Here is a 115,343-nt window from a genome sequence, read left to right as displayed (position 1 = left end):
GCGTTAAGCCATCCGGCAACGTCCTGCCATGTGCCGCGAAAGACGATTTTCGCGGCTTTCTTTTCCAGTTGATAGCGATACATCGGGTCGTAATACTCGTTGAGCAAAGGCACCAGCCAGCCCATGTGGGCGTCGGTACTGCCCGTCGATTGCTGTTCGCGCAGAGCCACGTCAAGCAGGGCGGTCAGCTCGGCAAAACGCTGTAACCCCAGACGACGGCGAATAGCGAACAGGCCGTGGTGCAGATACTCACTGTATTCCTGCCAGCCCCGGTTCTCACCATAAGCGTGGGTAAAATCGTGGTGCATGCGTACGAAATACTCCTCGCGCAGGCGCTCCAGACGCAGCTCAAAAGGATCGTCCACCACCGCAATGGACGCCTCGGTCATGCGCTCGCGCAGGCATTCGGGCAGATGGTTAGCGCCGATCATGCGGCCTTCATCTTCCAGCACCCACTGGCGTAAATCCTGTCGGCTGTCCGTTTTGAGCATTTCGACCGCCAGCAGGTTTTCAAAACTCGCCTGGCTTAGCTGCGGCTCTACGGTACGTCCAAACGAGGAACCGCGATGGTGCGCCAGTCCTTCGAGATCCACACCGTTCGGCTGCTGTTGAACCAGTTGCGTTTTACCGTTCCCGGTACAGCCGCCAATTAAGACGATCGGTTTTTGCACCAATTCTTCCGTTATCCGTATGACCGCCTGGCGCAGAGCCTTATAACCGCCCTGTATCAGCGGATAGTCAATGCCGGACTCGTGCAGCCACTGCTGCACAATATGCGAACGCTGACCGCCGCGCGCGCAGCATAAATATCCTTTTGGGTGTTGACGACAGGCATCCTGCCAGGCGTACATGCGCTGTTGGCGGGTTTCACCCGAGACCAGTTGATGGCCCAATTCCAGGGCAGCCTCAGGCCCCTGACGTTTATAACAGGTACCGACGGCGGCGCGTTCGTCATCGTTCATTAAGGGGAGATTGACTGCGCCCGGCATCGCGCCTTGTTGAAATTCGACGGGGGCGCGTACATCGATAATAGGCGTACCGGCGAGCAGAATCGCGCGATAGTCCTGTGCTGTTTGTGTGTCTTGCATAGTAAAAAACGAAACCTCAAATCATCTTGCGTATCATTTTACGCGCCAAAGAGCAGGATGACTTGATTTTCAATCGCGTGCATTGTTGAAAATTGCTAAAAATCCGGCGATTTCTGGTTTTCGCTGCGTAAATAACGTCACAATATCTTCCACAGCCTTACCTGCGCCAAACTTATGCCAGGCGAGACTTAAGGGGGAAGGGGGACGCATGGTAGGAATAATGCTACTGACCAGTTGCCCGTTATCAAGCAATGGCTGGCACAGCGGTTGCGGAACAAAGCCGATACCCACCCCGGCAAGATGCGCCGCAATTTTGGTTTCCATGTCCGGGACAATAATCTCTTTTTGGCCGGGAAGCCGCCACGCGACCCGTTTGGTCAGGGTGCGCGCACTGTCTTCAATGTTGATCGCCGGAAAACGGCGCAACTGCGCTTCCGTTAATGGACCACTGACGTCTGCCAATGGATGATTCGCCGACATAACAAACCGCCACTGAACAGACCCCAAAGGATCGAGGGTAAAGGTGTTGGCCATTGGTTCAGTACCCGTGACGCCGATAGCCAGAGAGAATCCTTCATACAGCAGTGAATCCCAGACGCCCATATAGATTTGCCGGGAAAAGTGAAACTGAGTAAAGGGATAGCGGGCGTTAAGCCAGGATAACAGGCGAGCGACGGCTTGCGGGCTATACAGCAGGTTGTTGACCACGATATTCACCTGACGCTCTACGCCGTCGTTCACTTGCTGTAATTCGCTGGGCATGCTGTCCAGCCAGGCGAGCCAGTCCTTTGCCTGAGAAAGAAGATGCGAGCCCGCGGCGGTTAACGTAACGCTGCGGGTGGTGCGAAAGAACAGAGCAACCCCGGTATTTTCTTCCAGAAGCTTAATGCGATAGCTGATGGTGGCCGTGGTTTTACACAAGCGATCCGCCGCCCTGGAGAAACTCCCTGTTTCGGCTACGCCAATAAAAGTACGCAGTGTTTCTGGATCAAACATCGTCAGCTACTCCCTGAATGCTCTTCCGCAAGCCTGATTTCTTGTTCTCTGATTTATAAGTATTTTTACATAATGGCCTTGTTTAAATTGTGGTCTAAATCGAATTTTGGAAAAATATTCCAACTTTTGTGTTGATGTTAAATCCCGAAGGTTTTAGATTGCATGATATTGAAGCCGCTAACTGTTCTGGCTGCGGTTCAGAGGAATTCAGTTACAAGGAAAAGATGATGAAACTTGAGGTATTACCGTTAAATCAGCACACGTTCAGCGCCTATGGCGATGTCATCGAAACCCATAAACGTGATTTTTTTCATATCAATGATGGGTTGGTTGAACGTTATCACGATCTGGCTAATGTGGAGATCCTTGAGCAGGACCGAACGCTCATCAGCATTAACCGCGCGCAACCGGCAGCGATGCCTATTATTGTGCATGAACTGGAGCGCCACCCGCTGGGTACCCAGGCATTTATGCCCATGAAGGGCGAAGCGTTTGTGGTGATTGTCGCGCTTGGTGAGGACAAACCCGATCTTTCCACCTTAAAAGCCTTTATCACCAATGGTCAACAGGGGGTGAATTATCACCGAAACGTCTGGCATCACCCGCTGTTTGCCTGGCAAACCGTGACCGATTTCCTGACGGTCGATCGTGGTGGTAGCGATAATTGCGATGTTGAACGTATCCCGGCACATGAACTCTGTTTTGCGTGACGCTATTGGCCTTCTTGCTTAATATGAGCATATTGTTCATTGTTTATGCTCATATTTTGGGCCGGAGTAAATGTAGTGGAGACGGAAGTAAGACGGCGCGGCAGGCCTGGACAGACGGAGCCGGTTGCGCAGAAAGGCGCTCAGGCGCTCGAAAGAGGCATTGCGATTTTGCAGTATCTCGAAAGAAGTGGGGGGAGTTCGTCAGTCAGCGATATTTCCGGCAGTCTGGATTTACCGCTCTCCACGACTTTTCGCCTGCTAAAGGTTTTACAGGGTGCTGATTTTGTCTATCAGGACAGTCAGTTAGGATGGTGGCACATCGGTTTAGGCGTCTTCAATGTGGGCTCCGCGTATATTCATAATCGCGACGTCCTGTCGGTAGCCGGACCATTTATGCACCGATTAATGCTGCTGTCAGGCGAAACGGTGAATGTCGCGATTCGTAATGGCACTGAAGCGGTGCTGATTGGCCAGAAGGAGTGCAAATCGATGGTCAGGATGTGTGCACCTTTGGGCAGCCGTATGCCGTTGCATGCTTCCGGCGCGGGGAAAGCACTGCTTTATCCGCTGATGGAAGAAGAGTTAATGGACATTGTCGTGAAAACGGGTTTGCAGCAGTTTACGCCGAACACGTTGGTGGATTTTCCTACTCTGCTGCGTAATCTGGAACAGGCGCGCGAGAATGGCTATATCGTTGATCACGAAGAACATGTTGTTGGATTGAATTGCATCGCTTCGGCTATCTATGACGATGCAGGCAGTGTAGTGGCTGCCATCTCTATTTCGGGGCCCGCATCCAGACTGACGGAAGATCGTTTTATTAGTCAGGGGGAGCTGGTACGGGATACAGCACGAGATATCAGTACGGCGCTTGGGTTAAAAGCACCCGTAGCTTAAGTCGCAACCCGCTCAGAGGAGCGGGACTTTTTTGGATTTTTTTAAAGTTGGAAAAATTTTCCAATAAATAGAGGTAGAAAGAAAATGGCAAAAATGAGAGCCGTTGACGCGGCAATGTATGTGCTGGAAAAAGAAGGTATCACCACCGCATTTGGCGTGCCTGGAGCGGCAATCAACCCGTTCTATTCCGCAATGCGTAATCACGGCGGCATCCGTCACATTCTGGCTCGCCACGTTGAAGGCGCCTCCCATATGGCGGAAGGTTATACGCGTGCCGCTGCAGGCAACATTGGCGTCTGCCTTGGCACTTCAGGCCCGGCTGGAACTGACATGATCACTGCACTGTATTCCGCCTCTGCCGACTCTATTCCTATTTTATGTATCACCGGCCAGGCGCCTCGTGCCCGCCTGCATAAGGAAGATTTTCAGGCTGTCGATATTGAATCTATCGCCAAACCGGTCAGCAAAATGGCGGTAACGGTACGTGAAGCGGCACTGCTGCCACGGGTTTTACAGCAGGCATTCCACGTCATGCGCTCAGGTCGCCCTGGCCCGGTGCTGATCGATTTGCCTTTTGATGTCCAGGTTGAAGAAATCGAATTCGATCCCGACATGTATGAGCCGTTGCCGGTCTACAAACCTGCCGCCAGCCGCAAGCAAATTGAGAGAGCGCTGGAAATGCTGATCCAGGCGGAACGTCCGGTCATCGTCGCAGGGGGCGGGGTGATTAATGCTGATGCTTCCGCACTGCTGCAACGTTTTGCGGAGCTGACCCATGTACCGGTTATCCCCACGTTGATGGGCTGGGGATGTATCCCTGACGATCATGAGTTAATGGCCGGCATGGTCGGGCTACAAACCGCGCACCGCTACGGAAATGCCACGCTGCTTGCTTCTGATATGGTGTTCGGTATTGGTAACCGTTTTGCTAACCGTCACACCGGCTCGGTCTCGAAGTACACCGAAGGGCGCAAAATCATTCATATCGACATTGAACCGACGCAAATTGGCCGTGTTCTGTGCCCGGATTTGGGCATTGTTTCTGATGCCAAAGCCGCGCTGACCTTGTTGATTGACGTCGCTCAGGAAATGCAGAAAGCCGGACGTTTACCTTTCCGGAATAGCTGGGTTGATGAATGCCAACAGCGTAAGCGGACGTTACTGCGTAAAACCCACTTCGACAATGTCCCGGTGAAACCGCAGCGTGTCTATGAAGAGATGAATAAAGCCTTTGGTCGCGACGTTTGCTACGTCACCACCATCGGATTATCACAAATTGCCGCTGCGCAAATGCTGCATGTGTTCAAAGAGCGTCACTGGATCAACTGCGGCCAGGCAGGCCCTCTCGGCTGGACGCTGCCTGCGGCATTAGGGGTTTGTGTTGCCGATCCAACACGCAATGTCGTCGGGATTTCGGGGGATTTTGACTTCCAGTTCCTGATTGAAGAACTGGCGGTAGGCGCGCAATTCAATATTCCTTACATCCATGTGCTGGTCAACAACGCCTATCTGGGCCTGATTCGTCAATCGCAGCGTGCTTTTGATATGGATTACTGCGTCCAACTGGCGTTTGAAAATATCAACTCCAGCGAAGTAAACGGCTATGGCGTCGATCACGTCAAAGTGGCAGAAGGCTTAGGTTGTAAGGCTATTCGCGTCTTCAAACCTGAAGATCTCGCTCCGGCGTTTGAACAAGCCAAAGTCCTGATGGCGCAGTATCGCGTTCCGGTTGTTGTCGAAGTGATCCTTGAGCGAGTGACCAATATCTCGATGGGTAGCGAGCTGGATAACGTGACCGAGTTTGAAGAGGTTGCAGACGGTGCAGTTGATGCGCCAACCGAAACCTGTTTTATGAAATATGAATAGAGGAGGTGACAGATGTTACGGTTCTCAGCCAATCTTTCCATGCTGTTTCTGGAATACAGTTTCCTTGAGCGTTTCGACAAAGCGGCGCAAGCGGGGTTTCGTGGCGTAGAGTTTATGTTTCCCTACGATTACGACATTGACGTCTTAAAGGAAAAACTGCAGACCAACAAGCTGGAGCATACGTTGCATAATCTCCCCGCCGGAGATTGGGCGGCGGGTGAACGTGGTATCGCCTGTATTCCGGGGCGCGAAGAAGAGTTTCGTGATGGTGTGGCCGCGGCTATTCGCTATGCGAAGGGGCTGGGTAATAAAAAAATCAATTGCCTGGTAGGTAAAACACCGGCGGGTTTTTCGGCTGAACAGATCCAGCAAACGCTGGTGGAAAATCTGCGCTATGCGGCCAACATGTTAGCGAAAGAAGATATTTTATTGCTGATTGAGCCGATCAACCATTTTGATATTCCTGGTTTCTTTCTCACCGGTACGCATCAGGCGTTAGCGTTAATTGATAGCGTCGGATGCAATAATATCAAAATTCAGTATGACATTTATCATATGCAGCGCATGGAAGGGGAATTAACCCAGACCATGACCACGTGGGCAAATAAAATAGGTCATTTGCAAATTGCAGATAACCCTCGTCGCGGAGAGCCAGGGACCGGGGAAATCAATTATGACTTTATTTTTAAGTTTATTGATAAATCAGGTTATGACGGGTGGGTAGGCTGCGAATATAAGCCGCTGACGACCACCGAAGCAGGATTATCGTGGATTAACCAGTATCGATAATTTGTAAGTAATTTCAGGCAACACTATTTTTTCCACTCTGTTGGAAGGGAATCGTTTTGCCTGAATTCAGGAATACCGACAGATATAAAAGAGGTTGCAAATGAAACTGGGATTTATTGGCCTGGGTATTATGGGATCGCCAATGGCGATTAATCTGGCGCGTGCCGGACATCAATTACATGTCACGACCATTGGACCTGTGGCTGAAGAGTTGCTGTCACTGGGGGCGGTTAATGTTGAAACTGCACGTCAGGTGACTGATTTCGCAGATATTATCTTCATCATGGTGCCGGATACGCCGCAGGTTGAAGAAGTGCTTTTTGGTGAACACGGGTGCGCTAAAACCGCATTGCAGGGAAAAACCATTGTCGATATGAGTTCTATTTCTCCTATCGAAACCAAGCGTTTTGCTCAGCAGGTTAATGAACTCGGCGGGGATTACCTGGATGCGCCTGTGTCCGGTGGGGAAATTGGCGCTCGCGAAGGGACGCTGTCCATTATGGTTGGCGGTGAAGCTGATGTATTTGAACGGGTGAAACCGCTCTTTGATATTCTGGGAAAAAATATCACTCTGGTGGGCGGGAATGGTGATGGCCAAACCTGTAAAGTGGCTAACCAAATTATCGTGGCCTTAAATATTGAAGCCGTTTCTGAAGCGCTGGTATTTGCCTCTAAAGCGGGCGCGGATCCGGTTCGCGTGCGTCAGGCATTAATGGGCGGGTTTGCCTCATCTCGTATTCTGGAAGTACATGGTGAGCGCATGATCAAGCGCACTTTTGATCCCGGATTCAAAATTGCACTGCATCAAAAAGATCTCAACCTTGCATTACAAAGTGCCAAGGCGCTCTCATTGAATTTGCCTAATACGGCAACCTGTCAGGAGTTATTTAATACCTGTGCCGCGAATGGTGGAAGCCAGTTGGATCACTCGGCAATGGTTCAGGCCCTGGAATTAATGGCTAATCATAAATTGTCATGATCGTTGGTATCGCTGCAATCCTGCAGCGATACATTTTAATCAGACACACTTTGGAAAGGTGCATGTCATGAGTGAAAAAAATACATCCGGTATTGAATACTGGAAGAAGATCGTCGTCGTAATGAGTCTGGGTTGGGTCGCAATATGGATTTATCGCACCGTATTAACCCCTATTTATCCTGAGATTCAGGCTTCCCTGGGCAATGTCAGCAATGCTGAAATTGGCGCCATCGCCAGTTTCTATTTTTTCGCCTATTGCAGTATGCAAATTCCCTGCGGAATTTTGGTCGATAAGCTTGGCCAGAAAATTATGCTGATGTGTGGGTTTACGCTCTTTATTATTGGTACGCTCAGTATTGCAAAAGCCACGGGACTGGTGATGATCTATGCCGGTTCGCTGATGGCAGGAGCGGGCTGCGCCTCTTTCTTTAGTTCTGCGTATTCTCTCTCTTCGGCAAATGTCCCGCAGGCTCGCCGGGCACTGGCAAACGCCATCATTAATAGCGGCTCTGCGATTGGGATGGGGATCGGTTTAATCGGCTCCAGCGTGTTGGTTAAAAGCATGAGCATGGCCTGGCAAAACGTGTTGTTTCTGGTTGCGGCTGTGTTGGTGGTGATGCTGTGCGTATTTACTTTGGTTATCCGCGGTAAGGTAAAAAGCGAAACGGCGGCGTCAGAGCAAAAAACGCAGACGACAACGATGACAGAAGAGAAAAGTCCGCCGCTGTTTTCGGGTTTGTTATGCAGCGTCTACTTCCTCTATTTCTGTACCTGTTATGGCTATTACCTGATTGTGACCTGGCTTCCGTCCTATCTGCAGACTGAAAGGGGATTTGATGGTGGCGCGATTGGGGTTGCCTCGGCTTTGGTCGCCGTGGTGGGGGTTCCCGGTGCATTGTTCTTCAGCCATCTGTCCGATAAATTCCGTAACAGCAAAGTCAAAGTCATTCTTGGGCTGGAAATTATGGCCGCCGCAATGCTGGTGTTTACGGTGTTATCGCCGAATACCACGATGTTGATGGTCAGCCTGACCCTGTACGGTTTACTGGGAAAAATGGCGGTGGACCCCATCCTGATCTCCTTCGTGTCTGAGCAGGCGTCGGCGAAAACGTTGGGCAGAGCATTTAGCCTGTTTAACTTCTTTGGTATGAGTTCAGCCGTTATTGCGCCAACGTTAACCGGGTTTATTTCCGATTTGACTGGCTCAAAAGAGATAAGCTTTGTCATCTCTGCTTGTCTGGTTGTTACCGGAACGCTTATTTTTGCCGGCGTGACGTTATATAAAAAGAAAGCAACGCCAGTTACTGCTTCAGCATAAAAATATAATTAAAACTATTTGCATTACTTAATATATTGTTTTTGTTCCACATAGCTAAACCCATTACAACGTTATCCGATACGTGACAAGAGGGATTTATGGAACAGCAAAGAGATCTATACCAACAACGTGGTTATAGTGACGACTTATTACCAAAAACGGCAGCACAACGAAACTGGAAAACATTTAACTATTTTACTTTATGGATGGGGTCAGTACATAACGTACCTAATTATGTTATGGTTGGCGGGTTCTTCATTCTCGGACTGTCCACATTCAGTATTATGCTGGCTATTATTATTAGTGCATTGTTTATTGCATTAGTCATGGTTATGAACGGCGCCGCCGGAAGTAAATATGGTGTACCTTTTGCAATGATTCTGCGTGGCTCGTATGGTGTACGTGGCGCGCTTTTCCCGGGATTATTAAGAGGCGGCATTGCAGCAATTATGTGGTTCGGGCTGCAATGTTATGCCGGATCGCTGGCTTTTCTTATTCTGATTGGCAAGATATGGCCTGGGTTTTTAACGCTGGGCGGTGATTTTACACTACTGGGGTTGTCTCTGCCGGGGTTAATCACATTTCTTATCTTTTGGCTGATTAACGTTGGTATCGGTTTTGGCGGTGGTAAAGTATTAAATAAATTTACTGCGATCCTGAACCCTTGCATTTATATCGTTTTTGGCGGAATGGCTATCTGGGCGATATCCCTGGTAGGGATTGGCCCCATTCTTGACTACATTCCGGGCGGTGTGCAAAAAGCGGGAAACAACGGATTCCTGTTCCTGGTAGTGATTAACGCCGTGGTTGCGGTATGGGCCGCTCCGGCGGTGAGCGCATCGGACTTTACGCAAAATGCCCACTCATTTCGTGAACAGGCGTTAGGCCAGACGCTGGGTCTTATTGTCGCGTACGTGTTATTTGCGATTGCCAGCGTGTGTATTATTGCCGGTGCCAGTATTCATTATGGAACGGATACCTGGAATGTGCTGGATATCGTACAGCGTTGGGACAGTCTGTTTGCCTCATTCTTCGCAGTTTTGGTTATTCTGATGACCACAATCTCAACAAACGCTACGGGTAATATTATCCCGGCTGGTTATCAGATTGCCGCAATTGCGCCAACAAAACTAACATATAAAAAAGGTGTATTGATTGCCAGTATTATTAGCTTACTGATTTGTCCATGGAAGCTTATGGAAAATCAGAGCAGCATTTATCTGTTTCTGGACATCATCGGCGGTATGCTCGGTCCTGTTATTGGTGTTATGTTAGCGCATTATTTTGTCGTTATGCGTGGCAAGATTAATCTTGATGAATTATATACCGCCAGCGGTAATTACCAATATTATGATAATGGATTTAACCTGACGGCATTCTCCGTAACGTTAGTGGCTGTAATTCTTTCGCTGGGTGGGAAGTTTATTCCATTGCTTGAGCCGTTATCGCGAGTGTCGTGGTTTGTTGGGGTTATTGTCGCATTTGTGGCATATGCCTTACTGAAAAAAAGAACGGTTGGACAGCCTGCCGCAGTAGAAAAAGCAACAGGTCAGTTGTAATGAAATCAGTAAACGTAGGTGTAAGCGTGCGTTATTTATAAAAACTATCTGTATCCATACAAGGAGTTCGTTATGTCTTTTGATTTAATTATTAAGAACGGTACTGTTATTTTAGAAAATGAAGCTCGTATTGTTGATATTGCCGTCCAGGCAGGAAAAATCGCCGCCATTGGCGAGAATCTTGGGGAGGCAAAGCAGGTAATGGATGCGACAGGTCTGGTGGTTTCACCGGGCATGGTCGATGCGCATACCCATATCTCTGAGCCGGGGCGTACACATTGGGAAGGCTATGAGACCGGAACGCGTGCCGCGGCAAAAGGCGGTATCACCACAATGATCGAAATGCCTCTCAACCAGCTGCCCGCGACGGTGGATCGCGAAACCATCGAACTTAAATTTGATGCGGCAAAAGGCAAATTGACCATTGATGCCGCGCAGCTTGGCGGTCTGGTTTCTTACAACCTTGATCGTTTGCACGAGCTGGATGAGGTTGGTGTCGTCGGTTTCAAATGCTTCGTTGCCACCTGTGGCGATCGCGGAATCGACAATGACTTCCGTGACGTTAACGACTGGCAGTTCTACAAAGGCGCGCAGAAGTTAGCAGAAATGGACCAGACGGTACTGGTGCATTGCGAAAATGCACTCATTTGCGACGAGCTTGGCGAGGAAGCTAAACGCGAAGGCCGTGTGACGGCACATGATTATGTGGCTTCACGTCCGGTTTTCACTGAGGTGGAAGCTATTCGCCGCGTGCTGTATCTGGCGAAAGTCGCCGGTTGCCGCCTGCACGTTTGCCATATCAGCAGCCCGGAAGGCGTGGAAGAAGTGACCCGTGCCCGCCAGGAAGGCCAGGATGTGACCTGCGAATCCTGCCCGCATTATTTTGTGCTGGATACCGATCAGTTTGAAGAGATTGGCACGCTGGCAAAATGTTCTCCGCCGATCCGCGATCGACAGAATCAACAAGGCATGTGGGAAAAACTGTTCAATGGTGAGATTGACTGCCTGGTTTCCGACCACTCGCCATGCCCACCAGAAATGAAGGCTGGCAATATCATGCAGGCGTGGGGCGGCATTGCCGGACTGCAGAGCTGCATGGACGTCATGTTTGATGAGGCCGTGCAAAAACGCGGTATGTCGCTGCCGCTATTCGCTAAATTGATGGCAACCAACGCCGCAGATATTTTTGGCCTGAAACAGAAAGGACGTATTGCCCCGGGTAAAGATGCTGACTTCGTCTTTATTCAACCGGACAGCAACTACGTTCTGAAAAACGAAGACCTGGAATACCGTCACAAAGTCAGCCCGTATGTTGGCCGGACGATTGGCGCGCGCATTACGAAAACTATTCTTCGCGGGGATGTTATCTATGACATCGAGCAGGGATTCCCGGTAGCGCCAAAAGGTCAATTTATCCTTAAACATCAACAATAATGTGATGCGAATTAATGCCCGTCATGCTGGCGGGCATTCTCTATTTTAAGGTATGAATATGCTTCCTGTTATTAACCGCGAAAGTTTGCTATCTGGCTTTCAGTGGTTTTTCTTTATTTTTTGCAATACGGTCGTGGTCCCCCCAACGCTGGTTTCTGCTTTTCATCTCCCCGCGAGCAATCTGTTAATGCTCACGCAATACGCTTTTTTCACGACATCGCTGGCCTGCCTTGCGCAGGTTATTTGTGGCCATCGTCGCGCCATTATGGAAGGGCCTACCGGTTTATGGTGGGGCACCATTCTGACAATTACCCTGGCTGAGGCGTCACGCGGGACACCGCTCAATGATATCGCCACCAGTCTGAGCGTCGGGATTGTCATTTCCGCTGTGCTGACGATGATTATCGGCTTTAGCGGCTTAGGACACCGGTTGGCCCGGCTATTTACCCCAACGGTGATGGTCTTTTTTATGCTGCTGTTGGGCGCTCAGCTCACCACTATCTTTTTTAAGGGCATGTTGGGATTGCCTTTTGGCATTGCTGACACCAGCGTCAAAATTCAACTGGCGCCTTTTAGCCTGGCGGTTGGCGTGATGTGCTTCATCCTTGCGATGATCATTTTTTTACCGCAGCGGATCTCCCGTTATGCCCTGCTGGTGGGGGCGGTAGTGGGATGGGGACTCTGGCGATTGTGCTTTCCATCAACGTCTTTGCCGTCTGGTGAATTAAGCTGGCAGTGGTTCCCGTTAGGCAGTCATGGCAGGCTGTTACCCGGTATTATCCTGACGGCGGTTATCACCGGTTTGGTGAATATCAGTAATACCTATGGCGCGGTGCGCGGCACGGACGTCTTTTATGCGCATCAAGGCTCCAGCAGCTCGCGTTATCGTCGTAGCTTTATCATTTCCGGTTTTATGACGCTGGTGACAGTGCCTTTTGCCGTGATTCCATTTTCACCTTTTGTCTCCTCTATCGGGCTGTTAACACAAACTGGCGACAGCTCGCGAAAATCATTTATTTACGGCAGCGTATTATGTTTATTGGTGGCGATAGTAACGCCGCTAACCCGCTTATTCTGCGCTATTCCACTGGCGATCAGCAGTGCCGTTATGCTGGTCTCTTATCTGCCGTTGCTCTATTCCGGTCTGGTTTTCAGCCAGCAAATCACCTTTACCGCACGAAATATTTATCGGCTGGCACTCCCGCTGTTTGTGGGCATTTTTTTGATGGGGCTGCCACCGGTTTATTTACAAGATCTTCCACTGACTATTCGGCCATTACTGAGTAATGGCTTATTGGTGGGGATTTTACTGGCAGTGCTTATGGAAAACCTCATTCCATGGGAACGCATTAAATAACAGGATGAAAAGGATTAATGATGAAAATTGTAATTGCGCCAGATTCGTTTAAAGAGAGCTTAAGCGCCGAACAATGCTGCCAGGCAATTAAAGCTGGATTTTCAAGCATATTCCCGGATGCAGAATATATTTGTTTGCCTATTGCGGATGGCGGGGAGGGGACCGTGGATGCCATGGTGGCGGCGACTGGTGGAAAAGTGGTCTCGCTGGAGGTCTGTGGGCCGATGGGGGAAAAGGTCATGGGATTTTATGGCCTGACCGGTGATGGAAAGACCGCCATTATTGAAATGGCTGCGGCGAGTGGACTGATGCTAGTCGAACCGCAGGCGCGTAATCCGCTGCTGGCGTCAAGTTACGGTACTGGCGAACTGATTCGGCATGCGCTGGATGCCGGTATTCGTCATATTATCCTCGGTATCGGCGGGAGTGCGACAGTTGATGGCGGCATGGGGATGGCTCAGGCGCTGGGCGTGCGGTTTCTTGACGCGCAAGGGGCATCATTGAGGGCGGGAGGCGGTAGCTTGTCTCGCCTCGCGAGCATTGACCTGCAACAGTGCGATCCGCGGCTGACAGCATGTCGGATCGAAGTCGCTTGTGATGTGGACAACCCATTGGTTGGCCCGCGCGGCGCGGCAAGGGTATTTGGTCCGCAGAAGGGGGCGACGCCGGAAATGGTTGAGAAACTGGAAGAAGGGTTACTCAACTACGCGCATGTGCTGCAATCGTTGACCGGTGAAGATGTATCTCAGGTTGCGGGCGGTGGGGCGGCGGGCGGAATGGGCATCGCCGCGGCTATCTTTCTGCAGGCCATCATGAAACCAGGGATTGAAATTGTGCTGCAGGCTGTTCAACTGGAGCAGTCCATCAAAGATGCATCGCTGGTCATCACCGGCGAGGGACGTATTGATTCGCAAACGGTCGGGGGAAAAGCGCCAATCGGTGTTGCTTCTGTTGCTATGCAGCATCATGTTCCGGTTATCGGTATCGCCGGAGTGCTGGGGGAAGGCGTGGAGGTGGTTCACGATCATGGTATTGATGCGGTGTTCAGTATTTTGCCGCGACTTGCGCCATTGGCGGAAGTGCTGGCGAGCGGTGAAACCAACCTTTATTACTGCGCGCGTAATATTGCTTGCGCGATGAAGCTCGGTCAGGCGATGAATCTGCGTTAAGCATAAAAAAAGCCACGGTGTTAACCGTGGCAAAACCCAACATAGCTAAATAAAAAATTATCAGGCGGGCTGTTCGCCGTTAAATCTCTACATCCCGGTTGCAATCTTTGGAATAGATATAGCTGAATGCTTCACCACGCCCCACGCCGTAACCCGCCTGCAGGGAGTACGCGCCCATAAAGATGTAGTCGCCTTTTTTCACCGGGACCCATTGGTTATCGAGGTTATAAACGCCCTGGCCTGAGAGAATATAAGCCCCATGTTCCTGTACATGCGTTTCGATATAACCATGGCTGGCGCCGGGTTCGAATGACAGAATATGCATATTCATATCGAAGCCTAATTCTTTAGGCAGGAAATCCAGCAGGATTACGTCATCCATGCCTTCATAATGAATACGTTCTAACTGGTTGGCATTACCGGAGACCAGCCATGGCGAATGGCCGGCCACCGGCGTATAACGCCGTTTGTATAAAAACAGTTGGCTGTCTTCTGTCTGGGCATTATTAAAGGTGAGCAGTTCACCTGGCGGGCAATACAGATATCCGCCCTGAGTCAAAGCAAATGTTTTACCTTCCGCTTTTGCCTCAACTTTGCCGGAAATAACATACACGAACGTTTCAATACCTTCGCCGCCAAAACCGCTGTGGTGGCCGCCGTTCTGGTGTAGGGTCACCAGATAGTCAACAAATGACGCGCCCAGTTTTGGCGTTGAGAGGATGGTGACGTCACAGTTTTCAAAACCCGGAATGATATTTTTAACCAGTCCGTCCGGGGTTAACAGGGCAAAGTTACCGTGTTTTACAATTGCGCGATTAGCCAGTAAATCATCGCGATAACCCGTGACGTTATTCAGATATCCCATGAATGGCTCCTTATTTCTGCCAGGCAAGTTGATGAAGCATTAATGCCAGAGTTTTGACCCCTTCGGCAAGGTCGTTAATGTTTGTGCGTTCAGCGGGGTTGTGGCTGATACCGTTAATGCTGGGAATGAAAATCATGCAGGTCGGTACACGAGGGGCAAAAATCTGCGCATCATGGCCCGCGCCACTGTGCATGACACGGTAGTTCAGTTGTTCTTTTTCACACAGTTCGGTAAGGGTGGAGACCAGTTTACTGTCCATCGGGACTGGCGTTTCATCCATCCACAAATCGATATCAATACCGATATCCATTTCATCACAGATGGCGCGCATGTCGTTTTCCAGTTGCTGAGTAAAATCACGCAGTACGTCGGCATCGGTATGACGGCAATCGATCGTGAAGGTCGTTTTTCCAGGCACCACGTTGACGGTGTTTGGCTGTGGCTCTACTTTACCAAAGGTCAGTACCAGAGGATCGCCATGCTTTTTGGCTTTCTCGATAGACTGGCTGCAGATGCGACTGAAAGCGTAAACGGTATCGCGACGGTAGCTCAGCGGCGTTGTACCCGCATGGTTGGATTCGCCGTTCAGCGTTACCGTATAGCGACGTTGGCCGACAATCGCGCTGACGACGCCTATCGACTGACCATTACTTTCAAGCACGCAACCTTGTTCGATGTGTAATTCAACGAAGGCTTTGATGTCATTACGAGCATGAAGCGGCTCTGCGGGGAGGGTAAAGCCGCAGGCGTTCATTGCGTCAACAAAACGGGTGCCTTTCGCGTCCTGGATGTTGCGGACGTCATCAGGATTTGCCAGTCCAAAAATGTTTTTGCTGCCCCAGAAGACATACGGGAAACGGCTGCCTTCCTCTTCCGCCATGGAAACGACTTCGACCGTTTTCAGCGGTGCGCCATAGGTGCTCTTGAGCCAGTCAACCGCGAGCCATGCCGCCAGCGCGCCAAACTGGCCGTCAAGATTGCCGCCGTTGACGACGGTATCAATATGCGAGCCGCTTAAAATGACCTGTTCCGGCGATTCGCTCCCGAGCAGACGACCGTATAAGTTGCCCACTTCATCAAAGCGCGTTTCCAGGCCACTGGCGTCCATACGCTTTTTGAATTGCTGTTGTGTTTCAAGCCATTCTGGCGAATACAGCAAGCGCGTCATCCCACCGGTAGGATCCGCGCCAAAGGAAGAGAGCCAGGGAAGGGTTTCTTCAATTGCGTGACGAAAATGGTTGATCATATGAAATTCCTGTTTCAATAATTATTGTGCAAAGGGATTCTTTGTTTCGTATGACTTGAGATAGAGGGCATCGGAAATCAGGTATTGATAAATATCGTCAACAATGTCGATACCATGGACCGCGGCATTGCGTTGATTAATATCTTGATCCTGTCCGGGGTAATAAACTTGTTTAAAGCCGGGGGCCGGAGTAATGTTATTTAACTCTTGCATGGTCTGGCTGAGGTGCTGGCGGAATAATTGGCTGGAGGAGAAAAAGTCGGGATTAATAACCAAATGCAGTTGGCCTAAATTCCGACCGGCATGTAAATCCTCATACATTGAACTGACCTGACGACCAAACGGTAATCCCAATAAAATGCCGGATAACACATCGATCATCATCATCAGGCCATAGCCTTTAGGCCCGGCCGCAGGTAGCAACGCATTGACAGCAAAGGGATCGGAAGTTGGCGCGCCGTTTTTATCGACTGCCCAGGTATTAGGAATCGGCTCGTTGCGGGAGCGGGCATCCAGAACTTTTCCCCATGCCTGCACCGTTGTCGCCATATCAAACGTCATGATGTCGTCGCCTTCTCCTGGCGCAGCGAAGGCTAACGGATTGGTACCGTAGTAAATATCTGCGCCGCCGAACGGTACCACCATCGGGTCGGACTGGCACACGGAGAGGCCGATCAGACCAGCGCGAGCGGCTTGCTGCACAAAGTAAGAAATGGCACCGCTGTGCCCCATTCGGCTAATGCCAACGACGGCGACACCATTTTTTTTAGCAATTTTAATGGCATGCTCCATACCCATCTTTGCTGCGACTTGCCCGGCGGCATTATCGGCATGCAAAATCGCTGTACAGGGACCGGTTTCTTCAAAACGAAATGTGGGTTCGCGGTTAGTGCCGCCTTTTGAAATGCGCTCAGCATAGTATTCAACGCGTACGGCGCCATGAGAGTGAATGCCTCTGGCATCGGCGTAAACCAATACCTCAGCAACCGTTGTGGCGTGCTCACGTTTTAGTCCGGCCTTGCAAAGCTTATTCTCGATAAGCTGGTGGAGTGTTTCCCGACTGATTTTCATCTGTCTTCCTTTTTAACGACGGTGTGAAGCATGACTGCCGTTAACATACCGGGAATAAAAATTGATTATGTGATCCAGACACACAAAAAAATATAGTTAGAATTTATTTGATAATCAGTATGGATTTGCCCTTTCTTTTTAAATAAATAATGCCGTTAGAAAATAATGTTTAATCTTCTGGTGGTTATTAAATTTATTTTGTTAATAATTCCAGTGTGATGCCAGTCACTCTATTTGTGATCCCAGATATATACCTTGAGCTACACATTAACACTACTCGTGCAATTGCCATGGGTGCAATTATTAAGGGGTTGTTATGATCCACGCCTTTATTAAAAAAGGGTGTTTTCAGGACTCTGTCAGTTTAATGATTATTTCACGCAAGCTGAGTGAGTCCGAAAATGTAGACGATGTATCGGTCATGATGGGAACGCCAGCGAATAAATCATTGCTGGAAACGACCGGGTTTTGGCATGACGATTTTAATAATGCGACGCCAAACGATATTTGCGTGGCGATTCGTACTGAAACGGCAGATGAAAGTATTACACAGGCTATTCTGCAACAACTGGATGAGTCGTTGCAGCAGTTGGCGCAGGCCACCGGCGGTAGCCAAACGCTCCTGCAGGTCAGACGCTGGGAAAGCGCGTGCCAGAAACTGCCTGAGGCGAATATGACGCTCATTTCGGTTGCCGGTGAATACGCGGCGGAACTGGCGAACCAGGCCTTGGATCGCAACCTGAACGTCATGATGTTCTCCGATAACGTTACCCTGGACGATGAAATCGCTCTGAAGCGCCGTGCGCAGGATAAAGGTCTACTGGTGATGGGACCTGACTGCGGAACTGCCATGATTGCGGGTACGCCGCTGGCTTTTGCCAACGTGATGCCGGAAGGCAATATCGGTGTGCTGGGCGCCTCCGGGACAGGGATTCAGGAGCTCTGTTCACAGATAGCGCTGGCCGGGGAAGGCATCACCCACGCCATCGGTCTGGGTGGACGCGACCTGAGCGCCGAGGTGGGGGGGATTAGCGCGCTTACCGCGCTGGAGATGCTTGGCGCAGACGACAAAAGCCAGGTGTTGGCTTTTGTGTCGAAACCGCCGGCGGAGGCTGTTCGCCAGCATATCGTGAACGCGATGAAGGCCACCGGCAAACCCGTGGTAGCTCTGTTTTTAGGTTACACCTCCGCGGTCGCTCGCGATGAAAATGTCTGGTTTGCCGCGACGCTGGACGATGCGGCCCGTCTGGCCTGTTTACTGGCGAGAGTCGCAGCGCGACGCAGCTCGCTTTCAACCACAGGAGACGGTGTGATCCGAGGGTTATACACCGGAGGTACGCTGGCCGCCGAAGCCGCTGGGCTGCTGGCCGCCCATCTGAATGTCGCCGCGGATGCACAACATCATCATGGCATGATGCTGGATGCCGCCGGGCACCAGATTATCGATCTGGGGGATGATTTTTACACCGTCGGGCGGCCGCATCCGATGATTGACCCTGCCTTACGTAATCAACTGATTACGGATCTGGGGGGGCAGCCGCAGGTACGCGTGCTGCTAGTTGATGTCGTGATTGGTTACGGCGCGACGGCAGATCCGGCTGCATCGCTGGTTCAGGCCTGGCAGAAGGCGTGCGCTGCGCGAGACCACGAGCAACCGCTGTATGCGATTGCGACGGTGACAGGTACAGAACGCGATCCGCAGTGTCGCTCACTGCAGATTGCCACACTGGAAGATGCCGGCATTGCCGTAGTGAATTCACTGCCCGAGGCAACGCTGCTTGCCGCCGAACTGATTCGTCCATCTCAACCGTTATCTGACAAATCCGCACCTTCGCTACTGGAAAAAGTGGCGGTCATCAATGCCGGGTTACGCAGTTTTGCACTGGATTTACAGGCTGCGGAAATGCCTGTGGTGCATTACCAGTGGGCGCCTGTCGCTGGCGGTAATAAGAAACTGGCTCGTTTATTAGAACGTTTGCAATAAGGGGTTCCAATGTTTACATCAGTGGCGCAAGCCAATGCTGCAGTAATCGAACAAATTCGTCGTGCGCGTCCACACTGGCTGGATGTGCAACCTGCCTCCTCATTAATCCGCGAGCTCAATGAAGGGAAAACGCTGCTGCATGCGGGACCGCCAATGCGTTGGCAAGAAATGACCGGTCCGATGAAAGGGGCCTGTATTGGTGCATGTCTGTTTGAAGGGTGGGCCAATGATGAGATGAGCGCGCTGGCTTTACTGGAGCAGGGCAAAGTCCGGTTCGTACCTTGCCACCATGTTAATGCTGTGGGGCCAATGGGGGGAATCACCTCTGCCAGCATGCCGATGCTGGTAGTGGAAAATATCACCGACGGTAACCGGGCTTACTGCAATCTCAACGAAGGGATTGGCAAAGTGATGCGCTTCGGCGCGTATGGTGAGGATGTCCAGCAGCGTTTACGTTGGATGCGCGATGTCCTGATGCCTGTTTTAAGCGCGGCGCTGGCCAATCTGGAACAGGGTATTGATCTGACCGCCATGATGGCGCAGGGCATTACGATGGGCGATGAGTTTCATCAGCGCAACATTGCCTCTTCAGCTCTGCTGATGCGAACCCTGGCGCCGCAAATTGCCCGTCTGGAACATGATAAGCAGCAGATTGCTGAGGTGATGGATTTCCTCAGCGTGACCGACCAGTTCTTCCTTAACCTGGCGATGGCTTACTGCAAAGCGGCAATGGATGCCGGGGCACTGGTGCGTTCCGGCAGTATTGTGACCGCAATGACCCGTAATGGCGACATGTTCGGGATCCGGGTGAGCGGACTTGGCGATCGCTGGTTTACCGCGCCGGTTAACACACCGCAGGGGCTGTTCTTTACCGGCTTCTCGCAGGAACAAGCTAACCCGGATATGGGCGATAGCGCCATCACCGAAACCTTTGGGATTGGCGGTGCCGCGATGATCGCGGCCCCTGGCGTAACGCGGTTTGTCGGCGCCGGAGGAATGGAGGCCGCGAAGTCCGTTTCCGAGGAGATGGCTGAAATCTATCTGGAACGCAATATGCAGTTGCAGATCCCTGGCTGGGATTTCCAGGGGGCTTGCCTTGGTCTTGATATCCGTCGCGTCGTGGAAACAGGTATTACGCCGCTGATCAACACGGGTATTGCCCATAAAGAAGCCGGTATTGGTCAGATCGGCGCGGGCACCGTTCGTGCGCCGCTGGCCTGCTTTGAGCTGGCTCTGGAAGCGCTGGCTGAAAGTATGGGCATTAGCTAAGAGAGCCGCGCATGATGATCATCCGTCCTCTGATGGGCAGTCAGCAGTCTCCGGATTTTCGCCAGTCATGGCAGCTATCCGGGATCTGGCGGCGCTCGATTAACCTTGTGGCCGAAGGGGGCGCACTGTTAACGCTGCACCGCCAGGGCAGTGGTTTTAGCCCGGGAGGATGGGTGATCCGTGCACCTGACTTTGATGCGCTGCGTACGGCGTTAAGCGGTAGCGAAACCCCTCAGGCTGTCCCCGAGGGGATTGTGCTGGGACCGTTTCTGTTACGCCAACCGCAGCGTTGTTGTTCGTTGAAAATAACGTCCCGTCCACATGCCCCGCGCCTTGCATCCGCCTGGATGGATCGCGGCGAGGAAACGGGATTATTCGGGCCGTTAATGCTGGCGGCAAATTTGCCTTTGTGCCCCGAGTTACGTCAGTTCCGCCATTGCTTTTTCTCGGCGCTGGCTGGCTTGTCGACAGACTGGCGGCAGTGGTTAGGCAAGGGGCCAGGTTTAACGCCCAGCCATGATGATACGCTGACCGGAATGCTGCTGGCCGCCTGGTATTTCGGCGCGCTGAATAAGGATTCCGGCCATCGTTTCTTTGAATATTCCGGCAATCTTCAACTGGCGACGACTGTGGTTAGCGTGAGCTACTTACGCTACGCGGCATTAGGGTACTTCGCTTCACCTTTGCTCCACTTCACTCATGCTTTGGGCCGACACCAAAGGATGGACGCGGCGATAAATTCGCTGCTGGCGCTCGGGCATACCTCCGGCGCAGACACCTTGTTGGGGTTCTGGCTTGGGCAACAAATTATAGAAGGATAGGGAATGAAAACGCTGGTTGTTGCTCTTGGCGGCAACGCATTATTGCAGCGCGGCGAGGCGCTGACGGCAGAAAATCAATATCGTAATATTGCCAGCGCCGTACCTGCCCTGGCGCGTCTGGCACGTTCGTACCGCCTGGCCATCGTACATGGCAATGGGCCGCAGGTTGGTCTGTTGTCGTTACAGAATCTTGCCTGGAAAGAGGTTGAACCTTACCCGCTGGATGTGCTGGTGGCAGAGACTCAGGGCATGATTGGTTATATGTTGGCGCAAAGTCTGACCGCTGAACCGGAGATGCCGCCGGTGACCACAGTGTTAACGCGAATTGTGGTGTCTGAAGACGATCCCGCGTTTATGGCGCCGGAAAAATTTATCGGCCCGGTGTATTCGCCTGAAGAACAAACGCAACTGGAAGCCACCTACGGCTGGCATATGAAACGTGACGGCAAATACCTGCGTCGTGTTGTCGCCTCGCCTGAGCCTCGCCAGATCGTCGAAAGCGATGCCATTAAGCTCTTGCTCAAAGAAGGCCATGTGGTGATTTGTAGCGGCGGTGGCGGCGTGCCGGTGACCGGGGAAGGGGTAGGGTCTGAAGCGGTCATTGATAAGGATCTGGCGGCGGCATTGCTGGCTGAACAGATCGATGCCGACGGTCTGGTTATCCTCACCGATGCTGATGCGGTCTATGAGAACTGGGGCACGCCAGAGCAACGTGCGATTCGTCAAGCCTCTCCTGATGAACTGGCGCCGTTTGCTAAAGCCGATGGTTCGATGGGGCCAAAGGTGACAGCCGTAAGCGGATACGTGAAGCGACGTGGAAAACCCGCGTGGATTGGCGCGCTGTCTCGCATTGAAGACACGTTGGCGGGGAAAGCCGGAACCTGCATTCGTCTGTAAAAGTAACGGGAGGCGTGCGCAGGCGCACCTCCCGTATCGGTTTATTTCAGCTTTGACTGCGCCCAGATGATGCCGCTGGCATATTCCGGCGGCAGCAGGGGAATGAGCGCTTCCAGCGTGGCGCTAAGGCGCGCGGTATCGCTGTCGCTCAGATTCAGGTGTCCCACCTTACGCCCTTCGCGTACCTCTTTGTCATACCAGTGCAGATGCACCAGCGGCAGCTTCAGCCAGTCATAGTTCAGGTCGCTGCCGATCAGGTTTACCATCACCGAAGGATTGTTCACCACCGGCGTCGGCAGCGGCAGGCCGGTAATGGCGCGCAGGTGCAGTTCAAACTGGCTGATGCTGGCGCCGTTTTGCGTCCAGTGCCCGCTGTTGTGCACGCGCGGAGCCAGTTCATTGATCAGCAAACCTTCCGGGGTGATGAAACACTCCATCGCCATCACACCGACATAGCCCAGCTCCTGCATGATGGCAGAGAGCATCGCTTCGGCCTGCGCCTGTTGTTTAGCGTTAGCCTGCGGAAATACCACGCTGGTGCGTAGAATGCCATCCTGATGCAGGTTATGAGTCAGCGGATAGAAGACGGTGCTGCCGTCGTGCGCACGTGCGCCAACCAGCGAGACTTCACCGGAGAAGTTGATTCCTCGCTCGACGATGCACTCGCCGTAGCAGTCGTCTGGCAGTTGTTCGGTTTCATTCGCGCGTAAACGCCACTGTCCACGACCGTCGTAGCCGCCGACGCGACGCTTCACAATCGCCAACTCGCCGAGTTTGTCAAACACCGCAGACCATTCGCTTTTATCCGCCAGCAGTTGCCATGGTGCGGTCGCCAGGTTGAGTTTGTCAAAAAGCTGTTTTTGCGTCAGACGGTCAGCAATAATCGGGAAGACGTCGCGGTTAACAAACGCCGGGTGACGCGCCAGTTCGCGAGTGAGCGCCGTTTCCGGCCAGCGCTCAATCTCAGCGGTAATCACGCTTTGTTGAAAAGGAACGGCAGCGGGTTCGGCGTCCAGCCCGACGGGCCAGACCGCAATCCCCAGCGGCTCACCGGCCTGACGCAGCATGCGTCCTAGCTGGCCATTGCCGAGTACACAGACCTGCTTCATGCGACACCTCGCGGGTCCGGGTTCTCCAGTACCTCATCGGTTTGCGCTTTACGCCACTCAGCCAGACGCTGATGCAATTCGTTGTCGTGTGTGGCCAGAATTTGCGCGGCCAGCAGGGCTGCATTGGCTGCGCCCGCTTTGCCGATCGCCAGCGTGCCCACCGGAATACCGCGAGGCATCTGTACGATGGAGTAGAGACTGTCTACGCCGCTCAACGCTGCGCTTTGTACCGGAACGCCTAAAACAGGCACCAGCGTTTTCGCCGCAATCATTCCTGGCAAATGTGCAGCACCACCGGCACCGGCAATAATCACCTGATAACCGTTTTCTTCAGCGCCTTCGGCGAAACTGAACAGTTTGTCTGGGGTACGGTGGGCGGAGACGACCTCAACATGGTGTGGAACGTCCAGCATTTCGAAGATTTCGGCGGCGAACTGCATGGTAGCCCAGTCGCTTTTGGACCCCATCACGATGGCGACACGCGCCGGATTATTGCGGGAAGACATGCGTCTGAAAACTCCTGTGGTGCACTACACTCGACTTTTGAGGGCACAGAGAATAGCATAATTCACCGTCAAGGAAAACGATTGCGCGCTTTACACTTCACTCTTCAAGCTGCCTCTTTGTTGGCTGCATCTGCTCACCCCAGTCACTTACTTTAGTCAGCTCCAGGGGATTCACGGATTTGCCGCCTCGATGCAACTCGAATAGTTTTGTGTAAAGAGGAACGGGGTATTTGCAGAATTAAAACGGGAATGCGATCAGTTCAACGTCGTGCGGTGTGACTTTGATCATCGAACCTTCGCTGTGCCAGGCGCCTAATACTACGCGGAAGGCGGGTTGCCCATTGGCCGTAAGTTCGTGGACTGCCGGACGGTGGGTATGACCGTGAATTAACCACTGGGCCTGATGTTTTTCCAGCTCGGCAATAACGGCCTGCTGATTCACATCCATGATCTCCAGCGACTTACTGCTGTTGGCTGCTTTGCTGTTGGCGCGCATTTTCGCGGCAATACGTTGGCGAATGAACAATGGCAGGGCGAGGAATAGTTTTTGTAGCCAGTGTTGATGCACTTTGGCGCGAAACGCCTGATAGCCAGCATCGTCGGTGCATAACGTATCGCCATGCATGATCAGCACCTTGCGACCATACAGATCGAGCACTTTCTCTTCGGGCAGTAAGGTCATGCCGCTCTCACGGGCAAAACGTTTGCCAAGCAGAAAATCACGGTTGCCGTGAATAAAAAAGCAGGGAACGCCGGAATCAACCAGTGCTTTTATCGCTGCAGCTATTTGATGATGCAGTGGATTAGGGTCGTCGTCGCCAATCCAGGCTTCGAACAGGTCGCCGAGAATGTACAGCGCATCGGCTTGTCGCGCATCGCCGGCTAAAAAACGCAGAAAACCGGCGGTGATCGCCGGTTCTTCTGTGCAGAGGTGAAGATCTGCAATAAACAGTGTCGCCACGATTACTCGCTGACGGTCACGTTTTCGATGATGACGTCTTCTTTCGGCACATCCTGATGCATACCGCTGCGACCAGTGGAAACGCCTTTGATTTTATCAACCACATCCATGCCTTCAACAACTTCAGCAAACACGCAGTAACCCCAACCCTGCATGCTTTCGCCAGAGAAGTTCAGGAAGTCATTGTCAGCAACGTTGATGAAGAACTGTGCGGTTGCGGAGTGCGGAGCCTGAGTACGCGCCATTGCCAGCGTACCACGGGTGTTTTTCAGACCGTTGTTCGCTTCGTTTTTGATCGCTTCTTTCGTGGCTTTTTGCTTCATGCCCGGCTCGAAACCACCGCCCTGGATCATGAAACCGTTAATAACACGGTGGAAAATGGTGTTGTTATAAAAACCTTCGCGGCAGTAGTCCAGGAAGTTTTTAACTGTTTCCGGCGCTTTATCATCAAACGTTTTGATTACGATATCGCCGTGATTAGTGTGGAAAGTAACCATTTTTGCATCCTGTTCCGATAGATTGGTGCTTCGACCCTGGTAAGGGTCAGAGTTAGGGGTGTGTTATAGCATAACCGCAAGCTGCGATCACCTTGCAAAGTGTGCTGCTTCGATTACGAATAATATGTATTATACGGATATTATTACCCACACACGTCTACACGGAATCTTCGATGTTAAAAATCTTTAATACACTGACGCGCCAAAAAGAGGAATTCAAACCTATTCATGCCGGGGAAGTCGGCATGTACGTGTGTGGTATTACCGTTTACGATCTCTGTCATATTGGCCACGGACGTACTTTCGTTTCTTTCGACGTCGTTGCGCGTTATCTGCGCTTCCTCGGCTATAAGCTGAAGTATGTGCGCAACATTACCGATATCGACGACAAAATCATCAAGCGCGCGAATGAAAACGGCGAGAGCTTCGTCGCGCTGGTCGATCGCATGATTGCGGAAATGCATAGCGATTTCGATGCGCTGAATATTCTGCGCCCGGATCTGGAACCTCGCGCTACGCATCATATCGCCGAGATTATTGAGATCACCGAACAGCTGATCGCCAAAGGTCACGCCTATGTTGCCGATAATGGCGACGTGATGTTCGACGTCCCGACTGATCCAAACTACGGTCAGTTGTCACGCCAGGATCTGGATCAACTGCAGGCAGGCGCACGCGTTGACGTGGTTGACGTGAAGCGCAACCCGATGGACTTCGTGCTATGGAAAATGTCCAAAGAGGGTGAACCGAGCTGGCCATCTCCGTGGGGCGCTGGTCGTCCGGGCTGGCATATCGAGTGTTCGGCGATGAACTGCAAACAGTTGGGCAACCATTTTGATATTCACGGTGGCGGCTCCGACCTGATGTTCCCGCACCATGAAAACGAAATTGCCCAGTCCACCTGTGCGCACGATGGCGAATACGTGAACTACTGGATGCACTCCGGGATGGTGATGGTTGACCGCGAGAAAATGTCCAAATCGCTGGGCAACTTCTTTACCGTGCGCGACGTGCTGAAATACTACGACGCCGAAACCATTCGCTACTTCCTGATGTCAGGTCATTACCGTAGCCAGTTGAACTACAGCGAAGAGAACCTGAAACAGGCGCGTTCTGCGTTGGAACGTCTGTACACTGCGCTGCGCGGCACTGACAAATCCGTTGCCCCTGCGGGTGGCGAGGCCTTTGAAGCGCGTTTCATTGACGCGATGGACGATGACTTCAACACCCCGGAAGCGTACTCCGTGCTGTTTGATATGGCGCGTGAAGTTAACCGCCTGAAGGGTGAAGATATGGCGGCGGCGAACGGTATGGCTGCGCATCTGCGTAAGCTCTCCAGCGTGCTGGGCTTGCTGGAACAGGATCCAGAAGCATTCCTGCAAAGCGGCGCGCAGGCGGATGACGGTGAAGTCGCCGAAATTGAAGCGTTAATCCAGCAGCGTCTGGACGCCCGTAAGGCGAAAGACTGGGCGGCGGCCGACGCCGCGCGTGACCGTCTGAACGAGATGGGCATCGTGCTGGAAGATGGTCCGCAGGGCACCACCTGGCGTCGTAAGTAACTCTGTAATGCCCGGTGGCGCCTACGCTTACCGGGCCTACAAAAGAGCGAGTGTAGGCCGGATAAGACGCAGCGCGTCGCATCCGGCAGATTAATATTTTCGATACCACCACAGCACACCCATCATCATCATTCCCGGTAGCCACACCCATAATAATTCCGAAATAATCACCTGATGCCCGTAAGGGGTCGCGTAGCGTGACAGCGCGAACGGCGCGACTTTAATCACCTGCCACGGCGCGAAAAAGCGTTCATCCGACCACGGCCACAGCCAGCCGACGCCTTTGCCGCCGGTGGTGACAGAATCCAGCACACTGTGCGATAGCAGTGAAACTGTCAGGAATAGCCAGCAGCGAATCAATCCGGCTTTAAACCATCGTCGACCAATCAATACGCAAAGTAGCGGCACGACAAAGGCGAACAGCAGTGAGTGGGTAAATCCACGGTGGCCAAACACGTTGCCGTAGGCGACGCCAAGCTTAAATGACAGCACGTCGGCATCCGGCAGCATCGCCAGAATGACGCCAGTAAACAGTAATCGTGGGGGGATGACTTTAAGTCCGAGACCTAATCCTAAACAGAGTGGAACGGCCGCGTGAGTAACGATGGTTGGCATGATGTTCGCTTCATGTGGGAAAACGACATGCTAACTGTTCACTGTGAAGTGGGGATGAAGTTATTATCTGAAAATGAGACGGGGAAGCGGCCGGACAGGGCGTTAACCTCATCCGGCACTTGGGGTCACGCTACGATGTTAATGCTGTGGCCTTCAAAGCTGACGGTCTGTCCGGCAACGATTTTACAGCGTTTGCGCGTTTCAACCGCGCCATCGACCTTCACCAAGCCTTCGCCAATAGCGATCTTTGCCTGGGCGCCGCTTTCGCTCCAACCTTCCAGCTTCAGCAAATCGCAGAGTTCAACGTGTGGGTGCTTACCCAGTGAAAATGTGGCCATCTTAAACGTCCTTTACATCATGGTATTCAACACACGCCTGTAGCGTGTTTTCGATAAGTGTGGCGACAGTCATTGGGCCTACGCCGCCCGGTACTGGCGTGATATATGACGCACGTGCGGCTGCATCTTCAAAGACCACATCGCCCACTACTTTACCATTCTCCAGACGGTTGATGCCGACATCAATCACAATCGCACCTTCTTTGATCCACTCGCCGGGTATAAAGCCCGGTTTGCCGACAGCAACAATCAGCAGGTCCGCATGCTCTACGTGGCGACGCAGATCTTTGGTGAATCGGTGGGTGACCGTAGTGGTGCAACCAGCCAGCAGCAGCTCCATGCTCATCGGGCGACCGACAATATTTGAAGCGCCAATCACTACGGCGTTCAGACCATAGGTATCGATGTTGTAACGCTCAAGCAGAGTGACAATCCCGCGCGGAGTACATGGACGCAGACGCGGCGCGCGTTGACACAGACGACCAACGTTATACGGGTGGAAACCGTCTACGTCTTTATCTGGTGCGATACGTTCCAGCACCTTAACGTTGTCGATACCTGCCGGTAATGGCAGTTGTACCAGGATACCGTCGATGGTGGTATCTGCGTTGAGCGTATCGATCAGCTCAAGAAGCTCCGCCTCGCTGGTGGTTTCAGGCAGGTCATAAGAGCGGGAGACAAACCCCACTTCGTCACAGGCTTTGCGTTTACTCGCGACATAAATCTGCGAAGCCGGGTTGCTGCCTACCAGCACAACAGCCAGGCCCGGGGCGCGTAATCCAGCCGCTAAACGCGCCTGAACTTTTTGAGCAACCTCAGAGCGCACCTGCTGCGCAATCGTTTTACCGTCAATAATCTTTGCTGCCATCAGAGAGAGGATTCCATCTGTTACGTTAAATCGAAGGGGATGTCACTATTTTGTCAGAAGCAGAACGTGCTGTCAGTTTTCGTTTGCGTTTTTACGTGCGATCGCGGGGAGAGCGGTCAGTGAGCAGGGGCGGTTCAGTCGCTGAAGCCCTGCGCATCATTCATGATCATGCTAATTAAATTTAACGTCAATGAAACAACTCATCACCCTGGTATTTTCAAGGTTAATGCACCATAAACCAGTCTGTTACGTTTGATTATGATGTCTTTACCTCATTTTTACTCGGATTTTTCCTGGATCCCAATAAGAATTAGCCAGGGCCATTAAAAGGATTTGCAGGTATTTTTCATTAATTTAAATGTTTAATTTAACGCTGTGACGAAATAGTCATATTCGCGAAGATTAATTAGTGAATCAAATACTCGGAGAGTTGGGTAAAGGTTAGCTAATTCTCTTGCGATATATATCTTTACAGGATGCAGAGATAATTCGCCTGACATTTAATGTCGATAATGATTCAAACGGATCCCGCAGGACGCCGGAGCCGGATGTGTGTAATTCAAGGGAAATCCATGAAACGTAAATTAATAGCCTCTTCTGTTATTGCCAGCCTGATGTTAGTCGCGGGCGCAGCGGTTGCGGCCGATCCGGCGGCGACCGATCCGGTAAGCGTTAGCGGCGGTACTGTTCATTTTGAAGGTGAACTGGTCAATGCAGCCTGTGCCGTCAGCACTCAGTCATCCGATCAGATTGTTACGTTAGGCCAGTATCGTACCGCCAGTTTTACTGCAGTCGGTGATACCACGGCACAAATCCCGTTCACTATCGTACTGAACGACTGCGACCCGAAAGTGGCTGCGACCGCCGCGGTTGCTTTCTCTGGCCAGACCGACATCACTAACAATAACCTGCTGGCCGTTTCCTCCTCGGATAACAGCACTACCGCGGGCGGTGTAGGGATTGAAATTCTGGACAATACGTCCACCGCGCTGAAGCCGGATGGAGCAACCTTCTCTACCGCTCAGGCGCTGGTAGAAGGGACCAACACCCTGCGTTTCTCTGCCCGTTATAAAGCGACCGCGACCAGCGCTACGCCGGGTCAGGCGAATGCCGACGCGACGTTTATCATGAAGTACGAATAAGCCGTTCAGATTCGCGCAAGGATGATGTTCGCCTCATTGGATGAGGCAATATCCGGGGATGAAAAAGGATGCGGCAGATGATAGGGAAAGGCGTGGCGCTGGCGGGAATGCTGTGCGTAATGCCTGCGCTTGCTCATACGGTAATACTGGAAAGCGGACGCCTCCACTTACGGGGACAGCTCGTTAACGGCGCCTGTACGGTCGCCACCGACAGCCAGAATTTGCGGGTGCAAATGGGGCAATATCGTACCAATGCCTTCTCCGGAACGGGAAGCTTTGCCTCTACCAGCGTACCGTTTTCACTGCGATTAACATCGTGCAGTTCTGATGTTTATGACCACGTCGGGATTGCGTTTGCCGGTGTGACGCCAGCGGAAGATCCGCAGGTTTTTCTGGCCAGCGGCGATGCGTCTGCATCTTCGGGGGTTGGTCTGGCGTTATTTGACGAGCGACAACGGCAAATAATTCCTAATGCGCTACCGCTTCATTACGCGCCGATTATCACCCAAGAGATGACGTTTCATTTCACTGCTCGCTATCGGGCCGTCTCGGAAAATATCACACCGGGAATACTTCGTTCAGACGTGTGGTTTACGTTGGTTTATCCCTGATTTATTTCCCAACGATAATCGCATCAAAGGTATTTGTAGCTATGTTTAATAATCTAAAATCAGGTTTTATCCTTTTACTGGCCTTATTTTCTGCTGCCAGTGTGCAGGCAGCCGGCGGCATTGCATTAGGCGCTACCCGTGTTATTTATCCAGCTGATGCCAAGCAAACTTCGCTGTCTATTAGCAATAGCGATACCAAAGAACGTTACCTGGTAAATTCATGGATCGAGAATAGCGCAGGGGTTAAAGAAAAATCGTTTGTCGTGACGCCTCCGTTGTTTGTCAGTGAGGCTAAAAGTGAAAACACGTTGCGTATCATCTACGCAGGCGCGCCGCTGCCAAAAGACCGTGAATCGCTGTTCTGGATGAACGTGAAAGCCATTCCGTCAGTCAACAAGAACAGCCTTGAGGGTAAAAACGTTCTGCAACTGGCGATTTTGTCGCGCATTAAACTTTTTGTCCGCCCAAATAATCTGCCGCACATCCCGGAAGATGCTCCCGGCATGCTGCAGTTTTCCCGTTCCGGCAACCACCTGAAAATCAACAATCCGTCTGCGTATTACGTCACTCTGGTCAACCTCAATGTGGGGAAAACGAAGATCGATAACGTCATGGTTGCGCCGAAAAGCGATACGCAGGTGCTGCTGCCAACGAGCGTACAGGGCAACGTTACCTTCCAGACGGTCAATGATTATGGCGCGGTGACCACCGCTCAAACGGTAAGCGTGCGTTGAGATAACGATGAATAAGACAACGTATTTTCCTGACCTGTTACCGGGGGTTACGCCACCGCTGGCGGGGGTGGCGTTGTCCACGCTGGCGGCGCTCTTTCCCTCTTTAAGCCATGGGGAAAGCTATTTCAATCCGGCATTTTTATCTGCGGATACGGCAACCGTGGCGGATTTATCACGTTTTGAAAAAGGTAATCATCAGCCTGAAGGCGTTTATCGTGTGGATATCTGGCGCAATGATGAATTCGTTGCTACCCAGGACATTCATTTTGCCAGCAGTGCGGGAAAGGCAGGGGAGAAGTCTGGTGGACTGATGCCATGCTTTGGACTCGACTGGGTAAAACGCCTGGGCGTTAATATTGCCGCGTTTCCGGCACTCAGTCAGGATCCGAACGCGACCTGTATCAATTTGCCTGAGGCGATTCCCGGCAGTGAAGTTGCCTTTGATTTTTCTACTTTGCGCTTAAACATCAGTCTGCCGCAGGCGTCGATGTTAAACAGCGCGCGCGGCTACATTCCACCGGACGAATGGGATGAAGGGATCCCGGCGGCGCTGATTAATTATAACTTTACCGGTAGCCGTGGGAGCGATACTGACAGCTATTTCCTGAGCATGTTGAGTGGCCTGAACTATGGACCCTGGCGGCTAAGGAACAACGGCGCGTGGAGCTATTCCAAAGGTGACGGATACCATTCACAAAGCTGGAAAAACATCGGTACATGGCTTCAGCGCGCGGTTATCCCGCTGAAGGGTGAACTGGTGATGGGCGACAGCAATACCGGAAATGACGTTTTTGACAGCGTCGGTTTTCGTGGCGCGCGACTCTATTCCTCAGACAGCATGTATCCCGACAGCTTACAAGGCTACGCGCCTACCGTACGTGGCATTGCGCGTACCGCAGCGAAACTGACTATTCGTCAGAATGGCTACGTGATTTATCAAAGTTATGTTTCACCGGGCGCTTTTGCGATAACCGATCTTAACCCGACCTCCTCCAGCGGTGACCTTGAGGTGACGGTGGATGAGAAAGACGGTAGCCAGCAGCGCTATACGGTGCCGTACTCCACGGTTCCGTTGTTACAGCGAGAAGGGCGTTTCAAGTATGACGTGGTTGCCGGGGATTTTCGCAGCGGCAATAGCCAGCAATCCTCACCGTTCTTTTTCCAGGGAACATTAATCGCCGGGTTACCAGAGGGGTATACCGCTTATGGTGGTACGCAGTTAGCCTCACGTTACACTGCGGTAGTTTTAGGTACTGGCCGAAATCTGGGGGATTGGGGGGCAGTTTCCGTCGATTTAACCCATGCGCGCAGCCAACTGGCGGATGACAGTACGCACCAGGGGCAGTCTCTGCGTTTCCTGTATGCGAAGTCATTGAACAATTTTGGCACTAACTTTCAGCTGTTGGGCTACCGCTACTCTACGCGTGGCTTCTATACCCTCGACGACGTCGCGTATCGCAGTATGGAAGGCTATGAGTACGAATACGACAGCGAAGGCAATCGCCACGACGTGCCGGATGTGAAGAGTTACCACAATCTGAGCTACAGCAAGAAAGGCCGTTTTCAGATCAACATTTCGCAGAATCTGGGGGAGTACGGATCGCTGTATATCTCAGGTAGCCAGCAAACGTACTGGAATACCTCAGACACCAATACCTGGTATCAACTGGGCTATGCCAGTGGTTGGCAGGGGATTAGCTATTCACTCTCCTGGTCGTGGAATGAATCAGTCGGCATCTCCGACACCGACCGCATTATGGCGTTCAATATGTCAATCCCGTTCAGCCTGCTGAGCGGGCGGCGTTACTCGCGTGATAATGCCTTCGATCGCACCTACGCCACCTTTAATGCCAACCGCAATAGCAACGGACAAAATAGCTGGCAGAGCGGGATCGGCGGTACGTTGCTGGATGGCCGTAACCTGAGCTATAGCGTGAATCAGGGTCACAGCAGTACTAATGGTTACAGCGGAAACGCCAGCGCTAACTGGCAGGCGGCCTATGGCACGCTGGGCGTGGGATACAACTACGACCGCGACCAGCATGACTACAACTGGCAGCTCGCCGGCGGTGTGATAGGACATGCGGACGGCATTACGCTTAGTCAGCCGCTCGGCGATACCAATGTGTTGATCAAAGCGCCAGGCGCTCAGGGCGTGCGGATAGAAAACCAGACCGGCGTGCAGACCGACTGGCGTGGATACGCGGTGATGCCGTATGCCACCGTCTATCGCTATAACCGCGTCGCGTTAGACACCAATTCGATGAACAACAATACCGATGTGGAAAACAACGTCAGCAGCGTCGTGCCAACGCAAGGAGCATTGGTGCGAGCGGCGTTTGATACACGTATCGGTGTGCGGGCGCTGATGACGGCGAAATATGCCGGTAAACCTGTGCCATTTGGCTCCGTGGTACGTGAAAACACCAGCGGCGTGACCAGTATGGTGGGTGAAGACGGGCAAATTTACCTGAGCGGCCTGCCGCTTAAAGGCGAGTTGCTGATCCAATGGGGGGAAGGCGCAAAAGCTCGTTGCGTGGCGCATTATGCCTTGCCTGAAGAGAGTCTGAAACAGGCGGTGACGCTCACGAATGTGACGTGCGAATCGCCAGCGGCACGACAGGAATAATACGATGAAACGACAAACAGGTTTGTTACTGGCAAGCGCGTTACTGCTGATGGCGCAACCGTCCTGGGCAACGGTCTGCCAAAATTCGAATGGCACACCAACGGATGTTTTTTACGATCTGTCGAATGTCTTTAACAGCAGCAACAACCAGCCGGGACAGGTGGTGACGTTGCCGGAAAAATCAGGCTGGATTGGCGTTAATGCCACCTGTCCGGCAGGGACGACGGTGGATTATACCTATCGAAGCTATGTCACTGAACTTCCGGTTCAAAGTACCGAGGGCGGTTTTCAGTACCTGAAACTCAATGACTACCTGCTGGGGGCTATGAGCATCACCGACAGTTACGCCGGGTTGTTTTATCCCCCGCGTAACTATATCCGCATGGGGACTCACCCTAACGTGCCGAAGCAGCAACCTTTTGGCGTAATGGATTCAAAGCTGGTGTTTAAACTCAAAGTGATCCGCTCATTTATTAACATGGTGCCTATTCCCCGGCAGACGATGTTCAGAGTCTATGTCACCACCAGTACCGGAGATGCGCTGAGTACGCCGGTTTACACCATTAGCTACAGCGGTAAGGTGGAGGTTCCACAAAACTGCGAAGTGAACGCCGGACAGATTGTCGAGTTTGATTTTGGCGATATTGGCGCATCGCTGTTTAGCAAGGCGGGCGCGGGCAACAAGCCCGAAGGCATCAATCCGCAGACCAAAACGGTGGCCATAAAATGCACCAACGTTGCCGCTCAGGCCTACTTGACCATGCGGGTAGAAGCGGAGAAAGCCTCCGGGCAAATGATGGTTTCAAACAACCCGGATTTAGGTTTCATTGTTGCCGACAGCAGCGGTAATCCGCTAACGCCTAACAATCTGTCCAGCACTATTCCATTTCAACTGGACGACAACGCCGCGGCGAGTGTTGGGATCCGGACATGGCCGGTCAGCGTGACGGGTAATAAACCCACGGAAGGGCCTTTTACTGCCCGTGGCTATCTGCGAGTGGACTATGACTAATAAGCAAAAGCCCGCCGCATGGGCATTTCTGGCGATTATGCCGATGCTGACATTCAGCGCGTTATGCCAGGCCGCCTCGTCGCTGGGAGAAATCAATATTGAACTGCGCGGTAACGTGGTGGATTTTACCTGCGCGGTGATTGCCAGCGACAGCAATAAGTCGGTTGATTTAGGCACCTGGCCGACAAAGCAGTTACAGACCAGCGGAGACACCACCCAACCGGTCTCGTTTACGCTGAAGCTTGAAGGCTGTCCGCCGGGATCCGCGTCGATAACGTTCTCCGGGACCCCGGCCCCAGGTACTACGCTACTGGCGCTCGATAACGCGCTTATGGCGCAAAAGGTGGCGATTGAGCTGCGCGATAGCGACCGGACGCGATTGCCGCTTGAGCAGGCCAGCCAGGCCGTCGGTATTGATGAGAATGGCAATGCCACGCTGACTTTTTTTGCCAACTATATCGCGCTGGCTGATGGGGTGCAGCCCGGGGTCGCCAGGGCCGATGCCACGTTTATGATTAACTATAACTAATCATTGCGCTGACAAAACACTCCCGAACGACATCTCGCCGGGAGTGTTGTTACATTAATTCATGCATTTTGGCGTAGTCGATCAGTTCAACGATGGTATGCAAACCGAGCTTGGAGTAGATATTAGCTTTGTGAGCGCTAATCGTTTTATTGCTGAGTAGCAATTGCTCAGCAATTTCCTTGTTGGATAGCCCGTTTGCCAGATAACGTAAAACCGTCACCTCGCGGTTAGAGAGCGGCATATCATTTAATACACCTTTTTGCACATTTACATTGTTAATAAAGTTCAGTGTATCCGAAGGGAAAAAAGAATATCCTGATAAAATCATTTTTACCGCATTGTAGATATCATTTAGATCCTTTCGTTTACTGACAAAACCATTTGCCCCGGCGCGAATAGCGCGCCCGGCATAAAAAGACTCAGATTTTGAAGACAGAAATAGCACCCGAGTATTCTCCTGCAATGATTTTATTCTCTTGAGTAATGTAAAGCCATCAGAGCCAGGCAGTTCAATATCCAGGATGACAAGATCGACAGGGTACGTGCGTAGATGTTCTATTGCCGCGCGGCTGTCATCGGTTTTCAGCACAACCTGAATATTACTGTTTTTTTCGAGGAGTACTTCTATCGACATTCTGACAATAGGGTGTTCGTCCATAATGATAACGGATGCTGGTTTCATTGTTGTATGCCTCAAACTGTTTGCGTATCTTGCGAATTTGATAAAACATCAGGCGTTATAATATTGTCAAATAGCCAAGAGTTGTTCTGAGGAGAACCGAATAAATACTATTTCGTCCTTGTTTATTCGGTTGTTCTTCTGCAGAACAATGAATTTGTGGAACATCCATTTCACACTGGAAAAACTAACAATTAATCAGGAAACAGTGAGGATTATACCTGCTCCGCTCTTTCGGAAAAGACTTACAACATCCCGATCGTTAATGGCAGTTAGGATGTTCTGAAAGATCCAGATGTGTTAATGACTATTGGCATTATTTATCTGCGGTTCGAATTATGGCAGATTGAAAATTTATTTTAAATAGTAAAAACGATACAATAAGCTAATTGTTTAGGTTTTGTTAAGTCAGCGGGAACACTATTTTCGAGCGATGTACGCAGAAACAGTAAGGTTAAGTGTGGAAGAGGTGGTATCTATAATACCAGGAATAGTTGTAAATATTAAATATTTGTGAAAATTGGATCAATTTTCTCATGCTAAAATAAGTAATTTCCTAAAAAATCTTACTGGACATAGGGTTATGGTGTTAAATTAAATGATGAGAGGTAACGTTGAGACGATGTATCAGATGCAAAAAGCGCTGCCGGTTTGGTAATCCCAGGCGGGTAATCAACTGGTTCAGGCGATAGATGATGCGGTGGTAGGGTTGTGTCTGTAACTGAGCAATCTTTTTTAAGGAGTTACCTTGTAAAAGTAAGGTCACCATCTCCCAATCGACCTGCTTTATGCGCCTCGAATGAATATAATTTAGCACCGGGGATAATAACGCCTGACGCATCTCTGGGAGGTGTAGACTGCGTGATAAGATATAAAATGGGCCAGACAGTGATATAAAGGTTTTAAGATCTTCATCATGACTGGAAAGCAATATGAAGATTTGGATATCATTCCGCTGTTTAAGTAGTTGGCGCAGGCACTGAAGAATATCGAAGTAAGAGCTTGTTAAGCCTTCCATATCAACCACTAACTGACTAATGACCGACTTTTTCAGGCAGACCAGCGCCGATTCAATGGACCGGAAGATCGCGGTGCGCGTGCCTGAGAATAAATGGCGGCTCAGTGTATAGGCAAGATAATAGTCTCCTGTAATAATCGCCTGAGATATAGTATCGCCCGGTATGGTGTATTCGATTTTTTGCGCCAGATACTCGATTTGGTCGAATACTTGTGAGGTACAGTGGGGATATTGATGGGTACAGTTAGCGTTTCGTATACGGCGATGTCGTTCCCGGCGTTTTGCGCTGTGCATCCGTTTCCATTCCATTTCTGTTGCGGCAGCTCTGGATAAATTGCTGACAACAAACATCCCTGACCCAAATTTTTCCAGCGCGACGGTGAGTTCCCTTGTGCCGTTGGGTTTCAATGTCTTCAACAATCACCAGACTGGCAATTGAGTATCCCATCAGAATAATCTGCCGGAAGTTTTCTGATGTCTTACTCAATGCCCAAAAGATCGTTTTATCCAGTTCAACCTCTCTCTGGGGTTAGTTAAAATATTACCGGGTGTACCTTTCGGTTACCTCATGAATTGTATGACTGGATTATTCTGGCAGTCAGCTGCCAGGTACAGTAGGAGCCGATACTTAATTGATGGTGAGATATTTCTCAATAAAAAATTAGGCGGAGAGGTTCCACCTAATTTTGTAGAAAGTTCAGATGCGCCCGGATGTATCTTAAGAATTGCTGATCGTTTTTCACGTGCAGCTTTTTCATAATGCTGCGACGGGTTGCTTTGGCATGGATATCGCTGATTGAGAGCAGGTGAGCGGTTTCGGCTAACGTATATCCGCTGGCAAGAAACATCAAGAACTGGCGCTCTGCAATAGAAAAGTTGCGGGTGGTGCAGTAATGGCAGATAGTCGCCGGTACGCTGTTGCGTAACGCGCGTTTTTGCAAGATGAGGACTAATTTTTTGGTGATCTCGTCAACGTCATCTTCCCGATAGATCAGCGGCAACATGTACAGGCAGGGCCGGAACATCAGCTTATCTTTATCGTTTCTGTTGCAGATCACCACCCGGTGTTGGCGCCTGGTGTGAACCGGAACCTGATAGCATTCGGCGCTGAGCCAATCTTCATCCAGTGAGATAAACGCGATGTCGGCGCGATCGATCTCCTCGACAGGCAAAAAACTAATCTCCTGATGCCACTGACTTGCCAGATGGGAAATAATGATTTTCAGCCCGTGTTCGAAGTGACTATTTTCTTCCTTGATGGCGATACTTAACATTGAAGAGTTCCTGAACCGCTGGAAAGAGGGTAAGGGAATGTTAAGCAAAATCATAAATATTCTAAATACATGTATCCTTAAATCTGGCGCTATGCGGGCTGAGTTGTTACCAGGTGATTTCCTGGATACCCTTGAACGACCAGAAAAAATCAACATTCGTACACTTCACCAGCAACTGAAACAAAAGGCATTGACTCAGCAAGCGCTGACCGTATAATTCACGCGTTTCTCTGCATGAAGTTATCACTTCACAATGCGCCCTTAGCTCAGTTGGATAGAGCAACGGCCTTCTAAGCCGTAGGTCGTAGGTTCGAATCCTACAGGGCGTACCATTTCAAAGTAAGTCCAATTCTTAGCTTCTGCGTACCGCTACGACTTGTCCTTCTCCAGCCATATTTCTACTTCATTAAGACTGCGTTGCACTTCCTCTCTGAGTGAAAAATCTGCAAACGGCTGTTGTTCCAGCGCTGCACACATCTTGCTGGCTGAGCGCATTCCCATGCTGGCACAACTGCTTTTAAGCTGATGCGCCAGGCGCTTTAGCTGCTCGTATTCGCCTTCTGCGCGTGCAGTGTCAATGTCATCTAATAAAGGCAGGGTATGTTGCTTAAAGAGTGCTAACCATTCATGTACTTTTTGTACTCCCATGGCCTGGATATCGTCGGCCAATTGCTGAGTGTCCAACCGTGCGCTTTCCCCTCCAGGGGTTTGCGAAATGGCTTCGTTATCGCGCAGATAATGGGTAATCAGCCGACTGAGTTCATCCCGGGGGACCGGTTTTTGAATAATGCCGAGAAACAAGGTGCTGGTTCTTTGGCTAAGCGTTTCGTCGATAACGTGCGCGCTAAAGCCAATCAGGTTAAGCCCTGGATACGCGCGGATTAACTGTTGTGCCAGCGTGATACCGTCGATATCCGGCAGATCGAAATCAACCAGGGCAGCGTCATAACGAGCATCTTTCTGCAATATTTTTAGCGCATTAGCAGCGCTGTCGGCAGCGGTGACCTGCGCACCATTGAGAGTGAGCATTTCCGTGCTGATGTGCTGCGTGAGAGGATTATCCTCAATAAGTAATAAACGCAAACCTTGTAACGATACCCTGTGTTGGATGGATTCAACCATGGGCATTGCGGCCGCGCGTAATGGTAAACGCAGGCGAAAACAGCTCCCGACACCGGGTGTACTGGTAACGCTCAATTCTCCCTGCATCGCCTGAGCCAGACTTGCGCTGATGGTGAGTCCCAGCCCGGTTCCTCCACGTTTGCCGCTGACTTGTACAAACGGCTGAAAAATATCGCGCTGACGGGAGGGGTCAATCCCACATCCGGTATCTTCAACCTCGATATACCAGTCTTTGTTTTCACGCCGGCTACGCAGGATGATGTGTCCATGATCGGTAAAGCGTAGTGCGTTGTTTAATAAGTTAGTAATAATTTGTCGGATGCGCCGCGGATCGCCGCGTAGGGCCATGGGTACGTCATCGGCAAATTCCGCTACCAACTCGACGGGGCGACCCGCGACACGGCCATGCATTAGCTGAAGCGAACTTTCCAGCAAGGGTTTGTGTTCAAAAGGTTCATCGCCGATCGCTACATTTTTACCACCAGCTTCGATGGCGGAATAGTCCAGAATATCGTTAAGGATGGTCAGTAGAGACTCGCCCGAGTCGGTGATGGCGCGTAAATTGTCCCGATGTTGCGCCAGAGCGGGATTGTCTGAGAGCAATTGCGCGGTGCCAAGGATCCCATACAGCGGAGTGCGTATTTCATGGCTCATGGCGGCAAGAAACGCCGATTTCGCCTGGTTGGCTTTTTCGGCCTCAGCACGCGCTTGTCGGTGTTCATATACCAGAGAACGAAGCTCTGCGGTGCGAGCTTTAACCTGAGCAGCCAGATGCTCACGATGGCTATTGAGCGTATGAACGCTGGTACGAAAGGCATCCATCAAACGACCAATGGTATCCAGTTCGCGAACACCCGCGGTTTCCGGGAAGGGGGAATCAATATCGCCTTCCAGAAGGCGCTGTAACGCCTGCGTCTGCTGTGCCAGCGGACGGGTGACTGAGCGATAAACCACACGCCAAAGAATGAGAATCAACAGGCATAATGAGACGCCGCTCAATAGCAACAACAGGTTTTGCCCGCGCTGGCTGGCTTGTTTGAGATGCGCCAGTCCGGTCAGGTTGCGTTGGCCGATGATGTCCACCAACTGACTGACTTCGCTACTGAAACGGGTGAATTGCTCGATATTGTTCTGCGATAAGATCTGTAACCGGGTGGTGATGTCATTATCCTGACGATACAGGGCCAGCAGATCAACATAACGGCCAATCGTATCGACGGTATTGGCAACCTGAGCGCGTACCACCGGATCCTCAATACGAATTTGTCGGCGGTGAAGCACTCTGACGGCGGCATTGAGCTGGGTTTCCAGCGCCGCCAGGTTATTCTGCGCCTGGTTATTCCCCAGATTCATCACCCTTTGCTGCACCCGTAACGCGCTCAGACGCAGTTCGTTCATCTGATTATAATATTCCAGATCGATATCAATGAGCCTGTCCAGCGCTTGTTCAGCGGCCTGGCCCTGACGGCCCTCGATCAGATCATAAATACTTGCCTGAGTAGCGCCCGCAGACGTGGCGGCATTATTGGCCTGTCCGCGCGCCATTTCGGCTACGTCTGTGGTGGCCTCAACAATTTGCTGGCTGAGTTGCTGTTGTTGATCGCGTAGCTTCAAACGCTCGCCAACCATCTCCCCCTGATGGCTTAACGACTGGGCGATCTCTTTTTCCTGTTGTTCAATGGCCGAGGTGTCAAAGCCCTGCTCGCGAAGGGTTTTCAGTAATGCAGTTATTTTCAGGCTTTGGGCGGTTAACATCCGTCCCTGAGCCAGCCACATATTTTCATTATCTGCGGTAGTCAGATTCTGCGCGGCAAACAGTTCCCAGGCGCTGGCTTCGCTGAGCTGGCGCGCCATATCCATGGTCGGGATAAGCGCCTGAGTATTGGCCTGCTCAACCTGGCTGACAAAACGCAGGTTATACCAGCCTACCAGCGTGCTGATGAGGGTCAGTGCCGCCATCAGCGCAAAGCCAATCCACAGTCGTTTGGTCAGAGATAAATTCACTGTCTGGTCGCCACAGATTAAAAAGGTTGAGTCCAAAAGAGGAAAGCAACTAGGATAAAGCCTTATCAATGATGAGGCTATCATGCGCGTATTGCTTTTCCTGCTGATCACACTTTTTCCCGGTCTGGGTCACGCGACCGAGTCCCTATTGCTGCGCTGGCAGGGTACGCAGCAGGCTGTCCCGCAATCGCAACTGACCGTGACGGCAAACAAGGCATGGAAACTGTGCGCGTTGTATCCCAGTCTGAAGGATTCCTATTGGCTTTCTGTAAATTACGGCATGCTTGAGGCCGCAAGAAAATATGGGGTAAGCCTGAAGGTGTTTGAAGCGGGAGGGTATCGCCAGTTTAGCACGCAAAAATCGCAAATCGCCCAGTGTCAGCAATGGGGCGCGGATGCCATTTTGTTAGGCAGTAGCACGACAACTTTTCCGGATTTGCAGGCGCAGGTGGGCACGCTGCCGGTTATTGAGGTGGTGAATGCGATACATGACGCGACGGTGAAAGCCCGGGTTGGGGTGCCGTGGTTCCAGATGGGGTATCAGCCAGGTCGCTATCTGGTTAAATGGAGCGGTAGCAGGCCACTAAAAGTTTTATTATTGCCAGGCCCTGACGACGCGGGCGGCAGCCGCGAAATGGTGGATGGATTCCGCCAGGCGATTGCCGGTAGTCAGGTACAGATTGTGGATATGGCGTTGGGTGATAATGATATTGAAATACAGCGTAACCTGCTGCAGGAGATGCTTGAGCGTCACCCGGATGCCGATGTGGTTGCCGGTACGGCAATTGCGGCAGAAGCGGCGATGGGGGAGAGACGTAATCAGGGAACGCCATTGACCGTGGTCTCTTTTTATTTGTCGCATCAGGTTTATCGCGGGCTTAAACGCGAAAGAATTATTATGGCTGCCAGCGATCAAATGGTCTGGCAAGGCGAACTGGCGATTCAGCAGGCTATCAGGGTGTTGCAAGGGCAGTCGGTGCCGGAAAATATCAGCCCGCCGATCCTCGTGCTTACGTCGAAAAATGCGGACAGCCGGCATGTTCAGCGCTCACTGTCACCCGGCGGATTTCGCCCTGTTTATCTGTATCAGTACACATCGGCTGCTAAAAAATAGCCTTCCCCGTGCTGTGTCACCAGCAAATCGGCCCGCAGCTTGTGGCGCAAACGGCGGATCAGAACGTCCACAGTGCGTAAGTCTGGATTATCTACCCGTCGTGCGGAAAGCATGCGTAATAAGCGTTCCCGACTGAGAATCTCCCCCGGATTAGTGACAAAGGCGACCAGCATTTCATATTCGGCGCGGGTGAGTTTGATGGCTTCATCGCCAAGCTCCAGGGTATGGCGGGAGACATTCAGACAATATCCGGCAAACTGATAGCAGTTGTCTTTGGTCTCCGGCTGCGTCTGGCGGGCAAGATCGATCCGCCAGAGCAAATTTTTCACCCGAACCACCAGTTCACGTAGCTCCAGCGGTTTAGTGACATAATCATCAGCGCCCATTTCCAGGCCCACAATACGATCAATTTGGTCGCTGCGACCCGTCACCAGAATGATGCCCACCGTTGAGCGTTCGCGCAGGGCGCGCGTCAGCATTAAGCCATTTTCGTCCGGGAGATTGATGTCTAACAGAATCAAATCGACAGGGTGTAGCGACATGATTTCACGCAGACCGGCTCCGCTGGCGGTGACTGAGACGTGATAACCTTCCTGTTCGAAGTAAGCCTGTAACCGCGCCTGGGTAACCGGCTCATCTTCAACAATGACAATGTGATGCGACATCCTGGTTGCTGTCTCTTTCTGTTCATATCTGTTCACATTGTGCCGTAAGCCATTCATCCTGACCAGTGTTGCTGTTCACATTTGGGAAATAAGATCCTCTGTAACTAAACCATATAATTACAGGGGCTATTATGCGGAAACTATGGAGGGCGCTGCTCAGACCGAGCGCACGTTGGTCAGTGTTGGCGCTGGTCGTTATCGGAATTGTGGTCGGCATCGCGCTGATCGTCTTACCGCACGTTGGCATTAAATTAACCAGTTCAACCGAGTTTTGCGTGAGTTGCCACAGCATGCAGCCGGTTTATGAAGAATATAAACAGTCGGTGCATTTTCAGAATGCCTCCGGGGTGCGCGCAGAGTGTCACGATTGCCACATTCCATCAGATATCCCTGGTATGGTGAAACGTAAGCTGGAGGCCAGCAACGATATCTACCAGACCTTTGTTGCCCACTCTATTGATACGCCTGAGAAATTCGAAGCCAAACGCGCCGAGCTGGCGGAGCGCGAATGGGCGCGAATGAAAGAGAACAACTCCGCAACCTGTCGTTCCTGTCATAACTATGACGCGATGGATCACGCTAAACAGCATCCTGAAGCCGCACGCCAGATGAAAATTGCGGCGAAGGATAACCAGTCCTGTATCGACTGCCATAAAGGCATTGCGCACCAACTTCCCGACATGAGCAGCGGTTTCCGCAAGCAGTTTGATGCGCTTCGCGCCAGTGCGAATGATGATGGCGATACGCTCTACTCCCTTGACATCAAACCTCTGTATGCCGCGAAAGGTGATAAAGAACCCGCAGGCTCACTGCTGCCCGCTTCTGAAGTCAAAGTGTTAAAGCGTGACGGCGACTGGCTGCAAATTGAGATTGTGGGCTGGACCGAAAGTAACGGACGTCAGCGCGTGTTGGCGCAACTGCCGGGTAAGCGCATTTTTGTGGCTTCTATTCGCGGTGATATCCAGCAGCATGTGAAAACGCTGGAGCAAACCACCGTCGCGGAAACGAATACGCCGTGGAGTAAGTTGCAAGCCACCGCCTGGATGCACAAGGGCGATATGGTTAACGACATCAAGCCGATTTGGGCCTATGCCGACTCACTCTATAACGGAACCTGTAACCAGTGCCACGGCGCCCCAGAGAAAGAACACTTTGACGCCAACGGCTGGATTGGCACGTTGAACGGCATGATTGGGTTTACCAGTCTGGATAAACGCGAAGAACGTACCTTGCTGAAATATCTGCAGATGAATGCCTCTGACACCACGGACAAGCCACATAGCGCTACGGGAGAAAGCAATGAAAAATAACGATCTCTTTCAGGCATCTCGCCGACGTTTCCTGCTGCAATTGGGCGGTTTGACCGTAGCCGGTATGTTAGGACCCTCTCTACTCACACCGCGTAGCGCCAGTGCCGCCGAGGTCCAGGGAACGGGTGTTAAAGAGGGAATTTTGACCGGTTCTCACTGGGGAGCAATCCGTGCCACCGTGGTTGATGGGCGTTTTATCGAGGCGAAGCCGTTTGAGCGTGATAAGTACCCGTCCAAAATGATCGCCGGACTGCCGGATCATGTGCACGGTGGCGCGCGTATCCGTTATCCGATGGTGCGCGTTGACTGGTTACGTAAACGACACCAGAGCGATACCACACAGCGCGGCGATAACCGCTTTGTGCGCGTTTCCTGGGATGAAGCGCTGGACTTCTTCTATCAGGAGCTGGAGCGCATTCAGAAGACCTATGGTCCAAGCGCGCTGCTTACGGCCAGCGGCTGGCAATCAACCGGCATGTTCCATAACGCTTCCGGTATGCTGGCGCGCGCCATTGCGCTGCATGGCAACAGCGTGGGTACCGGGGGAGACTATTCCACCGGCGCCGCTCAGGTGATCCTGCCGCGGGTGGTGGGTTCAATGGAGGTGTATGAGCAACAAACCTCCTGGCCATTGGTGTTGAAGAACAGCAAAACCATTGTGCTGTGGGGCTCCGATCTGATCAAAAACCAGCAGGCGAACTGGTGGTGTCCGGATCATGATGTCTATGAATACTACGAGCAGTTGAAGGAAAAAGTGGCGCGTGGCGAGATCTCTGTCATCAGTATTGACCCGGTCGTCACCTCGACTCATGACTATCTGGGTCGTGATAAAGTTAAACACATTGCCGTAAATCCGCAGGCTGATGTGCCGCTACAGTTGGCGTTGGCGCACACGCTCTATACCGAGAAGCTCTATGACCCGCATTTTCTCGATAACTACTGCGTGGGGTTTGAACAGTTTCTGCCTTATCTGCTGGGAGAAAGTGACGGGCAGCCTAAAGATGCCCTGTGGGCGGAAAAGATATGTGGGATCGATGCCGACACGATTCGTGAACTGGCACGGCAGATGGCGGGGGGGAGAACGCAAATTATTGCCGGCTGGTGCGTCCAGCGCATGCAGCATGGGGAGCAATGGGCGTGGATGATTGTGGTGCTGGCTTCAATGCTCGGACAAATCGGTTTACCCGGCGGGGGCTTTGGTTTTGGCTGGCACTATAACGGCGCGGGTACGCCAGGCCGTAAGGGTGTAATTCTGAGTGGTTTTTCTGGCTCCACCACCGTTCCTCCGATACATGACAGCACCGATTATAAGGGCTATAGCAGCACCATCCCTATTGCACGTTTTATTGATGCGATACTGGAGCCGGGCAAGCAAATTAACTGGAACGGTAAAACGGTGAAACTGCCGCCGTTGAAGATGTGCGTTTTCGCCGGGACCAATCCTTTTCATCGCCACCAGCAGATCAACCGCATTATTGAGGGCTGGCACAAGCTGGAAACCGTTATCGCTATTGATAATCAGTGGACCTCGACCTGTCGCTTCGCCGACATTGTATTGCCTGCGACGACGCAATTTGAACGTAACGATCTCGACCAGTATGGCAACCACTCTAACCGCGGCATTATCGCCATGAAACAGCTGGTACAGCCGCAATTTGAAGCGCGTAATGATTTCGATATTTTCCGCGATCTTTGCCGCCGCTTTAATCGTGAAGAGGCCTTCACCGAAGGATTGGATGAGATGGGGTGGTTGAAGCGGATCTGGCAGGAAGGAAGCCAGCAGGGGAAAGGGCGCGGCGTTCATCTCCCGGCATTTGACGTCTTCTGGAATCAGCAGGAGTACGTTGAGTTCGAGCATCCGCAGATGTTTGTTCGACATCAGGCATTCCGCGAAGATCCCGATCTTGAGCCGCTGGGGACACCAAGCGGTTTGATCGAAATTTTCTCGAAAACTATTGCCGATATGCAGTATGACGACTGCCAGGGGCATCCGATGTGGTTTGAGAAAATCGAACGATCACACGGCGGGCCGGGGTCGCAGCGTTGGCCGCTGCATCTGCAATCCGTCCACCCGGACTTCCGTCTGCATTCGCAGCTTTGTGAATCTGAAGCGCTACGTAAGCATTATGCGGTAAGTGGCAAAGAACCGGTGTTTATCAACCCGCAGGATGCCAGTGCAAGAGGGATTCGCAATGGTGATATCGTCCGTGTATTTAATGCGCGTGGACAAGTGCTCGCCGGGGCAGTTGTCTCCGATCTCTACTCGCCAGGCGTCGTGCGTATTCATGAAGGCGCCTGGTACGATCCGGAGAACGGCGGAGAAATCGGGGCACTGTGCAAATACGGCAACCCGAACGTGTTAACGATAGATATCGGCACGTCTCAATTGGCACAAGCCACCAGTGCCCATACTGCGCTGGTGGAAATCGAGAAATATACCGGCAAGCTGGCGAATGTGACGGCATTCAGCGGCCCGATAAAAATGGTGGCGCAGTGCGAATATGTTCCGGCAGAGCAGGGGAGGTCATAATGAAAGACTCTTCCCTGACACCAGAGCAGGTGGCCTGCGTTTACGCCTGGCTGGCGCAGTTGTTTTCCCGTGAGCGCGATGACGAAAGCCTGGAACAGTTGCATTCCAGCGAAATGGCGGAGTGGTTTGCGTTGCTAAAAGGTGAGCCATCGCTTGAGGCGGAAGTACTTCTGCTGGAGGAAAAAATTGCGGCGCTTAAGATGCGTGAAGACGTCACTCTGGAACTGGCAGCTGATTTTTGCAGTCTGTTTCTGATGTCGGACAAACACGCGGCGTTACCCTATGCGTCGGCTCATCTCGAAGGGGGATCGAACTACGGCGTCATTAAACAACTGTTATCTGATGCGGGCATGCAGGTCAGCAATACGTTTAGTGAGTCAGCCGATCACCTGGCGATTTTCGTCGAACTGCTGAGCCATCTGCATTTTTCACTGGCTGAAGCTGGCTTGCGTCATCAGCAAATTGACGCGCTGCGCAGAGAAACGCTGGCGGGGTTGTTGCGCTGGTTACCGGAATTCACCGCTAAATGCTGTCGTTATGATGATTTTGGGTTTTATGGTGCGCTGAGCCAGCTGTTGCTGGCATTGGTCAGGCTGGATAATCAGCACTGAGTGCTGACCTTAGTCCGAAAAAAACGGGAGTAAATTTACTCCCGTTTTTATTATGTTAGCCAGTGTCACCGTACAACCAGCACAGGACATTTCGCATGGCGGACTACGGCAGAAGCCGTTGAACCCAGCAGGTAGGTGCTAAAACCAGGCTTATGCGAGGCGATGACGATAAGTTCGGCGTCAACCGCCTCCGCCAGTTTGAGGATCTGATCCTTCGGCGGGCCGTAAACGACGTGGATTTGACTCCTGCCTGCAGGAATATTGAATTGCTTAACAATCTCTTCGAGTTTTTCGCTGGCCTTGGCCTGCAGACCACTGCGGTCCGGGAATTCGCTTGAGTAGGCCAGCCCCAGCGAGGCATAGAACGGAACGGTAGGAATAACGGCCAGAAAATGGACCTTGGCGGTTTTGGCATGCGCCTGAACCTGCGGCACAACATGGCGGGTTAAATCGGCTTCAGAGATATCAATGGGCACCAGAATTGAGCGATACATATTCACTACCTCCTGTTTGTTTACCTCTATCCTGAGTGTACCCAAGGTTGTCTCTGTATAATAAGTGACCAGATCAAGGTTGCGTGCATAATTGTCGTCAATGATAAACGGGGAACGTAAGTTCCCGTTTTCTAATGCAGATGTGGGCTACGTTTTACCGCCTTTAGTTCGCCAGCACGATGACATCCCCCGTTGCCGGGGCTTTTATTCCCGGTAGCCACAACCGTCCCCACGAACCGGTACAATGACAGCCGAGCAGTTTTTCCGGTTGCTGCTGCTTAATAAATTGCCGCGTCCGCCACAGCTTAGCGGGGGAGGCGGCGCGTAAATGGAACCCACCGATGAGGGCGTGAATTTTGCGAATGCCGGTGATGTTCTGGCAATAGCGGACGATATTTTCTATTCCCCGGTGCCCGCAACCGGTAATGATCACCAGCCCACGGTCAGATTTATAGATCAATACGCCTTCATCGCTGATGTAATCCGGCTGAGGTGTTTTCTCGTGAATAACACCGTAGGCCTGCGGTGTGGATACGCTAATTTCCCCGGACCACAAAAAACGATCGCTAATCGCCAACGGTTCGCGGGTGTATTCCATATTCAGGCGAGAGTAGTCGTTATCGCGGGAGAGTTTTTTAATTTGTCGCGGCTTTCCCGCAAGCGTTATCGACGCGTAACGCTCACAGGCTATTTGAGGATGGCAAATAATACGACTGTTATCGGCAAGCCAGGGGACGCCGCCACAATGATCGTAATGACCATGTGACAGCACCACGGTGGTTAATTGTGTCAGGTCGATCCCCATTTGCGCGGCGTTTAGAATGAAGCTGTCATCCGGCCCGGTATCAAACAGTATGTTGGTGGTTTCATCCTGAATTAACAGACTTAATCCGGGTTTTGCCCGTAATGATTTATCTGCGCCAGCAGCGCGCCGGTTTTCAAGCAACACCGTGAGGGTTAAAGCCATGCCTGACTCCAGTATTAAAACGGCATACTGTAACGCACAGCTTTTGAGAGCGCTGTGATCGCAGCGCCCTTTGGCGTTATCCGTTATTGCGTACTGTTTGCCTGCGCACGATGTTTTTGGGCCTGCTGCTCATGGGCATAGGAATGAGCATTATTTGTCGACTGATGTACTACCATCGCTTTTTCATGTTCATTCATTTGTGAAAATGATTGTGCATGGGATGACGTTTCTGCCGCATTAACGCCCGCTGAGATAAAAAACGCGATAGCTAAAAAAGAGGACATCTTATTCATCATATTTCTCCTGTGTGGGTTAACGGAAGAAATTATAATTAGCGCACGCTGTCAGCGACGTGACAGGAATATGACGGTTAAGTCAGAGAACAGGAATGACTTAACCGTCGTCACTAAAGATTAAATTGCATGTCGGGGCAGCGTCAGAATAAAGCGGGTGGCATGTGAATCAGATGTCACCGCAACGTTTCCCTGATGGGCAATGACTATCGATTTCACGATCGCAAGGCCAATACCGCTGCCTTCTCCCTTACGTTGCCGGGAAGGATCTACCCGATAGAAGCGGTCAAACAGCCGCGGAAGATGTTGCGGAGGAATTGGCGGGCCGGGGTTCTCAACGACTATCTGCACCTGTTCATCGGCCTCTTTCACCCGCACGGTCACTGACTCGCCTTTTGGCGTGTAGCGCATGGCGTTTGAAAGCAGATTACTCATTGCCCGGCGTAACATTAACGGATCGCCCGATACCCAGCATTCGCGTCCCTCAAAGCGTAAACTAACCTCACGCTCTTCTGCCCAGGCCTCGAAAAAGTCGAACACTTTACTGACCTCATCAGCCAGATTGAGCGCGGTCTTTTCCGGGATCAGTTGATTGTTGTCCGCTTGCGCCAGAAACAGCATGTCACTCACCATCTTCGACATCCGGCCAAATTCTTCGAGATTGGAATACAGCACGTCCTCCAGCTCTTTTTGGCTACGGGTCTGGCTCAGCGCAATTTCCGTTTGCGTGACCAGGTTAGTGATTGGGGTGCGGATCTCATGGGCAATATCCGCTGAGAAATTCGACTGACGTTTAAAAACATCCTCGATGCGTTCGATCATGTGATTAAACGAACTTACCAGCTGTTCCAGTTCAATAGGTACGGCTTGCGGGTCGAGGCGTACGTCGAGATCTTTCGAGGTGATATTTTGGATGCGGCGACTGACATTACGGATCGGTTCATGACCTTTATAAACGGCGAACAGCACGATAAAAACAATCATCATGCTAATCAGTGATGCCGTCATAATCAGCTTGTTTTTCAGGTCATTAATATAGTGCAGATGAAAATCGATCGATAATGCCAGGTACAGCGTATATGCCGGTTTTCCATCGGCAAGCTGGCCTACAGGCAAACGAATCATGCGCCAGTTTGATGATGTCATCTGACCGTGCGTATGTTTGGGCGTTTGCAGTATGGGGCCGGATATAATAAAGACATCGCGGGCTTGGGCATTTTTATCCGGCCTTGCACTGGCGATAAATTGCCGAAGATCCGGGGCGTCAGGTGAATGAAAAATAGCCTTCTGATTGCTATCTTCCAGAGAAATAATGACGTTCGAGTAACCTGCCACGACGTTTTTTAGCGTTTCCAGTCGGCGTGGTTCAGATTCGTTCGGTTGATTAAGAATACGCTCCAGCGTGGCGCTGATCTCTTGTAAATCATTGATGTCCTGCTCGGCGAAATGTACTTTCACTGAGTGGATCATTATCCATGCGAAGGCGAAAAATGAAGCGATAGTCGCCAGACTGATGAAAAAGGTCAGTCGCGTCGCCAGGGAAAAAGGGCGTTGCCATCGTTTACTGGCCATCAGGAACCTCAAGCATATATCCCACGCCGCGCACGGTCTGAATCAGTTTCGGCTCAAAGTCATTATCGATTTTGGCGCGCAGACGCTTAACGGCGACATCGATGGCGTTGGTATCGCTGTCAAAATTCATATCCCAGACCTGAGAGGCAATCAGCGAGCGGGGTAAAACTTCTCCCTGGTGGCGCAGGAAAAACTCAAGCAGCGTAAACTCTTTGCTGGTCAGGGTGATGCGCGCCCCGCTGCGGGTGACTTTTCTACTCACCAGATCAACCATTAAATCTGCGACCTGAAACTGGCTTTCAACAATTACCGCCGCGCCCCGGCGTAATAGCGTTCTGACCCGCGCCAACAGTTCGGCAAAGGCAAACGGTTTGACCAGGTAATCGTCAGCGCCTAATTCCAGACCTTTAACCCGATGTTCAATGGTACCCAGCGCAGTGAGGAGAAGAATGGGCATGCCTTTATTGGCGCAACGCAGCATGCGTACGATATCCCAGCCGTTTACATCCGGCAGCATGATGTCGAGGATGAGCAGATCGTAATCGCCGGTCATCGCCAGGTGGTACCCGTTCAGGCCGTTATCCGCCAAATCCACGACAAAACCTGCTTCCGTCAGGCCTTTCGTCAGGTATTCACCGGTTTTTTTCTCATCTTCGACTATCAAAATCTTCATCGCATTCTCCTTCTCGCACTGCTTGTGCGGACTTTCAATTCTAGGGAAGCGGGATCGGATAGCAATCGGTTATTGGGAAAATGACAGTTTTGTCATTTTCCTGTCACCGGTTAAACAGAGTCACTTCGTTAAAGTACAACCCTATAAATTCCTACATATTTTAGGGTCATCAGTCCGGTCAGGACGTGAAGAACTATGAGCAAATTTAAGCTTCTTACCCTCAGCGCTATATTCGTTCTCGCCGGTTGTTCATTAGCGCCGGACTATCAGCGCCCGGCTTTGCCGGTGCCACAGCAATTCTCCTTAAGCCAGAATGCGCTGGTGTCAGCCTCGGGGAATTATCAGGACACCGGTTGGCGGACCTTCTTCGTTGACGACCAGGTTAAGGTGCTAATTGGTGAGGCGCTGGCCAATAACCGCGATTTGCGTATGGCTGTGCTGAAGGTTCAGGAGGCGCGAGCGCAATATGGCGTCACGGACGCTGACCGCTATCCGCAAATTACGGCAGGATCCAGCGGTACCTACAGCGGTAAATTAAAAGGCGACAGCAGCACCGATCGCGAATTCGAGGCCGGACTGAATCTCAGTTTCGATTTGGATTTTTTTGGTCGGCTGAAAAATATGAGTGAAGCCGATCGACAGAATTTCTTTGCCAGCGAAGAGGCGCGTCGGGCGATACATATCTCATTAATCTCTAACGTGTCGCAAAGTTATTTCAATCAGCGTCTGGCTTATGCACAACTGCAAATTGCCGAAGAAACGCTGCAAAACTATCAGCGTTCCTACGCCTTTGTTGAAAAACAACTGGTCACCGGTAGCACTAATGTACTGGCGCTGGAACAGGCGCGGGGCGTGATTGAAAGTACGCGCAGCGAAATCGCGAAGCGTAAAGGTGAACTGGCGCAGGCCAACAACGCGCTGCAACTGTTGCTGGGTACCTACGGAAAATTACCCGACGATAGGGCGCGCAGTCGCGGAGATATTAAACCGGTTACGCTGCCGCCATCACTCTCGTCGCAAATACTGTTACAGCGTCCGGATATTATGGAAGCTGAGCACGGATTAATGGCGGCGAATGCCAATATCGGTGCCGCGCGGGCGGCATTTTTCCCGTCGATTACTCTGACCAGCTCCGTGTCCAGTAGCAGCAGCGATCTCTCCAGCTTGTTTAATGCTGCCAGCGGCATGTGGAATTTTGTCCCCAAAATAGATATTCCAATTTTTAACGCCGGACGTAATCAGTCCAATCTTGATCTGGCTGAAATTCGCCAACAGCAGTCGGTGGTGAATTACGAACAAAAAATTCAGGGCGCATTTAAAGAGGTGGCCGATGCGCTGGCGTTGCGTCAAAGCATTGCCGATCAAATTAGCGGCCAGCAGCGCTACCTGACGTCATTGCAAATCACCCTACAACGTGCCAGAGCGCTGTATCAGAATGGCGCGGTTAGCTATATCGAAGTTCTGGACGCCGAACGTTCTTTATTTGCCACGCAGCAATCGCTGCTCGATCTTAATTACGCCCAGCAGGTTAATGAAATTAAGCTGTTTGCTGCCTTAGGCGGCGGTTGGGTGGAGTAAACCTTAATATTAACTTTTCAGGAGCATCAACTATGAATACTACCGCCAAAGCCGTGCTGTTAAGCCTTTTCTCTGTGGTCATATTTAACGCTCAGGCCAATGAGCATCAACATGGCGAGATGATGAGTATGCAGCCGGCGGCTCAACAGGAACAACGCATTAGCGCGACTGGAGTGATTGAAGCTGTTGATATGGAAAGTAAAAAAGTCACGATTAAACATGATCCTATTCCGGCGGTGAACTGGCCGGCGATGACGATGCGTTTTACGCTGGTGGCCGACACCAGGGCTGACGATATTAAACCGGGCGATAAGGTCGCGTTTACGTTTGTTCAACAGGGAAATCTCTCTGTGTTACGCGATATTCACATCAGTAAATAACGTTCTCGCTGGTCTCTTTAATTCTTGCCCGGGTTCTTGCGAGCGCGGGTGAGATTATCGCGCAATGGAAATCATTATGGCGTCTTTAAATATTAAAAATACCGCGCTTATTCTCGCTGGCATGATTGCAGGTGGGATTATTTCTGTCGGTGTTTATACTTATTATTCATCCGCAAAAGTATCGACCGAAACCGGACAGGCTTCGCCAAAAGAAGCCAGAAAAGTTCTGTTCTGGTATGACCCCATGTATCCGAATACGCGTTTTGACAAGCCGGGCAAATCGCCGTTCATGGATATGGATTTAATCCCGAAATATGCCGATGAAGAGACCGCAAGCGCGTCAGCACCTGGCGTGCGCATCGATCCCACTCAGACCCAGAATCTGGGGCTAAAAACGGAACCCGTGCGTCGGGGACCACTGCACTATGCGCAAACTTTCCCGGCTAACGTGAGCTATAACGAATACCAGTTTGTTATTGTCCAGGCACGCTCCGCTGGCTTTATCGAGAAGGTTTACCCGCTCACTGTGGGTGACAAAATCAAGAAGGGTTCTCCGCTCATTGACCTGACGATTCCTGACTGGGTTGAGGCGCAGAGCGAATATTTGCTGCTGCGCGAGACCGGCGGCAGCGCGACGCAGGTGGAAGGGATTCTGGAGCGATTACGCCTTGCCGGTATGCCGGAAGCGGATATCCAGCGTTTAAAGTCGACGCGTAAAATTCAGACCCGCTTTACCCTGAAAGCCCCCATTGATGGGGTGATCACCGCATTCGATTTGCGTACCGGCATGAATATTTCTAAAGACAATGTGGTCGCGAAAATTCAGGGAATGGATCCGGTATGGGTCAGCGCGTCGGTCCCGGAATCTATTGCCTGGCTGATTAAAGATGCCTCGCAATTTCGCATCACTGTTCCTGCCTGGCCGGATAAGCCATTCACCATCAGTAAGTGGAGTATTTTGCCAAGCGTTGATGCTACCACGCGTACCCTCCAGCTGCGTTTGCAGGTTGATAACCCCGACGAAGCGCTCAAGCCTGGAATGAATGCTTACCTGCAATTGAAAACGCAAAGCGAGCCGATGCTGCTGATCCCGTCTAAAGCGTTAATTGATACGGGTACCGAACAGCGGGTGATTACCGTTGATCATGAAGGTCGATTTGTGCCGAAGCAGGTTGCTGTATTCCATGAATCTCAGGGGCTGACGGCTATTCGCTCAGGCCTGGCCGAAGGTGAAAAAGTGGTGTCCAGCGGCCTGTTCCTGATTGACTCCGAGGCGAATATTTCTGGCGCCCTTGACCGTATGCGCGCCCAGCACAGTGGTGCGCAAGACGCAGGCGCGATGCCAGCCCAGGCGACCCATTCACATTGAGGACATGATAAATGATTGAATGGATTATCCGCCGTTCAGTGGCAAACCGCTTCCTGGTGATGATGGGGGCGCTGTTTCTCAGCATCTGGGGAACCTGGACCATCATTAACACCCCGGTTGATGCGCTGCCCGATCTCTCTGATGTCCAGGTGATAGTCAAAACCAGCTACCCCGGACAGGCGCCGCAAATCGTCGAGAATCAGGTCACTTACCCGCTGACCACCACCATGCTGTCGGTACCGGGCGCGAAGACGGTGCGCGGCTTCTCGCAGTTTGGCGATTCCTATGTGTACGTCATTTTCGAGGATGGCACCGATCCTTACTGGGCACGCTCGCGCGTACTGGAATATCTCAACCAGGTGCAGGGAAAATTGCCGGCAGGCGTTAGTGCCGAAATGGGACCGGACGCCACGGGCGTCGGCTGGATCTTTGAATATGCGCTGGTGGATCGCAGCGGAAAACATGACCTCGCGGAATTACGTTCTCTTCAGGACTGGTTTTTAAAATATGAGTTAAAAACGATTCCTAACGTGGCGGAAGTGGCCTCGGTGGGCGGCGTGGTTAAACAGTACCAGGTGGTTATCGACCCGATGAAGCTGACGCAATATGGCATCAGCCTGGCGGAGGTGAAATCTGCGCTGGATACGTCAAATCAGGAAGCGGGCGGCTCGTCGGTGGAGATGGCTGAAGCCGAATATATGGTGCGCGCCAGTGGCTATCTGCAAACACTTGATGATTTCAATAATATCGTCCTGAAAACCGGGGCCGACGGTGTACCGGTTTATCTGCGCGATGTGGCACGCGTTCAGATTGGACCGGAAATGCGCCGCGGGATCGCCGAGCTGAACGGCGAAGGCGAAGTGGCGGGCGGGGTGGTTATCCTGCGCTCCGGTAAAAATGCGCGTGAGGTGATCTCCGCCGTTAAAGCCAAACTCGACACCCTGAAAAGCAGCCTGCCGGAAGGCGTTGAGGTAGTTACAACATACGATCGCAGTCAGCTTATCGATCGCGCCATTGATAACCTGAGCTACAAGCTACTGGAGGAGTTTATCGTCGTTGCGCTGGTGTGCGCGCTGTTCCTGTGGCATCTGCGTTCGGCATTGGTGGCGATTATTTCCCTGCCGTTGGGGCTGTGTATCGCGTTTATCGTGATGCATTTCCAGGGGCTGAACGCCAATATTATGTCGCTCGGGGGAATTGCCATTGCCGTCGGGGCGATGGTTGATGCGGCAATCGTGATGATTGAGAATGCCCATAAGCGGCTGGAAGAGTGGGGGCATCAACATCCGGGTGAAACGCTGGATAACGCCACGCGCTGGAAGGTCATTACTGACGCCTCGGTGGAAGTCGGCCCGGCATTGTTTATCAGCCTGCTGATAATTACGTTGTCGTTTATCCCTATTTTCACCCTTGAAGGGCAGGAAGGGCGGCTGTTTGGTCCGCTGGCGTTCACCAAAACCTATGCCATGGCGGGCGCGGCATTTCTGGCTATTGTGGTTATTCCGATCCTGATGGGATTCTGGATCCGCGGAAAAATACCGGCGGAAAGCAGTAACCCGCTTAACCGCTTTCTGATCCGTATTTACCATCCGCTATTGCTGAAGGTGCTGCACTGGCCCAAAACCACTCTCCTGGTAGCGGTGCTGTCAATACTGACGGTTATCTACCCGTTGAATAAAGTCGGTGGTGAATTCCTGCCGCAGATTAATGAAGGCGATTTGCTGTATATGCCTTCGACACTACCGGGGATCTCGGCGGCGCAGGCGGCGGACATGCTGCAAAAAACCGATAAGCTGATCATGACCGTTCCTGAAGTGGCGCGCGTATTTGGTAAAACCGGTAAAGCGGAAACCGCAACTGATTCCGCACCGCTGGAAATGGTTGAAACGACGATCCAACTGAAGCCGCAGGATCAGTGGCGTCCGGGTATGACGATGGACAAAATCATCGCCGAGCTGGATAAAACCGTGCGCTTGCCGGGGCTGGCGAATCTGTGGGTGCCACCAATTCGTAACCGTATCGACATGCTCTCTACCGGGATAAAAAGCCCTATCGGGATTAAAGTGTCAGGTAACGTGCTGGCTGATATCGATGCGACGGCGGAACAAATTGAAGAGGTGGCCAGAACCGTGCCAGGCGTCGCCTCTGCGTTAGCTGAGCGTCTGGTAGGGGGACGCTATCTCAATGTGGATATTAATCGTGAGAAAGCGGCTCGTTATGGCATGACCGTTGGCGATGTACAGCTGTTTGTGACCTCCGCTGTGGGGGGCGCGATGGTGGGCGAAACGGTAGAAGGGATCGCGCGTTATCCTATCAACCTTCGCTATGCGCAGAGCTATCGCGACAGCCCGCAAGCGCTGCGTAATCTGCCCATTCTGACCCCCATGAAACAGCAAATCACGCTGGCTGATGTGGCGGATGTCACGGTCGTTTCTGGGCCGTCAATGTTAAAAACAGAAGATGCGCGACCCACCAGTTGGATTTACATCGATGCCCGCGATCGTGACATGGTTTCGGTGGTGAACGATCTGCAAAAAGCGATCGCGGAAAAGGTGCAGTTAAAGCCGGGGACCAGCGTGGCGTTCTCCGGGCAGTTCGAACTGCTTGAACGCGCCAGCCATAAGCTCAAATTGATGGTGCCGATGACGCTGATGATTATCTTCGTCCTGCTTTATCTGGCTTTCCGTCGCTTTGGCGAAGCGCTGTTGATTATCACCAGCGTCCCCTTTGCCCTGGTAGGGGGCATCTGGTTCCTCTACTGGATGGGGTTCCATATGTCGGTCGCGACCGGAACCGGGTTTATTGCGTTGGCCGGCGTGGCCGCAGAGTTTGGCGTGGTGATGCTGATGTATCTGCGTCACGCCATTGAAGCAGAGCCTGCGCTGGAAAACCCGCAAACCTTTACGGCGGATAAACTGGATGAAGCGTTATATCACGGCGCTGTACTGCGCGTGCGCCCGAAAGCGATGACCGTGGCGGTGATTATCGCCGGTCTGTTGCCCATCTTGTGGGGGACGGGAGCCGGGTCAGAAGTGATGAGCCGCATAGCCGCGCCGATGATTGGCGGCATGATCACCGCGCCGCTGTTGTCGCTATTTATCATTCCGGCTGCGTATAAGCTGATGTGGCTGCACAGGCATCGCAAGCAAAAGTAACCTTCTCAATCATACGCCTGTCTTCGGTTGGTACCCCGAAGCAGGCGTAGCTCTATGCTTCCAGCGCTTTCACGCGTTTGCGGTACTCGCCCGGCGTACAGCCGAATTCGCGTAGAAAGACTTTATAAAACGATGACTCGCTGGCGTAGCCCACCGATTCAGCTACCACAATCAATGGTTGCGATCCGCGTGACAACATCTGAGCGGCGAATTGCAGGCGCAAAGTGGTTAACACTGCCATCGGTGTGGAGTTTGACACTTCACGGAATAATTGCGCAAAGCTGGCCCGCGACATGTGTACGCGCTTCGCCAGCTCTTCGACGGTCCATGCAAAGGACGGTGATTCGAGCATCAAAAACACCACAGATCCGAGTTTGGGGTGCAGCAGTAAATTCAACACGTTTTGTGCGGGCGATGCACTGGTTAACCACTCACGAACGGCTAAGGCGAACAGCGTGGCGCATTGTTGGCTGCATACAGCGCTGGAACCCGGCAGCCCACTAATGGATTCCTGTTGTAATAGCGCAATCACGGCCTTGAGCCAATGGCTGACGGGACTCTTTTCTTCAGGCGCCAGAATCAGTGCTTCCGGTAGCGCGGTTAAAAAATAGCGTGAGGTGGCGTGCAGTCGCAGGCTACCGCAAACGATATGCGTTTGTTCATCCCCGGACTGGCAAAGTCGATGGGCGGAGTTCTGCGGCAGGATAACAAGAGTCCCTGGCCGCAGGGTGAAAGATGTCCCGTCAGGCATGTCAAGTTGGGCTGCTCCCTGAGTGACTGTATGCCAGCGGATAACGGATAGCTCGCCCGCCGCATGCGGCAGTTGCCAGTTTCTGCTCAACAAACAGTTTTGATCGATCGAGCCTTGCGGGTCGTTAAGCATGAGTAATCGACTAAGGGCATCCATGAAGACTCCTGGGCAGTTTTAATCACTATTGGTTTGGCGGAATTATCTCGTCAATTTTAAATTAAAGTAATACCTTCAAGGTGTTAATTTATTATGCTTATGTGTTTCATGAAAAGAGGTTAAAAGTGATTTAGACGATTTAACAGTAATAAGCGCGTTCTGGATACATTTCCCTTGTCTGGTTACCCCTATACTTCAGTTCAACAAATGAACAGTGACCAGGCGGAGAGAGAGCATGAATCAGTATCAGGCGATTATTATTGGATTTGGCAAAGCGGGTAAAACGCTGGCAGCTACCCTGGCAAAAACGGGCTGGCGGGTGGCGATTGTTGAACAGTCGAACACCATGTATGGCGGGACATGCATCAACATCGGCTGTATTCCAACCAAAACCCTGGTACATGACGCTGAACTTCAACATGATTTTGCTGCGGCGATGCAGCGCAAGGCTGCCGTTGTCAGTTTCCTGCGCGATAAAAACTTCCATAATCTGGCCGACCTGGAAAATGTCGATGTGATCGACGGTCGTGCTGAGTTTGTCGATAACCATACTGTGCGAGTCGTGCAGTCAACAGGCGCGATTGAGCTAAGCGGCGAGAAGATCTTTATTAATACCGGCGCGCAGTCAACGGTTCCAGACGTGGAAGGGTTAACCACCACACCGGGGGTGTTTGACAGCACCGGGCTGTTGAATTTGACGCAACGGCCTGAACGTCTGGGAATTTTGGGTGGCGGTTACATTGGTGTGGAGTTCGCATCAATGTTTGCTAACTTCGGCAGCAAAGTTACCCTTTATGAAGCCGCTCCGCTGTTTTTAGCCCGTGAAGATCGGGATATTGCCGAAGCTATCGCCAGGATTTTACGCGACAAAGGCGTTGAGATTATCCTTAATGCCAACGTACAGGCGGTTTCGTCCGGGGACGGCGCGGTACAGGTGAAAATGCCGGGAGGCGTCCAGACCGTGGATGCGCTGCTGGTGGCATCGGGCCGCAAACCGGCGACCGAAAACCTGCAGTTGCAGAAAGCGGGTGTGGATGTAAACGACCGCGGCGCCATTATTGTGAATAAATATTTGCGTACCTCGGCAGATAATATTTGGGCAATGGGCGATGTTACCGGGGGGTTGCAGTTCACGTACATCTCACTGGATGACTTCCGCATTGTGCGTGACAACCTGTCAGGCGAGGGGAGACGTCACACCGGCGATCGTCAAAATGTACCGTATTCCGTCTTTATGACGCCGCCGCTTTCCCGCGTGGGGATGACCGAAGAACAGGCTCGCGCCAGCGGTGCTTCTGTGCAGGTAGTCACGCTGCCGGTCGCGGCGATTCCGCGTGCGCGAGTGATGGATGACACACGCGGCGTACTTAAAGCGGTGGTGGATAGTGAAACGAAACAGATATTAGGTGTTTCGCTATTATGTGTGGATTCACATGAGATGATTAATATCATCAAGACGGTTATGGATGCAGGATTACCCTATACAACCTTACGCGATCAAATATTTACCCATCCGAGTATGAGTGAATCATTAAACGATCTCTTTTCTCTCGTTAAATAATAAAAGCGTAGTCTGCATGTTTGCCCCACCCGTGTGGGGCTTTTTTTGTCTTTTTAACGGCTGGATACTCATTGACAGTTATTCTGGCGTCCTGGATGAAATAAAATAAATTGGCATGTTTTATTATATTGCCACTGAAATCACTGTTTAATGGAAATAGGAATGAACATGTTTAAAACTACGTTACTAATGACCGCGTTACTGACTGCACCGGTGACATTTTCCGCATTGGCGCAAACCGAAGTTGTCCATGTTAGCGTGTCTGCCATATCTGGTGCGCCTTCCGAGATAGAGGATGCTATTGCGAAACTGGCGCAGGAAAATAATGCAACGTCCTGGAAAATCACCTCAATGCGCATTGATGGCAGCACTCACGCAACGGCAATTTTATACAAGTGAGGAGAGCCTGCATGGAAAAGTATCTGCGTTTACTCAGTAAGGGCGATAAAATTGGATTGACCTTAATTCGCCTGAGCATTGCAATTGTTTTTATCTGGATTGGGTTATTAAAATTTGTACCTTACGAAGCTGACAGTATTACGCCATTTGTTGCTAATAGCCCGGTAATGTCATTTTTTTATGAACATCCAGAAGAGTATAAGCAGCATTTAACCCACGAAGGTGAGTTTAAGCCACAGGAGCGTGAATGGCAGGCGGCGAATAATACCTATACATTCTCCAATGGTCTGGGCGTAGTCGAAGTTCTTATCGCTTTATTGGTGCTGGCAAATCCTGTTAGCCGTTGGTTGGGATTAATTGGCGGCATACTGGCATTTGCTACGCCGATTGTTACCTTATCCTTTTTAATTACCACACCAGAGGCATGGGTAATGCCGTTGGGCGATTTACATCATGGTTTTCCGTACTTGTCCGGGGCCGGGCGTCTGGTATTGAAAGACACGCTAATGCTGGCGGGAGCAGTGATGATCATCGCAGACTCATCTCGATCAATAATTAAGCAGCGGTATTGAATTTTTAACGTTGTACCCTCTGTAAGGTAGCAAGCCACTCTAGTTCTATTCGGTATTTGCCGGGCCAGCAGGATGCTGGCTTTTTTCTGACTTAAGGGAAATTTATTTAATATATAAAATGTAATTATTCACTTTATAACAATCACGCGTCAGGCTGTATTGGCAGTTAATGATATGAAGATGTAAGCATCATACGCACTGACGACAAAAGCGCGACAACCTGCGCATTGCCCAACCATCCCAACACCTTCATTTTTCTTTGTTTTTTTCTGTGCAATTCTTGCTATTTGTTATCTCAAAACAGCATCTTAAATAAAATTATTATTCATTTTTGTTATAGTTAATCCATAAGTTCGCGTGGTTTTAAGCGCGGCTTAAGCTAGAATTATCCTGATTAAATGATTTTACGTATCAATAATTGGCTAAAGATAGTTAAAAACTTAATTTTTAACCAACTGTCTGACATGGAATCCACTATGGTAATTAAGCACCAGGGCGGATGCTGATCTCGCGTTTTTGGGTAACCAAAAGCGGGACATATCTTAAATATGGAAATAAGGGTTTTAGAATGAGCTTTGGATTAGCAAAGGACAACAAGTTTGAAATCATCGCTATCCTTCGTGAAGAGCTGCACAAGAAAACGAAACTGGAAGTCTTATGCGAAAACAGTAGCGTTATCACACAGCTAGAGAAGGTCGATTTCGAACGGTTTGTCATCTCCGGCCATGAAGAGATTGTGCCTGAAAAGGTCCAATACTTTATCCTGCACAGCGAAAGCGGGATTGTAAAATTTAGTGCCAGATTTGAACAAACCCCACCCGCAGGTGCGGAGGCAGGATTATCCTACCTCATCCCGGATATGATTTTCTTTGCCCAGCAGCGACAAAATCAGCGTTTTTCCTTCCTGAAGGGTTATGACTTTTTCTGTTTTGGTCGTTACAAAAACGGAGAAAACTACTCTTTCAGGATTAAAAACATCTCTCAGGGTGGCTGTGCGTTAATTGTTAAAGATGTAAATACCCGCTTTGTTTATAAAGATGCGGTGATTAAAAATGCCTCACTGGAGTTTGATACGTTTGGCAGTTTACAGCTGGATTTAAAAGTGATCGATGTCGTCACGATCAATGAGTTTGATGAGGATAATCAGTTGTACTCCTGTCATCAGATCTCGTGTGAGTTCGATTTTAAAAATCGTCGTGAAGAGGCTGAAGTCGAGAAAATTATTATCAAATTTTTAATGAGTAACAAGATCAGAAGCTTATAAGGAGCGGTAAACAGGATGTTGATGTGTGGCAATGATAATTTTGTGGGCAACGGTATGTTCGCCTACCTGACCAGCAAACATGTACCCGTACAAACATTCCAGTTTGAGGATATGTTGCATCAGTCATCATTATGTCAGCATCAAACCATGATTTTTAATATCATTAATAATGAACAACCGTGTTCAGACGTCGTACAGTTTCTGAATAAAAATCGATTCAAGTTCTATAATAACGTCGTAGTCATTGTAGCTGAAAGTTTGGTGGCGAAATTATGCGTGGAGTTATTATATATTGAGAAAGCAATAGTATTGACTGAGAAATCTTCACTGCGAGATTTCGGTCAATTGGCGACGTTGTCAGTCGGGAAATGGAATCCCCGGCTGTATCGTTCGCAGAAAAGGTTAACCGAAAGGGAACAGCAGATCCTGAGTTTGCTGGTAAGTGGCTATACCGCTAAAGAAATTTCTGAGTTAGTGAGCCTTAACTATAAAACCATTCAGGCTCATAAAATGCGCGTCGTCGCTAAGTTGGGACTGAACAATACTTCTGATTTAAATAAATTAATTGTCAGATTCACCCATCGGATGTCTTTTTTACCCTAGTCTGGTGATTCTTTTCTGATGTAAAACATATCATAGTAGATATAATTCGGGAGCGATGCTGACTGGTTTTAAATTTTATGATTTGTAGAGGTAGAGGGAATGTTTAATTCCAACGAGGTGCTCACCGCGCTTGAACAGGCATTGAATACCAGTCAGTTTTATATGGTTTATCAGCCCATTTTTAATTTGCACACTCAGCAAATTAGCGGATTTGAAGCATTAATGCGTTGGAACAGCCCTCAGATGGGGATGATCTCTCCCGATATTTTTATTACCTTATTGGAAGACAGCGGCAATATCATTTCAATTGAAGACATGGTTACCCATACCCCCTGGGATGTGGCGACGTCCTGGCCCGATCCTCTTGTATTATCAATCAATATTTCCGCACTTGAATTTTGTGACCCTCTCTTACCGCAACGCGTCAGACGTAATCTCACCCTCTGTGGACTACCGCCTTATCGATGTCAAATTGAGGTTACGGAAACGTCACCACTGCGCGACAGCCAGATAGCGGTTAACAATATGCTGGAGCTAAAGGAGATCGGGGTTAAACTCGCTCTTGATGATTTTGGTACCGGTCACGCAAATCTTAATTATCTGCTGAAGTATCCTTTTGATACCCTAAAAATTGATAAGGAATTTGTTGCTGGCATTGAGCCCGATACCCGATCGACAAAGATTGTTGAGGGCATTATTTCACTGGCGCACAATTTTGGCATTGAAGTTCTTGCTGAAGGGGTGGAAACCCAGTCCCAACTGGACCGTTTAACGCAGATTGGTTGTGACAAAATTCAGGGCTTTTTCATTTCTCCGCCGGTGTTAGCAGAAGAAATCCCGTTACTCCTGACGCAGTATAATCATTAATCCCACCTTTTTACGTTTCCCAAGCCCTTGATTGTTCTGCGTTGTCGTTAAGTTCGTAGGACTGATAAGCGTAGCGCATCTGGCAGCCCTGAAAGGCAAAAAAAAAGCCCCCTGCAGAACAGAGGGCTGGTGAGTTTATGACTGCTTAGAACGATTTCTTAAAGCCAATGGAAGCATTGATCGGTGCTTCAACTTGCGACTTACTGCCACCGTTGCTGAATTGCGTACCCAGTTCACCGTAGACCTGCACGTTTCTGTCGATTGACCAGGACAGACCGGCCGCAACTTCGGTGCTGGAGTACTGCTGTGAGGATTCGAGCGTGGTGGTGGCGACCGCATTGCTAAAGTGCGTTTTGTCTTTTGAACCCAGACCCTGCCAGACGTTTACCCTGCCATACGGCTGGAATTTGCCATGGTTGGTGTCATAGTCAGCAACCAGACGTACGCCCAGACGGGCGGTAAAGGAATCAGCGGTATCCATTTTCACTTTCGTTTGGGTCACACCATCAAGCCGACCATTATCAAAATCGCTGTATTGGTAGATTAACTGAGCCTGAGGTTCCAGACTCCAGGCGCTTGAACCCAGACGGAACGATTTACCCACCTCCGTTGACGCCGTGAGCGTGTTGCCTTTGACGGTATAAGAACCGTTGTTCCCGGTCGCCGCCAGGCGAGATTTATGGTTACCGTACTGCAGGACGTTATCAACATACATCCCGTCGCCCGAGAACCAGGTGGCGTAACCGCCGACGTAAAACGCATTGTCATCGATGTTTCCGCCTTTGCCGTCGCTACCCGTCTTCGTGCCTTTCACATTGCTGTCGATGTCAAGGATGCTGGTATACATCCCGGCTTTCCAGCTTTCGTTAGCATACATATCGACGCCGACCTGGATACCCATAGTATGGGAGCTGGTTTGCGTACCGGCCGCATCGTCCAGTTTGGTTTTACCGGAGTAACCAAGCATTCTCGCCCAGGCGCGATTATCTTCATCAATGCCCGGTTTAACCTCGTCGCCCATACGTTGGTGCATGTTACCCAGCAGACTAATGTCACCCTGACGCACGACGCTGGCAAGGCCTGAATACAGCATGGTTTCCGGACGATATTCGCTTCTCAGATACCAGTTTTCCCCCTGACCCTGAGCATTACCCGCATGCAGTTGGTACTCAAACGCGCCTGCTGCCATACGATCGGCGGCCAGGTGGAAGGCGTCGCGCGACGTTTGCGCGGTGGTGGTAGCGCCATTGAGGGCCGTGACCACCTCGATACCATCCCCGACGGTCGGTGCGCCGAGGCCAGAACCATCAACGTCCAGCAGCGTACTTCCGCTGGCTTTACCGCCATCAATAATCAGACGGTCGGCAATACCTGCACCGCTACCATTCTGAATGGCCGCCATGTTGATGATCCCTTTTTCGCCGACGTAATCCCCTTTGACGGTTAACGTTGTGCCAGTCTGCTGGCCGATGAGCGAGACATCACCGCCGTTGCTCAGGCCTGCGACGGTCTGGTTGTATCCCTGCGTGTTCAACATGGTGTCAGCGACAACGTAGTGGTGTGACGCGCTACTCAGGGTGTTGGTATTACCCGCCTGCAGTACGCCGTTGGCAATCAACGTTGCGCCGCTGTAGCTGTTTTCACCTTGCAGTTCCGTAATACCGCTGCCGGTCTGGTGCAACTGGCCTTTACCGCTGATATTGCCCGTTAACGCCAGGGTATCCGCGCGATCAACCTTGAGTACGCCGTTATCAACGATATCTCCCTGAATGCTGCCGATGTTACCGCCATTACCCAGCTGTAAAACGCCTTGTTCGATGGTAGTGCCCCCGGTGTAGGTATTATCCAGCGTCAGGGTGAGGGAGCCTTTACCGGTTTTGGTCAGATGACCATTACCTTCGACTTCCGTCAGCAGGGAAACGTTATGTCCGTTGGTATCGAATGTCCCGCCGCCGGATTCCAGCGTCACCTGACGGGCGGTATCAAATGCTTCGCCATACTTCAGCGTACCGCCGTTGAAGGTAATCCCCGTCTCTGGCGCGCCAAGGTTGGTATCACCCGCCACCTGCAACGTACCTGAGGTGATGGTGGTTCCACCGCTGTAGGTGTTGTCGCCAGTGAGGATCAGCGTCCCGAGATCACCTTTATTCAGGCCGCCGGTACCGCGGATCACGCTGTCGATAGTTGCGGTGTAGTTTGCGCCGTCTACCGTGCCATCGCCGACGCGAATCAGCGTGTTCGCTGTGTCGGTGGTAATGGCCTCACCACCCACGCGATAGCCATCGGTGGCGAACTGTGCGCCGCTGATGATAACGTCGCCTTTGCTGTTATCGACGGTGACGTTGCCCGCTTCACCTTGGAAGACCGCGAAGGCGGCATCGGTAAACGGTGCATTCAGCGCGCCTTCTGGCGTGGATTCATCCGTGGTCCAGTTGTCGTTACCCTGGCTGGATTGCCAGATACCGTCGCCGCCGTTGATGACGCCGTTGTTTTTCAGCTCGCCATTCTCACCGCCGGTACCGTCCCAGAAGCGCAGCGTCAGTCCGGCATGGTTGACCAGGTTAACCTGGTTGTTAACCGAGGTTTGCACGTACAGGCTGTCTGCGGCTTCCGGCGCGTTGGCAATGTCCATCACATTGTTGGTCAAGGTGCCGGTGTAGTTGATGACGCGGTAAACGCCCACGTCAAAGCTGCCGCCCGGAGAGGTCTCGATATTGAGCTTACCGTCGAGCGTCAGGTCGCCATTCACATCAATCAGGTCGTTGAAGGCACCGCCTGGGGTATAAGCCTGACCAAACTGATAATCCAGTTGGGCGTTATCACTCAGCGTCAGTGAACCGGTGGTCAGTTTACCCACGCTGTTGATGGCGGCGCCAGCTGTAATATGACCGTCGTCCAGCACGTCAACCGCGCCGCCGATAATACCGTTCCCGCCGAGCGTCGCGCCGGATTTAACCGTTACCTGACCGGTCGCGGCAGACTGGTTGCCGTTGACCAGCAGCACGCCTTCATTGACGTCCGTGGTGCCGGTATAAGTGTTATCGCCTGTCAGCGTTAAGGTGCCGTCACCGATTTTCACCAGGCTACCGTCGTTACCGCTGATAATGCCGCTGATGGTGTCATCAAGTTGCAGATTCCCCAGCGACAATGCTTTATTGCCCAATTCGACATTCCCCGCGCCGGACAACGAGCCGATAGAGGTTGCGCTGTCGACCGTGCTGATATCGACCTTACCGCCCACCAGGTTTTTAACGACGGTATTTTCCGCCATCGCCAGGTCGGCAAAGGTCATCAGTCCGCTGTTATTCACGCTGGCATTGCCGCCGCTGGCATTCTCTTCCAAAGCCAGCGTACTGTCTTTTGCCACGTTAACCGTCGCGTTGCCTGCGGTGGCGTTGTCGGTTAACAGCGCTTTTGCAGCGCCAGTCAGGTTGAGTTTGGCGCTTGCGGCGGTGACATTATCCGCCAGCGTTAACAGGCTGTCGGCGATGTTCATGGTCAGGGATTTCAGACTGGTATCTGTCCCGCTGACATTGAGCGTCGCCCCCTTATTGACGTTCACGGTGCTGCTTTCATTGCTACCAAAGGCCCCGGTTTTGCTGACGTTGACCGTGACATTGTTGGCATTACCCGTACCGGCGATTTCGGTATCGCCTTTGTAGCTGTTGGCGCGATCGAGCGACAAGGTGCTGCCCGCATCGCTTGAGCTGCTGGTGACTTTCAGTTTACCGTCGCCGGTAATCTCACCGGCTGGCGTGAAGTGGCGCGAATTGAGGTCAAACACCGCCGCGTTATCACTCGCTCCCAGCTCGATAGTGCGATTGCTGGTCAGGTCCGCACCCATCTGCAGGGTGGAGCCGTTGTTAATAACCAGATCGGTTCCGCTTTGGCCGAGGTTGCTGTCAGAGGAAATCTGCAACGTACCGCCATCAATGCGTGTGCCGCCGCGATACTCGTTATCACCGCTGAGGATCAGACGACCAAGGTCGGTTTTCACCAGCGTCAGTTTGTCAGTCGTGCTGGCTTCGCGGATCACGGACTCAATGGCCGCGGTAAAGTTTTGACCCGCGCCACCGGCACCAACGCGCAGCAGCAGTTCACCGGTGCCTGGCGTCTGGCCTGCATGGGTCGCGTTTTCTGTGGTGGCATACGCGTTAAGCGCATCGCCTTTAACGATATAGCCATCGGCGTCAAACTGTGCCCCGGAGAAGTTAACTTCGCCCGCGGCGTTATCCACGGTAACGGTTCCGCCTTTGGTGGTGAAGACGGCAAAGGATTTCTGCGCCCAGGGGGCGTTACCTTCACCGGTTGCCGTAGTCCAGTTGTTATCTCCCTGGCTGCCGATCGCCATCCATTTGCCATCGCCGCCATCAATTTTGCTGTTGCCTTCAATGCCCGATGCGCCATGGCTCTGATTGACGGTTGCGCCGTCCCAGAACTGCAGGGTAACGCCGTTGGCATTCACCAGGTTGACCTGTTTGTCGATAGAGGTCTGGACAAAAATATTACTCTTATCCTGGCTGTCCGGTATTACGCCCAGCTCAAGCGTCTGGTTATCCAGCGTGCCGCCGTAGTTATAGATACGATATACGCCTGGTCCGAAGTTACCGCCCTGTGAAGTGGTAACATCCAGGGTTCCGTCAAGCTGCAGATCGCCTGCGACGTTGACCAGATCGTTTAATGCACCGCCTGGCGTATAAGCGTTGCCCAGTTCGAAAGCGGAGGTCGTTTTGCTGCCAAGCTGCAGATTACCGTTAATGGTGAGCGTACCTGCACCGCCATCACCCGCGCTGAGGGTGGTGGCATCGTTCATCAATACATTGCCGCCGATAATGCCATTCCCACCAAGTGTGGATGTGCCGCTGACGGTCGTTGCGCCGCGCGCCGCGCTTTGATCGCCATTCACCAGCAGCGTACCGTTGGTGACGGTGGTATCGCCGGTATAGGTGTTATTGCCGTTCAGACGGGTAATGCCGCCGCCGATTTGTTGCAGCGCGCCGATGCCAGAGATCACCCCGTTGAGCAGGACGTTGTTGGCGCGGTTGATCGCCAGCACGCCGTTGTCGATGATGTCAGATACGGCGCTGACTTCGCCCTCATTGCCGCCGTCACCCAACTGCAACGTACCGGTTTGCGCGATGGTGGTAGAGCCGGTGTAGCTGTTGTTGGCGGTAAACACCGTGGTGCCGCCCGCCGCACGTTCAAATTTCCCGTCGCCGCTGATGATGCCACGATAGATCTGCGCCGCTGACGCATCTCCCAGGGTATCGAAGATAACCCTGCTGCCTGCGCCTTGGGTCGTCACATCGTAATCGCCAATGCTGGCGGCAGTACTGGTCGGCTCAATGTGATCGCCGGTGCGCAGCGTTGCGCCATTGTTTACGGCAAGGGTTTTGCTCGCCAGACTCAGGTTTTCAACGATGCGTACATCCGCGTTTGATCCGCTGATGGTCAGGGAATCCCAGCCGGTGCCAATGTTGGTGCCGGTATTCAGGTTGTCGCTGGCAAGCGTGCCAATCTTCGCATCTTTCGTATTGGTGAAGGTGAGGGCATTGCCCGTACCCGCAGCGGTAATGATGTGGCGCGTTTTATCCAGTATTACATTGCCGATGTTGGCTTTATTGTTGCCGCCAGTGCCAGCGAAATTCACTTCGCCCGCATAGGAACCGCTGCGCCAGTTGAAGGTATCTCTGCCTTCGCCGGTATTGATTACGCCGCTGGTGATACCGCCGCTGATATCAATGGTGTCATTGCCTTTACCAGACTGAATAGCCACCGCCGTGTCGTTGATGGCCTGAAGGGTACCGGTATTGGTGATTTTTTTCTTGCTGTCGCCGCTGGCGTCAATCACCGGTGAGGTCGTGCTGGCAGAAATAATCTTCCCGCTGTTGGTTAATGCGCTGACGTTTTTCGCAATGATCGCAGAACCGCCTGCGCTGTTATGTACGTTGATGTCGGCACTGGTCGTGACCTGGCCATCCGTGTTGGCGCGGATACCGCTACCTTCGCTGTTTCGCACCTCAACGGTATAGCCTTTGCCGATGGTCAGATCGCCCGTCACCGCGTCGCCATTGCGCTGCTCAAAGGCGAAACCGGTACCTTTCCCGTTGACGTTGAGGATGTTGTTCAGGCCATCGTTCATGGTCAGCGCGACGCTGGTGCGGATCCCTGGACCATCGTTGGAATCGATAGTGACATCACGCAGTGTGATATTGGTGTTGTTGGCATCGTTTTGAATACCGGCACCAGTCCCCTCAGCGCGAATCATCACGCTTTGCGCGGCCAGCGCACCTGCGCCCTCGGCCAGACGAATACCGTCAGCAGATCCATTAGTGGTAATGCTGTCGCCAGTTTTACCGTTGATCAGCAGACTGGCCCCCTGGGTCAGCAGAACGCCAGCAGTACCATCATCAACCTGAATTTTGCCCAGCTTACTAATCTGCGCGTTATAGCCTGAGGCGCGTACGCCGATGCCGTTGCTGACATGCAGGGCGCTGGAGGAGTTATTGGTTAAGTTCCCGCCTTGTTGCACATCAACGCCGATGCTGTCGACGCTGGCCAGATCGATGATCGCTTTGGTATCGAGGAGCAGGTTGCCCAGATTTCTCGCCACATAGGCAATAACCTTGTTGCCGCTGGCTTCAGAGATAATCTTCGCGTTTGAGGTGAGGGTGGTGCTCGTGGCATTCCCCTGCGTGTCGCCATTCAATTGATGCGCCTGACCATCCACCACCCCGGCAACGGTGCTTTCACCGGTTAAATTGATGGTGGTTTTATCGCTGATGGTACCGTTGGCGCCGCCTTCGATGACCAGCGCTGCGGAGTTGGTGCCCTTAACGGTAAACGTCGCTTCCCCGGTATCTACGCTACTGCCTGCGCCGGTGGCGAGCACGCCAACAGAATTGTTGCCGCTGAGCGTCAGATTCAGGTCAGAAGTAGACTGATCTTTCGGGTTAGTCGTATTACCGGCCAACAATGCGCCATTGGCGATACGGAAAATAGTGGTGCGATCCTGGCCGTTGTCATTCATCACCGCCTGCCCAATATTGGCGGTCGCGCCTTTACCATACAGGTAATAACCAATCTGATCGGTGTTGTTGAACGCCGGACTACTCAGACTATCGACGTTAGCGATGGCGTTATCACGCACGTGTACGCCGATGTTACCTGCCTGATTCAGGGTGATATCAGAATAGACATTGACCGTTGCCTGACCGTTGGTGCCGCCTTCTGCCCAAATAGCATAGTTTCGGTTACCGACGCCGCCGTCACCGTCTACTACGATAGAACCAGAAGCGCTGGTGGTGACTTCGGCATTTTTCTTATTGGCGCTGACGTGGATCCCGACGTTATTGTTGCCATTAACGTTAATTTTGCCGTCATTTCTAATGATCTGACCATTCTCTGCGCCACTGTCACGCACAGTGATGCCGTAGTTCTTGCTGGTGCCTCCACGGCCATCGCCATTGATTGCGATAGTGCCGGTATTCAGCACATTACCTGTTGCATTGCCGATCAGGATCCCGGCGGCGTTACGTATGCCGACGCCAAGGGTGATGAGACCGTTGTTAATCACCTCTTTGGCGCTTTTGGTCATGATACCGGCGCTTGGGCTGGAACCGCCTGGCAGTATGGCATCCTGGGAGGAGTTATTAGCATCGCGGCCAAGGTAAATAGAGGCATTCTGGGTGTTGGTAAATGTGGCGTTGTCGGCGACTTCTACGCCAAAGGCGGTGCCGTTACCAAAGGGGTTATTGTTTTTGTGTCCGTTGACGATATTGATATCGCCGTTATTAGTGCCTTGCGCGTCGTTGGACAACTGCATACCAATGGCCAGCGTCAACGAAGTCTCGGGATCGTCTTTACTCCAGGGATCGGCAGCAGAAGCGGTACCGAAGTTATCGGTAGTAATCGCCTGGTTGATTGTGCCTTCGTTGGTAATTACGCTGGCGCCTTGCCCCTGCATGCCAAATGCACCGTAGCTGTTGACGTTTTGGTTACCGTCCTTATCAATAAACAGCCCGGCGTTAATCGTTCCGTGGTTGGTTGCCGTCGCATCTTTCGCCAGCATGCCAATTGCCAGGCTCTGGCCGGTAGAGGTACGCAATGCGTTCAGTTCGCCCAGGTTAGTGATAACCCCGCCGTCAATGGCTTTCATCACGCCATTAATACTGCCGTCTACGGCGATCATCGCATCTTTATTCAACGTACCGGCGGTACCCGCGCCGTTGGCATAGATAGCGTGTAGCTCACCGCGTTCGGCGGTCGTGTTATTGCTATGCGACTCGCCATCGGTCCAGACGTCGTAATCCCAGGAGATAACATCAGATGACTTACCTGAAGTCAGTAAGTCATCTATCAGCTCAGCATACTTCGCTTGCGCGGCGGAGACGGTTGTGATTTGACTGTCTTCAACATCCAGCCACAACTGGATCTGACTGACTTTTTGTCCATCCGGTTTTTGCGCGGCATCATCGCTTTCGCCTAACAACCAGCTATTGAACTCAGCCAGTTCCGCAGCCGTGGTAATTGAGAACGTTTTTTCCCCCGTTTCGATCACCTCGCCAGCGTCGTTATAGCCATATGTCATCAGCGTTACATCGCCGCCAAATACGGAGGTCGTCCTGGAACCGTTAAACGTTTTGGTCGGAATAACGGGGGCGGCGTTAAATTTGATGTAGTTATCGGATTGCCAGTTCACCTGGCTGTTGGCGCCTTGCGCTTCCAGCAGCGAGGAATCTTTAGCCAGTAATTCGATGGTATTGGCTTTGTCACGTACATGAAGCGTATCGTTGCCAATATTCAGATTGGCCGTGGCGCCATTGGTCGCCAACGCGATGCCAAATTGCTTATAGATTTGCGTTTGTTGCGCATCATACGTATTTAAAACAGCATCGCCGATTTGTGACTCAGTGATAAACCCGGCTAACGCGCTGGTATCAAAAACTTTAATGGTTTCTGGCTCTCCTGGGAGCGCCGGATCAAAAATATCAAAGTCCGTGCTTTGCGAAGGCTTCGCTGACTGGGTATGAGTCAGGTATTCTGCCAGCTCTTCCTCTGTAGAGATTGTTTTTACGCTCTGGTCAGGGCTGGTAGCTTTAAGCGTGATTTTGCCGGTTTGCAGCAGCTCCCGGATAGTCGTTGACTCAACAACGCCGCTTTGGCCAGGGGTAATCGTCGGGATCGCGCCGCTGATATTGAGCGCCTGACCAGTGGTATTATCTTCATATAAGAAGCCGTAGTTATGAATTCCCTCATAAACGCCAGCGGAAATTCCTCGCTGGTAGTCAGTAGAAATATCATGATCGCCGATATCAATAATCGGATCAGCCGAGGCCATCATCGACGCTCCGCTTAATGCGCCAGCAGCGAGGACGGCGACAGTTTTACGTGAACTACTTTTTTTCTTGCCTTTAGTTAATTCAGAAACGACCACCCAGATGCCGAGCGCCGCGTTCCAAATAATGCTGTAAACTTTGTTCATATATAACCCTCGTCTACATTCCTGTTATGTATGTGTTAATACGTTGAGTTGTTGGCTATGATTGGCCCGCGGATGCGCTACCCGGCATATTGATTTTTGGGAATAGGGCTCCCTTCCGAGCGTTGCGGAATTAAAAATGAGCCGAAAGGAAAGATTTAAATAATAACCGTGATAATTGTCCTTAAATAAGTCAGTTACGGCTGGCTATAGTGGGAAATGGTGTACTTGAGCCGGGTGTTATTTTTGCCGAGCTTTCTGGCAATGTTGCTTTTGTACGCCCCGATGGTTTTTTCACTTTTTTGTGACGCCCCGGCGATTTGTGCCAATGACCAACCCCGGGCAAGCATCATCATGACATTGAATTCGTTTGCGGTAATTTTAGTATGTAGTGCGTTGATATTATTTTGTTTTTTATTCTGTATGATACGTGTAACGGCATGCAGTAGCCGATCGAGGCTGGCATCTTGATCGAGTAATTGCATGTTCTTCCCGCAAACGGTTTGAAAAAGAGAAAAGGTGGCTTCATCTGCCAAAACAATAATTTTTGTGGCAGGGCGGATAGCCATGCTGCGGATAATCCGGGCATATTTTAAAAAATCTGATTTGTCAGGATTAATAATGATGTAATCCGTGCCATCTGGCAGGAACTTGACTGCTGAAAACGTCTGAGAGGAGTGGTATGTGATATCAATATATAATGATGAACCACGTAGAATTTCTCGCATGCCTAGCCAGGGATAAAGTGAATCACCCAAAAAAATAGCCTTAGACATTACGATCTCCTTGAAATTTTAATGCAAGCAGTCGCCTCTTTTTTCTGGCTGAAAAAAGAGTTTCTTGCGACGCGCGGAATGTTAATTAAATCTCGTATAACGTTCTTTGGTTCGAACGTATCCTTATTTATTGCCGATTCAACAGATATTTTCTGTATTTATTTGAAGCATTAACTATTCTGAAAGTAGATATTACACTTTGTTAAAATTTAAGATAAATCGTTTATATCACCTCTGAGCAGATGATTGATAGATTTCGCTTATGGATCACCACAAGAATGGGCCCACCTTTTCCATAAAGGCAGGATATTCCTGGCTTATTGACGGCGATTTATTTAAAAATGATTATATTTCAAAGGAATGCCAGCTTGTGATGATGGACTGGTTGGTGGGTAGGAAAATTCTTAATTAAGATTAGGAAGAAGGGGCGGGTGGGAACAGTGAAGATGGAAATATCGCCAAACTTACATTAAGCATCTAAAAATGTTTGAATTTAAGACTGTTTAGCCAATTAAATAAACGTTCATAGATTTTTATTCTAAGTTGGTCTTTTTGTGCTTTATTTGAGCATGTTGCTTGCCGTTGTCATTTTATCTGCTTACTTCGCTGCTAGCGCTCAGCCCGCTAACAGCTCCTGCTCGACCTGTTGCACCTGTTGTTCCAGCGAGTTGCGGATTTCCGTCAGCGCCCGTTGCTGGTCAGAGAAGTAAGCCTCTTTATCGGTCACGGAGGAAGCAAGGCGCCAGGCGTTTTCCGCCTCTAGTTCGGTAATCTCTTTCAGCAGTGCGTTAATTTGTTCTCTGAGCTGCTGTATTTTGCTGCGTAAATGCTGCAGATCGTTCAATCGGTCGCTCGCCATCATCGGTTCGAGACCACTTTGTAACTGGGTCAGTAACGCCCGTACGGCGGCAAGGTCGGCATTTTGGCGCGCCTGGTTAAGCTGTACCATCATCTGATGCGCTTTCTCTTTCAGATCATCCGCCACTACGTCCGGGTGGCAAAGACGACTGGCCTGCCGCCACAGGCGCTTTAGCTCGCTACGCTCATCGGGAGAAAGTCGTTGATCGCGGGTAAAACGATGCTGTGCGTCCTGCTGCTGCTCCTGATATTCATCATATTCATGACTGGCCTCTTCTTGTGCCTGGCGAGTCGCGCTGTCGTCCTGGCGAGAAAAGTCGTTTTCCAGTTCACGGATCTCCGCCAGCAGGGCGGTGATCAGCTCCGTTTGTTGCTGAATGCGTTGCCGGGTTTCGACAGATTCGCGCGAATCTGAGTGCTGGTTCATCCATTGCTGCTTGAGTCTGGCCAACTGCTCAACGGCCTGGGAAATATAGTGCTGACAGGATTGATAGTCTTTTTCCCGGCGTTTTCGCTCCGCTTCCTGCTTACGTTGCGCGCTGGCGGCCAGTTGCTTACGCAGCTCAAGGATGCGGCTCATCAACGGCCCAAGACGAAGATGGTATAGATCGTTGAAATCATCGAGGATTTGAATGCGCGTGTTGCGCTTATCAATCAGGTCACGCAATTGTGTTTCAAGCGCTTTCAGTTCGAGTTTACTCGCCGCAATCGCAGGATCCTGCCACGTAGAGACTGCCCGCTGAGATTGCAGCCAGGCGGTGATTTCACGCAGAGCATCGCTAAAGCGCCGGGCTTCGATCGCCTGCACGATGGTGTCTGGCACGACTGACAAAGGCTCATTTTTCAGATGCGCCACCTGTTGGAAAATAATCTCCTCATCTTCCAGTTCAATAGCGCTTTTGACGATTTCCAGTCGTTTGATGATCTTATTCATGACAGTCGTTGCCTGGCCTGGCTTAAAAACGAGTGGCTTAAATACAACAGGCCCACCCGTTTGAAAATGTTAGAAAAACAGTAAGGTGCATTCTGTGGCCTGCAATACCTTTTCGTCCAGAATAATTCACTGTAATTATGAAAAGCGTGAGCTCTGGTAAGGAGCAGCCCCATGAAAAATAACAACGGCTCAGGCATCGCTGATGACCATGGTGTTAAACGATTGCGCCTTGCGGCAACCAGGTTGAAATGTTAAAAGAAGCCCCTTCAATAAAAACGACACAGGGGAAGGGCGTGAAAAACGCGTCAACTGCATCTGACACCAGCGTGTCTGATGCCGCGTCGACGAATGAGCCGACGCTTCAGCGGGGGTTGCAAAACCGCCATATTCAGTTAATTGCGCTGGGCGGCGCAATTGGAACCGGCCTGTTTTTGGGCATTGGTCCGGCCATTCAGATGGCGGGGCCTGCGGTGTTACTGGGTTACGGCGTAGCCGGAATCATCGCTTTTTTGATTATGCGTCAACTGGGCGAAATGGTGGTGGAAGAACCCGTTTCCGGATCGTTTGCCCATTTTGCCTATAAATACTGGGGACCGTTTGCTGGCTTTTTGTCCGGCTGGAACTACTGGGTGATGTTTGTGCTGGTTGGCATGGCGGAGCTGACAGCGGCCGGAATCTACATGCAGTACTGGCTGCCCGATGTCCCCACCTGGATTTGGGCCGCCGCGTTTTTTGTGATCATCAACGCCGTCAATCTGGTTAACGTACGTCTGTATGGCGAAACGGAATTCTGGTTTGCGCTGATTAAAGTGCTGGCCATTATCGGCATGATTGGCTTTGGTATCTGGATGCTGTTTTCCGGTAACGGCGGGGAACATGCGAGCATCGATAATCTCTGGCGTTACAACGGCTTTTTTGCCACCGGCTGGAACGGATTGATCCTTTCGCTGGCGGTGATTATGTTCTCGTTTGGCGGGCTGGAATTGATAGGGATCACTGCCGCGGAAGCGCAGGATCCGCAGAAAAGTATCCCGAAAGCGGTAAATCAGGTGGTGTACCGTATTTTGCTGTTTTACATCGGTTCTCTGGTGGTGCTGCTGGCCTTGTACCCGTGGGTGGAAGTGAAATCAAACAGTAGCCCGTTCGTGATGATTTTCCATAATCTTGACAGTAACGTGGTGGCTTCTGCACTGAACTTTGTCATTCTGGTGGCTTCGCTGTCGGTCTATAACAGCGGTGTTTACTCGAACAGCCGCATGCTGTTTGGCTTGTCCGTGCAGGGAAATGCGCCGAAGTTTTTAACCCGCGTCAGTCGTCGTGGCGTTCCGGTGAACTCATTGATTCTGTCCGGCGCGATTACGTCACTGGTGGTGTTGATCAACTATGTGCTGCCGCAAAAAGCGTTCAGTCTGTTGATGGCGCTGGTTGTCGCGACGCTGCTACTAAACTGGATTATGATTTGTCTGGCGCATTTGCGATTCCGCGCGGCGATGCGCCGCAAAGGACGTGATACCCAGTTTAAAGCGCTGTTGTATCCGGCCGGAAACTATCTGTGCATTGCCTTCCTCGGCATGATTCTGGTGCTGATGTGCACCATGGATGATATGCGCTTGTCCGCTATTCTGCTGCCGATATGGATCCTGTTCCTGTTTGTTGCCTTCAAACTGCTGCGCCGTAAATCCCGCTAATATCTAACCGATCTCATCCTGGCGATGAGATCGGTCACCACTTCTCATTGCCGATTAACGCTGAAAAGCCCCTGACAATGCGCGAATATCATTTCCGGTAGGCGACTGATGAATGCGTAAGCCAAACTCTTCGATCACTGCGAATATATGGTCGAAGATATCAGCCTGAATACTTTCATATTCCAGCCAGACTACCGTATTGGTAAAAGCATAAATCTCGATCGGCAAACCATGATCGTCCGGCGCAAGCTGGCGTACCATTAACGTCATATCTTTGCGAATCCGCGGATGGTGACGTAAATATTCGTTCAGATAGGCGCGGAAAGTGCCAATATTGGTCATCCGGCGGTGATTCAATACGGATTCAGGCGCATCCAATAGCTGATTCCACTCGTCAATTTCCTGATGACGCGTGGTTAAATACGGCTTTAGCAGGTGTGCTTTATGCAGTCGCTGGCGTTCATCTTCGTCAAGAAAATGAATGCTGGTGGCATCAATGCTGATGCTGCGTTTAATGCGTCGCCCCCCGGAAGCAGACATCCCGCTCCAGTTTTTAAAAGAGTCCGATACCAGTGACCAGGTGGGGATAGTGGTGATGGTGTTATCCCAGTTGCGCACTTTCACCGTGGTCAAACCAATATCGATAACCGCGCCGTCTGCGCCGTATTTCGGCATTTCCAGCCAGTCGCCCAACTTCAACATATCGTTGGCTGAAAGCTGTATGCCGGCCACCAGGCCGAGGATGGGATCTTTAAACACCAGCATTAAGACGGCGGCCATCGCGCCCAGGCCGCTTATCAGTATTGCCGGGGACTGACCAATCAGCAGGGAAATCATCAAAATCCCAACGATAATTGCGCCGATCAGTTTGATTCCCTGGAATATACCTTTCAACGGTAGCTGAGATGCGGCTGGGAGTTTTTGCGACAGATTGAGAATAACGTCCAGCAGGGAGAACAGGGACAGCAGGGCGTACATCATGATCCACAGCTGAGCGCAGGTCACTAATATCTCTGCGGCTTCGCTGCCTTTTTGTAACCACAGCGCGGCCTGAATGTTGACAATGATACCCTGCAGGGTGAATGCCAGCCGGTGAAATAACTTGTTCTGCGTGATGATTTGTAGCCACAGACGGGAGCTGGCGTTCGCGCGCTTTTCAAATGCGCGCAGCACCACCCAGTGCAAAATAACGTGAACAATAATGGCGGTGAGAAAAATAATGCCAAAAATCATCACCAGCGAGGTGGTGTGGTTTATTTCAATGCCGAGTTCTTCTACCTGAGATATCAATTCCTGCATAATGTCTCCTTAATAAACAGCGGCCTATGATGACCGCTGTCAGGAGCTTATGCAAATTACGCTCGTCTTGCCTACGATTTTGCGGCGATGCTGGCGCACACCGGATTGATATTCAGCGTGCGGCGAAATAAAAAGGTAGTCAGTAACAGTACGGTCATCATTGTGGCTTCGACGGCTAAAAAGCCGATAACCGAGCGCGTGTAATCACCATGGTAATGTTGCTGCAGATGCAGGAACAGCGCCCCCAACACGGCGGGACCGAGTCCTAATGTTGCCTGCTGCAACGTACTCAGAATGGTGGTTCCGGCGCCCGCATCGTGCGTGGCGATATCGCGCATACCGATGCGATAAAAACTGTTCACAATCAGCGCCTGACCATAGCCGATAAATGCTGTCGCCGGAACGAGCGTAATGGCTGAGGTATGCATACCTGAATACCAGAAGGTCATCATTAAGCCCATCAAGCCAGCGATCTGAATAATCAACCCGGTGAGCAGAATACGTCCCGTGCTATAGCGGGCAATGAGTCGCGGTGCGTAACAGGCGGAGATAAAATAGGCTGCGCCAAGCGCAATAAAGCTATTGCCGGATTCCCAGGGCGCCATCCCCAGACCGGCCTGTAGCGTCAGCGCCATACAGAACATAAATCCTGACCAGGCGCTAAAAAACAGTAATGCGATCAGCACGCCGAACCGGATGCTGCTGAGTTTTAACAGGCGTGGCGGTAAGAGAGGATGTTGCCCGGTCTGTTCTTGTCGTAACGCATTGCTGCGCATCCACCATCCCAAAGGCAGGATGGCGACCAGAGCAAGCTGAGTCTGCCACGGCCAGCCGGTTTCCGGGCCTAATGCCATGGGAAACAACAAGCAGCAGAGAATCGCAGCCAGACTGCTGGTGCCCAGCCAGTCGATGCGGGTTCGGGTTTCTCGCGTGGTTTCCGGGACATAGCGTTGGCTGAACATCAGAACTAACAGACAGATCGGGACATTAATAAAAAAGGCGTTGCGCCAGCCCAGCCCTGCAATATCTGCCGAAACCAGCCAGCCTCCGCCCATCTGGCCGACAATAAACGCGATGCCGCCAATTCCTCCATACAAACTGATGGCCCGCGCATGTGCAGGACCTTTCAGCGTGACGTGCAGGGTGGCAAGGATCTGCGGCACGATTAGCGCCGCGCCCGCACCTTGTAGAACGCGGGCAGCCAGTAACATATGAATGGAATTCGCCATCCCGCATAAAAGAGAGGCGATGCCAAACAGCACGACGCCTGTCATAAACAGGCGGCGGCGACCATAGTTATCACCGAGTTTGCTGCCCAGCGCCAGACAAACGGCGAAAGTCACCCCGTACAAAGCGACAATCAGCTCCAGCTGCGTGGTGGTGGCCTGAAGCGACTGGGTAATGGAATCCAGAGCGACATTGGTAATTGATGTATCAATGAGCGGGAGCATTTGGCCTGTCAATAACAGGAGCAACCCTATGCGGCCGGGTGAAACAGTTGATGTACTCATAGTAACTCCATTGCATCATTTTGCAGATGGACGTAGCATCACTGAAAAATTAAACGGGTACCAGTTCCTGGTTATACTGGTATTGGTACTACTATGCTGGAGAGTCCATGTCGGTAATAGCGCAACAGGAATCCGCGGTTATTCTCCCTGATGACAGCCGCAAGCAGCTTGGCGCGTTTTTACGTGCGCGACGGGAAAGCCTCGATCCGCAGCGTCTGGGTCTGCCGCGCATTGGGCGGCGAAGAACGCCCGGTCTGCGCCGCGAAGAAGTCGCGATGTTGGCTAACGTTGGCGTCACCTGGTACACCTGGCTGGAGCAGGGGCGAGAGGTCAATCCGTCGCAAGCGGTCTTACTGAACGTGGCGAGCGCGCTGCAATGCAGTCCGCTGGAAACCCGCCACCTGTTTGTACTGGCCGGATTGACGCCACCGGAATCCACGCCGGTGATGGTGTGTGAAGGGATTGCGCCAGGCACCCGAAAGATGCTCGACAGCCTGATGCCGCAGCCCGCCAGTATTCAGAAACCCAGTTTTGACATCGTGGCCTGGAACGACAGTTTTTGCCGGTTGATGGGCGTTGATTTCTCCACGCTCCCGAGCGAAGACCGCAACTGTATTTACCTCTATCTCACGAATGAAACCTGGCGTAGCCGGATAGAAAACTGCGATGTATTACCGACGTTTGTTTCTTATTTCCGTGCGGCAATGGCGGAACATCGCAGCGATCCTGTTTGGGAAAATAAACTGGCGCGCTTTTTTGCCGCATCGTCTGAGTTTGAAGCATTATGGCATCAGCGTTATGACGTTCGCGGTGTGGAAAATCAGGTCAAAAACTTTGTTCATCCGCAGTTAGGGCGTTTTAGCTTGCAGCAAATGTACTGGTATTCCGCCCCGCGTAACGGTTCGCGGCTGCTGGTTTATTTACCGATGGATGAAGCGGGGGAGCAGGCTCTGGCCTGGCTGAATCAGTAGTGATACGCCCGATGACGGCGACACGCATCGGGCATAACGGCAAAAATCAGACTTCAGTCAGCGTTGTTTCCAACGGCAGACGAGATTTCGGCAGCGCGGCGTTGAAATCCTCTACGCTGTGATGACCTACCGGGACCACGACTACGCTGGTGAAACCTTTTTCTTTCAGGCCAAACTCTGCGTCGAGAACGGCAGCATCAAAGCCTTCGATTGGCACCGCGTCCAGCCCCATCGCCGCAACGCCCAGCAGGAAGTTACCGACGTTCAGGTACACCTGTTTCGCCATCCAGTGGTTGTCATCTTTGAGATCTTTGCGGTGCAGGTCGGCAAAGAAAGTACGGCCTTTGTGGTTAGCGGCTTTGGCTTCCGGGGTAGCGAAACGGCCATCGCGCTCTTCTTGATCGACGACGCGCTCCAGCCATGCATCGTCCATCGCCGTTTTGGCGCAGAACACCACAACGTGGGATGCATCCAGCATTTTACGCTCGTTGAATACAAAGCCGCCGGCTGCGGATTTCGCCACGCGCGCTTTACCTTCGTCAGTGCTGGCAACGATAAAGTGCCACGGCTGAGAGTTGGTGCTGGACGGACTAAACTGCAGCAGCGTTTTTAATTTTTCGGCCTGCTCAGCGGTCAGTTTTTTATTCGGATCGAATGCCTTAGTGGAGTAACGTTTTAAGGCGACAGAAACAATATCCATAACTACTCCTGGTGGTTTTCCTACCCTGCGGGTGCGTTTAGTTTCAGCAGGGTACAGGGTTAGCGAGAAAATGATAAGAGCGAAAAATGCAAAAACACTTATCGACGCTAACGATAAATCAGCCTGGCCGCAGGCGTTGCTGATCGCGCTTAGGCAAACCATCCACCACCCGGTGCCATGAGTCGCTCACCAGGTCCGTCAGCAATGACTCGGTAATGTCGTCGCCTGGATAGACTGAGATCCAGTGCTTTTTATTCATGTGATAACCGGGTTCAATGCTGGGGTAGATCTGCTGATTTAACAGTGATTTTTGCGGATCGGATTTCAGGTTAACCAGCGGGCGTCCGTGATGTTCAAAGACCAGCATGAAAATCTTGCCGCCGACCTTGAACACGTCGTATTCCGGGCCAAAAGGCCAGCAGTGCTCAGTAAAAGGCAGTTCAAGCGCAAGGCGCTTCGCGCAGACATGCAGTGTCTTTCCATCCATTATTTTTCCTCGCGGGTCAGGGCGCGCCACATGGCTTCAAACCCCAACGAAATGTATTCAGTCGCGCGGGCAGGGTTGCGGGCAGCGAATTCCATGGTTGTTTCTGCAAGTGTCAAAAAAAGCCCGTCGCCGAAGGCGCGATACTCGTCCGACATAAATTCAGGGCGCACGGAGCGATGACAAAGATCGCGCAGTTCCGGAAACATATCGTCAGCCTGCTGTTCAGTTTCTTTGCTGATTTTCTCGCTGACGGCCAACTGACGAATGGTGCGATGTCCGCAGGTATGATTCAGACCCCAGCTAATGTAGCTGTTCCAGATGTAGTGAGTCATGGTTTTGGCATCGGTCACTGAACGGTCCAGATTGGCCATCATTGACTGGCAGAGATCGTGTTTTAAAAAGAGGTAAAGCTCGTTGATCAGATCATCTTTGGTCGCGAAATAGCGAAACAACGTTCCCTCCGCAACCCCTGCATTGCGCGCGATTACGGCGGTTGAGGCCGCAATACCTGATTGTGCAAATGCTGTGGTTGCAGCTTCCAGTAATGCCAGTTTTTTGTCTTCACTCTTCGGACGAGCCACTACACTTTACCCTTAAGTCTGTAAAAAACATGATTGAATCACGGCCTTTGCAGCACCGCAACGGAGAATGTCAAAGATTGAAAATCATCTTGACGGCGAACTTTCGATTTCTATAATGAGTGCTTACTCACTCATAATCAAGAGTCAGTCGCGCAAACCAGCGGAAAGGAGGCGCGTTTAAGGTCAGGATATGAAGCGTCTCACAGTTTGTGTGGTTGTTATTATGCTTATTGCCGCTGCTACAAGTTTACCGTTTGTACTCAATGCCGGATTTGGCCAGGCGCCGCAAGGGGCACAACTGAGTCAGGTTGAACTGTCGCCACACTATCGTGATGGACAGTTTCATAACCAGGTGCCAACACCGGGCTATACCGGTAACAAAGGTATGCTGGCGGCCTGGTGGGAGTTTCTGGTCGCTAAACGTGAAAATGCGCGGCCAGCGCAGCCGTTACCGCTGGTGGCGAGCGATCTCGCCGGGTTACCGCCGCAGCAGGATACTCTGGTCTGGCTGGGCCACTCCTCATGGTATTTGCAACTGGCGGGTCAACGCATCCTGATTGATCCGGTGTTCAGCAACTATGCCGCGCCGTTTTCATTTCTGAACAAAGCCTTTGCCGGGGATTATCCGTGGACCGCGCAGACGATGCCGGAGATCGATCTGCTCATCATCTCGCACGATCATTATGACCATCTGGATCTCGCCACCATCAAGGCGTTAATGCCGAAGATTAAACGGGTGATTACGCCGCTGGGTGTGGGGTCGCATCTGCGTTATTGGGGAATGCGCAGCGAGATAATCGACGAACGTGACTGGAATCAGTCCGTCAGAGTGACGGATTCACTGATTGTTCATGTTCTGCCAGCCCGCCATTTTTCGGGGCGAGGCATTAAGCGTAATCAGACGCTGTGGGCCAGCTTTATGTTTGAAATGCCGGGGCAGAACGTTTATTACAGCGGGGATTCCGGCTACGGGCCGCATTTTAAAGCCATTGGCGAGCAGTTTGGCTCGGTTGATTTGGCGATTATGGAGAACGGTCAGTATGACCAGGACTGGAAGTTTATTCACATGATGCCGGAAGAGACGGCTCAGGCCGCGGCGGATCTGCATGCGAAAGCCGTTTTGCCCGGGCACGCAGGTCGTTTTGTTCTGGCGAAACATACCTGGGATGATCCGTACAAACGACTGGCGCTTGCCAGCCGCCAACAAGATTACCGACTGCTGACGCCGATGCTGGGTGAACCGGTCATACTGTCCGAACCGGACCAAACGTTTACGGCCTGGTGGCAGCAGGCGAATCAATGAACACAGGGGAGAGCATGATGACGATTTCTGCTCAGGTAATTGATACGATTGTTGAATGGATTGATGATAATTTGAATCAACCATTGCGCATTGATGATATTGCACGCCATGCGGGTTATTCAAAATGGCACCTACAGCGTCTTTTTATGCAGTACAAAGGCGAGAGCCTGGGGCGTTACATCCGTGAGCGTAAACTGCTGCTGGCGGCGCGCGATCTGCGCGATACCGATCAGAAAGTGTACGACATCTGTTTGAAGTACGGATTCGATTCACAGCAGACTTTTACGCGTATTTTCACCCGTACGTTTAGTCAACCGCCGGGCGCTTATCGCAAAGAAAATCATAGTCGAACGCATTAACGGCACCGGGTTCTCGCGGGTTTAATCCGCCAGCGAGAACCAGCGCCGCCAAATGTAGCGCAGCACAAAATACTCAATCACCCCCAGTAGTAAAAACCACAGGCAAAACAGCAACGTGTAAAACTGGTTGAGATCCATCAGATGAAAGGTGGCGACGAGTTTTTGCGCCAGCACCAGGCCAAGTGAAGGGGCAGGTAAGAGCAGGCAGGACAGAAAAGCCAGCAGCAGGATCCCAGCGGCGGTCATCAGCGATTCAAGCGGGTGTTTCATGGTATTGTTAAACTTGAGTTAAAATACCATTGTCCGGGATCTCAGCGGGCAACGCAAACCCCACGCCTAAAGCCCTGCCCAAATCTCACAGTGTTTTTTCACCAGACCACTCAACGATCCGCCTTCCGCCACGAAATCACGCATATTCTGTGCTTCATCATGACCATGTTTAACCTGCAGGCGTAAGGCTTCAATCGCGCTGGTCGCCCCCACTTTGTCCGCAGAGGCGGCGACATTCTCCAGCAGTCGTAGCGTGTCATCCGCCAGGCGATGCCCATCGCCCGTATTCACGTCGGTGACAATCCCCGCCATACCAAAGCGACAGGCCTGAAAACGGTTGAATTTATACAGTAAATAATCACGCTCCTGGTGTTTGAATGGACGTTTGGTGAGTAGCCAGTGGGCGGTGGACTGTATCAGTCCCGCCATATTGACCGCGTGTTTAAGGGTCAACGGAGTGTCCATTACCCGAACCTCAACCGTACCGAAGTGCGGGCTGGGGCGGATATCCCAGTGCAAATCTTTAATGCTATCAATCATGCTGGTGTAAGCCAGCCGGCGAAATAGTCCCGTAAATTCCTGCCAGTTATTTACCCATGGCATCGGACCGTTATCGGGAAAGCCGGAGAATATATTCAGGCGCGCGCAGGCAAATTGCGTGTCGGATGTCTGCATGTAAGGCGAGGCGGCAGAGAGCGCAATAAAATGAGGAACAAATCGCGACAGCCCGTGCAGGAGATAAATTGCATCATCACCGTTGGCGCAGCCAACATGGACGTGCTGACCGAAAACGGTCGCCTGCTGAATAAGATAACCAAAATTTTCCAGGTTACGTCGATAGCGTTCGTCATCGCAGACTTCCTGACGTTGCCATTTTTGAAATGGGTGCGTACCACCGCCGCAGATGGCGAGGTGATGCTCTGCCGCAACCCGCATGATTATCTGCTGCATGGCCGACAATTCAGCATCAGCCTGGTCGATATTGCGACAAACCCCGGTTGCCATCTCCAGCATACTTTCGGTGATATCGTGCTTCACTTCCCCGGCGGTAAGCTGTGGCTTAATGGCGTCAATCAGCCGGGAAGAATCCTGGCTCAGGTCGTAACCTGGGGGATTAACCACCTGCATTTCCAGTTCAATGCCTAGCGTAAAAGGGTCGGAAACATGAAAATCGGGTAGTGACATAGGGTTCTCTTCAGCGTTGATTTTAATTAAGTATAGAAGGACTGCTGGTTTTCTGTTTTGCGTAAGAAATCACCGGGTGACGCTTTGAAGGTGAAATGGCAGGTGCTATAACTATTTTTTGCTTCGCAACAGGGGTTGAATCCGTGCCGGAAATAAATCTTTATGGTCAGACCGTCGGCGATGTTGTGCCGGACTGGAAGGGGGCCGCCGTGCTGCCACGGGAAGAGCTTGTTGGACAGTATTGCCGTTTGGTTCCTCTGGATGCCGACAGCCATGCCGCCGACCTGTTTGATGCCTATGCGCAGGCACCCGACGATCGCGACTGGACCTGGCTTGCAAGCTCCCGCCCAACGAGCGTTGAAGCCGCGGCTTGCTGGATAGCGGCAAAATCCACTGACGTCTCCCTGGTTCCCTATGCGGTAATTGAACAGCGTTCCGGGCGTGCCGTTGGCCTGGTGTGCTTTATGGCGATCGAACGGGAGCATGGCTCGGTCGAAATTGGTCATGTGACCTGGTCGCCGCGCATGAAAAATACGGTACTCGGCACCGAAAGCGTCTGGCTGCTGCTGCGTCAGGCGTTTGCGTCAGGCTATCGGCGCGTGGAGTGGAAATGCGATTCGTTGAACACGGCGTCGCGACGGGCGGCAGAGCGTCTGGGGTTTATCTTCGAAGGGCGTTTTCGCCAGAAGATCGTGCGTAAGGGGCGCAACCGCGACAGCGACTGGTTATCAATGATTGACAGCGAATGGCCGCAGCGCGATGCCGCATTGCAGCGTTGGCTGGCTGCCGACAACTTTGATGAACATGGGCGGCAACGAAAAACATTGGCGGCATGTCGTGGCGAGTAAATAAACGCCCGCAGTTAAAAACGCTGCGGGCGACTGACTGTTTACCAGCAGATGAATCCACCGTCGACAACCAGGTCTACACCAGTGCAAAATGAGGCCGCATCGCTGGCAAGAAATAGTGCCGGACCGGCCATCTCTTCTACTTTCGCCATGCGCTGAATCGGCGTCTGGCTTTCAAACTCTCGCGTCTGATGAACCATCTCCGGGCGAGTGTTCATCGGTGTGGCAGTATATCCCGGGCTGATGGAGTTCACGCGGATCCCTTTTTCAATCCACTCCATCGCCAGACTTTTTGAAAGATGAATCACCCCCGCTTTAGCGCTATTGTAATGAGCCTGTTCGAGGCCACGGTTGACAATAATCCCGGACATGGAGGCGATGTTAATAATCGAGCCGCCGCCGGACTCCAGCATCAGCTCCGCCTCAGCTTTACAGGAGTTCCACACGCCGGTGAGGTTAATATCGATAACGCGTTGCCACTGCTCGCTTTCCATTTCCAGCGCCGGGTTGGCGTTGGCAATGCCTGCGGCGTTCACCGCGATATCCAGGCGACCAAAACGTTCCTTCGCCAGGGCTACGGCGGCGCGCAAGTCGCTAAGCTGACGGACATCACCCGTATAGAGTGCCGCCAGGCCGCCGATCGTCGCGATATTATTAACGGTCTCTTTTAGACCACCGTCTTCGCGCAGATCAAAGCACACCACGCGCGCGCCAGCGCTGGCAAGCGCGTATGCGATGGTCTGTCCAATGCCGCTGCCCGCACCAGTGACAAAAGCGACACGTCCCTCAAGGTTAAACAGTTGCTGAGCAAAATCTTTTGCGATCATAGTGATGACTCTCTTCGCGAACACCCTGCGGGTGTTATGACATAATCAGGCCGCCATCGATGTTGATGGTTTGTCCGGTAAGGTAACGCGCATCGTCAGATGCAAGGAAAGCGACCAGCCCGGCGACATCCTCAGGTTTACCCGCGCGTTTCATTGGGATGCCTTTAACCCATTCAGCCATCAGCTCACCCTTGCCATAGCGTTTATCCTCAGTGCTGAGGATCTCACCCCATACGCGGTCGTTGTAATCCCACATTTCGCTTTCGATAATCCCCGGGCAGAAGGCGTTGACGGTGATATTCCATGGAGCCAGCTCATGCGCCAGGCTTTGCGTGATACCAATTACGCCCATCTTGCTGGCGGCGTAATGTGGGGTATAGATGAAACCCTGGCGACCCTGACCCGAGGAGGTATTAATCAGACAGCCATGTTGTTGTTTAACCATATATTTCGCCGCTTCCCGGCAGCAGAGCCACACGCCGGTGGTATTTACAGCGAGGACTTTTTCGAAATCAGCTTTCGGCATACGGTCGAAATAGTCGATAGTGATGACGCCCGCATTCTGAACGGAAACATCAATGGTGCCAAAGCGTGCTGCGGCCTGCTCGTACAGAGATTGCACCTTTAGCTCATCGGTCACATCCACCTGTAATGACAAAATATCTGCCTGATAGCGCTGACGAAGTTGCTCCGCCGTTTCGTGGACGCGCTCGGCATTAGACACCATCACCAGATTTGCGCCGTCGCGGGCGAAACGTTCGGCGATACCTGCGCCAATCCCACGACAAGCACCGGTGATAACAATCGTCTTACCATGAAAATCACGTTGCATATTTTTATCCCCTGTATAGGCCGGACAAAGCATGCCCGGCGGAATGTTGCTGCTTAACTGGATACGGTATTTACTGAGGGTGCTGCCGCCAACTTTTCTTCATGGCGACGCATCAGAATGACTTTGTTCTGCAGCTTTTGCTGGAACTGATCGACGATCACCGCGGTGACGATAACTACTCCTTTGATGACCATTTGCCAGAAGTCGCTGACGCCCATCATCACCATGCCATCAGCGAGGAAGACAATGACGAAAGCACCGATAATGGAGCCGGAGACGCGTCCGCGCCCGCCTGCCAGCGCGGTTCCGCCCAGCACGGTTGCGCCGATGGCATCCATCTCAAACATATTGCCGGTCATCGGGTGGGCGGTTTGCAGTTGCGAGGCGACAATCAGCCCAACAAAGGCGGCACATAGCCCGGAAAAGGCGTACACAAAGATTTTCGCTTTTACGATAGGCACCCCGGCCAGGCGTGCGGCGGATTCGTTGCCTCCAATCGCGTAGATATAGCGGCCAAGCGGCGTTTTGGTAGTTACCCAGTAGCCCAGCAACAGGAAAGCGATCATCAACCAGATGGGCAGATAAATCCCCAATAGCGTGCCTGAACCCAACGTGGCAAAACCGGTATTGCCGAGAGCATCCATGCCGTTGAGATTTGGATAAGTGCTGCCGTCGTTAAACAGAAGAGCAGATCCCCTGGCAACGTACATCATGCCGAGCGTACAGATAAACGGCGCCACTCCGAAACGCGTGATGACGGCGCCGTTAATGAAACCAACGATAATCCCGAAGACGGCGACACAGAGAATGACCTCTGGCACGTTGAAGAAGATGATGTTCCCGCCCCAGATGGGCAGACCATTGGTGAGCAAGGCGCCCGCAACCATACCGCAGATACCCGCCACCGCGCCGACGGATAGATCGATGCCGCCCGTCAGTATCACCAGCGTCATACCAATTGCCAGTAACCCCGTTATGGCGACGTGTTGAGTCATGATCAGCAGGTTAGATGTGGTCAGGAAATTCGGTACCATCACGCTGAAGAATGCGATCACCAGCAGCAGCGCGATAAACGTTCTGGCCTTCAGCAGGTACATATAAATCATATATTTCTGGTTCATGATGGATTCCAGCCTGATTAATCTTGAGGTGTAGAAGCCGCGATTAACGTCTCGCGGGTGACTGCATGGCGGGGAACATCGGCGGTGATTCGGCCATCGGCCATTACCAGAATGCGGTCCGCCAGCGCCATCACTTCGTCCAGCTCTGATGAAGAGAACATCACAGCCAATCCTTGCTGCGCCATTTTGCCGATAAGGTGATACACATCGGTTTTGGCTCCTACATCAATGCCTCGGGTGGGTTCATCCAGGAAGACCACCTGCGGTTGCGTCATTAATGCTTTACCCAGCACCACTTTTTGCTGATTACCACCGCTTAAGGAGGTGATAGGCAATTCGGGATCGCTCACTTTGATGGCCAGTTGCTGGATCATCGCCTTCACACTGGCCTGCTCTTTATGCGGGTTTAGCCATTTCCAGGCCCGACGAAAGCCTTGCAGGCTGAAATCAGACAGCGTCATGTTGGACTGAATCGACATCATCTGCACAACGCCTTCGCCCTGTCTGTCTTCCGGCACCAGCGCCAGCCCTTTTTTGAGGCGTGACTGAAAATGGGCTTTATCAATGCATTCGCCATTGAGCTGTACGCTGCCGCTCTGACAGGGCATGAGTCCGACCAGACCTTTGAACAATTCCGTCCGTCCTGCTCCCAGCAGGCCATAAATCCCGATGACTTCACCTTTGCTGAGACTAAACGTCACATCATTTAGCTTATAACCGCCGCTTGGGTGAAGCGCGGTAAGTCCCTGTACGGCTAGCACCGTTTCACCTTGTGGGGCGGGTTGATAATCAAAATGTTTTTTCTTGTCACCTACCATCTGTTCAATGATCCACGGAATACTGGCATCATTCACCGGGCGTTCACTGATAAAACGGCCATCGCGGAAAATCGTAATGTAATCACCAATTTCCATCAGCTCTTCCAGACGGTGAGATATATAGATGATGGTGACGCCGCGCCGTTTGAGTTGCTCTATTACGTTAAACAGCACCTTGACTTCGGACTGACTAAGCGCGGAAGTGGGTTCATCCATAATCAAAACGCGGGTATCTTTGGAAAGTGCGCGGGCAATCTCGACCAGTTGCTGATGGCCGATCCCAAGCTCTTCCAACGGTGTATACGGATCAACGTCCAGCTCCAGCCTTTCCAGCAAAGATTTCGCCAGTGCGTATTGATATTTTTCGTTGATTTTCCCTTTCTGAAAGAATTCGTTAGCCATGAAAATGTTATCCATGACATTCATATTCGGGAATAAATTCAACTCCTGAAAAATAATGCTGATACCCAGTTTTTCGGCCTGATGAGTCGAATTTAATACGACTGGCGTACCATCCAGAATAATTTTTCCGGAAGAGGGGCTTTCGACACCAGCAAGCATTTTCATCATGGTGGACTTACCCGCACCATTTTCTCCGATCAGTACGTTTACTTTATTCCGATAAACCCGGTAGTTGACGTTATCTAATGCTACTACGCCAGGATAGATACGTGATAAATCGTGGGTTTCGATAATAACTTCAGATTCGACGGATTGAGGAGCGACGATATCTTGCTGCTGCATGTTAATGTCCTCCCGCAGATTCTATTTTTGCTGGTGTAATATCTGGAATAGATTGTGGTATATCCCACCCAGAAAAAACGCCATAAACGTGCACTGCTTCTCCGGTTTTAAGCTGTGCTGACTGGATCATCTTTATTGCTTGTTCGTTAATCGCCCGACCATATTCGCCAAACAATACCTGGTCATTGAAATCACCATAACTCGCGCCTTTAAAGGCATCGCGTAATTGCGTACCGCGCAGCGTGGGGCCTATCTGCACAATGATGTTGTTCCCGCTTTTATCTGCGATGGTCATTTTCCCACTGCGAGAGGCGGTGTCGAGTTTGCTAATTGTTCCCTCCACATGGATGTAAAAGATGCAGGGATTCTCTTCCTGAGAGCGGTAGCCGAGGTTTTTACAGGCGCTATCGAAATCTTTCTCAGAGTGTAACGCCGCCATTAACTCTGCGGCCGGGCGAGCCTGCCCAACAATTTGCGGGACAATTTGGTTTTGCCACGTTTGGTCTATATTGGCCATATGTGGATTCGGTGGTGACTTGAGGTCCGCTAGCTCCTGCTGAGAGACGATACGGCATCCGCCCACGGTCAGCACGGCCAGCGCCAGCCAGGCTTTTTTAGACATAATATTCTCCTCTGCGCCTCCTGAGAGGCGCAACAACTCGAGATCAGGACTTGATATTGAAATCCTGTACTTTATCTGCGTTATCTTTAGTGATGAGAATGCCGCGGAACATGACGCGTTGTTTTTCAGGCTTTATGCCTTTTTGCAGGTAGTTATCCAGATCGGTAACCCCTTGCGCGGCGATAGCCTGTGCCTGGAGCATGACGGTTGCCTGTAGAGTGCCGGCTTTCACCGCATCGCGCTCATCGTTGCTGCCGTCGATACCAACCACGACCACGTCGCTGCGGTTTGCCGCTTTTAATGCCGCAATAGCGCCCAGTGCTACAGGCCCATTACCGCAGATAATACCCTTCACATCCGGGTGAGCCTGCAGGATGCTGTCCATAATACGTTTGCCGTCGATAAGCGTACCTTTGGCATCCTGTTTGGCGACACTGACCATGTCCGGGAACTGGTCAATAACCTGGTGGAAGGATTTGGAACGCGTGACGCAGTTATTATCGGCGAGATTACAGGTCAGCTCCGCATATTTGCCTTTTTCACCCATTTTTTCGACAAAAACGTTGGCAACTTCAGAACCTGCCTGGAAGTTATTATGTGTGATTTGCACCAGCGCAACATCATCGACTGGAATTTCACGGTTGATCAATATTACAGGAATTCCAGCCTTTTTCGCTTTTTCAATTGCAGCGACGCTGGCCGTTGAATCGGCATTATCCAGCACGATACCCTGGACTTTTTTACCGATTGCCGTATCAATTAATTCATTCTGTTTTTTGACATCTTCGCTGTGCGACAAAATTGTGGTTTTGTAGCCTAACTCCTGGGCTTTTTCACTGGCGCCTTTGGCTTCAGAAGCGTAATAAGGGTTATCCAGTGAATTAACCATAATCATAATTGTCCCTTTTTCCGCGGCATGAGCGGTAAAAGATAAAGCGGTCAGGGTTGCAGCAGTTAACAGCGTTAAACGTAATTTCATGACAATGTTCTCTCTGTGTTGTTATTGTCGGGTACGGTGAAACAACGTAAAGCCTGAATTCTTTTATGGTCCGGAGTTCTCCTTTATAGGTGGTAAAAATCGTCACGCGTTTTCCCTGGTGAGGCGTCAGGCGGACGGGGCCGGTTTCCATAATGTTCTGTTCACCGCATGGCGCCATTCCTGCCATCTTTTTTGCAGTCGCTGATGGCGCGCCATGTCGGGTTGAAATGTACTGTGTACGGTTAGAAAAGCTTTTAAATCAGTTAGCGAACCTGGATAAAGGGCTTTACGCGCCAATAATGCCGCGCCGATGGCGGAAAGTTCCGCTACATCGCTGCGCATTACCGGGTAACCCAACAGGTCTGCCTGATATTGCATTAGCCAGTCATTTTTAGTGGGGCCGCCATCAACCATTAGTGCGGATAACTTGAATTCATTGTGCTGCTGCATGGCAATCATAACATCGGCGATTTGGTAGGTAATCGACTCAAGCGCAGCGCGAATAAGGTGTGCACGTTTTACTCCCCGGCTGAGTCCGCAGATGACGCCACGGGCGCTGTCATCCCACCATGGCGCGCCAAGTCCGGTCAACGCCGGAACAAAATAAACGCCGAGGGTTGAATCAACGGAGGCGGGTAGGGTATTGAGTTCATGCGTCAGTTCGTCATCCGAAAGCTCGCTCAGACCGGTGCTATCTGCCATCCATGCCACCGCATCCCCGGTGTGCGGGATATTGCCTTCCAGGCCATAAATGATGCTATCGCCATCGTGCCAGGCGATGGTCGTGGCCAGCGCGCCAATATCGCATTGGGCTGATTTGACCGGCGCCATCACCGATGACCCGGTGCCGTATGTCGCTTTAACGCATCCCATTTCGCCGAGAGCATGACCAAACAGGGCGGCATGCGAGTCACCCACCACTGACATCACCGGGATCCCATCTGGAATGCCATTCAGGCCACGGGTATGACCAAACAAGCCGCTGGAAGGTTTGATTTCCGGTAAGGCGGCGCGCGGAATGTGGAAAAGCGCCAGCATGGCGTCATCCCACTCTCCGGTATGCAGATTCAACAACTGTGTGCGGGCGGCGTTGGAGTAGTCGCAGCAGAAAGCCTCACCGGCGGTTAAATTCCACAGTAACCAGCTGTCGATGGTACCCAAGCAAATTTGTCCCTGGGCAGCGAGCTGTGGGCCATCGGTCACTGATTCCAGTAGCCAGCGCATTTTAGACGCCGAGAAAAGCGGTGCGATTGGCAGGCCGGTGGTAGATTTGATCAGTTGCTCTTTATTCTCATGCCGCAGTTCCTCGCAGTAAGCCGCGCTGCGCGTGCATTGCCAGGTAATTGCGGAATTCAACGGCTTACCTGTCTGGCGATACCAGCCAATGGCGGTTTCACGTTGATTACTGATGGCCAGCGCCGCCACGTTGTTAGCGCCAACGTGATTTACAGCTTTGGCAATGACGTCAATGGATGCCTCAATCAACACCTCGCCAGATTGTTCAACCCAGCCTTCACGCGGCGTCTGAATCGCCAGCGGCTGAGAAAACTTTGCGACCACATTGCCCTGTGCATCAAGTGCGACCGCTTTGGCGTTGGTCGTGCCTTCATCCAGCGCAATAATGAACTCTTTTTTCGCTGCACACATAGATTATCTCCTGAGTCACATTGCGTCCCGGCTTAGAGGATAAGGTATCCCTCATTGTCGCGTCATTACTTCATCAGGCCTGCTGTGACGTCATCCTTTTAATTATTGAATATATATTCGGTATTGATTATTTATTTAATACCTTAGCCAGAATATTTCCGTTGGGCTACCGAAAAAATCATCAATTGTGCTGAGAATCACACTTACACAGGTGGGACAGTAACAAAAAGGATACGAAAGTAAGAGGAGGTGAAACCTTTCAGTTTATTGAAATATATATGTTTTTTGAGTAGCCTTTGCCTCCGGTTTCTTTCGTGCAAAGGCTATAAGAGGTTGCGGAATTAGCCTGTGACCAGCATCCGGGCGGTAGGGTAGTCAGTAATTAGTACGTCGATATAGCCCCCATTTAGCGCCCCTTTAATGGCGGCAACTTTGTCTGTACCACCCGCCAGCGCCACGACATTGGGGCATTTTTTTACCTTGTCGAGGGCCATACCAATCACTGGATCTTCGTCATCCTGTAAGACCGGCTGGCCCTTGTTATCGTAGTAATGCAGGCAAATGTCACCGACTGCGCCGCGATCGGCCAGGACCTGCAACATATCTTCGTGGTAGTAGTTGCCCGAGGTTTTCAGCAACTGCGATGGTTCGAGGATCCCGACGCCAACAATGGCGATATCGACATTATCAAAGCGTGAAATGACATCGGCGACATCTTTGCTGGCAACCAGACGGTTTTTCTCTTCAACCGAGCCTTCAATACTCTGCGAGGGAAGCAGCCAGGCCTCGCAGTTCAGATGTTGCGCCAGCGTCTGCGTCAGAATTGTTGCCTGCACGTTGCCGTTGGGACCCACGCCGCCCAACAATTGAATCACCCCGCCGGCTTTCAGGTTTTGCGTATGGACTTCATCCACCATCGCCCGGATTGTTGAGCTCCATGAGGAAACCCCCACAAGATCTTTAGGGCGCAATCGGGTTTCCAGATAGTGGGCTGCAGCAGAGCCAATGGCGCGTTTGATGGTATGGTCGCTGGCATCCTCTTCGGTATCAACCACAATGGCCTGCTTAATTCCGTAACGTTCCTCGATGCCTTTTTCAAGATTCAGGAAGATATTCGAGGGCTGAACGACGCTGATTTTCACTACCCCTTCTTTCTGACAGCGGGTGATAGCGCGGGAGATAAACGACTGAGAAAGCGAGAGAAGTTGAGCGATATCGGACTGTTTGCGTCCTTCAAGGTAGTAAAGGGTAGCGATTTTAACCAATAGCCGTTGTTCGTCCTGCTTAGCCATATATTTCCTCGAAAATCATTTACGTATCGCCATATCTTAGAGCGTTTTATCATACGCGAAAAATGAAGACAGGTAAGTGTGATAAAGCTCTAACTTTAACCAATCCTCAAAAACAGCTATGGACAAATACGAAAATCTGGTTACATAATTGAATAAAGAGTCATTCTTGAATATATATTCAAGATGATTGCCGGTCAACTGATTATTATCAGCGCCAGCGTGGTCGTGGTAAGGAGGCAGAATGTTCCTGAGTATGATGCAGCGGCGTAAGCCTAATGATGCTAAACATGGGGATGTCTGGTTTTTTTAGTCCCAGCAGGAATAAATATTCCATATTGAAAATAAATTCAGAGGTGTTAAATGAATCCCTGGAACTATGATATCCAGACTCTTGAGCGTAAAGCGCGAGCCGTGCGCCGTCACATCGTCAGATTAAATGCCAACAGCCCTGCGGGCGGGCACACTGGCGCAGATCTCTCCCAGGTTGAGGTGCTGACCGCGCTCTATTTTCGAATATTAAATGTGGGGCCTGATCGCATCACGGATGAGAATCGGGACATCTACATTCAATCCAAAGGCCATGCGGTGGGCTGTTATTACTGTGTTCTGGCGGAAGCGGGCTTTTTCCCCGTGGAGTGGCTGGAAACCTACCAGCATGCCAATTCCCATCTTCCTGGACATCCGGTTCGCCAGAAAACGCCGGGTATCGAATTGAATACCGGTGCGCTGGGTCACGGTTTGCCTGTTGCGGTGGGGCTGGCGCTGGCTGCGAAAAAAAACAACAGTTCCCGCCGCATCTTTTTAATTACCGGCGATGGCGAACTTGCCGAAGGGAGTAACTGGGAGGCGGCGCTGGCTGCGGCGCATTATGGTCTCGACAACCTGGTCATTATTAATGACAAGAACAACCTTCAATTAGCCGGACCGACTCGCGAAATCATGAATACCGATCCGCTCGCCGCGAAATGGCAAGCGTTTGGTATGACGGTGACTGAATGCCAGGGGAATGATATGGCGTCGGTTGTCGCTACCCTGGAAGGACTGAAGCAGGAAGGTAAACCTAACGTCATCATTGCCAATACCACGAAAGGCGCGGGTATATCGTTTATCCAGGGGCGTCCTGAATGGCACCATCGTGTGCCCAAAGGTGAAGAGATCGAACTGGCACTGGAGGAATTGAAAGATGAGTAATACAGAACACCTCGCGAACGTCATGGTTCAGGCGTTTATCGATGCAGTAGAAAATGGTGTTGATCTGGTGCCTGTTGTCGCGGACTCAACATCAACCGCGAAAATTGCGCCTTTTATAAAGCAGTTTCCAGGTCGGTTGGTCAACGTAGGTATCGCCGAACAAAGCATGGTTGGAACGGCGGCAGGACTAGCCCTCGGCGGTAAAGTGGCTGTCACCTGTAACGCCGCGCCATTCCTTATCTCCCGCGCCAATGAGCAAATTAAAGTCGATGTTTGCTACAACAATACCAACGTGAAGTTATTCGGTCTCAATGCCGGTGCCAGCTATGGCCCGCTAGCGAGCACTCACCATTCGATCGATGATATTGCCATTATGCGAGGCTTCGGCAACATCCAGATTTTCGCCCCGTCTTCGCCGCGGGAGTGCCGCCAGATTATCGATTACGCGCTTGGCTATCAGGGACCAGTTTATATCCGTCTTGACGGAAAAGCGCTGCCGGAGCTTCATGACGAGAATTACCGTTTTGTCCCAGGAGCGGTGTTGACGCTGCGTGAAGGGGGGGCTGTGGCGCTGATGGCGACCGGTTCTACAGTTCATGAAATTGTCGATGCCGCCGCGCTGTTGGCTGACGTGGGAATTCAGGCGAAGGTGGTCAGTGTGCCTTCAATTCGCCCCTGCGATACCAAAGCCCTGTTATCTGCGTTACAAGGCTGTAAAGCGGTGATTACCGTGGAAGAGCATAATATTAATGGCGGGTTGGGAAGCCTGGTGGCCGAAGTGCTGGCAGAGGCCGGAATGGGGGCAATTTTGAAGCGTTTAGGCATCCAGGATGGGGAGTTCGCGGCGGCGGCTGATCGTGGCTGGTTACGCCAGTACCATGGCTTTGACGCCGCAGCCATCGCTGCTCTGGCCCGTGAACTGCTTTGAATTCTATACTGTTGCCAGTGTGATTACAGCGTTGTCCGAAAAACGCCATTGCACACGATACGTTTGGTGGTGTGCGCGGAGGATCATCTGGTTATGCTGTAACACCACGATTTGATATTGCGTAAACCCGGCGTCTGCTTGTCTTGATGCCTGGGTTGCTTTAAAAGCGCTCTCTTTGGCGGAAAACGCCAGGGTGAGCGCCTGTTCAATAGACAAGCAGCCGTTTGCCAACAATTCTTTCTCAGCATGAGTGACAATGCTACTTGCCAGTTCGGCTGCCGTTTTCGGCGTAAAAATGGCTTCTATGTCAATACCCACCGGCTGTCTTGATACCACCGCCAGCGCTGTCGATGCACTGTGGCTGATGCTGCCAAACAGATTTTGCGGCCACAATGGTTGGCGTTGCCTGCCGATGCCGGGCACAGTTTTGATACCGTATTCACGTAATGCATGTACTGCGGCAATACGTCCTGCTAAGTGCTCTGCTTTACGCTTACGTCCACTGGACAGGAGCTGAGCGTGGTGGGGCAGCCAGAGCAGGTCCTGCTCATGGAAGCTGGCGGGATCGAACTCGACAATGTGCAGCGTGTGGTCTGCGAAAGTGAGCGGTGTGTGCGTGGTGTGCATCATGGTTATGCTTTCCCTCTCCCCGCAGGGAGGAGAGGGGGAAACGTTATCAGAAGTGTGTGTTAACGCTCATGAACCACGTCCGGCCTGGTTCGTTATAGGTGTTCGCGCCCGCGCCCGCCATATAGTTTCCGGTCACAATATCGCCCGTGGTCTGGGCATTACCTTCACGCCATAAACGCTTGTCAAAGACGTTATCCACGCCGCCGGTCAGGCTGACGTTTTTCGTCACATCCCAGGTCGCGCTCAGGCCGACGATGCTGTACGGGCTGACTTCACTCGCCGAACTGCCGGTTACCGGTTTGCCCTGGTAATCATATTTTTTCGGCTGCTGTTTACCGTACCAGGTGAAGGTGGATTGCAGCGACAAATCTTCGCGTGCCTGCCAGCTCAGGGTCGAGTTCAGCGTGTACTCAGGAATAATCGACAGGCGTTCGCCGGTCTCTTTATTCTTACTTTGCAGCATGTAAGTGATGTTGTTGGTCCAGGTAACGGTTTCGCTAACCGGCACGTTCAGCGTACCTTCCAGACCCTCAACCACCGCTTTAGGAATGTTTTCCCACTGATAGATATCGGTGTAAGTCGTCTTCCCTTTGCTGGTGATGGACGTTCTGTCGAACGGTACCGTCCCCGCTTCAATCTTGTTGCGGTAATCGTTGCGGAACCAGGTTACCCCGGCCAGCCAGCCGTCACGCTTAAACTCAAGACCAATCTCTTTGTTGATACTGGTTTCGGCCTTCAGATCGTCGTTGCCCATCATGTAGCAACCGATGCCGGTGGCGGAGCCAGTGGCGTAGCAACCCTGGCCTTTACTGTAGAGAATATAATTCGGGTTGAGCTGATACAGGCTTGGCGCTTTATAGGCGCGCGCAATCCCCATCTTCAGGGTGAAGTCATCGCCCAGACCTTGTGACAGGTTCAGAGATGGGCTCCAGTTATCGCCGACGATACTGTGGTGATCGAAACGCAGACCCGGCGTCAGCATGGTGCTGTCGGTCAGTTCCATGTTGTTTTCAGCAAACAGAGAGAAAATTTCCGCATCGGAGTACGGGCTGCGGTTGGTGCTGCTGTAACCTGGGATATCACCGCCCATAAAGGTCTGCGAATTGGAGAGCATATCCTTCATGCGCTGCTGGTTCCACTCGGTACCGAGCGTCAGGTTTTGGTTGACCAGCAGGTCCAGTGGAATGCTGATTTCACTGTGCAGCATGACGTCATTCAGGTCGGCATCGACATATTTTTGTGACGCATTCGGGTCAAAGATCCCCTCGGTTCCTCCCGCCAGACCTTCCGGCGTACGGGAGTTACGCGTATGTTCATATTGCACCCAGTTGCTGGTGGTAACGCCATTATCCCAGCCGCCGTTCCAGGTCAGAGAGTAGTTCTGACGATAAAGACGGTTGGTCTCTTTCCCGTAGTTATCTTTCACCAGTTGGTTGGTGTTGGTGTTTTGGGTATCGCCTGCGTACAGGTTGCCCTGGCGGCTATAACCCGCTTCCAGTTCCAGCGACTGGAGCGGGGCGAAATCCCAGCGAACTACGCCGTTAATGTCTTTATTGATAACGCCTTCACGACCGGCCGGTAAGGTATTGGCGTAGGTGCCGGTACGTTCTGACTGATGACCCTGGTTGATATCCCAGGCATCGGCCTGCGTTTTATCCAGATTACCGTACAGACGGAAGCTGAAATCCCCGCCCATTGGGCCGTTCAGGCTAAAGTTGGTACGTTTGGTCGAGCCTTCGTCTTTGTGTTCCGGGGCATTGAAATAGGTATCCCACGAACCGTGCCATTCATTGCTGCCTTTTTTGGTGATGATATTCACCACGCCGCCCGCAGCTCCGTTGCCGTAACGTGCTGCGGCAGGACCACGCAGCACTTCAATACGCTCGATCATTTCCGGTGGCACCCAGGCGGTATCGCCACGGGTATCACGCTCGCCGCGCCAGCCTTGACGCACGGAGTTACGGCTGGTCACCGGCTTACCGTCGATCAGAATCAGGGTGTTTTCTGGACCCATACCACGAATATCAATCTGACGGTTGTTACCGCGCTGGCCGCTGGTTGAGTTACCGGTCAGGTTAACGCCAGGCATGGTACGGATGATTTCCGCAACATCGCGCGCGGGAGGATTTTTACGGATTTCATCCGCGGTGATGGTTGAAACACCCGGCGCCTGCAGGTTTTGCTGCGCGGCGGTAACGACGATGGTGTCTTCATGAGAGACAGCGGCGTTATCAGTTTGATCTTCTGCCATTGCTGGCAGTGCTACCCCGTAAATCCCTAAATTGACCAATAAGGCCAGTGAATGAATCTTGTTGTTCATTGTATGTCCTGCTGTTCTTTTAGCCACGAGTACCCATGTGCCGTGGTGCGGCATTTGGTCTGATGTCGCCCGCATCCGCGTAAACCCTCCGTTCCAGAAAAAGTACGCAGCGCCAGGTCGGTTTATAAGTGGTGAAAAACTGTGCGCGCTTCCCACAGCGCGACAATACGCTATTGCAAATGCAAATAGTTATCAATAATATTATCAATATATTTCACGCTAGATCATAAAAATTCACAGTAAACATGGGGTTATGGCGGTGACGACGTTAAAGACGGGAAGCGAAGCGTGGTGGCAGTCGAAAAAAGGCCCGGAGTGGGAGCGTGAAGAGAACGGAAATTATCGGGTAACCTTCTGGTGGCGTGACCCGCAGGGAACGGAAAAAGAGTCAGCCATTCGTCGTGTGTGGGTCTATATCACCGGCGTCACCGACCATCATCAAAATGTCCCCCCTCAGTCGATGCAACGCATTAACGGTACAAATGTTTGGTGCTGGAGTGTTTCCCTCAGCGCCAACTGGCGCGGTAGCTACTGCTTCATTCCCACCGCGCGGGATGACATTTTTGCCGCGCTGGCGGTGGACGAAACGCCTGACCGAAACGTGCTGCGTGAAGGCTGGCGACAATTGTTACCGCAGGCGATTGCCGATCCTCTCAATCCGCAGAGCTGGCGGGGAGGTCGTGGCCATGCGGTGTCAGCGCTCGAAATGCCAGACGCTCCCGTACAGCCCGGCTGGGATCAGCCCGCGGCTCCCGATTGCCCCGCAGTTTGCCTGCAATGGCACAGCGCCAGGCTTTGCAATACGCGTCGCGTATGGGTATTTACCACCGGTGACGACCAACCAGAAGCACGTCCGCTGGCTATCCTGCTGGACGGTCAGTTTTGGGCGCAAAGTATGCCGGTGTGGCCTGCGCTGGCTTCGCTCACGCACCGCGGAGATCTCCCTCCCGCCGTATATCTCCTGATTGACGCTATCGACACATCTCATCGTAGCCGCGAACTGCCGTGTAACGCCGATTTTTGGTTGGCGGTACAGCAGGAGCTTTTGCCGCTGGTGAAGACGACCACTGCGTTCAGTGACGATCCGCAGCGCACGGTGGTTGCCGGACAAAGTTTTGGCGGGTTGTCTGCGCTGTATGCCGGGCTGAACTGGCCCGCGCGCTTTGGCTGTGTGCTCAGCCAGTCCGGTTCTTTCTGGTGGCCGCATCGCGGCGGTCATCAGGATGGGGCGATTGTTGAACAACTGAAGAGCGGCAAGATCAGTGTTCAGGGGCTGCGTATCGTTCTGGAGGCCGGGATCCGCGAGCCGATAATTTTTCGTGCCAATCAGGCGCTATATGCCCAATTACCCTCTGCACCACAATCTATTTTCTGGCGTCAGGTTGATGGCGGACACGATGCGCTTTGTTGGCGCGGTGGCCTGATGCAAGGGCTAATGACGCTCTGGCAGCCGCTTTCCGAGACGATTTAACCGGACGATGTTCCACGACAGGAGTTGAGTATGGAGTTCAGTAACCCCTTCGATAATCCGCAGGGCCAGTTTTACATTCTGCAAAACCCACAGCGTCAGTTTAGCCTCTGGCCGCAGCAGTGCTCACTTCCTGCTGGCTGGCAAGTCGCGTGCGAACCGCAATCGCAGGAAGCCTGCCAGCAATGGCTGGATGCAAACTGGACCACGCTGACGCCAGCAAACTACATTGATGTGCAGGAGGCTCAATGACTCAGCGTTTACCGTTAGTCGCGGCTCAGCCGGGGATCTGGATGGCGGAAAAACTCTCCACCTTGCCCTCGGCGTGGAGCGTGGCGCACTACGTAGAATTAACCGGTGAACTGAACGCGCCGTTGCTGGCAAAGGCAATCGTTGCCGGTCTGGAGCAGGCTGATACTCTGCGGATGCGGTTTAGCGAAGATAACGGCGAGGTCTGGCAATGGGTTGATCCTGCGCTCACCTTCGCGGAACCTGAAATTTTCGACCTGCGCGAAAAATCTCACCCACATGAAGCAGCCCGCGCACTGATGCAGACCGATCTGCAACAGGACTTACGCGCTGATGGCCATAAACCGTTGGTTTTCCATCAGCTCATTCAGGTAGGTGATAACCGCTGGTACTGGTATCAGCGTTACCATCATCTGCTGGTTGATGGCTTCAGCTTTCCCGCCATTACCCGCCAGATAGCCGCCATTTACTGCGCATGGCAGAGTGGCGAACCCACGCCGGATTCTCCTTTTACGCCGTTTGCCGAGGTCGTGGAAGAGTATCAACAGTATCGTCAAAGCGATGCCTGGCAACGTGATGCTACTTTCTGGACCGAGCAGCGTAAACAGTTACCGCCCCCGGCGTCGTTGTCGAACAAACCGTTGCCGGGGCGCTCGGCCAGTGCCGATATTATTCGTCTGAAGCTCACCGCGCCTGAAGGCGCGTTCCGCCAGCTTGCAGCACGTATGCCTGATGTGCAGCGTGCGGATCTGGCCCTCGCGCTGGTAGCGTTGTGGCTGGGACGTTTATGCAGCCGAATGGATTATGCCGCCGGATTTATCTTTATGCGGCGTATGGGATCGGCGGCACTCACGTCCACCGGACCGGTTTTAAACGTTTTGCCCTTTGGCGTGAGGCTGGATGCGGCAGAAAGCTTGCCTGCGCTGGCACAGCGGTTGGCAGGGCAGTTGAAGAAAATGCGCCGACATCAGCGTTATGACGCTGAACAAATTGTGCGCGACAGCGGGCGTGCAGCCGGTACCGAGCCGCTGTTTGGCCCGGTGCTGAACGTGAAAATATTCGATTATCAGCTAAATATTCCCGGCGTTCAGGCGCAGACCCATACCCTGGCGACAGGCCCGGTCAACGATCTTGAGCTGGCGCTATTCCCGGATGAAAACGGTGGGCTGAGTATTGAAATCCTCGCCAATAAACAGCGTTATGATGCCGCGACACTGGCGCAACACGCATCGCGTTTAACCGCGCTTATCGAACAGTTTGCCGACAATCCGGCGCTATGCTGTGGTGAGGCCGGGATGCTGTTGCCAGCGGAGTATGAGCAACTGGCGAAGATTAACGACACGACCGTGGAGATCCCGGCCACGACGCTGAGCGCGCTAGTGGCACAGCAGGCCGATAAAACACCGGATGCCCCGGCGCTGGCCGATGCTCGTTATCAGTTTAGTTATCGTGAAATGCGCCAGCAGGTTGTGGCGCTGGCGCAGCTACTGCGCGCGCGGGGCGTACAGCCAGGTGACAGCGTTGCCGTGGCATTACCGCGTTCAGTATTCTTGACGCTGGCGCTGCACGGTATTGTTGAAGCCGGAGCCGCCTGGCTGCCATTGGATACCGGATACCCGGACGATCGCCTGCGGATGATGCTCGAAGATGCAAAGCCAAAATTAGTGATCGCCACCGATGATCAACTGGCGCGCTTTGGCGATATCCCGGGGCTGGAAAGTCTGTGCTACAACGCGCCGCTGCCAGCGGGAGATACCGCGCCGTTGGCCCTCTCTCAACCGCATCAAACGGCCTATATCATTTTTACTTCCGGTTCTACCGGCAGACCCAAAGGGGTGATGGTCGGGCAAACGGCGATCGTCAATCGCCTGTTATGGATGCAAAATCACTATCCGCTGACGGCAGAGGATGTGGTGGCGCAAAAAACACCATGCAGTTTTGATGTCTCGGTGTGGGAATTTTTCTGGCCGTTTATTGCCGGCGCAAAATTGGTGATGGCGGAGCCCGAGGCGCACCGCGATCCGCTGGCGATGCAGCAATTCTTCGCCCAATACGGGGTGACGACCACTCACTTTGTTCCTTCCATGCTGGCTGCTTTTATTGCGTCATTGACGCCAGAAACTGCGCAGAAAAGTTGTGCTTCGCTGAAGCAGGTATTCTGCAGCGGCGAAGCCTTGCCTGCAGATTTATGTCGTGAGTGGGAACAGTTAACCCATGCGCCGTTGCACAATTTGTACGGACCAACTGAAGCGGCGGTTGATGTGAGCTGGTATCCGGCCTGGGGGGAAGCGCTCGCCGCCGTAACCGGCAACAGCGTGCCGATTGGTTATCCGGTATGGAACACCGGTTTGCGGATCCTCGATGCCATGATGCGTCCGGTGCCCTTCGGCGTAGCGGGTGATCTATACCTGACGGGGATCCAACTGGCGCAGGGTTATCTGGGACGAGCGGATCTGACGGCAAGCCGCTTTATCGCCGATCCGTTCAATGCCGGTGAACGCATGTACCGTACCGGGGATGTGGCCCGCTGGCTGGAAAATGGCGCGGTGGAATACCTGGGGCGCAGCGATGACCAGCTTAAAATTCGCGGACAGCGTATTGAACTGGGGGAAATTGATCGGGTGATGCAGCAACTGCCCGACGTCGAGCATGCTGTTGCCCATGCCTGCGTATTTAATCAGGCAGCGGCGACCGGCGGCGATGCGCGTCAACTGGTGGGGTATCTGGTGTCGCAATCGGGTTTACCGCTGGACACCTCTGCATTGCGGGAGTGTCTGCGCGAAAAACTGCCAGCGCATATGGTGCCGACGGTATTGCTGCAACTGGCGGAGCTGCCGCTCAGCGCGAACGGTAAATTGGATCGTAAAGCGTTACCGATGCCTCAGCTAACGTCACGCACAACGGGACGTGCGCCGCGCCTTGGGATCGAAACCACCATTGCGCACTCTTTTGCGGCCTTGCTGGATTGTGAGGTCAATGATGTGGAGGCAGATTTCTTCGCGCTGGGCGGACATTCTCTGCTGGCGATGAAGCTGGCGGCGCAATTGAGTCGTATGTTTGAACGACAGGTGACGCCAGGTCAGATTATGGTGGCTTCTACCGTTGAACAACTCAGCGCATTGCTGGAGAGTGATGATGATGAACAGTCGCAGCATCTGGGGTTTGAGACGCTGCTGCCGCTGCGTGAAAGTCACGGCCCAACGCTGTTTTGCTTCCATCCCGCGTCGGGTTTTGCCTGGCAGTTTAGCGTGCTGTCGCGTTACCTCAGCCCGCAGTGGTCTATTACAGGCATTCAGTCGCCGCGACCGGATGGACCCATGCAAACGGCGGAAAACCTCGATGCGGTATGTGACCATCATCTGGCAACGCTGCTTAACCAGCAGCCTCACGGTCCATACTATTTATTAGGTTACTCGCTGGGGGGGACGCTGGCGCAGGGGATTGCCGCGCGTTTACACGCCCGGGGGGAGGATGTTGCCTTCCTGGGGCTGCTGGATACCTGGCCGCCTGAAACGCAAAATTGGCAGGAAAAAGAGGCCAATGGCTTGGATCCTGCCGTACTGGCGGAGATCGAGCGTGAACGTGAAGCGTTCCTGGCTGCACAGCAGGGGAATGCGTCTGACGCGTTATTCAACGCTATCGAAGGCAATTATGCGGATGCGGTTCGCCTGTTAACCACAGCCCACAGCGTAGCTTTTGCGGGTCACGCTACGTTGTTCGTGGCTGAACGCACATTACCGCAGGACGTTAGCCCTGAACGTAGTTGGTCACCGTGGATATCCAGTCTGGAGGTTTATCGTCACGACTGCGCGCATGTCGACATCATTTCTCCCACCGCGTTTGTGACGATAGGGCCTGTAATCAATGCGTTGATTAATCAATCTGCGTAACAAAGTCACTTTTGCTATTACGGCAATCGAACAACTCCATAATGCAATGTCATGTTGTGGAGTTGTTGCTTTGGTGTGGAATTGGGTGGCGAAGGGAGTGAATAAATTCCGAAGATAATTTTTGGTAGGGGCGGATGCGTAAAGAAAGTTTCAGATAATTCTGACTAGCTGGTAGACTTCTCCCACGGGAGTGTTTTTCTTTTGGGAAAGTTTTCAGGTCACGCAACATGTCATCATTGAATATTAAGCAAGACAACGTTTCAGAATTTACTGCTTATCCTCAGCCTACGGTAAACGCCAACGAAATTGATTTAATTAACCTGGTCGAAATCTTATGGCGCGCCAGGACGAAAATTGTGGCTACCGTTTTCGCTTTTGCCTGCGTGGGTATTCTGGTCTCTTTCCTGCTGCCGCAAAAATGGACCAGTCAGGCCATCGTGACGCCGGCAGAACCCGTTCAGTGGCAGGATCTCGAGAATACGTTGACCAAATTGCGCGTACTGGATATGGATATTAACGTCAGCCGCAGTGATGTGTTTAACCTGTTTATCAAAAAATTCCAGTCGCCCTCATTGTTAGAAAATTATCTGCGATCTTCACCCTATGTGATGGATCAATTGAAAGGCGCTGATATTGACGAAATGGACCTGCACCGCGCAATCGTCAGGCTCAGTGAAAAAATGACCGCGGTTGACAGCAATGTGGGAAAAAAGAATGAGACCTCGCTGTATACCTCATGGACGCTGAGCTTTACCGCCCCTCAGGCCGAAGAAGCCCAGTCTGTGCTACAGGGTTATATCCATTATATTTCTTCTATTGTTGAGAAAGAAACGCTGGAAGATATTCGCAATAAACTGTTCATCAAAACCAGTTATGAAAAAGAAAGACTGGCGATGGATCGCGTCAGGCTCAAAAACCAGATGGAAGCAAATATTCAGCGCCTCAACTACTCCCTGGAGATTGCGAATGCCGCCGGGATTAAAAAGCCGGTCTACAGTAATGGCCAGGCGGTGAAAGATGATCCTGATTTCTCTATTTCACTGGGCGCTGATGGTATCTCGCGTAAATTAGAAATTGAAAAATCAGTAACAGATGTTGCGGAAATTAACGGAGAATTACGTAACCGCCAATATCACGTTGATCAACTGTTAGCCATGAACGTGAGCGACGTAAAATTTACGCCGTTTAAATATCAGCTTTCACCTTCGCTGCCGGTGAAAAAAGATGGTCCGGCTAAATCGATGATCGTTATTCTGGCTGCGTTACTGGGTGGTATGGTGGCCTGTGGCGGCGTTCTGCTGAACTACGCCATGGTGTCGCGTAAGCAAAAAATGGCGTTTATCGATCAGCAACTGGTGTGATTAATTGCCGTATGGCGGCAGGCAGCCGCCATACGTTAACTCTCGCTATTTGTTGCGCCCTAGCGGTACGACTAACGGCGTGCCGGCAACCGGATCGTCGATAATCATACAGCGTAATCCATAGATTTTTTCGATAAGCTCCGCCGTAACTATCTCCTTCGGCGCCCCCTCGGCAATAATTTTTCCGTCACGCAGCGCAATCAGGTGCGTTGCATAGCGACAGGCCTGATTGAGGTCGTGCAGAACGGCGGCCAGCGTATAACCCTTCTCCCGGTTTAGCTCACTGAGCAGCTCCAGCAGATCAATCTGATGACTGATATCCAGCCAGGTGGTGGGTTCATCGAGCAACATAATCGATGTTTCCTGCGCCAGCACCATTGCTATCCATGCGCGCTGGCGTTGTCCGCCGGAAAGCGTATCTACACTTTGCGCCGCCAGATGGGTGATCCCTGTGGCCTGCATCGCTGTGTTTACCGCAATTTCATCTTCTTGCCGCCAGCGGGTAAACAGCGGCTGATGTGGGTAACGCCCGCGAGCAACCAGCTCCTGTACGGTAATATCACCCGGCGTGGTGGCGTTTTGCGCCAGCAAACCTATTCTGCGTGCGACCTCTTTGCTGGCATAGTGCTGAATATGCTCACCGTCGAGCCAAACCTTGCCGTGGGCGGGCGTCATCAGACGACTCAGTGTGCGCAGTAGCGTTGACTTCCCGCAGCCGTTTGGCCCAATAATCGCGGTAAAGTGACCGTCGGGAATCGACACATTGAGATTTTCCGCGACGGTAAACTTGCCATAACCCAGCGTTAACTGGTCGCCGCGCAAACGGGCAACTGATTCGATCATTTTTTGCGGGACTCCTGAATTAACAAGACGATAAGATAAATACCGCCGAGGCTTACGGTGACAACGCCCACCGGAAGCTGATAAGGCATAAACAGCTGCTGGGCGCATAAATCCGCCATCAGCAGCAGCAGCGCGCCGCATAGCGCTGACAGGGTTAATCCCCAGCGGGATGTGCCGCTAAGTCGACGCGCAATATGGGGGGCGACGAGAGCAATAAAGGAAATTGGACCTGCCAGCGCGGTGGCGGCGGCGGTCAGTACCACGGCGACCAGCATCATCATCAGACGCGAACGCTCAACGCTGACGCCTAGCGCGCAGGCGCTGTCGTCACCCATTTCCAGTAAACGCATCCGGCGCACCAGCAGCGTGGCGCACACCAGCATCACAATAATCAGCGGGGCAGAAGGCCAGGTCTTGGCCCAGGTCAGACCATTGAGCGATCCGGCGTTCCACAGTCCGGCCGTTAATGCGGTTTCTAATGACGCTTTCAGCAGCAGCCAGGTGTTGAACGCCACCAGCATAGCGCGTATGCCGATACCGATAATAATCAGCCGGAAGGTGTCGATGCCGTTGCGCCAGGCGAGCGCCCAGACAACCAGTGAAGTCAGGATCCCACCCAGCATAGCCGCCAGCGCGATAGCGGTGAGATGCTGTCCAAACAGCACCATTGCCACCAGTACACCGCTCCAGGCACCGGTATTGAAACCCATCACATCCGGGCTGCCCAGCGGGTTGCGCATCAGCGACTGAAATATTGCGCCGCTCACGCCGAGCGCCGCGCCAATCAATAACGCCATGAGCACGCGCGGCAAACGCCATTCGGTGACCACCAGCGTGATACTGCGCGGTGCATCACCAAACAGGGCGGCAATAATTTGCTGGGTTTCCAGCGTAACGACGCCGCTACGCAGGCTCCACAAGCCAACGGCGAGACAGCCTACAACCAGCAGCAGACTGCTGATAATCAGACGACGGGAGAGGTGCATCATGCGCCACCCCCGCGCGATTTACGGCGAACCAGAAAGATGAGCACCGGCGCGCCGATAAACGCGCTGACCACCGAAACACGCAGTTCGCCGGGGACAATCACACGCCCGATAATATCGGCAATTAACAGCAGAGAGGGGGTTGCCAGCAGGGTGACGGGCAATGACCAGCGGTGATCCGCCCCCACCAGCCAGCGCGCCATATGCGGCATCATCAGGCCGATAAAGGCGATAGGACCGACAATTGCGGTCGCGCTGCCGCACAGTACGGTAATCACCAGCAGGCCAATAAACTGCGTGCGGGCGACTTTACTGCCCAGCGCGGTAGCAGTGTCGCTACCAAGACTCAGGCTATTCAGGGCGCGGCTGAGAAACAATGCGGCAGCCGCGGCAATCAATACCGGCACCAGCACCACCTTCAGCGTTTGCAGGCTGCGGATATCCAGCGAACCGGCCTGCCAGAATCGCAACTGATCGTAGACGTCCGGGTTGAGTAGGGCGATGCCGGTGGATAGCCCCTCGAGCACTGCACCCAGTGCAACGCCCGCCAGCGTCAGTCGTACCGGACTGAGCTGCCCGCCGCCCTGGCTACCGGTAAACGCCACAATCAGCGAGGCGATCAGCGCCCCGGAAAAAGCCATCAGCAATTGTTCCTGTGGGGAAGAGAAACCGAACAGCGACGCGCCCAGCACGATGGCGAAGCTGGCGCCAGAATTAACGCCAAGGATCCCCGGATCGGCGAGCGGGTTACGCGTGAGCGTTTGCATTAAGGCGCCCGCCAGACCCAGCGCGCCGCCGGCGAGCAGTCCTGCCAGCGTACGTGGCAGTCGCGCGTCCAGCACGATGGTGCAATCCGCGCTTTGGCAACTGCCGGTGAGTGCATCCAGCACCACGGATGCAGGTAGCGATTTTGCGCCAATAACCAGACTTAATACCGTGGTGAGAACAAGTAATAACAATAGTCCGGGCACGGCGAAAGCGCGTGTCGCGGAAACAGAGCATGACATATCAACTTCCCTGATAATGATAGTAATTATCGTTATCGATCTTATTTGTATATGTTAGCATGTGCAGCCATCGAATGGATATTGAAAAAGTACCTGGTAAGGCTCTGTAATGAATCGACAATCCTGGCTGCTTAACCTCAGCCTGTTAAAAACCCACCCTGCATTTCGCGCCGTCTTCCTCGCTCGTTTTATTTCCATTGTCTCTTTGGGGCTACTCGGTGTGGCGGTTCCGGTACAGATCCAGATGATGACCCAGTCGACCTGGCAAGTGGGTTTATCGGTGACGTTGACCGGTAGCGCAATGTTTATTGGCCTGATGGTTGGCGGCGTACTGGCCGACCGCTATGAGCGTAAAAAAGTGATCCTGTTGGCGCGTGGAACCTGTGGCGTCGGCTTTATTGGTTTGTGTCTGAATGCGCTGCTGCCCGAACCGTCGTTACTGGCGATTTATCTGCTTGGCTTATGGGACGGTTTCTTTGCCTCGCTGGGCGTGACGGCTTTGCTGGCAGCAACGCCGGCGTTGGTCGGGAGGGAGAATTTGATGCAGGCCGGGGCGATTACCATGCTGACGGTGCGTTTGGGTTCGGTCATTTCGCCGATGCTTGGTGGGGTACTGCTGGCGACCGGTGGCGTGGCCTGGAACTACGGCCTGGCGGCGGCAGGCACGTTCATAACCTTACTGCCTTTATTGAGCCTTCCCGCGTTACCTCCACCGCCGCAGCCGCGCGAGCATCCGCTGAAATCGCTGCTGGCAGCATTTCGCTTTTTGCTCGCCAGTCCGCTGATTGGCGGCATTGCGCTGCTCGGCGGCCTGTTGACCATGGCGAGCGCCGTGCGGGTGCTGTATCCGGCGCTGGCGATTAACTGGCAGATGTCGAGCGCGCAAATTGGTTTGTTGTATGCGGCCATTCCTCTTGGCGCGGCGGTGGGCGCTTTGACCAGCGGACAGCTGGCGCACAGCGTTCGTCCGGGATTGATCATGCTGGGTTCTACCGTGGCTTCATTCCTGGCTATCGGTCTGTTTGGCTTGATGCCGGTCTGGGAGCTTGGGGTTGTCTGCCTGGCGCTGTTCGGTTGGTTAAGTGCGGTTAGCTCTTTGTTGCAGTACACCCTGTTACAGACGCAGACGCCAGAAGCGATGCTCGGGCGAATTAACGGTTTGTGGACGGCGCAGAACGTCACCGGGGACGCGATTGGCGCGGCGTTGTTAGGTGGTTTGGGTGCGATGATGACGCCGGTCGCCTCGGCAAGCGTGAGTGGATTTGGGCTGGTGATTGTCGGTCTGCTACTGCTGTTGTTGCTGGGGGAATTACGTCGATTCCGGCAAATGCCTGTGAATACCTGACGGGCCGGATAGGGCGTTAGCCGCATCCGGCGCTGGCGATTAAAAGAGAGCTGACAGACGTTGCAACAGCAGCGTCGCGCTGTAGTAGTCGAGACGGAAGGTTTCCGTGCCCAGGGCGTAAACACGTTTATTCTGCACGGCTGGCAGATGCGCCAGAAGCGGATTGGCATAAATGGCGTCGGTATCTTTGCTGTCGCCAGCAAACAGGAACAGCGCTTCGCCGTTCAGGCCAGCCGCCAGATTTTCACCGCCAAGCTGGATGATATCGTGGCGTTTGCCCTGGCTCTGGCTGGTGTGCAAACCGGCAGGTAGCGGCGCCAGCGTGAAGCCTAACTGTTCCATCAGCTTGCCCTGTGCCGACTCAGGCGTCCAAAGATTGGCGCTGTGCGCCGCAGCGGTATAGACCAGCGCGTTGACCGGCTGTGGCGGTAGGGTGATACGTTGCTTAACCGCTTGCAGTTGCTTATCAAATTCGGCAATTCGCGCGGCTGCCTGCGGCTCCTGACCGGTAATTTCACCCAGTTGCGTCAGCAACGTCTGCCAGCTTTTGTCGTCGTAGTTGATGATAAGCGTGGGCGCAATGGTGGACAATTGATCGTATAGCGCGAGGGCGGAGTCGCCGCCGGTGGCGCTTACCAGAATCAGATCCGGCATTTGTGCCGCGACGGCTTCCGCACTTGGTTCGCCGATGTACAGACGGCTGAGTTTGCGTTCCCTGGCCACGTCGCTCCATTGATGTAAAAAGCCCTGCGCATCGCCAATGCGGTTGTTCGGCGTGGTGGCGCCGCTGGCGATGACCGGGGCATCAATCGCCAGCAGCGAGCCGGTAAGGGTGACGCTGGTGGAGACAATGCGCTGCGGCTTATGCTCCAGCGTATGCGTGCCACGGCTGTCGGTGATCTGACGCGGCCAGTCGGCGGCGTGACCTAAAGAAATTCCTGAAATAAACAAACCAGTCAGTAAAAGCACGGTGCGACGAAAAGAGGGGAGACTCACGAATCAGCTTCCTGTTATCAGTATGGTTAATGCTTCTCATTTTCATTGTTAGCGAGCGAGGATGCAAGCCAAAGTCGCACATTGTGCTGCCACAAGAGTTGACATACAGCCGCTTTGCTTTTAGGTTAGCGACCGAAAATATAAATGATAATCATTATTAGAGCCTTTATCATTTTTGGAGGATGATATGGATATGTCACTGGCCGAGGAAAAAACGCAGACTATGCCGACGCTCGCTCCCGACAGTTTTTTCTTTATGTCGCCGTATCGTAGTTTTACGACGTCAGGATGCTTCGCCCGCTATGCGGAACCGGCAATTGATGGCGATTCGCCAGACAGCCCTTTCCAACACAAAATGCACGCATTGTTTGCTGATGCCAAATCGCAGGGCATCGCTAACCCCATTATGGTCGGGGCAATTCCTTTCGATACCCGCCAGCCATCATCGCTGTTTATTCCCCAATCGTGGCAGAGCTTCTCTCGCACGGCAAAGCAGCAATCATCACGTTACTTTAACCGGCATCAGTCGTTAAAAGTCGTTGAGCGTAAATCGATTCCGGAACAGGACTTTTTTGAAGAGATGGTTGCCCGGGCGGCTGCGCTGACGGCCACGCCGGAAGTCGACAAAGTGGTGTTGTCACGTCTGATAGATATCACCACCGATGCCAATATTGACAGCGGTGCGCTGCTGGAGCGTCTGGTGGCGCAAAATCCGGCGAGTTACAACTTCCATGTCCCCATTGAAGACGGTGGCGTATTGCTTGGCGCCAGCCCGGAACTGCTGTTACGCAAAGAAGGCGACCATTTCAGCTCGCTGCCTTTGGCCGGTTCGGCGCGCCGTCAGCCTGATGATGTGCTGGACAGGGAAGCGGGGATCCGCCTGTTGGCGTCTGAGAAGGATCGCCATGAGCACGACCTGGTGACGCAGGCGATGAAAGCCGTGTTGCGCGATCGCAGCAGTGAATTGCAACTGCCTTCCTCTCCGCAACTGGTCACTACGCCTACGCTCTGGCACCTCGGCACGCCGTTTGAAGGAAAAGCCAACACAGAGGAAAACGCGCTGACGCTGGCGTGCCTGTTGCATCCGACGCCTGCGCTGAGTGGTTTCCCGCATCAGGTTGCGCGCAACATTATCGCCGAGCTGGAGCCGTTCGATCGCGACTTGTTCGGCGGCATCGTCGGCTGGTGTGATGCTGAAGGTAATGGCGAATGGGTGGTGACGATCCGCTGCGCGAAGCTGCTGCGTAATCAGGTTCGTTTCTTTGCCGGTGCCGGTATTGTGCCTGCGTCTTCTCCGGTTGCGGAATGGCGTGAAACGGGAGCCAAGCTTGCCACCATGTTGAATGTTTTTGGACTGCATTAAGGAGTCATGATGAGTATTCCTTTCACCCGTTGGCCGGAGGAGTTTGCCCGCCGTTACCGTGAAAAAGGCTACTGGCAGGATTTGCCGCTGACCGACATTCTGACCCGTCACGCCGAGAGCGACCATACGGCGGTCATTGATGGTGAACGCCATCTGAGCTATCGCCAGTTGAATCAGGCGACTGACAATCTCGCCTGCAGCCTGCGTCGTCAGGGAATCAAACCTGG

At 52.2% G+C, this 115,343-nt stretch carries 97 protein-coding genes and 1 tRNA gene (2 of these 98 cut by a window edge); 51 read left to right on the top strand and 47 right to left on the bottom strand.

Annotated features, from left to right (window positions below; translation table 11 throughout):
- Together mnmH and allS are read right to left on the bottom strand one after the other, a co-directional pair.
- Positions 1-1,088: the 5' portion of a tRNA 2-selenouridine(34) synthase MnmH gene (gene mnmH / locus FDW97_RS11630; RefSeq protein WP_085047608.1), read on the bottom strand. Its footprint begins 7 nt before the window's first position; 1,088 of the gene's 1,095 nt are visible here — the first part of the coding sequence; its start codon is at positions 1,086-1,088; the stop codon falls past the left edge of the window.
- Between the two features lie 69 nt (positions 1,089-1,157).
- On the bottom strand, positions 1,158-2,084 hold the full coding sequence (gene allS / locus FDW97_RS11625) for an HTH-type transcriptional activator AllS (RefSeq protein WP_038638428.1): 927 nt from the start codon (positions 2,082-2,084) through the stop codon (positions 1,158-1,160).
- A gap of 227 nt (positions 2,085-2,311) precedes the next feature.
- Between allS and allA the strand changes: the two genes are divergently transcribed.
- The 10 genes from allA to glxK all read left to right on the top strand — a co-directional run bounded on the left by allA (position 2,312) and on the right by glxK (position 14,162).
- Positions 2,312-2,794, top strand: coding sequence for an ureidoglycolate lyase (gene allA, locus FDW97_RS11620; protein ID WP_038638430.1), 483 nt, complete (start codon positions 2,312-2,314; stop codon positions 2,792-2,794).
- Between the two features lie 75 nt (positions 2,795-2,869).
- On the top strand, positions 2,870-3,691 hold the full coding sequence (allR, locus tag FDW97_RS11615) for an HTH-type transcriptional repressor AllR (RefSeq protein ID WP_038638433.1): 822 nt from the start codon (positions 2,870-2,872) through the stop codon (positions 3,689-3,691).
- Positions 3,692-3,775: 84 nt separating this feature from the next.
- On the top strand, positions 3,776-5,557 hold the full coding sequence (gcl, locus tag FDW97_RS11610) for a glyoxylate carboligase (protein WP_137351066.1): 1,782 nt from the start codon (positions 3,776-3,778) through the stop codon (positions 5,555-5,557).
- A gap of 12 nt (positions 5,558-5,569) precedes the next feature.
- Entirely contained in the window at positions 5,570-6,346 is a 777-nt protein-coding gene (gene hyi, locus FDW97_RS11605) for a hydroxypyruvate isomerase (protein ID WP_087857075.1), read from the top strand.
- A 100-nt stretch (positions 6,347-6,446) separates the two neighbouring features.
- On the top strand, positions 6,447-7,325 hold the full coding sequence (gene glxR / locus FDW97_RS11600) for a 2-hydroxy-3-oxopropionate reductase (RefSeq protein ID WP_087857076.1): 879 nt from the start codon (positions 6,447-6,449) through the stop codon (positions 7,323-7,325).
- A gap of 67 nt (positions 7,326-7,392) precedes the next feature.
- Entirely contained in the window at positions 7,393-8,643 is a 1,251-nt protein-coding gene (locus FDW97_RS11595) for an MFS transporter (RefSeq protein WP_137351065.1), read from the top strand.
- Between the two features lie 98 nt (positions 8,644-8,741).
- Positions 8,742-10,202: a putative allantoin permease gene (locus FDW97_RS11590; protein ID WP_137351064.1), complete on the top strand. Its 1,461-nt coding sequence runs from the start codon at positions 8,742-8,744 to the stop codon at positions 10,200-10,202.
- Positions 10,203-10,274: 72 nt separating this feature from the next.
- A complete protein-coding gene (allB, locus tag FDW97_RS11585; protein WP_085047602.1) occupies positions 10,275-11,636 on the top strand; it encodes an allantoinase AllB in 1,362 nt (453 codons plus the stop codon).
- A 58-nt stretch (positions 11,637-11,694) separates the two neighbouring features.
- A complete protein-coding gene (locus FDW97_RS11580) occupies positions 11,695-12,993 on the top strand; it encodes a uracil/xanthine transporter (RefSeq protein WP_085047601.1) in 1,299 nt (432 codons plus the stop codon).
- 20 nt (positions 12,994-13,013) lie between these two features.
- Positions 13,014-14,162 (top strand): glycerate 3-kinase, encoded by a 1,149-nt coding sequence (gene glxK / locus FDW97_RS11575; protein ID WP_137351150.1) that lies wholly within the window; start codon positions 13,014-13,016, stop codon positions 14,160-14,162.
- Between the two features lie 79 nt (positions 14,163-14,241).
- Here the strand turns inward: glxK and allE are convergent, their stop codons facing one another.
- Genes allE through allD form a run of 3 tightly spaced genes read right to left on the bottom strand, consistent with a single transcriptional unit; the run spans position 14,242 to position 17,344 of the window.
- The gene (allE, locus tag FDW97_RS11570) at positions 14,242-15,027 is read right to left on the bottom strand and encodes a (S)-ureidoglycine aminohydrolase (RefSeq protein WP_121528705.1); all 786 of its coding nucleotides are present in this window, start codon (positions 15,025-15,027) and stop codon (positions 14,242-14,244) included.
- A gap of 10 nt (positions 15,028-15,037) precedes the next feature.
- Entirely contained in the window at positions 15,038-16,273 is a 1,236-nt protein-coding gene (gene allC, locus FDW97_RS11565; protein WP_061381596.1) for an allantoate deiminase, read from the bottom strand.
- Between the two features lie 21 nt (positions 16,274-16,294).
- On the bottom strand, positions 16,295-17,344 hold the full coding sequence (allD, locus tag FDW97_RS11560; protein WP_069323995.1) for an ureidoglycolate dehydrogenase: 1,050 nt from the start codon (positions 17,342-17,344) through the stop codon (positions 16,295-16,297).
- Between the two features lie 316 nt (positions 17,345-17,660).
- Between allD and FDW97_RS11555 the strand changes: the two genes are divergently transcribed.
- From FDW97_RS11555 to FDW97_RS11540, 4 genes are read left to right on the top strand one after another with little or no spacing between them, the layout of a single operon-like run.
- Positions 17,661-19,328, top strand: coding sequence for an acyl-CoA synthetase FdrA (locus tag FDW97_RS11555; protein WP_137346943.1), 1,668 nt, complete (start codon positions 17,661-17,663; stop codon positions 19,326-19,328).
- A gap of 9 nt (positions 19,329-19,337) precedes the next feature.
- Positions 19,338-20,597 (top strand): DUF1116 domain-containing protein, encoded by a 1,260-nt coding sequence (locus FDW97_RS11550; protein ID WP_038638468.1) that lies wholly within the window; start codon positions 19,338-19,340, stop codon positions 20,595-20,597.
- An 11-nt stretch (positions 20,598-20,608) separates the two neighbouring features.
- Complete coding sequence (locus FDW97_RS11545) at positions 20,609-21,418, top strand: DUF2877 domain-containing protein (RefSeq protein WP_085047597.1); 810 nt, start codon at positions 20,609-20,611, stop codon at positions 21,416-21,418.
- 3 nt (positions 21,419-21,421) lie between these two features.
- On the top strand, positions 21,422-22,315 hold the full coding sequence (locus FDW97_RS11540) for a carbamate kinase (protein WP_085047596.1): 894 nt from the start codon (positions 21,422-21,424) through the stop codon (positions 22,313-22,315).
- Positions 22,316-22,356: 41 nt separating this feature from the next.
- Here FDW97_RS11540 and purK read toward each other — a convergent pair whose 3' ends face one another.
- From purK to ppiB, 4 genes are all read right to left on the bottom strand, one after another.
- Positions 22,357-23,424, bottom strand: a complete 1,068-nt coding sequence (gene purK, locus FDW97_RS11535; RefSeq protein WP_038638475.1) for a 5-(carboxyamino)imidazole ribonucleotide synthase — start codon at positions 23,422-23,424, stop codon at positions 22,357-22,359.
- Entirely contained in the window at positions 23,421-23,930 is a 510-nt protein-coding gene (gene purE / locus FDW97_RS11530; RefSeq protein WP_038638478.1) for a 5-(carboxyamino)imidazole ribonucleotide mutase, read from the bottom strand. The genes purK and purE overlap by 4 nt, the downstream gene beginning before the upstream one ends.
- A 238-nt stretch (positions 23,931-24,168) precedes the next feature.
- Positions 24,169-24,891, bottom strand: coding sequence for a UDP-2,3-diacylglucosamine diphosphatase (gene lpxH / locus FDW97_RS11525; RefSeq protein WP_110498605.1), 723 nt, complete (start codon positions 24,889-24,891; stop codon positions 24,169-24,171).
- Positions 24,892-24,893: 2 nt separating this feature from the next.
- A complete protein-coding gene (gene ppiB / locus FDW97_RS11520; protein WP_003021875.1) occupies positions 24,894-25,388 on the bottom strand; it encodes a peptidylprolyl isomerase B in 495 nt (164 codons plus the stop codon).
- 173 nt (positions 25,389-25,561) lie between these two features.
- On the opposite strand from ppiB, the gene cysS reads away from it, so the two are divergent.
- Entirely contained in the window at positions 25,562-26,947 is a 1,386-nt protein-coding gene (gene cysS, locus FDW97_RS11515) for a cysteine--tRNA ligase (protein ID WP_069324000.1), read from the top strand.
- 90 nt (positions 26,948-27,037) lie between these two features.
- Here cysS and FDW97_RS11510 read toward each other — a convergent pair whose 3' ends face one another.
- From FDW97_RS11510 to folD, 3 genes are all read right to left on the bottom strand, one after another.
- A complete protein-coding gene (locus tag FDW97_RS11510; RefSeq protein WP_069324001.1) occupies positions 27,038-27,562 on the bottom strand; it encodes a metal-dependent hydrolase in 525 nt (174 codons plus the stop codon).
- A gap of 125 nt (positions 27,563-27,687) precedes the next feature.
- Positions 27,688-27,900, bottom strand: a complete 213-nt coding sequence (gene ybcJ, locus FDW97_RS11505) for a ribosome-associated protein YbcJ (protein WP_085047592.1) — start codon at positions 27,898-27,900, stop codon at positions 27,688-27,690.
- A 1-nt stretch (position 27,901) separates the two neighbouring features.
- Positions 27,902-28,768, bottom strand: a complete 867-nt coding sequence (gene folD, locus FDW97_RS11500) for a bifunctional methylenetetrahydrofolate dehydrogenase/methenyltetrahydrofolate cyclohydrolase FolD (RefSeq protein WP_003021887.1) — start codon at positions 28,766-28,768, stop codon at positions 27,902-27,904.
- A gap of 572 nt (positions 28,769-29,340) precedes the next feature.
- Here folD and fimA point away from each other — a divergent pair.
- The 6 genes from fimA to sfmF all read left to right on the top strand — a co-directional run bounded on the left by fimA (position 29,341) and on the right by sfmF (position 35,425).
- Complete coding sequence (gene fimA / locus FDW97_RS11495; RefSeq protein WP_137346946.1) at positions 29,341-29,910, top strand: type 1 fimbrial major subunit FimA; 570 nt, start codon at positions 29,341-29,343, stop codon at positions 29,908-29,910.
- 77 nt (positions 29,911-29,987) lie between these two features.
- Positions 29,988-30,521: a type 1 fimbrial protein subunit FimI gene (gene fimI, locus FDW97_RS11490; protein WP_087857085.1), complete on the top strand. Its 534-nt coding sequence runs from the start codon at positions 29,988-29,990 to the stop codon at positions 30,519-30,521.
- Positions 30,522-30,562: 41 nt separating this feature from the next.
- Positions 30,563-31,255 (top strand): type 1 fimbria chaperone FimC, encoded by a 693-nt coding sequence (fimC, locus tag FDW97_RS11485; protein ID WP_137346947.1) that lies wholly within the window; start codon positions 30,563-30,565, stop codon positions 31,253-31,255.
- Positions 31,256-31,262: 7 nt separating this feature from the next.
- On the top strand, positions 31,263-33,884 hold the full coding sequence (locus FDW97_RS11480) for a fimbrial biogenesis usher protein (protein ID WP_137351063.1): 2,622 nt from the start codon (positions 31,263-31,265) through the stop codon (positions 33,882-33,884).
- A gap of 4 nt (positions 33,885-33,888) precedes the next feature.
- Positions 33,889-34,896 (top strand): type 1 fimbria D-mannose specific adhesin FimH, encoded by a 1,008-nt coding sequence (fimH, locus tag FDW97_RS11475; RefSeq protein ID WP_038638504.1) that lies wholly within the window; start codon positions 33,889-33,891, stop codon positions 34,894-34,896.
- The gene (sfmF, locus tag FDW97_RS11470; RefSeq protein ID WP_137351062.1) at positions 34,889-35,425 is read left to right on the top strand and encodes a fimbria assembly protein; all 537 of its coding nucleotides are present in this window, start codon (positions 34,889-34,891) and stop codon (positions 35,423-35,425) included. The genes fimH and sfmF overlap by 8 nt, the downstream gene beginning before the upstream one ends.
- A 49-nt stretch (positions 35,426-35,474) precedes the next feature.
- Here sfmF and fimZ read toward each other — a convergent pair whose 3' ends face one another.
- The 3 genes from fimZ to fimW all read right to left on the bottom strand — a co-directional run bounded on the left by fimZ (position 35,475) and on the right by fimW (position 38,396).
- On the bottom strand, positions 35,475-36,107 hold the full coding sequence (fimZ, locus tag FDW97_RS11465; RefSeq protein ID WP_038638509.1) for a fimbria biosynthesis transcriptional regulator FimZ: 633 nt from the start codon (positions 36,105-36,107) through the stop codon (positions 35,475-35,477).
- Positions 36,108-36,693: 586 nt separating this feature from the next.
- On the bottom strand, positions 36,694-37,416 hold the full coding sequence (locus FDW97_RS11460; RefSeq protein ID WP_137351149.1) for a fimbriae Y protein: 723 nt from the start codon (positions 37,414-37,416) through the stop codon (positions 36,694-36,696).
- Between the two features lie 386 nt (positions 37,417-37,802).
- Positions 37,803-38,396, bottom strand: coding sequence for a fimbria biosynthesis transcriptional regulator FimW (gene fimW, locus FDW97_RS11455; protein ID WP_085047585.1), 594 nt, complete (start codon positions 38,394-38,396; stop codon positions 37,803-37,805).
- 37 nt (positions 38,397-38,433) lie between these two features.
- Here fimW and FDW97_RS11450 point away from each other — a divergent pair, with 37 nt between their 5' ends.
- Positions 38,434-38,613, top strand: a complete 180-nt coding sequence (locus FDW97_RS11450) for a hypothetical protein (protein ID WP_069324008.1) — start codon at positions 38,434-38,436, stop codon at positions 38,611-38,613.
- 38 nt (positions 38,614-38,651) lie between these two features.
- A tRNA-Arg gene (locus tag FDW97_RS11445) sits at positions 38,652-38,728 on the top strand.
- A 37-nt stretch (positions 38,729-38,765) separates the two neighbouring features.
- Here the strand turns inward: FDW97_RS11445 and torS are convergent.
- Positions 38,766-41,522 carry a TMAO reductase system sensor histidine kinase/response regulator TorS gene (torS, locus tag FDW97_RS11440; RefSeq protein WP_212734248.1) on the bottom strand — a complete coding sequence of 919 codons (2,757 nt, stop codon included), beginning with the start codon at positions 41,520-41,522 and terminating at the stop codon, positions 38,766-38,768.
- 82 nt (positions 41,523-41,604) lie between these two features.
- On the opposite strand from torS, the gene torT reads away from it, so the two are divergent.
- Complete coding sequence (torT, locus tag FDW97_RS11435) at positions 41,605-42,636, top strand: TMAO reductase system periplasmic protein TorT (protein ID WP_137346950.1); 1,032 nt, start codon at positions 41,605-41,607, stop codon at positions 42,634-42,636.
- Here torT and torR read toward each other — a convergent pair.
- Positions 42,609-43,301, bottom strand: a complete 693-nt coding sequence (torR, locus tag FDW97_RS11430; protein ID WP_087857091.1) for a two-component system response regulator TorR — start codon at positions 43,299-43,301, stop codon at positions 42,609-42,611. The two genes, torT and torR, sit on opposite strands and share 28 nt — an antisense overlap.
- Before the next feature lie 131 nt (positions 43,302-43,432).
- Between torR and torC the strand changes: the two genes are divergently transcribed.
- From torC to torD, 3 genes are read left to right on the top strand one after another with little or no spacing between them, the layout of a single operon-like run.
- Positions 43,433-44,611, top strand: a complete 1,179-nt coding sequence (gene torC / locus FDW97_RS11425) for a pentaheme c-type cytochrome TorC (protein WP_042309930.1) — start codon at positions 43,433-43,435, stop codon at positions 44,609-44,611.
- The gene (torA, locus tag FDW97_RS11420) at positions 44,601-47,141 is read left to right on the top strand and encodes a trimethylamine-N-oxide reductase TorA (protein ID WP_137351061.1); all 2,541 of its coding nucleotides are present in this window, start codon (positions 44,601-44,603) and stop codon (positions 47,139-47,141) included. The genes torC and torA overlap by 11 nt, the downstream gene beginning before the upstream one ends.
- The gene (gene torD / locus FDW97_RS11415; RefSeq protein WP_087857160.1) at positions 47,138-47,752 is read left to right on the top strand and encodes a molecular chaperone TorD; all 615 of its coding nucleotides are present in this window, start codon (positions 47,138-47,140) and stop codon (positions 47,750-47,752) included. The genes torA and torD overlap by 4 nt, the downstream gene beginning before the upstream one ends.
- A 65-nt stretch (positions 47,753-47,817) precedes the next feature.
- Here the strand turns inward: torD and uspF are convergent, their stop codons facing one another.
- From uspF to cusR, 5 genes are all read right to left on the bottom strand, one after another.
- Positions 47,818-48,246, bottom strand: coding sequence for a universal stress protein UspF (uspF, locus tag FDW97_RS11410; protein ID WP_038638520.1), 429 nt, complete (start codon positions 48,244-48,246; stop codon positions 47,818-47,820).
- A gap of 163 nt (positions 48,247-48,409) precedes the next feature.
- Positions 48,410-49,213 carry an MBL fold metallo-hydrolase gene (locus FDW97_RS11405; protein ID WP_137351060.1) on the bottom strand — a complete coding sequence of 268 codons (804 nt, stop codon included), beginning with the start codon at positions 49,211-49,213 and terminating at the stop codon, positions 48,410-48,412.
- 83 nt (positions 49,214-49,296) lie between these two features.
- Positions 49,297-49,506, bottom strand: a complete 210-nt coding sequence (locus FDW97_RS11400) for a hypothetical protein (protein ID WP_137351147.1) — start codon at positions 49,504-49,506, stop codon at positions 49,297-49,299.
- Between the two features lie 120 nt (positions 49,507-49,626).
- On the bottom strand, positions 49,627-51,078 hold the full coding sequence (locus FDW97_RS11395; protein WP_137351059.1) for a Cu(+)/Ag(+) sensor histidine kinase: 1,452 nt from the start codon (positions 51,076-51,078) through the stop codon (positions 49,627-49,629).
- A complete protein-coding gene (gene cusR, locus FDW97_RS11390; RefSeq protein WP_085047578.1) occupies positions 51,068-51,751 on the bottom strand; it encodes a copper response regulator transcription factor CusR in 684 nt (227 codons plus the stop codon). The genes FDW97_RS11395 and cusR overlap by 11 nt, the downstream gene beginning before the upstream one ends.
- Positions 51,752-51,946: 195 nt before the next feature.
- On the opposite strand from cusR, the gene FDW97_RS11385 reads away from it, so the two are divergent.
- The 4 genes from FDW97_RS11385 to FDW97_RS11370 all read left to right on the top strand — a co-directional run bounded on the left by FDW97_RS11385 (position 51,947) and on the right by FDW97_RS11370 (position 58,233).
- Positions 51,947-53,329, top strand: coding sequence for an efflux transporter outer membrane subunit (locus FDW97_RS11385; protein ID WP_085047577.1), 1,383 nt, complete (start codon positions 51,947-51,949; stop codon positions 53,327-53,329).
- Between the two features lie 32 nt (positions 53,330-53,361).
- Complete coding sequence (gene cusF, locus FDW97_RS11380; protein WP_069323108.1) at positions 53,362-53,709, top strand: cation efflux system protein CusF; 348 nt, start codon at positions 53,362-53,364, stop codon at positions 53,707-53,709.
- A gap of 76 nt (positions 53,710-53,785) precedes the next feature.
- Positions 53,786-55,078 (top strand): efflux RND transporter periplasmic adaptor subunit, encoded by a 1,293-nt coding sequence (locus FDW97_RS11375; protein ID WP_085047576.1) that lies wholly within the window; start codon positions 53,786-53,788, stop codon positions 55,076-55,078.
- A gap of 11 nt (positions 55,079-55,089) precedes the next feature.
- Positions 55,090-58,233, top strand: a complete 3,144-nt coding sequence (locus tag FDW97_RS11370; RefSeq protein WP_110498597.1) for a CusA/CzcA family heavy metal efflux RND transporter — start codon at positions 55,090-55,092, stop codon at positions 58,231-58,233.
- A gap of 52 nt (positions 58,234-58,285) precedes the next feature.
- On the opposite strand, the gene rclR is transcribed toward FDW97_RS11370, so the two are convergent.
- The gene (gene rclR, locus FDW97_RS11365) at positions 58,286-59,140 is read right to left on the bottom strand and encodes a reactive chlorine-specific transcriptional regulator RclR (RefSeq protein WP_085047574.1); all 855 of its coding nucleotides are present in this window, start codon (positions 59,138-59,140) and stop codon (positions 58,286-58,288) included.
- A gap of 235 nt (positions 59,141-59,375) precedes the next feature.
- On the opposite strand from rclR, the gene rclA reads away from it, so the two are divergent.
- The 6 genes from rclA (at position 59,376) to FDW97_RS11335 (ending at position 64,406) form a co-directional block, all read left to right on the top strand.
- Positions 59,376-60,701, top strand: a complete 1,326-nt coding sequence (rclA, locus tag FDW97_RS11360) for a reactive chlorine resistance oxidoreductase RclA (RefSeq protein ID WP_121528727.1) — start codon at positions 59,376-59,378, stop codon at positions 60,699-60,701.
- A gap of 168 nt (positions 60,702-60,869) precedes the next feature.
- Positions 60,870-61,100 carry a reactive chlorine resistance periplasmic protein RclB gene (gene rclB, locus FDW97_RS11355; RefSeq protein WP_038643060.1) on the top strand — a complete coding sequence of 77 codons (231 nt, stop codon included), beginning with the start codon at positions 60,870-60,872 and terminating at the stop codon, positions 61,098-61,100.
- A gap of 11 nt (positions 61,101-61,111) precedes the next feature.
- Complete coding sequence (gene rclC / locus FDW97_RS11350; protein ID WP_038638553.1) at positions 61,112-61,672, top strand: reactive chlorine resistance membrane protein RclC; 561 nt, start codon at positions 61,112-61,114, stop codon at positions 61,670-61,672.
- A gap of 568 nt (positions 61,673-62,240) precedes the next feature.
- The gene (locus FDW97_RS11345) at positions 62,241-62,936 is read left to right on the top strand and encodes a flagellar brake protein (protein WP_085047572.1); all 696 of its coding nucleotides are present in this window, start codon (positions 62,241-62,243) and stop codon (positions 62,934-62,936) included.
- A 21-nt stretch (positions 62,937-62,957) separates the two neighbouring features.
- Complete coding sequence (locus FDW97_RS11340) at positions 62,958-63,539, top strand: helix-turn-helix transcriptional regulator (RefSeq protein WP_170973672.1); 582 nt, start codon at positions 62,958-62,960, stop codon at positions 63,537-63,539.
- 99 nt (positions 63,540-63,638) lie between these two features.
- Positions 63,639-64,406 (top strand): bifunctional diguanylate cyclase/phosphodiesterase, encoded by a 768-nt coding sequence (locus FDW97_RS11335; protein WP_038638561.1) that lies wholly within the window; start codon positions 63,639-63,641, stop codon positions 64,404-64,406.
- 145 nt (positions 64,407-64,551) lie between these two features.
- On the opposite strand, the gene FDW97_RS11330 is transcribed toward FDW97_RS11335, so the two are convergent.
- The 3 genes from FDW97_RS11330 to FDW97_RS11320 all read right to left on the bottom strand — a co-directional run bounded on the left by FDW97_RS11330 (position 64,552) and on the right by FDW97_RS11320 (position 76,455).
- Complete coding sequence (locus tag FDW97_RS11330) at positions 64,552-73,890, bottom strand: autotransporter outer membrane beta-barrel domain-containing protein (RefSeq protein ID WP_137351057.1); 9,339 nt, start codon at positions 73,888-73,890, stop codon at positions 64,552-64,554.
- 194 nt (positions 73,891-74,084) lie between these two features.
- On the bottom strand, positions 74,085-74,663 hold the full coding sequence (locus FDW97_RS11325; RefSeq protein ID WP_085047570.1) for a LuxR C-terminal-related transcriptional regulator: 579 nt from the start codon (positions 74,661-74,663) through the stop codon (positions 74,085-74,087).
- Between the two features lie 616 nt (positions 74,664-75,279).
- Entirely contained in the window at positions 75,280-76,455 is a 1,176-nt protein-coding gene (locus tag FDW97_RS11320; protein ID WP_087857102.1) for a DNA repair protein, read from the bottom strand.
- A gap of 293 nt (positions 76,456-76,748) precedes the next feature.
- Here FDW97_RS11320 and pheP point away from each other — a divergent pair, with 293 nt between their 5' ends.
- On the top strand, positions 76,749-78,143 hold the full coding sequence (gene pheP / locus FDW97_RS11315; RefSeq protein WP_038638573.1) for a phenylalanine transporter: 1,395 nt from the start codon (positions 76,749-76,751) through the stop codon (positions 78,141-78,143).
- A gap of 54 nt (positions 78,144-78,197) precedes the next feature.
- On the opposite strand, the gene FDW97_RS11310 is transcribed toward pheP, so the two are convergent.
- The gene (locus FDW97_RS11310) at positions 78,198-79,442 is read right to left on the bottom strand and encodes a mechanosensitive ion channel family protein (protein WP_069323117.1); all 1,245 of its coding nucleotides are present in this window, start codon (positions 79,440-79,442) and stop codon (positions 78,198-78,200) included.
- A 71-nt stretch (positions 79,443-79,513) separates the two neighbouring features.
- Complete coding sequence (locus tag FDW97_RS11305; RefSeq protein WP_204354925.1) at positions 79,514-80,953, bottom strand: MFS transporter; 1,440 nt, start codon at positions 80,951-80,953, stop codon at positions 79,514-79,516.
- 107 nt (positions 80,954-81,060) lie between these two features.
- Here FDW97_RS11305 and FDW97_RS11300 point away from each other — a divergent pair, with 107 nt between their 5' ends.
- Positions 81,061-81,924: a helix-turn-helix transcriptional regulator gene (locus FDW97_RS11300; protein ID WP_085047567.1), complete on the top strand. Its 864-nt coding sequence runs from the start codon at positions 81,061-81,063 to the stop codon at positions 81,922-81,924.
- 46 nt (positions 81,925-81,970) lie between these two features.
- Here the strand turns inward: FDW97_RS11300 and nfsB are convergent, their stop codons facing one another.
- From nfsB to FDW97_RS11285, 3 genes are all read right to left on the bottom strand, one after another.
- Positions 81,971-82,624, bottom strand: coding sequence for an oxygen-insensitive NAD(P)H nitroreductase (gene nfsB / locus FDW97_RS11295; protein WP_069323119.1), 654 nt, complete (start codon positions 82,622-82,624; stop codon positions 81,971-81,973).
- A gap of 118 nt (positions 82,625-82,742) precedes the next feature.
- The gene (locus tag FDW97_RS11290; RefSeq protein WP_038638590.1) at positions 82,743-83,111 is read right to left on the bottom strand and encodes an MmcQ/YjbR family DNA-binding protein; all 369 of its coding nucleotides are present in this window, start codon (positions 83,109-83,111) and stop codon (positions 82,743-82,745) included.
- Entirely contained in the window at positions 83,111-83,692 is a 582-nt protein-coding gene (locus FDW97_RS11285) for a TetR/AcrR family transcriptional regulator (RefSeq protein ID WP_069323121.1), read from the bottom strand. Before FDW97_RS11285 ends, FDW97_RS11290 begins: the two co-directional genes overlap by 1 nt.
- 190 nt (positions 83,693-83,882) lie before the next feature.
- Between FDW97_RS11285 and FDW97_RS11280 the strand changes: the two genes are divergently transcribed.
- Together FDW97_RS11280 and FDW97_RS11275 are read left to right on the top strand one after the other, a co-directional pair.
- Entirely contained in the window at positions 83,883-84,995 is a 1,113-nt protein-coding gene (locus FDW97_RS11280) for an MBL fold metallo-hydrolase (protein WP_137346957.1), read from the top strand.
- 17 nt (positions 84,996-85,012) lie between these two features.
- On the top strand, positions 85,013-85,354 hold the full coding sequence (locus FDW97_RS11275) for a RamA family antibiotic efflux transcriptional regulator (protein WP_003021996.1): 342 nt from the start codon (positions 85,013-85,015) through the stop codon (positions 85,352-85,354).
- A gap of 21 nt (positions 85,355-85,375) precedes the next feature.
- Here FDW97_RS11275 and FDW97_RS11270 read toward each other — a convergent pair whose 3' ends face one another.
- Positions 85,376-85,624, bottom strand: a complete 249-nt coding sequence (locus tag FDW97_RS11270) for a DUF1158 domain-containing protein (RefSeq protein WP_069323123.1) — start codon at positions 85,622-85,624, stop codon at positions 85,376-85,378.
- Positions 85,625-85,690: 66 nt separating this feature from the next.
- Positions 85,691-86,809 (bottom strand): YbdK family carboxylate-amine ligase, encoded by a 1,119-nt coding sequence (locus FDW97_RS11265; protein WP_137346958.1) that lies wholly within the window; start codon positions 86,807-86,809, stop codon positions 85,691-85,693.
- A 143-nt stretch (positions 86,810-86,952) separates the two neighbouring features.
- Here FDW97_RS11265 and FDW97_RS11260 point away from each other — a divergent pair, with 143 nt between their 5' ends.
- The gene (locus FDW97_RS11260; RefSeq protein WP_137346959.1) at positions 86,953-87,657 is read left to right on the top strand and encodes a GNAT family N-acetyltransferase; all 705 of its coding nucleotides are present in this window, start codon (positions 86,953-86,955) and stop codon (positions 87,655-87,657) included.
- A 41-nt stretch (positions 87,658-87,698) separates the two neighbouring features.
- Here FDW97_RS11260 and FDW97_RS11255 read toward each other — a convergent pair whose 3' ends face one another.
- The 8 genes from FDW97_RS11255 to FDW97_RS11220 form a co-directional block, all read right to left on the bottom strand.
- A complete protein-coding gene (locus FDW97_RS11255) occupies positions 87,699-88,484 on the bottom strand; it encodes an SDR family oxidoreductase (RefSeq protein WP_137346960.1) in 786 nt (261 codons plus the stop codon).
- 34 nt (positions 88,485-88,518) lie between these two features.
- Complete coding sequence (locus FDW97_RS11250; protein ID WP_085047561.1) at positions 88,519-89,316, bottom strand: SDR family oxidoreductase; 798 nt, start codon at positions 89,314-89,316, stop codon at positions 88,519-88,521.
- Between the two features lie 53 nt (positions 89,317-89,369).
- Positions 89,370-90,437 (bottom strand): ABC transporter permease, encoded by a 1,068-nt coding sequence (locus FDW97_RS11245; RefSeq protein WP_085047560.1) that lies wholly within the window; start codon positions 90,435-90,437, stop codon positions 89,370-89,372.
- 17 nt (positions 90,438-90,454) lie between these two features.
- The gene (locus tag FDW97_RS11240) at positions 90,455-91,999 is read right to left on the bottom strand and encodes a sugar ABC transporter ATP-binding protein (protein ID WP_085047559.1); all 1,545 of its coding nucleotides are present in this window, start codon (positions 91,997-91,999) and stop codon (positions 90,455-90,457) included.
- A 1-nt stretch (position 92,000) separates the two neighbouring features.
- Positions 92,001-92,621: a DUF2291 family protein gene (locus tag FDW97_RS11235; protein ID WP_085047558.1), complete on the bottom strand. Its 621-nt coding sequence runs from the start codon at positions 92,619-92,621 to the stop codon at positions 92,001-92,003.
- A 43-nt stretch (positions 92,622-92,664) separates the two neighbouring features.
- Positions 92,665-93,600 (bottom strand): D-ribose ABC transporter substrate-binding protein, encoded by a 936-nt coding sequence (locus FDW97_RS11230; RefSeq protein WP_085047557.1) that lies wholly within the window; start codon positions 93,598-93,600, stop codon positions 92,665-92,667.
- 126 nt (positions 93,601-93,726) lie between these two features.
- The gene (locus FDW97_RS11225; protein WP_085047556.1) at positions 93,727-95,247 is read right to left on the bottom strand and encodes a glycerol kinase GlpK; all 1,521 of its coding nucleotides are present in this window, start codon (positions 95,245-95,247) and stop codon (positions 93,727-93,729) included.
- Between the two features lie 341 nt (positions 95,248-95,588).
- Positions 95,589-96,539, bottom strand: coding sequence for a sugar-binding transcriptional regulator (locus tag FDW97_RS11220; protein WP_085047555.1), 951 nt, complete (start codon positions 96,537-96,539; stop codon positions 95,589-95,591).
- A 360-nt stretch (positions 96,540-96,899) separates the two neighbouring features.
- Between FDW97_RS11220 and FDW97_RS11215 the strand changes: the two genes are divergently transcribed.
- Together FDW97_RS11215 and FDW97_RS11210 are read left to right on the top strand one after the other, a co-directional pair.
- Positions 96,900-97,730: a transketolase gene (locus FDW97_RS11215; RefSeq protein WP_085047554.1), complete on the top strand. Its 831-nt coding sequence runs from the start codon at positions 96,900-96,902 to the stop codon at positions 97,728-97,730.
- A complete protein-coding gene (locus FDW97_RS11210; protein WP_087857109.1) occupies positions 97,723-98,658 on the top strand; it encodes a transketolase family protein in 936 nt (311 codons plus the stop codon). The genes FDW97_RS11215 and FDW97_RS11210 overlap by 8 nt, the downstream gene beginning before the upstream one ends.
- 3 nt (positions 98,659-98,661) lie before the next feature.
- Here the strand turns inward: FDW97_RS11210 and entD are convergent, their stop codons facing one another.
- Positions 98,662-99,285, bottom strand: coding sequence for an enterobactin synthase subunit EntD (entD, locus tag FDW97_RS11205; RefSeq protein ID WP_085047764.1), 624 nt, complete (start codon positions 99,283-99,285; stop codon positions 98,662-98,664).
- Between the two features lie 49 nt (positions 99,286-99,334).
- Positions 99,335-101,608, bottom strand: a complete 2,274-nt coding sequence (locus tag FDW97_RS11200) for a TonB-dependent siderophore receptor (protein WP_069323126.1) — start codon at positions 101,606-101,608, stop codon at positions 99,335-99,337.
- Between the two features lie 253 nt (positions 101,609-101,861).
- Between FDW97_RS11200 and fes the strand changes: the two genes are divergently transcribed.
- The 4 genes from fes (at position 101,862) to wzz(fepE) (ending at position 108,576) form a co-directional block, all read left to right on the top strand.
- On the top strand, positions 101,862-103,079 hold the full coding sequence (gene fes, locus FDW97_RS11195; RefSeq protein ID WP_085047552.1) for an enterochelin esterase: 1,218 nt from the start codon (positions 101,862-101,864) through the stop codon (positions 103,077-103,079).
- A 30-nt stretch (positions 103,080-103,109) separates the two neighbouring features.
- Positions 103,110-103,328 (top strand): MbtH family protein, encoded by a 219-nt coding sequence (locus FDW97_RS11190; RefSeq protein WP_038638608.1) that lies wholly within the window; start codon positions 103,110-103,112, stop codon positions 103,326-103,328.
- Entirely contained in the window at positions 103,325-107,215 is a 3,891-nt protein-coding gene (entF, locus tag FDW97_RS11185; RefSeq protein ID WP_085047551.1) for an enterobactin non-ribosomal peptide synthetase EntF, read from the top strand. Before FDW97_RS11190 ends, entF begins: the two co-directional genes overlap by 4 nt.
- 227 nt (positions 107,216-107,442) lie before the next feature.
- Positions 107,443-108,576 (top strand): LPS O-antigen length regulator Wzz(fepE), encoded by a 1,134-nt coding sequence (wzz(fepE), locus tag FDW97_RS11180; protein ID WP_085047550.1) that lies wholly within the window; start codon positions 107,443-107,445, stop codon positions 108,574-108,576.
- Positions 108,577-108,621: 45 nt separating this feature from the next.
- Here wzz(fepE) and fepC read toward each other — a convergent pair whose 3' ends face one another.
- The 3 genes from fepC to fepD are packed head-to-tail and all read right to left on the bottom strand — an operon-like array spanning position 108,622 to position 111,412.
- Complete coding sequence (gene fepC, locus FDW97_RS11175) at positions 108,622-109,419, bottom strand: iron-enterobactin ABC transporter ATP-binding protein (RefSeq protein ID WP_038638617.1); 798 nt, start codon at positions 109,417-109,419, stop codon at positions 108,622-108,624.
- On the bottom strand, positions 109,416-110,408 hold the full coding sequence (gene fepG / locus FDW97_RS11170) for an iron-enterobactin ABC transporter permease (RefSeq protein WP_170973230.1): 993 nt from the start codon (positions 110,406-110,408) through the stop codon (positions 109,416-109,418). Before fepG ends, fepC begins: the two co-directional genes overlap by 4 nt.
- On the bottom strand, positions 110,405-111,412 hold the full coding sequence (fepD, locus tag FDW97_RS11165; RefSeq protein ID WP_137351056.1) for a Fe(3+)-siderophore ABC transporter permease: 1,008 nt from the start codon (positions 111,410-111,412) through the stop codon (positions 110,405-110,407). The genes fepG and fepD overlap by 4 nt, the downstream gene beginning before the upstream one ends.
- Before the next feature lie 109 nt (positions 111,413-111,521).
- On the opposite strand from fepD, the gene entS reads away from it, so the two are divergent.
- Positions 111,522-112,757, top strand: a complete 1,236-nt coding sequence (entS, locus tag FDW97_RS11160) for an enterobactin transporter EntS (RefSeq protein ID WP_069323130.1) — start codon at positions 111,522-111,524, stop codon at positions 112,755-112,757.
- Between the two features lie 39 nt (positions 112,758-112,796).
- On the opposite strand, the gene fepB is transcribed toward entS, so the two are convergent.
- Complete coding sequence (gene fepB / locus FDW97_RS11155; protein ID WP_137351055.1) at positions 112,797-113,753, bottom strand: Fe2+-enterobactin ABC transporter substrate-binding protein; 957 nt, start codon at positions 113,751-113,753, stop codon at positions 112,797-112,799.
- Between the two features lie 187 nt (positions 113,754-113,940).
- Between fepB and entC the strand changes: the two genes are divergently transcribed.
- Together entC and entE are read left to right on the top strand one after the other, a co-directional pair.
- Positions 113,941-115,116: an isochorismate synthase EntC gene (entC, locus tag FDW97_RS11150; RefSeq protein ID WP_137351054.1), complete on the top strand. Its 1,176-nt coding sequence runs from the start codon at positions 113,941-113,943 to the stop codon at positions 115,114-115,116.
- 9 nt (positions 115,117-115,125) lie between these two features.
- Positions 115,126-115,343 carry the start of a (2,3-dihydroxybenzoyl)adenylate synthase EntE gene (entE, locus tag FDW97_RS11145; protein WP_137347015.1) on the top strand. It continues 1,393 nt past the right edge of the window, so the window shows 218 of its 1,611 coding nt (coding positions 1-218); the start codon lies at positions 115,126-115,128; the stop codon falls past the right edge of the window.

The organism is Citrobacter sp. wls708 (genome assembly GCF_005281255.1).
Lineage (GTDB): Bacteria > Pseudomonadota > Gammaproteobacteria > Enterobacterales > Enterobacteriaceae > Citrobacter > Citrobacter werkmanii.
This window is presented reverse-complemented; position numbering and strand designations above follow the sequence as displayed.

Excerpts from the sequence above, each read along its gene's own strand:
- FDW97_RS11280 (WP_137346957.1), top strand. The coding sequence starts at position 83,883 with ATGAAGCGTCTCACAGTTTGTGTGGTTGTTATTATGCTTATTGCCGCT.
- allD (WP_069323995.1), bottom strand. The coding sequence starts at position 17,344 with ATGAAAATCAGTCGGGAAACACTCCACCAGCTTATCGAGAATAAGCTT.
- sfmF (WP_137351062.1), top strand. The coding sequence starts at position 34,889 with ATGACTAATAAGCAAAAGCCCGCCGCATGGGCATTTCTGGCGATTATG.
- purE (WP_038638478.1), bottom strand. The coding sequence starts at position 23,930 with ATGTCTTCCCGCAATAATCCGGCGCGTGTCGCCATCGTGATGGGGTCC.
- FDW97_RS11555 (WP_137346943.1), top strand. The coding sequence starts at position 17,661 with ATGATCCACGCCTTTATTAAAAAAGGGTGTTTTCAGGACTCTGTCAGT.
- FDW97_RS11190 (WP_038638608.1), top strand. The coding sequence starts at position 103,110 with ATGGAGTTCAGTAACCCCTTCGATAATCCGCAGGGCCAGTTTTACATT.
- fimH (WP_038638504.1), top strand. The coding sequence starts at position 33,889 with ATGAAACGACAAACAGGTTTGTTACTGGCAAGCGCGTTACTGCTGATG.
- FDW97_RS11250 (WP_085047561.1), bottom strand. The coding sequence starts at position 89,316 with ATGCAACGTGATTTTCATGGTAAGACGATTGTTATCACCGGTGCTTGT.
- FDW97_RS11375 (WP_085047576.1), top strand. The coding sequence starts at position 53,786 with ATGGCGTCTTTAAATATTAAAAATACCGCGCTTATTCTCGCTGGCATG.
- allS (WP_038638428.1), bottom strand. The coding sequence starts at position 2,084 with ATGTTTGATCCAGAAACACTGCGTACTTTTATTGGCGTAGCCGAAACA.
- FDW97_RS11320 (WP_087857102.1), bottom strand. The coding sequence starts at position 76,455 with ATGAATAAGATCATCAAACGACTGGAAATCGTCAAAAGCGCTATTGAA.
- fepC (WP_038638617.1), bottom strand. The coding sequence starts at position 109,419 with ATGATCGAATCAGTTGCCCGTTTGCGCGGCGACCAGTTAACGCTGGGT.
- FDW97_RS11310 (WP_069323117.1), bottom strand. The coding sequence starts at position 79,442 with ATGCAGGAATTGATATCTCAGGTAGAAGAACTCGGCATTGAAATAAAC.
- rclR (WP_085047574.1), bottom strand. The coding sequence starts at position 59,140 with ATGGATGCCCTTAGTCGATTACTCATGCTTAACGACCCGCAAGGCTCG.
- ppiB (WP_003021875.1), bottom strand. The coding sequence starts at position 25,388 with ATGGTTACTTTCCACACTAATCACGGCGATATCGTAATCAAAACGTTT.
- gcl (WP_137351066.1), top strand. The coding sequence starts at position 3,776 with ATGGCAAAAATGAGAGCCGTTGACGCGGCAATGTATGTGCTGGAAAAA.
- FDW97_RS11230 (WP_085047557.1), bottom strand. The coding sequence starts at position 93,600 with ATGAAATTACGTTTAACGCTGTTAACTGCTGCAACCCTGACCGCTTTA.
- FDW97_RS11235 (WP_085047558.1), bottom strand. The coding sequence starts at position 92,621 with ATGTCTAAAAAAGCCTGGCTGGCGCTGGCCGTGCTGACCGTGGGCGGA.
- FDW97_RS11550 (WP_038638468.1), top strand. The coding sequence starts at position 19,338 with ATGTTTACATCAGTGGCGCAAGCCAATGCTGCAGTAATCGAACAAATT.
- FDW97_RS11270 (WP_069323123.1), bottom strand. The coding sequence starts at position 85,624 with ATGAAACACCCGCTTGAATCGCTGATGACCGCCGCTGGGATCCTGCTG.
- rclA (WP_121528727.1), top strand. The coding sequence starts at position 59,376 with ATGAATCAGTATCAGGCGATTATTATTGGATTTGGCAAAGCGGGTAAA.
- purK (WP_038638475.1), bottom strand. The coding sequence starts at position 23,424 with ATGAAGCAGGTCTGTGTACTCGGCAATGGCCAGCTAGGACGCATGCTG.
- FDW97_RS11220 (WP_085047555.1), bottom strand. The coding sequence starts at position 96,539 with ATGGCTAAGCAGGACGAACAACGGCTATTGGTTAAAATCGCTACCCTT.
- cusF (WP_069323108.1), top strand. The coding sequence starts at position 53,362 with ATGAATACTACCGCCAAAGCCGTGCTGTTAAGCCTTTTCTCTGTGGTC.
- FDW97_RS11385 (WP_085047577.1), top strand. The coding sequence starts at position 51,947 with ATGAGCAAATTTAAGCTTCTTACCCTCAGCGCTATATTCGTTCTCGCC.
- cysS (WP_069324000.1), top strand. The coding sequence starts at position 25,562 with ATGTTAAAAATCTTTAATACACTGACGCGCCAAAAAGAGGAATTCAAA.
- FDW97_RS11400 (WP_137351147.1), bottom strand. The coding sequence starts at position 49,506 with ATGAATAAGATGTCCTCTTTTTTAGCTATCGCGTTTTTTATCTCAGCG.
- FDW97_RS11540 (WP_085047596.1), top strand. The coding sequence starts at position 21,422 with ATGAAAACGCTGGTTGTTGCTCTTGGCGGCAACGCATTATTGCAGCGC.
- FDW97_RS11245 (WP_085047560.1), bottom strand. The coding sequence starts at position 90,437 with ATGAACCAGAAATATATGATTTATATGTACCTGCTGAAGGCCAGAACG.
- FDW97_RS11290 (WP_038638590.1), bottom strand. The coding sequence starts at position 83,111 with ATGGATGGAAAGACACTGCATGTCTGCGCGAAGCGCCTTGCGCTTGAA.
- FDW97_RS11395 (WP_137351059.1), bottom strand. The coding sequence starts at position 51,078 with ATGGCCAGTAAACGATGGCAACGCCCTTTTTCCCTGGCGACGCGACTG.
- FDW97_RS11225 (WP_085047556.1), bottom strand. The coding sequence starts at position 95,247 with ATGTGTGCAGCGAAAAAAGAGTTCATTATTGCGCTGGATGAAGGCACG.
- uspF (WP_038638520.1), bottom strand. The coding sequence starts at position 48,246 with ATGTATCGCTCAATTCTGGTGCCCATTGATATCTCTGAAGCCGATTTA.
- FDW97_RS11255 (WP_137346960.1), bottom strand. The coding sequence starts at position 88,484 with ATGATCGCAAAAGATTTTGCTCAGCAACTGTTTAACCTTGAGGGACGT.
- nfsB (WP_069323119.1), bottom strand. The coding sequence starts at position 82,624 with ATGGATATTGTTTCTGTCGCCTTAAAACGTTACTCCACTAAGGCATTC.
- FDW97_RS11325 (WP_085047570.1), bottom strand. The coding sequence starts at position 74,663 with ATGTCTAAGGCTATTTTTTTGGGTGATTCACTTTATCCCTGGCTAGGC.
- FDW97_RS11265 (WP_137346958.1), bottom strand. The coding sequence starts at position 86,809 with ATGTCACTACCCGATTTTCATGTTTCCGACCCTTTTACGCTAGGCATT.
- fepD (WP_137351056.1), bottom strand. The coding sequence starts at position 111,412 with ATGTCATGCTCTGTTTCCGCGACACGCGCTTTCGCCGTGCCCGGACTA.
- FDW97_RS11215 (WP_085047554.1), top strand. The coding sequence starts at position 96,900 with ATGAATCCCTGGAACTATGATATCCAGACTCTTGAGCGTAAAGCGCGA.
- entD (WP_085047764.1), bottom strand. The coding sequence starts at position 99,285 with ATGCACACCACGCACACACCGCTCACTTTCGCAGACCACACGCTGCAC.
- torA (WP_137351061.1), top strand. The coding sequence starts at position 44,601 with ATGAAAAATAACGATCTCTTTCAGGCATCTCGCCGACGTTTCCTGCTG.
- FDW97_RS11200 (WP_069323126.1), bottom strand. The coding sequence starts at position 101,608 with ATGAACAACAAGATTCATTCACTGGCCTTATTGGTCAATTTAGGGATT.
- FDW97_RS11345 (WP_085047572.1), top strand. The coding sequence starts at position 62,241 with ATGAGCTTTGGATTAGCAAAGGACAACAAGTTTGAAATCATCGCTATC.
- fes (WP_085047552.1), top strand. The coding sequence starts at position 101,862 with ATGGCGGTGACGACGTTAAAGACGGGAAGCGAAGCGTGGTGGCAGTCG.
- hyi (WP_087857075.1), top strand. The coding sequence starts at position 5,570 with ATGTTACGGTTCTCAGCCAATCTTTCCATGCTGTTTCTGGAATACAGT.
- fimA (WP_137346946.1), top strand. The coding sequence starts at position 29,341 with ATGAAACGTAAATTAATAGCCTCTTCTGTTATTGCCAGCCTGATGTTA.
- fimW (WP_085047585.1), bottom strand. The coding sequence starts at position 38,396 with ATGTTAAGTATCGCCATCAAGGAAGAAAATAGTCACTTCGAACACGGG.
- torC (WP_042309930.1), top strand. The coding sequence starts at position 43,433 with ATGCGGAAACTATGGAGGGCGCTGCTCAGACCGAGCGCACGTTGGTCA.
- FDW97_RS11510 (WP_069324001.1), bottom strand. The coding sequence starts at position 27,562 with ATGCCAACCATCGTTACTCACGCGGCCGTTCCACTCTGTTTAGGATTA.
- allB (WP_085047602.1), top strand. The coding sequence starts at position 10,275 with ATGTCTTTTGATTTAATTATTAAGAACGGTACTGTTATTTTAGAAAAT.
- allE (WP_121528705.1), bottom strand. The coding sequence starts at position 15,027 with ATGGGATATCTGAATAACGTCACGGGTTATCGCGATGATTTACTGGCT.
- glxK (WP_137351150.1), top strand. The coding sequence starts at position 13,014 with ATGAAAATTGTAATTGCGCCAGATTCGTTTAAAGAGAGCTTAAGCGCC.
- fimC (WP_137346947.1), top strand. The coding sequence starts at position 30,563 with ATGTTTAATAATCTAAAATCAGGTTTTATCCTTTTACTGGCCTTATTT.
- ybcJ (WP_085047592.1), bottom strand. The coding sequence starts at position 27,900 with ATGGCCACATTTTCACTGGGTAAGCACCCACACGTTGAACTCTGCGAT.
- torR (WP_087857091.1), bottom strand. The coding sequence starts at position 43,301 with ATGTCGCATCACATTGTCATTGTTGAAGATGAGCCGGTTACCCAGGCG.
- FDW97_RS11580 (WP_085047601.1), top strand. The coding sequence starts at position 11,695 with ATGCTTCCTGTTATTAACCGCGAAAGTTTGCTATCTGGCTTTCAGTGG.
- FDW97_RS11460 (WP_137351149.1), bottom strand. The coding sequence starts at position 37,416 with ATGCACAGCGCAAAACGCCGGGAACGACATCGCCGTATACGAAACGCT.
- fimI (WP_087857085.1), top strand. The coding sequence starts at position 29,988 with ATGATAGGGAAAGGCGTGGCGCTGGCGGGAATGCTGTGCGTAATGCCT.
- cusR (WP_085047578.1), bottom strand. The coding sequence starts at position 51,751 with ATGAAGATTTTGATAGTCGAAGATGAGAAAAAAACCGGTGAATACCTG.
- entS (WP_069323130.1), top strand. The coding sequence starts at position 111,522 with ATGAATCGACAATCCTGGCTGCTTAACCTCAGCCTGTTAAAAACCCAC.
- torT (WP_137346950.1), top strand. The coding sequence starts at position 41,605 with ATGCGCGTATTGCTTTTCCTGCTGATCACACTTTTTCCCGGTCTGGGT.
- allA (WP_038638430.1), top strand. The coding sequence starts at position 2,312 with ATGAAACTTGAGGTATTACCGTTAAATCAGCACACGTTCAGCGCCTAT.
- FDW97_RS11370 (WP_110498597.1), top strand. The coding sequence starts at position 55,090 with ATGATTGAATGGATTATCCGCCGTTCAGTGGCAAACCGCTTCCTGGTG.
- FDW97_RS11340 (WP_170973672.1), top strand. The coding sequence starts at position 62,958 with ATGTGTGGCAATGATAATTTTGTGGGCAACGGTATGTTCGCCTACCTG.
- FDW97_RS11480 (WP_137351063.1), top strand. The coding sequence starts at position 31,263 with ATGAATAAGACAACGTATTTTCCTGACCTGTTACCGGGGGTTACGCCA.
- fepG (WP_170973230.1), bottom strand. The coding sequence starts at position 110,408 with ATGATGCACCTCTCCCGTCGTCTGATTATCAGCAGTCTGCTGCTGGTT.
- entF (WP_085047551.1), top strand. The coding sequence starts at position 103,325 with ATGACTCAGCGTTTACCGTTAGTCGCGGCTCAGCCGGGGATCTGGATG.
- FDW97_RS11305 (WP_204354925.1), bottom strand. The coding sequence starts at position 80,953 with ATGAGTACATCAACTGTTTCACCCGGCCGCATAGGGTTGCTCCTGTTA.
- FDW97_RS11545 (WP_085047597.1), top strand. The coding sequence starts at position 20,609 with ATGATGATCATCCGTCCTCTGATGGGCAGTCAGCAGTCTCCGGATTTT.
- FDW97_RS11590 (WP_137351064.1), top strand. The coding sequence starts at position 8,742 with ATGGAACAGCAAAGAGATCTATACCAACAACGTGGTTATAGTGACGAC.
- FDW97_RS11210 (WP_087857109.1), top strand. The coding sequence starts at position 97,723 with ATGAGTAATACAGAACACCTCGCGAACGTCATGGTTCAGGCGTTTATC.
- rclC (WP_038638553.1), top strand. The coding sequence starts at position 61,112 with ATGGAAAAGTATCTGCGTTTACTCAGTAAGGGCGATAAAATTGGATTG.
- FDW97_RS11595 (WP_137351065.1), top strand. The coding sequence starts at position 7,393 with ATGAGTGAAAAAAATACATCCGGTATTGAATACTGGAAGAAGATCGTC.
- folD (WP_003021887.1), bottom strand. The coding sequence starts at position 28,768 with ATGGCAGCAAAGATTATTGACGGTAAAACGATTGCGCAGCAGGTGCGC.
- FDW97_RS11405 (WP_137351060.1), bottom strand. The coding sequence starts at position 49,213 with ATGGCTTTAACCCTCACGGTGTTGCTTGAAAACCGGCGCGCTGCTGGC.
- FDW97_RS11240 (WP_085047559.1), bottom strand. The coding sequence starts at position 91,999 with ATGCAGCAGCAAGATATCGTCGCTCCTCAATCCGTCGAATCTGAAGTT.
- rclB (WP_038643060.1), top strand. The coding sequence starts at position 60,870 with ATGTTTAAAACTACGTTACTAATGACCGCGTTACTGACTGCACCGGTG.
- FDW97_RS11330 (WP_137351057.1), bottom strand. The coding sequence starts at position 73,890 with ATGAACAAAGTTTACAGCATTATTTGGAACGCGGCGCTCGGCATCTGG.
- entC (WP_137351054.1), top strand. The coding sequence starts at position 113,941 with ATGGATATGTCACTGGCCGAGGAAAAAACGCAGACTATGCCGACGCTC.
- FDW97_RS11300 (WP_085047567.1), top strand. The coding sequence starts at position 81,061 with ATGTCGGTAATAGCGCAACAGGAATCCGCGGTTATTCTCCCTGATGAC.
- FDW97_RS11450 (WP_069324008.1), top strand. The coding sequence starts at position 38,434 with ATGTTAAGCAAAATCATAAATATTCTAAATACATGTATCCTTAAATCT.
- FDW97_RS11275 (WP_003021996.1), top strand. The coding sequence starts at position 85,013 with ATGACGATTTCTGCTCAGGTAATTGATACGATTGTTGAATGGATTGAT.
- fimZ (WP_038638509.1), bottom strand. The coding sequence starts at position 36,107 with ATGAAACCAGCATCCGTTATCATTATGGACGAACACCCTATTGTCAGA.
- FDW97_RS11335 (WP_038638561.1), top strand. The coding sequence starts at position 63,639 with ATGTTTAATTCCAACGAGGTGCTCACCGCGCTTGAACAGGCATTGAAT.
- allC (WP_061381596.1), bottom strand. The coding sequence starts at position 16,273 with ATGATCAACCATTTTCGTCACGCAATTGAAGAAACCCTTCCCTGGCTC.
- glxR (WP_087857076.1), top strand. The coding sequence starts at position 6,447 with ATGAAACTGGGATTTATTGGCCTGGGTATTATGGGATCGCCAATGGCG.